This window comes from Affinundibacterium nitidum (genome assembly GCF_014284155.1).
Taxonomy (GTDB): domain Bacteria; phylum Pseudomonadota; class Gammaproteobacteria; order Burkholderiales; family Burkholderiaceae_D; genus Undibacterium; species Undibacterium nitidum.
In genome coordinates, this window is record NZ_JACOFZ010000001.1 from 230,686 (window position 1) to 346,028 (window position 115,343).

83 protein-coding genes and 1 pseudogene (2 of these 84 only partly in view) are annotated in these 115,343 nt (G+C 46.0%); 40 read left to right on the forward strand and 44 right to left on the reverse strand.

Annotated features, from left to right (window positions below; all coding sequences use genetic code 11):
* From H8K36_RS01055 to H8K36_RS01130, 17 genes are all read right to left on the reverse strand, one after another.
* Positions 1-1,226 carry the 5' portion of a GspE/PulE family protein gene (locus H8K36_RS01055; protein WP_186915495.1) on the reverse strand. The gene continues 421 nt to the left of window position 1, outside the view, so 1,226 of the gene's 1,647 nt are visible here — the first part of the coding sequence; its start codon is at positions 1,224-1,226; its stop codon lies beyond the left edge, outside the window.
* Between the two features lie 16 nt (positions 1,227-1,242).
* A complete protein-coding gene (locus H8K36_RS01060) occupies positions 1,243-2,373 on the reverse strand; it encodes a type II secretion system F family protein (protein ID WP_186915494.1) in 1,131 nt (376 codons plus the stop codon).
* A gap of 75 nt (positions 2,374-2,448) precedes the next feature.
* A complete protein-coding gene (gene gspG / locus H8K36_RS01065; protein WP_268977697.1) occupies positions 2,449-2,883 on the reverse strand; it encodes a type II secretion system major pseudopilin GspG in 435 nt (144 codons plus the stop codon).
* Between the two features lie 15 nt (positions 2,884-2,898).
* On the reverse strand, positions 2,899-3,372 hold the full coding sequence (locus tag H8K36_RS01070; protein ID WP_186915493.1) for a type II secretion system protein: 474 nt from the start codon (positions 3,370-3,372) through the stop codon (positions 2,899-2,901).
* Positions 3,354-3,728 (reverse strand): type II secretion system protein, encoded by a 375-nt coding sequence (locus H8K36_RS01075; RefSeq protein ID WP_186915492.1) that lies wholly within the window; start codon positions 3,726-3,728, stop codon positions 3,354-3,356. The genes H8K36_RS01070 and H8K36_RS01075 overlap by 19 nt, the downstream gene beginning before the upstream one ends.
* Positions 3,728-4,210: a type II secretion system protein gene (locus H8K36_RS01080; RefSeq protein ID WP_186915491.1), complete on the reverse strand. Its 483-nt coding sequence runs from the start codon at positions 4,208-4,210 to the stop codon at positions 3,728-3,730. Before H8K36_RS01080 ends, H8K36_RS01075 begins: the two co-directional genes overlap by 1 nt.
* A gap of 49 nt (positions 4,211-4,259) precedes the next feature.
* Positions 4,260-6,638: a general secretion pathway protein GspD gene (locus H8K36_RS01085; protein WP_186915490.1), complete on the reverse strand. Its 2,379-nt coding sequence runs from the start codon at positions 6,636-6,638 to the stop codon at positions 4,260-4,262.
* Entirely contained in the window at positions 6,635-7,147 is a 513-nt protein-coding gene (locus tag H8K36_RS01090) for a hypothetical protein (RefSeq protein ID WP_186915489.1), read from the reverse strand. The genes H8K36_RS01085 and H8K36_RS01090 overlap by 4 nt, the downstream gene beginning before the upstream one ends.
* Positions 7,140-7,691, reverse strand: a complete 552-nt coding sequence (locus tag H8K36_RS01095) for a hypothetical protein (RefSeq protein ID WP_186915488.1) — start codon at positions 7,689-7,691, stop codon at positions 7,140-7,142. Before H8K36_RS01095 ends, H8K36_RS01090 begins: the two co-directional genes overlap by 8 nt.
* Before the next feature lie 213 nt (positions 7,692-7,904).
* Positions 7,905-8,792, reverse strand: a complete 888-nt coding sequence (locus tag H8K36_RS19190; protein WP_230404261.1) for a hypothetical protein — start codon at positions 8,790-8,792, stop codon at positions 7,905-7,907.
* 38 nt (positions 8,793-8,830) lie between these two features.
* Positions 8,831-8,992 (reverse strand): hypothetical protein, encoded by a 162-nt coding sequence (locus tag H8K36_RS19140; RefSeq protein ID WP_222611090.1) that lies wholly within the window; start codon positions 8,990-8,992, stop codon positions 8,831-8,833.
* 87 nt (positions 8,993-9,079) lie between these two features.
* Complete coding sequence (locus H8K36_RS01105) at positions 9,080-9,499, reverse strand: hypothetical protein (RefSeq protein WP_186915487.1); 420 nt, start codon at positions 9,497-9,499, stop codon at positions 9,080-9,082.
* Positions 9,500-9,792: 293 nt separating this feature from the next.
* Positions 9,793-10,266, reverse strand: a complete 474-nt coding sequence (locus H8K36_RS01110) for a hypothetical protein (RefSeq protein ID WP_186915486.1) — start codon at positions 10,264-10,266, stop codon at positions 9,793-9,795.
* Positions 10,247-23,323, reverse strand: coding sequence for an RHS repeat-associated core domain-containing protein (locus tag H8K36_RS01115; RefSeq protein WP_186915485.1), 13,077 nt, complete (start codon positions 23,321-23,323; stop codon positions 10,247-10,249). Before H8K36_RS01115 ends, H8K36_RS01110 begins: the two co-directional genes overlap by 20 nt.
* Positions 23,324-23,584: 261 nt before the next feature.
* On the reverse strand, positions 23,585-24,397 hold the full coding sequence (locus H8K36_RS01120) for a transposase (RefSeq protein WP_186915484.1): 813 nt from the start codon (positions 24,395-24,397) through the stop codon (positions 23,585-23,587).
* 357 nt (positions 24,398-24,754) lie between these two features.
* On the reverse strand, positions 24,755-25,096 hold the full coding sequence (locus H8K36_RS01125; protein WP_186915483.1) for a hypothetical protein: 342 nt from the start codon (positions 25,094-25,096) through the stop codon (positions 24,755-24,757).
* Positions 25,093-38,760 carry an RHS repeat-associated core domain-containing protein gene (locus tag H8K36_RS01130; protein WP_186915482.1) on the reverse strand — a complete coding sequence of 4,556 codons (13,668 nt, stop codon included), beginning with the start codon at positions 38,758-38,760 and terminating at the stop codon, positions 25,093-25,095. The genes H8K36_RS01125 and H8K36_RS01130 overlap by 4 nt, the downstream gene beginning before the upstream one ends.
* 469 nt (positions 38,761-39,229) lie before the next feature.
* Between H8K36_RS01130 and H8K36_RS01135 the strand changes: the two genes are divergently transcribed.
* From H8K36_RS01135 to H8K36_RS01150, 4 genes are all read left to right on the forward strand, one after another.
* Positions 39,230-39,679, forward strand: a complete 450-nt coding sequence (locus H8K36_RS01135) for an HAD domain-containing protein (RefSeq protein WP_186915481.1) — start codon at positions 39,230-39,232, stop codon at positions 39,677-39,679.
* 383 nt (positions 39,680-40,062) lie between these two features.
* On the forward strand, positions 40,063-40,587 hold the full coding sequence (locus tag H8K36_RS01140; protein ID WP_186915480.1) for a hypothetical protein: 525 nt from the start codon (positions 40,063-40,065) through the stop codon (positions 40,585-40,587).
* Positions 40,588-40,591: 4 nt separating this feature from the next.
* The gene (locus tag H8K36_RS01145; RefSeq protein WP_186915479.1) at positions 40,592-42,004 is read left to right on the forward strand and encodes a DEAD/DEAH box helicase; all 1,413 of its coding nucleotides are present in this window, start codon (positions 40,592-40,594) and stop codon (positions 42,002-42,004) included.
* A 29-nt stretch (positions 42,005-42,033) separates the two neighbouring features.
* Positions 42,034-42,648, forward strand: coding sequence for an HAD family hydrolase (locus tag H8K36_RS01150; protein ID WP_186915478.1), 615 nt, complete (start codon positions 42,034-42,036; stop codon positions 42,646-42,648).
* 251 nt (positions 42,649-42,899) lie between these two features.
* Here the strand turns inward: H8K36_RS01150 and H8K36_RS01155 are convergent, their stop codons facing one another.
* The 3 genes from H8K36_RS01155 to H8K36_RS01165 are packed head-to-tail and all read right to left on the reverse strand — an operon-like array spanning position 42,900 to position 47,357.
* Positions 42,900-44,330 carry a hypothetical protein gene (locus tag H8K36_RS01155; RefSeq protein ID WP_186915477.1) on the reverse strand — a complete coding sequence of 477 codons (1,431 nt, stop codon included), beginning with the start codon at positions 44,328-44,330 and terminating at the stop codon, positions 42,900-42,902.
* Positions 44,331-45,302, reverse strand: a complete 972-nt coding sequence (locus H8K36_RS19450; RefSeq protein WP_186915476.1) for an ATP-binding protein — start codon at positions 45,300-45,302, stop codon at positions 44,331-44,333.
* Between the two features lie 3 nt (positions 45,303-45,305).
* Positions 45,306-47,357, reverse strand: a complete 2,052-nt coding sequence (locus H8K36_RS01165; protein WP_186915475.1) for a hypothetical protein — start codon at positions 47,355-47,357, stop codon at positions 45,306-45,308.
* Positions 47,358-47,934: 577 nt separating this feature from the next.
* Here H8K36_RS01165 and H8K36_RS01170 point away from each other — a divergent pair.
* From H8K36_RS01170 to H8K36_RS01185, 4 genes are all read left to right on the forward strand, one after another.
* Positions 47,935-48,678: a sulfite exporter TauE/SafE family protein gene (locus tag H8K36_RS01170; RefSeq protein WP_186915474.1), complete on the forward strand. Its 744-nt coding sequence runs from the start codon at positions 47,935-47,937 to the stop codon at positions 48,676-48,678.
* 13 nt (positions 48,679-48,691) lie between these two features.
* Positions 48,692-49,654 carry a threo-3-hydroxy-L-aspartate ammonia-lyase gene (locus H8K36_RS01175; RefSeq protein WP_186915473.1) on the forward strand — a complete coding sequence of 321 codons (963 nt, stop codon included), beginning with the start codon at positions 48,692-48,694 and terminating at the stop codon, positions 49,652-49,654.
* Positions 49,655-49,778: 124 nt separating this feature from the next.
* Positions 49,779-50,237 (forward strand): (2Fe-2S)-binding protein, encoded by a 459-nt coding sequence (locus tag H8K36_RS01180; RefSeq protein ID WP_186915472.1) that lies wholly within the window; start codon positions 49,779-49,781, stop codon positions 50,235-50,237.
* A gap of 25 nt (positions 50,238-50,262) precedes the next feature.
* The gene (locus H8K36_RS01185) at positions 50,263-52,521 is read left to right on the forward strand and encodes a xanthine dehydrogenase family protein molybdopterin-binding subunit (RefSeq protein ID WP_186915471.1); all 2,259 of its coding nucleotides are present in this window, start codon (positions 50,263-50,265) and stop codon (positions 52,519-52,521) included.
* Positions 52,522-52,585: 64 nt separating this feature from the next.
* Here H8K36_RS01185 and H8K36_RS01190 read toward each other — a convergent pair whose 3' ends face one another.
* Positions 52,586-52,990: a hypothetical protein gene (locus tag H8K36_RS01190; protein WP_186915470.1), complete on the reverse strand. Its 405-nt coding sequence runs from the start codon at positions 52,988-52,990 to the stop codon at positions 52,586-52,588.
* A gap of 267 nt (positions 52,991-53,257) precedes the next feature.
* Between H8K36_RS01190 and H8K36_RS01195 the strand changes: the two genes are divergently transcribed.
* The gene (locus tag H8K36_RS01195) at positions 53,258-53,944 is read left to right on the forward strand and encodes a hypothetical protein (RefSeq protein WP_186915469.1); all 687 of its coding nucleotides are present in this window, start codon (positions 53,258-53,260) and stop codon (positions 53,942-53,944) included.
* 86 nt (positions 53,945-54,030) lie between these two features.
* On the opposite strand, the gene H8K36_RS01200 is transcribed toward H8K36_RS01195, so the two are convergent.
* A complete protein-coding gene (locus H8K36_RS01200; protein ID WP_186915468.1) occupies positions 54,031-55,632 on the reverse strand; it encodes an ABC-F family ATPase in 1,602 nt (533 codons plus the stop codon).
* Positions 55,633-56,086: 454 nt separating this feature from the next.
* On the opposite strand from H8K36_RS01200, the gene H8K36_RS01205 reads away from it, so the two are divergent.
* Entirely contained in the window at positions 56,087-56,323 is a 237-nt protein-coding gene (locus H8K36_RS01205) for a DUF6289 family protein (RefSeq protein ID WP_186915467.1), read from the forward strand.
* Positions 56,324-56,424: 101 nt separating this feature from the next.
* Here the strand turns inward: H8K36_RS01205 and H8K36_RS01210 are convergent, their stop codons facing one another.
* The 7 genes and pseudogenes from H8K36_RS01210 to mltG all read right to left on the reverse strand — a co-directional run bounded on the left by H8K36_RS01210 (position 56,425) and on the right by mltG (position 63,579).
* Positions 56,425-58,461, reverse strand: coding sequence for a 3-hydroxyacyl-CoA dehydrogenase NAD-binding domain-containing protein (locus H8K36_RS01210; RefSeq protein WP_186915466.1), 2,037 nt, complete (start codon positions 58,459-58,461; stop codon positions 56,425-56,427).
* Between the two features lie 288 nt (positions 58,462-58,749).
* A pseudogene (locus H8K36_RS01215) lies at positions 58,750-59,631 on the reverse strand (23S rRNA (adenine(2030)-N(6))-methyltransferase RlmJ); the annotation flags it as partial.
* A gap of 178 nt (positions 59,632-59,809) precedes the next feature.
* Entirely contained in the window at positions 59,810-60,316 is a 507-nt protein-coding gene (locus H8K36_RS01220) for a GNAT family N-acetyltransferase (RefSeq protein WP_186915464.1), read from the reverse strand.
* 81 nt (positions 60,317-60,397) lie between these two features.
* Positions 60,398-60,787, reverse strand: a complete 390-nt coding sequence (locus tag H8K36_RS01225; RefSeq protein ID WP_230404262.1) for a PilZ domain-containing protein — start codon at positions 60,785-60,787, stop codon at positions 60,398-60,400.
* 76 nt (positions 60,788-60,863) lie between these two features.
* Positions 60,864-61,901 carry a DNA polymerase III subunit delta' gene (gene holB, locus H8K36_RS01230; protein WP_186915463.1) on the reverse strand — a complete coding sequence of 346 codons (1,038 nt, stop codon included), beginning with the start codon at positions 61,899-61,901 and terminating at the stop codon, positions 60,864-60,866.
* A gap of 17 nt (positions 61,902-61,918) precedes the next feature.
* Positions 61,919-62,539 (reverse strand): dTMP kinase, encoded by a 621-nt coding sequence (gene tmk / locus H8K36_RS01235; RefSeq protein ID WP_186915786.1) that lies wholly within the window; start codon positions 62,537-62,539, stop codon positions 61,919-61,921.
* A 41-nt stretch (positions 62,540-62,580) separates the two neighbouring features.
* Positions 62,581-63,579 (reverse strand): endolytic transglycosylase MltG, encoded by a 999-nt coding sequence (mltG, locus tag H8K36_RS01240; protein ID WP_186915462.1) that lies wholly within the window; start codon positions 63,577-63,579, stop codon positions 62,581-62,583.
* 102 nt (positions 63,580-63,681) lie between these two features.
* Between mltG and ygfZ the strand changes: the two genes are divergently transcribed.
* The gene (gene ygfZ, locus H8K36_RS01245) at positions 63,682-64,701 is read left to right on the forward strand and encodes a CAF17-like 4Fe-4S cluster assembly/insertion protein YgfZ (RefSeq protein WP_186915461.1); all 1,020 of its coding nucleotides are present in this window, start codon (positions 63,682-63,684) and stop codon (positions 64,699-64,701) included.
* A gap of 3 nt (positions 64,702-64,704) precedes the next feature.
* On the forward strand, positions 64,705-64,977 hold the full coding sequence (locus H8K36_RS01250; RefSeq protein WP_186915460.1) for a DUF4936 family protein: 273 nt from the start codon (positions 64,705-64,707) through the stop codon (positions 64,975-64,977).
* 71 nt (positions 64,978-65,048) lie between these two features.
* On the opposite strand, the gene H8K36_RS01255 is transcribed toward H8K36_RS01250, so the two are convergent.
* The gene (locus H8K36_RS01255) at positions 65,049-66,359 is read right to left on the reverse strand and encodes a homoserine dehydrogenase (RefSeq protein WP_186915459.1); all 1,311 of its coding nucleotides are present in this window, start codon (positions 66,357-66,359) and stop codon (positions 65,049-65,051) included.
* 47 nt (positions 66,360-66,406) lie between these two features.
* A complete protein-coding gene (locus H8K36_RS01260) occupies positions 66,407-67,651 on the reverse strand; it encodes a pyridoxal phosphate-dependent aminotransferase (RefSeq protein ID WP_186915458.1) in 1,245 nt (414 codons plus the stop codon).
* Positions 67,652-67,958: 307 nt separating this feature from the next.
* Between H8K36_RS01260 and H8K36_RS01265 the strand changes: the two genes are divergently transcribed.
* From H8K36_RS01265 to H8K36_RS01310, 10 genes are all read left to right on the forward strand, one after another.
* Entirely contained in the window at positions 67,959-68,336 is a 378-nt protein-coding gene (locus H8K36_RS01265; RefSeq protein ID WP_186915457.1) for an Mth938-like domain-containing protein, read from the forward strand.
* Positions 68,333-70,039 carry a glycosyltransferase family 39 protein gene (locus H8K36_RS01270; RefSeq protein ID WP_186915456.1) on the forward strand — a complete coding sequence of 569 codons (1,707 nt, stop codon included), beginning with the start codon at positions 68,333-68,335 and terminating at the stop codon, positions 70,037-70,039. Before H8K36_RS01265 ends, H8K36_RS01270 begins: the two co-directional genes overlap by 4 nt.
* 20 nt (positions 70,040-70,059) lie before the next feature.
* Positions 70,060-71,193 carry a DegT/DnrJ/EryC1/StrS family aminotransferase gene (locus H8K36_RS01275; protein ID WP_186915455.1) on the forward strand — a complete coding sequence of 378 codons (1,134 nt, stop codon included), beginning with the start codon at positions 70,060-70,062 and terminating at the stop codon, positions 71,191-71,193.
* 11 nt (positions 71,194-71,204) lie between these two features.
* Complete coding sequence (locus H8K36_RS01280; RefSeq protein ID WP_186915454.1) at positions 71,205-72,170, forward strand: glycosyltransferase; 966 nt, start codon at positions 71,205-71,207, stop codon at positions 72,168-72,170.
* Positions 72,163-73,080, forward strand: a complete 918-nt coding sequence (locus H8K36_RS01285; protein WP_186915453.1) for a formyltransferase — start codon at positions 72,163-72,165, stop codon at positions 73,078-73,080. Before H8K36_RS01280 ends, H8K36_RS01285 begins: the two co-directional genes overlap by 8 nt.
* A gap of 81 nt (positions 73,081-73,161) precedes the next feature.
* Positions 73,162-74,202, forward strand: coding sequence for a bifunctional UDP-4-keto-pentose/UDP-xylose synthase (locus H8K36_RS01290; RefSeq protein WP_186915452.1), 1,041 nt, complete (start codon positions 73,162-73,164; stop codon positions 74,200-74,202).
* A 103-nt stretch (positions 74,203-74,305) separates the two neighbouring features.
* Positions 74,306-75,244 (forward strand): polysaccharide deacetylase family protein, encoded by a 939-nt coding sequence (locus H8K36_RS01295; protein ID WP_186915451.1) that lies wholly within the window; start codon positions 74,306-74,308, stop codon positions 75,242-75,244.
* Positions 75,245-75,285: 41 nt separating this feature from the next.
* The gene (locus tag H8K36_RS01300) at positions 75,286-75,774 is read left to right on the forward strand and encodes a peroxiredoxin (RefSeq protein WP_329604196.1); all 489 of its coding nucleotides are present in this window, start codon (positions 75,286-75,288) and stop codon (positions 75,772-75,774) included.
* A gap of 183 nt (positions 75,775-75,957) precedes the next feature.
* On the forward strand, positions 75,958-77,628 hold the full coding sequence (locus tag H8K36_RS01305) for a PhoH family protein (RefSeq protein WP_186915450.1): 1,671 nt from the start codon (positions 75,958-75,960) through the stop codon (positions 77,626-77,628).
* Positions 77,629-77,778: 150 nt separating this feature from the next.
* Positions 77,779-80,025, forward strand: coding sequence for a bifunctional diguanylate cyclase/phosphodiesterase (locus tag H8K36_RS01310; RefSeq protein WP_230404263.1), 2,247 nt, complete (start codon positions 77,779-77,781; stop codon positions 80,023-80,025).
* 44 nt (positions 80,026-80,069) lie between these two features.
* On the opposite strand, the gene H8K36_RS01315 is transcribed toward H8K36_RS01310, so the two are convergent.
* Positions 80,070-80,687 carry a TetR/AcrR family transcriptional regulator gene (locus tag H8K36_RS01315; protein WP_186915449.1) on the reverse strand — a complete coding sequence of 206 codons (618 nt, stop codon included), beginning with the start codon at positions 80,685-80,687 and terminating at the stop codon, positions 80,070-80,072.
* Between the two features lie 104 nt (positions 80,688-80,791).
* Here H8K36_RS01315 and H8K36_RS01320 point away from each other — a divergent pair, with 104 nt between their 5' ends.
* From H8K36_RS01320 to H8K36_RS01360, 9 genes are all read left to right on the forward strand, one after another.
* Positions 80,792-82,075 carry an NAD(P)/FAD-dependent oxidoreductase gene (locus tag H8K36_RS01320; protein ID WP_186915448.1) on the forward strand — a complete coding sequence of 428 codons (1,284 nt, stop codon included), beginning with the start codon at positions 80,792-80,794 and terminating at the stop codon, positions 82,073-82,075.
* A 2-nt stretch (positions 82,076-82,077) separates the two neighbouring features.
* Positions 82,078-82,881, forward strand: coding sequence for a DUF1365 domain-containing protein (locus H8K36_RS01325; RefSeq protein ID WP_186915447.1), 804 nt, complete (start codon positions 82,078-82,080; stop codon positions 82,879-82,881).
* A gap of 51 nt (positions 82,882-82,932) precedes the next feature.
* Positions 82,933-84,126 (forward strand): class I SAM-dependent methyltransferase, encoded by a 1,194-nt coding sequence (locus H8K36_RS01330; protein WP_186915782.1) that lies wholly within the window; start codon positions 82,933-82,935, stop codon positions 84,124-84,126.
* Position 84,127: 1 nt separating this feature from the next.
* Positions 84,128-84,652, forward strand: a complete 525-nt coding sequence (locus H8K36_RS01335; protein ID WP_222611092.1) for a chalcone isomerase family protein — start codon at positions 84,128-84,130, stop codon at positions 84,650-84,652.
* The gene (locus H8K36_RS01340; protein ID WP_186915446.1) at positions 84,649-85,935 is read left to right on the forward strand and encodes an MFS transporter; all 1,287 of its coding nucleotides are present in this window, start codon (positions 84,649-84,651) and stop codon (positions 85,933-85,935) included. The genes H8K36_RS01335 and H8K36_RS01340 overlap by 4 nt, the downstream gene beginning before the upstream one ends.
* Complete coding sequence (locus tag H8K36_RS01345; RefSeq protein WP_186915445.1) at positions 85,932-86,459, forward strand: DUF3833 domain-containing protein; 528 nt, start codon at positions 85,932-85,934, stop codon at positions 86,457-86,459. Before H8K36_RS01340 ends, H8K36_RS01345 begins: the two co-directional genes overlap by 4 nt.
* Positions 86,459-87,247, forward strand: coding sequence for an SDR family NAD(P)-dependent oxidoreductase (locus H8K36_RS01350; protein ID WP_186915444.1), 789 nt, complete (start codon positions 86,459-86,461; stop codon positions 87,245-87,247). Before H8K36_RS01345 ends, H8K36_RS01350 begins: the two co-directional genes overlap by 1 nt.
* A gap of 6 nt (positions 87,248-87,253) precedes the next feature.
* Positions 87,254-87,673: a nuclear transport factor 2 family protein gene (locus H8K36_RS01355; protein WP_186915443.1), complete on the forward strand. Its 420-nt coding sequence runs from the start codon at positions 87,254-87,256 to the stop codon at positions 87,671-87,673.
* 290 nt (positions 87,674-87,963) lie between these two features.
* Complete coding sequence (locus tag H8K36_RS01360) at positions 87,964-90,066, forward strand: aminotransferase class V-fold PLP-dependent enzyme (protein ID WP_186915442.1); 2,103 nt, start codon at positions 87,964-87,966, stop codon at positions 90,064-90,066.
* A gap of 91 nt (positions 90,067-90,157) precedes the next feature.
* Here H8K36_RS01360 and H8K36_RS01365 read toward each other — a convergent pair whose 3' ends face one another.
* The 5 genes from H8K36_RS01365 to H8K36_RS01385 form a co-directional block, all read right to left on the reverse strand.
* Entirely contained in the window at positions 90,158-90,394 is a 237-nt protein-coding gene (locus tag H8K36_RS01365; protein ID WP_186915441.1) for a hypothetical protein, read from the reverse strand.
* A gap of 248 nt (positions 90,395-90,642) precedes the next feature.
* Positions 90,643-92,529 carry an MFS transporter gene (locus H8K36_RS01370; RefSeq protein ID WP_186915440.1) on the reverse strand — a complete coding sequence of 629 codons (1,887 nt, stop codon included), beginning with the start codon at positions 92,527-92,529 and terminating at the stop codon, positions 90,643-90,645.
* A 152-nt stretch (positions 92,530-92,681) separates the two neighbouring features.
* Positions 92,682-94,310 (reverse strand): serine hydrolase, encoded by a 1,629-nt coding sequence (locus tag H8K36_RS01375; protein ID WP_222611093.1) that lies wholly within the window; start codon positions 94,308-94,310, stop codon positions 92,682-92,684.
* 42 nt (positions 94,311-94,352) lie between these two features.
* Positions 94,353-95,060 (reverse strand): lipoprotein-releasing ABC transporter ATP-binding protein LolD, encoded by a 708-nt coding sequence (gene lolD, locus H8K36_RS01380; RefSeq protein ID WP_186915439.1) that lies wholly within the window; start codon positions 95,058-95,060, stop codon positions 94,353-94,355.
* A 4-nt stretch (positions 95,061-95,064) separates the two neighbouring features.
* Entirely contained in the window at positions 95,065-96,321 is a 1,257-nt protein-coding gene (locus tag H8K36_RS01385) for a lipoprotein-releasing ABC transporter permease subunit (RefSeq protein ID WP_370587127.1), read from the reverse strand.
* A gap of 128 nt (positions 96,322-96,449) precedes the next feature.
* Between H8K36_RS01385 and H8K36_RS01390 the strand changes: the two genes are divergently transcribed.
* Positions 96,450-97,496 carry a hypothetical protein gene (locus H8K36_RS01390; RefSeq protein ID WP_186915438.1) on the forward strand — a complete coding sequence of 349 codons (1,047 nt, stop codon included), beginning with the start codon at positions 96,450-96,452 and terminating at the stop codon, positions 97,494-97,496.
* A 60-nt stretch (positions 97,497-97,556) separates the two neighbouring features.
* On the forward strand, positions 97,557-99,260 hold the full coding sequence (gene recJ, locus H8K36_RS01395) for a single-stranded-DNA-specific exonuclease RecJ (RefSeq protein WP_186915437.1): 1,704 nt from the start codon (positions 97,557-97,559) through the stop codon (positions 99,258-99,260).
* 34 nt (positions 99,261-99,294) lie between these two features.
* Here the strand turns inward: recJ and H8K36_RS01400 are convergent, their stop codons facing one another.
* The gene (locus tag H8K36_RS01400) at positions 99,295-99,789 is read right to left on the reverse strand and encodes a hypothetical protein (protein ID WP_186915436.1); all 495 of its coding nucleotides are present in this window, start codon (positions 99,787-99,789) and stop codon (positions 99,295-99,297) included.
* Positions 99,790-99,939: 150 nt separating this feature from the next.
* On the opposite strand from H8K36_RS01400, the gene H8K36_RS01405 reads away from it, so the two are divergent.
* Complete coding sequence (locus H8K36_RS01405) at positions 99,940-100,593, forward strand: hypothetical protein (RefSeq protein WP_186915435.1); 654 nt, start codon at positions 99,940-99,942, stop codon at positions 100,591-100,593.
* 132 nt (positions 100,594-100,725) lie between these two features.
* Here the strand turns inward: H8K36_RS01405 and H8K36_RS01410 are convergent, their stop codons facing one another.
* Positions 100,726-102,282 (reverse strand): S1C family serine protease, encoded by a 1,557-nt coding sequence (locus tag H8K36_RS01410; RefSeq protein WP_186915434.1) that lies wholly within the window; start codon positions 102,280-102,282, stop codon positions 100,726-100,728.
* Positions 102,283-102,355: 73 nt separating this feature from the next.
* Positions 102,356-102,991: a hypothetical protein gene (locus H8K36_RS01415; protein WP_186915433.1), complete on the reverse strand. Its 636-nt coding sequence runs from the start codon at positions 102,989-102,991 to the stop codon at positions 102,356-102,358.
* Between the two features lie 365 nt (positions 102,992-103,356).
* Between H8K36_RS01415 and H8K36_RS01420 the strand changes: the two genes are divergently transcribed.
* The 4 genes from H8K36_RS01420 to lysS all read left to right on the forward strand — a co-directional run bounded on the left by H8K36_RS01420 (position 103,357) and on the right by lysS (position 108,954).
* Complete coding sequence (locus H8K36_RS01420) at positions 103,357-105,582, forward strand: YgiQ family radical SAM protein (RefSeq protein ID WP_230404327.1); 2,226 nt, start codon at positions 103,357-103,359, stop codon at positions 105,580-105,582.
* Positions 105,583-105,776: 194 nt separating this feature from the next.
* Positions 105,777-106,067, forward strand: coding sequence for a hypothetical protein (locus H8K36_RS01425; RefSeq protein ID WP_186915431.1), 291 nt, complete (start codon positions 105,777-105,779; stop codon positions 106,065-106,067).
* Between the two features lie 196 nt (positions 106,068-106,263).
* Positions 106,264-107,368, forward strand: a protein-coding gene (gene prfB, locus H8K36_RS01430; RefSeq protein ID WP_186915430.1) for a peptide chain release factor 2 whose coding sequence is annotated in 2 segments (ribosomal slippage) — positions 106,264-106,344 and positions 106,346-107,368 — 1,104 coding nt in all. Because the reading frame shifts where the segments join, the coding sequence is not laid out codon by codon here.
* A 53-nt stretch (positions 107,369-107,421) separates the two neighbouring features.
* Positions 107,422-108,954: a lysine--tRNA ligase gene (lysS, locus tag H8K36_RS01435; protein WP_186915429.1), complete on the forward strand. Its 1,533-nt coding sequence runs from the start codon at positions 107,422-107,424 to the stop codon at positions 108,952-108,954.
* 71 nt (positions 108,955-109,025) lie between these two features.
* Here lysS and H8K36_RS19550 read toward each other — a convergent pair whose 3' ends face one another.
* From H8K36_RS19550 to H8K36_RS01455, 4 genes are all read right to left on the reverse strand, one after another.
* Entirely contained in the window at positions 109,026-110,645 is a 1,620-nt protein-coding gene (locus tag H8K36_RS19550; protein WP_186915428.1) for a methyl-accepting chemotaxis protein, read from the reverse strand.
* A 103-nt stretch (positions 110,646-110,748) separates the two neighbouring features.
* The gene (locus H8K36_RS01445; RefSeq protein WP_230404264.1) at positions 110,749-111,228 is read right to left on the reverse strand and encodes a cache domain-containing protein; all 480 of its coding nucleotides are present in this window, start codon (positions 111,226-111,228) and stop codon (positions 110,749-110,751) included.
* Positions 111,229-111,492: 264 nt separating this feature from the next.
* Positions 111,493-112,494 (reverse strand): NAD(P)/FAD-dependent oxidoreductase, encoded by a 1,002-nt coding sequence (locus H8K36_RS01450; protein WP_186915427.1) that lies wholly within the window; start codon positions 112,492-112,494, stop codon positions 111,493-111,495.
* 132 nt (positions 112,495-112,626) lie between these two features.
* Complete coding sequence (locus H8K36_RS01455; protein WP_186915426.1) at positions 112,627-113,079, reverse strand: CBS domain-containing protein; 453 nt, start codon at positions 113,077-113,079, stop codon at positions 112,627-112,629.
* A 247-nt stretch (positions 113,080-113,326) separates the two neighbouring features.
* Here H8K36_RS01455 and H8K36_RS01460 point away from each other — a divergent pair, with 247 nt between their 5' ends.
* Complete coding sequence (locus H8K36_RS01460; RefSeq protein WP_186915425.1) at positions 113,327-114,637, forward strand: O-acetylhomoserine aminocarboxypropyltransferase; 1,311 nt, start codon at positions 113,327-113,329, stop codon at positions 114,635-114,637.
* A 1-nt stretch (position 114,638) separates the two neighbouring features.
* Positions 114,639-115,343 carry the 5' portion of an alpha/beta fold hydrolase gene (locus tag H8K36_RS01465; RefSeq protein ID WP_186915424.1) on the forward strand. Its footprint extends 102 nt past the window's final position, so 705 of the gene's 807 nt are visible here — the first part of the coding sequence; it begins with the start codon at positions 114,639-114,641; its stop codon lies beyond the right edge, outside the window.

Consider the following 115,343-nt stretch of genomic DNA (forward strand, 5'->3'; position numbering starts at 1 on the left):
TCGAAGGTATTGTTTGCATGCACAGACGTGAACACCATGTGACCAGTCAAGGCGGATTGCACTGCAATTTGCGCAGTTTCTGGGTCGCGAATCTCACCGACCAAAATTTTGTCAGGATCATGACGCAAAATAGACCGCAAACCAACGGCAAAGGTCAGCCCTTTTTTTTCATTCACAGGGATCTGCAAAACGCCAGGCAATTGGTATTCAACAGGGTCTTCAATGGTGATGAATTTGTCTTCGCCATGATTAATCTCGGTGAGCGCCGCATACAAGGTGGTTGTCTTACCGCTCCCGGTGGGCCCAGTCACTAGCATCATCCCATAAGGCTCGGCAGCCAAGCGTCGCAAGCTCTGTATGGTTGGGCGATCAAAGCCCAATGAATCGAGCGTCAGTTTTTGTACGCTATCAATTAAGGCCTTTTTATCGAGAATACGAAGGACGGCGTCCTCGCCATGGATACTCGGCATGATCGAAACCCGAATATCAATATCACGGCCTTTGGTCGCCACGCGGAAACGGCCATCTTGCGGAATACGTTTTTCAGCGATGTCGAGCTCAGCCAATACTTTGATCCTAGCGATGGCCTGCTCAGCCAAGCCTAGATTATTCACGCCAGCAATTTTGTTTAACACGCCGTCGATACGAAACTTAATCACCAGCCCTTGAGGCAAAGATTCAATATGAATGTCACTTGCTTCTAAACGCAGCGCATCGAATAGCGTTGAATTGATCAAGCGCACAGCTGGGCTAGATTCGCCCTGAATCGACGTCAACGTCATATCATCGCTGGCATCTCGCTCAATTTCTTCGACAGCATCTAAACCAACAGCGTCTGCCACCGCGCTATAGCTCGATTCATATTGTTCGAGTTTCTCGAGAATGAGTTGTGGGTTCGCAAGGTAAATTTCATGTAAAGCGAAGGACTTCAGTCTTAGCCCTAATCCTGCTTCAAACGGATTGCCAATCACCGCAGACAAGCGTTTTTGATCATCGTAGCCAAGCACAAGCGTGCGCTCAACCATCTCCGCATAGGACATATGATCGAACGATGGCTCAAAGTCGGTGCTAGAGAAATCATGCAAAACTGGATAGCACATCAACTCACCAGCTTGGCTCAGCGCATCTCGTTCAGACAAATTCAGCTGCGCGCACAATTGACGAAGCCAGTCATGCGCTGGCACCGCAGATTGCACTACTTGATTGAGAGTTTGAGCATTCAACATGGGAATCAATAAATCACTAAGCGATATTCGCTAATTCAAAAATCGGGCTATACAACATCAACACAATCAAGCCAATGATCAAACCTATACTCACCATTAACACGGGTTCAATGAAGCGACCAGCTGTGTCAATCCAAATCGAGGTTTCTTGATCATAAAAATCGGCAATTCGTTCCATCATTTCATCAAGATTGCCAGAAGACTCACCCGCTACTAATAAGCGTTGCGCAATTTCAGTACTCAGTCCGTGGGTTGAAAACGATTCGGAAAATGGCTTGCCTTCACTCACATCTCGAATCGCTGATTCCATATTCTCATGCATCTGAACGGGCAAAGATGCTTTAGTCATTGTCATCGCGGCGATTACACTGACACCGCTCTTCAGTAACATGCCCATGGTGCGATACATACGAGCCAGTTGCAGCAGCCACACACGCTCACCTATCCACGGCGTTTGCAAAACCTTATTCGCCAGCCATGCACGTGTTTTTGGATGGGTTGCGATGATCAACACGGCACTCACCAAAATCACCAGCACCGATAGCAAACTCAAAGTATGCTCACGCACCAATTTGCCCCACCATTGCACAAAGCCATGCTTCGCCGCTTGCGAAGACATCGTATCTTCATAGATAGCACTGAAGCGAGGCAGCACATAAAACATCAAAAACGATACCACCAGAAAACCCACGCCTAACAAGATCGCCGGGTACGTTGCTGCAGCCACTAGCTTATTACGAATCTCATTGACCTGACTTTGATACTGCATAAAGCGCTTGATCGAGGCCTTAATGCTGCCTGTGGTTTCACTCGACTTGACCATTGCCACATACAATGAAGGAAACGTCGACGGCAACTTGGCCATTGCCTCTGACAATTGATTACCTTCGCGCAGCGCATGCAATAAAGTGTCAAATGTCGCACGGTACTGACCACGTTTATCGTTCTTACCAAGTACTTCGATCGAATCAACTACTGTTTGTCCAGCTTCAAGCAAAGACAACAACTGCTGGTTAAACACAGGCAAGTTGAAAGCCTTTTTCGACTGGCGACGGAACTGTCCGCCTCCCACATCCTTCAAGCCAAGCAGATGCTGGCCAGAAAGTTCGACAAACTTTCTCGCCTCAATATCGTTTTCTGCTTCCACCTCAACAAAATCTATTTGCCCTGAGGATGAAACAACTTTTGCTTGAAACCGCTTCACTGTTTAACCAAATAGCTTTTATTGACCCCAGTTGGTGATATCTGCATCTTCACCAGAGCCGCCAGATTTGCCATCCGCACCATACGATACGATTTCGTAATCACGGCCTTCTGTGCCAGGAGAACGGAAAACATAGGCAGCATTCCATGGGTCTAATGGAATCACTTTTTTCAAATAAGGGCCGCGCCATAATGGCTCGTTCGCAGGCTGAGCAAACAAGGCATTCAAACCTTGCTCGGTTGTTGGGAAGTGGCCAGTATCGAGGCGATATTGATCGATACCTTTATCAAATGCATCAATTTGTGCTTTCGCTGATTGAATTTTTGATTTGCCGATTTGACCAAAATATTTTGGTGCCACAAATGCCGCCAACAAACCGAGGATGACAATCACCACCAGCAATTCCAATAGCGTGAAACCGCCTTGTTTCTTAGTCTTCTGTTGCATACCCATCTGAATCTCTCCTCATTACTTGGGTTGATAAACAAAGCGCCAATCTGTGTAGTGCTTTGCATTTTTAAAACTTACTTCATCGATATCAAAACCATCTACTTTAAACGGTGCATTTTTCGACAAGGAAAAAACACCCATTACACCACCACTCTCGTGATAAACCACACCCCACTCTTCACCGTTCGTGATCGGGTCACGATATAAGCGTCGCAGTGGTCGACGAATGCGTGTTGCTCGTGCATCCGTCAGTAATGCTTGTAAATCGGGCGGATAGGTTTTCAAGGTCCCTGGTGAATTTTCGTAATAACTCTTGATCGCATCACGATACGCACGTCCCACCCACATCAGCTGGGCTTCCTTCTCCCGCTTTGCCTTGGTCAACATATTTCCCACACCATGCATGGCTGCGGCAGACACCACTGCCACCACAAACATGGTGATCACATAATTAAAGCCGCCCTGACGACGCCTTACCAGTCTTTGAACCATGTGCCATCTATCGCTTTATTCGGCGCAGCGGAACGTACATTCGCTATTGCCCCTAAACTCCCATCCTCTGGCGGCAACACCACCCAACTGTTTGAGCTTCGCGTATAAGGATCAACAGGAATACTACGCAAATACTTTTCCGTGACGAGGTCGGCAAGCTGCTCAGGATATTTATTCTTATCTGCATAAAACTTATCAATCGCGTCACGCAAGATATAGAGATCCTCGCGTAGCACAGCTTCTTTCGTTTTATCAATGTTCGAAAAGTAGCGCGGTGCCGCGACCGTCAGCATGACGGCAACTATCGCCATCGCCACCATCAGTTCAATCATCGTAAAGCCAGATGCCTTCTTCATCACCACTCCGAATACGGAACACCGTTCAATCCCATTGCACTCGATTTCGAGTACACATCAAACACATCAGCACCTGCACTGGGCCTATCAAAGTCTGAAGCGAAACTACGCAAGCCCCAAGTATCGACCGCAGGCACAGACGCATCCGCAAAGAATGGATCACGCGGCACCCTACGCAAAAACTTCAACTTCGGCCCTCCTGGCCGGGTCGTATCGTCCATGCCAATCACCAAGTCCAACAATGTCGCTGGGTATCCACTATCTTCAGGGCGCGTCAAAATTTTTCCTTGCGCACTCGCTGCTTTGTACGCATCCAAAGCGGTGCGGATTTCATTCAAAGCCGAACGTAACTCGCGTTCTTTTCCTCTGCGCACTGCATTCTCCATCACAGGCACAGCCACTGTCGCCAAAATCGCCAAGATGGCGACTGAGGCTAACAGCTCAATAAAGCTAAATCCGCGTTGTGATGCTTGCTTAGTCATTCACTTAGTCATTCAATTGGTCATGAACTTAAGATTCGAGATGAAGGTCTTATTTTTCTGCAGAAACCTTAAACAACAAAGGTAAGGCTGGTCGATCTACTGCTTGCTTCAATCCGATAGGTGTCATGCTAATGAGGCTCAAATCGCTATCCCCACTGTTCTTCAACATCTTATAAGTGATTTTGGCGATCGGCCCTTTTTGATTCACTGGAGTTCCTTCAGCACCGCTCACACCGATCGAAACACGGCCACTGGCAACGTCTATCGTGTGTCCAAAATTTGCCTTGCCTTCTTTACCGAAAAATTGGCCATCGACCACACTCACGATTTCAATCTCGCCAGGCACAAATGCCAACTGCAAGGAAGCACCGCGCAAGGAATAAGGGCTGCTTAACTCTAAGTCCAATACGCCAAGCTCGCCCTTCTTCAATTTATTGTTGCCTGCCCAGCTCATCTTTGGTGCATTTGGATTTTCTGGAACGACAGTTTGTACATTGCGGTTATCCGGTGTAAAAGTCGATGGCTTAGTAGCATTAGTATTAGCATCCGCTTTTCCGCCAGTTGCTTTAGTCGGCTCAACTTCTTCGGCATTACGTAACATGATGGGCTTGCTACGTAGATTTTGCTCCGTGCCCGACCAGAAAGCCTCGCTCGATGCTTCAATACGACGCATATTGCGCACCAAGTGCGGCGTAATCGACAAGACAATTTCCGTTTTCTGTGTGGAATCGGTTTGGTTCGAGAACAAACGGCCCAAAATCGGGAGGTCGCCCAAGAAAGGAATGCGATTTGCTGATTTACGATCTTCGTCGCTAATCAAGCCTCCCAAGATTTGTGTCTCGCCATCTTTCAAGCGCAAGGCACTTGAAAAATTACGCGTACCAATTTGATAGGCTTGAGATCCATTGTTCGTTTTCGTCGTAGAAACGATAGAACTCACTTCCAGATTAATCTTTAGGCCGATTTCATCACGTAAATGGATGTCCGGTTCTACATCTAATTTCAAACCAACGTCGACGTAATTGATGTTTTCAGAAACATAGGTACCGGTACTGGTCGTAGTGACCACAGGCACTTTGTCGCCGACCATGAACTTCGCTTTTTCACGGTCACGCACACGAATACTTGGGTTTGCTAACAACTTAGCGTCGCCATCTGTCTTACGCAAACTGAGCGTCGCGCTTGGTAGCGTCACCCCGAGCAAATTCGAGTTAATATTTTTAAAATCGTTAAGCTTGATGGTTTGGCCACCGCCTGTACTCGCGGTACTACCAGTGCCACTGCCGGTGTTAGAGACTAAATCGTTCAAAGGTGCCACAGTAAATTGGCTATTCACTTGCAAGCCCAAATTGAGCAAGTTAGAGCGATTGATTTCAAGCACTTCGACTTCCAACATGACTTCAGGCTCCTCCAGATCGTGCAGTGCCACTAATTTCTCCGCCAAGGCAATCGTCTGGGGGCTTTCGCGCAAGACGAACATATTGTATTTTTCATCGATGTAAATATCTTTAACTTTCAAGATCGTCTTTAACATCTCCGCGCCCCGCTTGGCATCGATATTGGCCATGTAAAAAGCCTTGACCACTAAATCTTGATACTCTTTTTGCTTTTGTGAATTATTTGGATAAATCAACACACTGTTAGCATTCAAGATTTTTTTATCAAGCGCATTGGTCGACAACACCACATCAATCGCATCATCAAGCGTCGTGTTTTTGAGAGAAATTGTCGTACGTTGATCAAAGCGCACATCACGATCAAAAATAAAATTAATGCCCGTCGTACGAGACAGCGCATCAAAAATCATTTTTACGTTAGATTCGCGAAATTCAAGATTAATCGGCTTTTTATACATCGCACCTAAGCGCGGCACCGTGATCGCGTCTTTATTTTGCTTTGCATCCAGCTCTCGCTTGAGTAGCTTCGCCGGTTGCAAATCTGGGCTGTTTTTGAGTGCGCGATCAACGGCTTCTGTCGCTTGTTCTATATCGCCCTCTTGCAATGCTTCTTTCGCTTTCGCCACGTCGGCCAAAGACAGTTCAAGGCGACGCAATACTTCAAGTCCAGAGCGCGCCATTGCATTGTTTTGGTCATATTGCAGAATGGAATAATAAGCGCGCTCTGCGTCTTTGCTACGCCCAAGTGCAAATGCATCTGTTGCTTGTTTTAACAAACGGGCGGTCGCTTGCTCACGGGCGCGCAGCCAGTCGTTACGTATTTCCAAATCATTTGGGCGCAAACGTGCGGCTTCAGCGAGATGACGAATACCGGCTTCGTAATCTTGTTTCTTCATCGCGTATAAGCCATCACGATGATGAAACTCGGCCGCACAAGCGCCTAATAACAAGGCGAGCAAGACCATGGTCGTGGTGGCGAATGTTTTGCGTAAAGCCAAAGTTGGCAGAGAAGTGAACCAATTAGTTATCATGGTCTTGCCGTATTCATATTCAATATTTGTTTTTCGCCAGTTGGCAAATGAAGAAATTCAATCTCGTTGGCGGACATCTTCAGCACTTTGTAAACACCTTCAACCGTGTCTTCTGCGCGCACCAAAATTAACTGTTCACCGCGGCCAAGATAAACCACTTGCTCACCACCATCATTGAGCTGGCCCATGTAGTTAAACGGCAGTGGCGGCGCACTAACGACAACGGGTGCTACCGGCTCTTGCCGTTGCACAGCAATTTGTTTTGGTGCGGGCGGCGGTGGAGGTGGCGGCGGCTCCCAGCCACGTGGTGCAAAAGGATCTGCCTCATCATAGTCATCTGCAGAAGCAGCAGAGGCGACTTGCATTGCCTCCGTTTTTTTCTGTGCAGTGTCACGTGGCTTTGCCGCTGATACTTGTTCTTCCTCCGGCCCCGGCGCGAATATCGCTGCGACTGTCACCGACAATAACAACAGCCAAATCGCCCACCGTTTTTTCGACGCCTTATCCACGCTCACCTCGAGCGAAGAAAGCGGTGAAACTCAAATCACAATTGAGTTCAGCAAACGTAATGTCTTCACGCGAGCACGACATAGAATCGAGCGTCACATGCCCAAACTCGGCATGCATATCTTTAATGAAACGGCGTAGCGACGGATAATTGCTCAACACCGAAAACTGAATGCGATAGCGTAAGTATGGTTGCGTTGGCGCTTCGTCGAGTACATAACTCATCTCGTTCAATGCCAAGTGCGAACGCCCTGCCACCTTGTGCAAAGAGCGAATAAAACTCGCATTGTGAAACGCAGGCAACACAATAGGCGCTTGAATTTTCTTGGCCGTTTCTGCATTCTCTTGCTGGCGCTGCACCACGGCCGTCTGTAGTCGCGATGCTTCTTGCTTCAGGCTATACAACTGATTCCACTGCCACGTCCACAACACGATGGCCACCACTAAGATTACAAACGCAGCCAAGCACGCCAACAACCACCCCAATTGCGTATGCAAGGCGCGGCGAAAATGAAATCGCAGATAAGGAAAAAAGTGGCGGAGCATGGTGTGAAGAATAGACCAGCGAGCAATCGCTCAACTGTTTCAGTGTGGCAATTTAATCAACAAAATAAAGTGCCGTATGATAGCAGAAAAACAGTGTCGAAAAACCTATTGTGAAATCTATTTTTCATCAGGCTAAAGGCAAGGAAAACAAAGCGCAACAATGTTTTCAAGGCAACTTGGATGGTATTCAATGTGATACCAAGCACCCGCCATTTACGCTACTTGCATCTGTACACGAACATTCACGCCAACGACACAGCGTTTCTTCAGATGACAGGCATAAGCACGGATACGGTGTAGTTGTCCAATCACAGTACCTCTTCGCATCGCTTTCGCTTGCATGTGCTCTTCGAAGTTCTCTCGCGTGAACCCGAGGCGGCTAAGTATGGGAGGTAATTTCTCATCGACCGCATGCTTTTTATCTTTACGCACAACACGTGAAGTCCAATCGACCAGCACAATGTAGTCTACTAAGCGAAATGGCATGCCTTTGGCTGGATCTGCATTTAGATCATTAGCAAAGCGATGCAGTTTTGGGAAATGCCGGTGAGAATTCCAGCCTGATTTCGCCTTCGACAGCGCCGAAAACCTATGTGAGATATCACTATTTTTTTCGCTGGTAGGTGCTCTCTCTGTATCCTCTTTGCGAGGTAAACGTCGAATACGTTTTTGCATTAACCGCTGTTGTATCGAAGTGAAATCGGAAAGCTCTGGCGTCTTGGCAATTCCAGCACGCACCGGATTCAAATCGACATAGACGCAACATGCCAACAAGCCCGCTTCATCTAAGACCGCCTGACTCTTAAATCGCCCTTCCCAAAAACGCCCAGTGCATTGATCTTCTTCATTGGCACGACGTGCGATCGGCTCATTGAGTGCACGCATAAACCAGAACAAATCACGCAATCGATCACGCCATAGTCTAAGCGTTTTCTGCGCAACAGAAATTTCAGCTTGAATGACTAGCTCGCCGTTCAGATATCGATCTACAAGTAGAGGCAAAGAAAAGATCTTAGCCCACCGACGTCCTACTTCTTGATCTAACCATGACCGCGCTCGTGAAACATCCACATGCACCACAAGATGGTAGTGATTGGACATTACTGCGTATGCACAGACATTAATCGCAAAGCTACGACTTAATTCAGATAAACGCTCGGTGACCCAAGCTTTGCGATGAGAAAATCTTGCCCAGAACAATCATCTTTACCCCACAAGAAGGCCCTGCGTACGCAGCGGCCTATGCAGTGATAGTAAGGCGTGGCAGACATTGCCACCAAATTCTTTCTGGCTGTTGGCATATGACTTCCTTTCGAAAGTAACCAATAACAACAGCTTAGATAAAAGTATTTAAATGACAAGAAAAATTTATATGATAGATGGGTGTCTTATTTGGTGCTTTGTCTACTACTGGTGCCCCTATTCAAAGCTAAACACATAATGTAGGCCAACAGAGCTACAAGTAAGTGTCCAAGTGAAAAATAGCTAAAGACGTCTGAAAAGTTGACACCACCAAAAAACAAGTCGGGGACAAAGCTTACGGTAAGTGAAACCAAAAAAAGTATTAGTAAATCCATAATTGACTTCTTTTGAGCCCCTACCAAATACCAGATGTAAAAAGCAAACCCTATTACTACAAGAATCGACCAACGAACATACCGTACATTCATCGCTGCATCAGCTGGTGATTTATAAAAACCATATGCCTCAAAAAAAATTGACATTGATAGACCTTGAAGAAAACCCACTGCGAAAGGTGCCATACCAATTAAAAGTGCGAAAAGAAAGAATCTCTTTTTATTAATCATTCTCAACCCAAACAAAATAAGATATTTATGATACTAAGTCTCGGAGGCACACACCACCAATTTTACACTGACTTCCTTACCAATAACTTTGATACACGAATATGGGGCGCTCATGTTGATGCTCGATTTTACGGGAGGGTTACAACACGAAATATGGGTGTCTTAGTTAGTAGATTTTCGCCAAACTAATCCTCTGAAAAAAACCACCAAACATTCAATATGGGTACTTTTGCAAAACCTCCACTGTACCAGCAAACATAAAAAAAACAGAAACAAAACAAACTATTGCTCTGTCAAAATTCTATGTTAGTCCATTTATCACCGAGAACCTCCAGTGTAAGCATCTGTCCCTCATCGGGATCAACCTCCCAATCCAGTAAAATTTTGCCTGATCCACTTTGATTGACAATTACAACGATGCCCTCAGGGAGAGTACCAAACGGAAAATCAAAATCAACATCCAATAACGATTTTAACTTCGCTGGGCCAAACTCATTTGAAAGTTCTGTCCAAATTAATACAGACTCATTCTGAGCACGTGCTAAGCTCAGCACAAACTTTTCGAATCGAGGGGAACTTTTCTCGCAAAAAGGAAGCTGATAAACTTTTTTGGATATGACTTCTATTGATTTGACTTTATCTCGCAATGCACCAATATCAGCAAAAGACAAGAGGTCAGGAACAGCCAACTTGTCCTTTACTAAATTCTGCAATTGTGTGTAATACTGAGCCAAGCGCTCGCTACCATTATTTTTCGTTGTTGTCATAGTTAACCTTCGACTTGTCATTTGTCAATTTTGGGCGATCATGTTTGGTCATCCGCACTTCACCAGTAGCTGGATCAGTTCGAACCTTACCAGCCTCCCAATGCGGATCATTTTCATGACCACGGTCCATAGTTTGTTGCTGTACGGACTTAATTTGAAGACCTCCACCTTCCTTCGGGACCTCGTACTGATATTCACGGCCTGAATCATTCTTGGATTGTGATTTTGGTTGTTGACTCGTTGGGATCCCTTCATCCCGCATCGCTTCGCGCCGCGCTGCTCGAGACGTCTCTTTTCTTTTCTCACCATCAGTACCTGAATTCTTAGCGCGCTCAGATCCGGTGGGCGCAGCTTTAGTATCCTGAGATTTGTCACTCGTCGCTACATTCTTGGACTGTGATTTTACCGCATTCAATGAGCTTTGCTCAGAAGGCGACGCGTCCTTACCAACGGACGCCCTTTCAGCTTGACGGTTTTGTTTGGCTTCCACCAACGCGACTACAGCTTGCGCGCCAGTTTCTGGACTGATTCTTCCTGTTGTCGCTAGCTCTCTTATAGCGGAACCGACCGCATGTCCTTTCAAAGCATCATTTCCACCCCATCGACCTGCAGCAGCTTCACCTGCCATCCAAATTTGACGTTGTTCAGGGGTTAAATTCATCATGCCAACGGCCGCCCCATAGGCTCGATCTGCCGCGTCTGGTTCAAACCCAGTCGGATCCGTCAAATTAGTAGGATTATTGAGCACATAAGCAAATCGATTATAACTCTGCCCATTCATCGGATCTTGCAAGATCGGATCCGCACTCACAAACCGCGCCACCAACGGATCATAAACCCGCCCATTCATATGCACCATATCCAGCGAATCCAACATCTCATGCCCGGTATACCCGCGATGATCGACATTAGAGCCTAATGTCGTTGGTTCTGGCGTCGCACCACCATTCAAAGTAAAGCGATGTCCCCAACTATCAAAGGCAAATTTATGCGCTTTGCCATCACTCACGAGGTATTGACCATTGACGTCAGTTTGCGCCACGATACTACCTAAGCGCTCGCTATGGTTCCAAACCAATTGCGTCGCTTTGCTGCCTTCTTCGAACTCAAAACCGATACCCATCGGCCAGTAAGTACGGATGGTCTTGACACCTGATCTGGTTTCGACTTCTTGCACGCCAGCATAGACGATGTTGCCGGTATCACTGGTATGCAGTGTGCGTTGATGTTCTGGACCGTACTTGAACTCGTTATAGACCGCACCTTTACTGATACGCAAAGGCATATCAAAACTCATCCACGTGATAGTGCGACCATTTCCACTCGTTTGATTACCGTTGTCGTCGTAAGTGAAGCTGCCTACACCAGGAATGCTCTGTACCGCATGGGGGCGAACGCTTGTTGGTCCCTGAGCAGGATACTCATAGTTACCGCTACTGACATTGGTCTTAAATGTCAAATTACCGGTTGCATCGTAGCGATATTCTTGGACTGGGAACGTCGACAAATCGATTGTTGACTTGACCAAGCGATTGAGTTTGTCATACTCATATTTCTCAATAAACCCATCGGCACTGCCGCTCCAATACAAAGTACGTTTATTGACACTACCAATGGCATCATACTCATAGCCTTGCTGCACGCGTGCTTCATTGGTGCTGGTCGTTTTCACATTCCCTGATTCAAGCAAAGCTGAATAAGCGTTGTACGCATGCGTATCGTTGAGGCCATTACCTAAGGCTGCTTCACGTACACGATTCGCCGCATCTTGTACTTTGACTTGCCACAATTTCAGAGCACCGCGCTCAACACGATCTAAATAACCAAAGCGGTTATAACGCTGATCAAAGACTTTAGAGGGATCAGCGCCACGATTATGTTTGTTTGTAATCAAACGCCCCCATGCATCGTACTGTGACAGCGATTTGTACACACCGTCAGTCAATAACTGTGCTGTTTCTTGCGGGCGACCGAAACTATCAAACGTATGCGTACGGCTATAGGTTTTGTTTGTAGCTGTGCCGGTATAGGCTTCTTGCAATTGCCCAATCGCTTTATTACCGACGTCATACACCCAGTGGCTTTCCAAATCTGTTTCATAGCGTGCTGTCATACGTCCCAGCATATCGAACACAGTGCGTGTTTGCTGGCCTGCTAGGCGTTGCTTAGGACTAATCTGCGCCCAAGTTTGGCCTAATGGGTTAACTTTATATTCGATAAAACCTAAGTCAGGATCACGCAATGCCGTTTTACGACCGAGACTATCGTACTCGACCTTAATCACATTGCCTGAGGGGTCCGTCGTTTTGATCAAGTTACCAAAGGCGTCGTAGTTAAACGCTGTTTTACCACCGATGGGGTCTGTTACCTCAATCAATTGTTGCTGCGCATTGCGCAATTCACGTCGCACTTGATTGAGTGCGTTTGTGGTCGTAATTAGGTAACCATTGTATTGGGTCGTTGTCACCTGAGGTGCGCCACCAGCGCCATAGTTCTGCAAACTCCTCACTCGGCCAAGTTCATCGTATTCGTTGATACGATTCGCTAAGTAACGTGTTTCATTCACAAAGTATGGTTGGCTCGTTTCGACCACTCGACCCAAACTATCGTAGGTTTTATCTGCGTACACGATAGTGCCGTTGAAGCCGAAACTTTGCGTACCGACTTGATGTCCCACGTTATCACTAAAACTTAATTGTGGAACGGTGGTACGAGCACTACCGTTGAATGAATCTACGATTTGCACGACACTGCCACCAAACGGACAAGTCCCTTGGCAGTCTTTGACGTAATTGCGAGTCTCGTTGCCATCGGCGCGCAACTCGTGGGTGATACGACCGAAGCCATTGACCGTCCACGTTGTGGTCAATAGATTTGGACCTGTGAGGCTAATTCGCGCACCTGTGCCTGCATGGTAGCTCGAATTTTCTGTGTGACCTAAGGCATTCGTGACAGCGGTTGCAAATCGGCCATTAGCATCAAAACTAGAACTTGTGCTGCGCGTTTTAGCCAACTGGCTATCGGGATCAAACCATGATTCAGTGACGACATTGACCAAACCAAAGGTATTACTGGAACGATCGAACGTGCGCTTCAATGCTAAAGCTTGATTGCCTTGCTCTGCTTCTTCCCATTTCATCAAACCAGTGGTTCCATCAAAATCACGTGATATTTTTCGCGTGATCGTACTGATTGGTGTTGCATCATCAGTTTTTGTGACTTGACTCGTCAGTGGCAAACCAATTAACCATCGGGCCACGTCATTGCGGAAGTCGGTCGTATTTGTAGTGGTGATTTTCTTACCACCACCGACGACTTCACTTACTTGCTTGGTCAAATTCCCCCAGTCCTTACCAAGAGAGTCGAGGCCATATGTATTGACGACTGAACTGGTTCCTAAACTATTACCATCAAGATCTCGATGCTCACTGTTATTGTCGGACTCGTACACAAACATCGTACAACCCAGAGTTTGCGCAATGCAACGTGAACTGTAGTTGTGCTTGGTGTAATGGAGTTGCACTCCACCGCTCGAGTAATTGGTGACCGTATCCACCATACCCGTATAAGGATAGCCTTGCTTGAATGTGGTCACCGACTTACTACCAAGCTGTTCATCCGTCACGGTAAATTTAGCAAAACCGAGCGAACCTCGACCAGCCACATCAATCGCCGCATCTTCATAGCGGAAGTTCGTTGAACGTGACAGAGCCACGCCATTAGAATGAATTAGGCGGCTCGCGATTTTGCCTTGGTTTGGCGAGGAACGCAGCGGATAAGTTAGGTTCGCAGTACTACTACGCGTAACGATGCCACTGGCGATACCGTCCGCATATTCAACACGTGAGCTTGCGCCGAGGCCGTTAGTTACGCTGACGATGCGGTCGAGTGCTTCTCCCGTTTTAGCGCGATCAATAGGCTCAAATACCTCCCAACGACCATTTTCCTGCCACACATTGCCATTATTTGGGAAAGTGCCACTATGGTAGTACACGATTTGCATGCGACCTGTGCCTAACAAGTCCATCAAATAGACTTGATCGTATGGCCAACGTGAATCAGTTGGGCCTGGCATTGGAATACCTGGCCACGATTCACACACTAGGTTGCTGTCATTAACGCCAGTACCATTGGTCGTGTCATCACCGGTGACTCGGCACATTTGTACAGAGTTTTTAGCTTGTGGTGGCAAAGTACTGCTGTACTCCATATTTTGAACCAAAATCGACGGAGCGCCGTCACCAACAAAGTTGCCAACCGCACGAACCCAAGGGTAGTTTGCGCCACTGAGCTTCTTGCGTGGACGACAGTCGAGTGCTCTACCAGTAGACAAGCAGAGCCAAACCGATGGGTCTTTGTATTGCATGATGCCAGTGGAACGATCTTTACCGAAGTAACCAAAAGCCAAACCAGAATAGCCAGAACCATTAAAATCAGCCGAGCTACCTGCACTTGGAATTGGTGCGTCAAAACCATACGGCGCGCAAGCTGCTGCCAAACATGGTGTGGCATAGGCTGGGAATTTATAATCAGCCATGCGATTCGGTGTACCGGCGGCACTTGGCAGATTAAAACTGTTGATGACGATGGTCGGTTGTAGATTCTCCCAGGTCTTCACGTTGACACGTGTTCCATCACGCTCGTAATAGAAGTCATTGAAGTGTGGACGCAACCAGCGAACATCTTCCGATTTACCTGTGCCACTGAAATCCACCATTTGTTCGAAGCTTAAGTAGTCACGCTCTGGCTCTTGCGACGTACCGTCTGCGAAATTTCGTGAACTCAAGATGTTCAGCGGTGGATTCGCATCTGTAATGCAGCTTCCTTGTGAGCAGAACTGTGCTTGGAACGAATCGGTACCAGGCATATATTTCGTTGGACCCCAATGGACAGATCGTCCATCACCGATAATATCGACCACGTAAGGTGCACCACTGGCAGTGTTTTTGCCATCAGCAGGGTAAACAGAGCTGCACGTAAAAGTAATGAGGCTTCCTGCGTTCAGGGCGCTAGGATTTCCTAACGGAGACAAGCATGTTTTAGCGCCACTTGCGGTCGACACCAACAAATCTTGCGCACCGTCGCCATTAAAATCACCCGTCGACAAGACAACGAATGCCTCACCAGTGCTGATTTGGTATTGATACAGTGTAAAGCCAGAACCATTGTTATGGAAATAGCGATACTGGGTGTGCATTGTTCCAGGAGGTATGGAATTACCCTGCTCGATCGTCACATTGCCGGTACTAGTTGGCACAGCCACGCGTTTTTCGAGCACGTCGGTACGACCGTGGTTTTCAAAATCGCTGAAGGCAAAGAAGTCAGCGTGATTCTTCGCAACCATCATGGATTGGCCATCACTACCTGTAGTGGTCAATACAGGCGCACCATTCCAATCACCACGACTCACAAATCCCGGTGCTTTACTTGGATCTGGTTTACCCCAGTTGAACGTTGTTTTTGGCAAGCATTCAGTGACTCCAGTTGATGGATGGCGTGCGCACGCGCGAACGCTTTGTAATAGGCTGCGTCCACTGGTTGGGCTGTATTCATAACTGAGATCGGTTGTGCGTGTAGGCGCAAATGGTCCTGTTACATTACCGTCAAAATTACTACCAACAAAAGTAGAAATAGACTTTAATCGCAAGCGTAAATCATTGCGTGTCTCATCGATGTAACGAGTCCAAGCATCTTGGCGCGTCTCATAATCAAAACTTACCATGGCATGTGAAGGCTTACCATTCCCGCCATAACGAATCATTGTTGGACGATGTTCACCTGTCACACTATCTTGATCGTAACTATAACGAATAAAGTTACCACTACGATCTTTGACTTCATTAATCGCCCAAGACTGCGCTCCATTTTTCTGCATTGGAGCTTTAGCACCTTCACCACTTTGCGGTGTACCTAAGATTGCAGCGACGGTTGATGTTCCACCACCATAGGTAGTGATACGTCCATCTTTGGTGTACACCGTGAAGGTACGATTGGCGATATCACCATTTGCCACAATCTTCGTAAACGAATCGATCTCAGTGCGGAATTCAGTGCCCGCTGCCCAATAGGTAGCGCTACTGATAACATTACTATTAACATAGACTAAACGTTGGCCATCGAGACACAGTCGATCTTCAAGATCAAATGAGATACGTCCATTAATGCCATCTTGGGCGATCGTCTTGCCGCAACGGTGGATACTTGAGAACCCACTTAAATTCCAACCTAGGCCAACGCGGCTGTTTTGCGATTGACTGCTGTAGTCCAAAGACAGCTTCGGTTGCATCCCTGCTGTTCCCGGCGGAACATCCATAGGAATACTGTAGGTAGCAGCTCCACTTGGTGCAACAGACAAACTACCAGGCAAACTACCTGCATCTGGCAGATTCAAAAATTGACTAATATTGACATCAACAGGTATTGGAGTCGGGTCGCTTGCAGTTTGATTATCAGCCACAGTCACCAAGGCCGAGCCTGATCTACCTAAAGATTGGCCGTTAGCATCAAAAGCTTCCGATGAAATCGAAAAAGAACCCGATGCATTCGCAAGCCATTGCCCGCTTGCGTTACCACCCAACACTGGCACAGATGCAATCAAACTATTACCAGAATAGAAGCGTACTGTTGACGCGACAGCGGTGCTAGCCTGCTTCGCAATCGCCGTCGCTTTTAAATTTACTGAAGAACCAATTAAAACACTAGTTCCATTGGTTGGGGCCACCAAAGCAACGTCGGTAAGCAAATTTACTGCGTCGACGTAAATCAAACTGTCAGTGGAATAAATCGTCACATCGCCTTTACGCAGCTTCGCAAACACGCGATAAGGCGTCGCTTTCGATACAAGGTTTGCCTTGCTTGCTTTCCACAAACCAGGTCCAGTGCTGTCAGCCTGCGCGGAAATCCATTCACCATCGATATTGAACGCTACTTCATCGGCTGCCCCAGTAATGTTTTGCAATCTCGCTTGCATAAACACGGTGGCCGGGCCCGTGTAACGCGCTGCGTCTGCTGGCGTAGTAATGCCGATGCGCATCGCATCGGGCAAAGTGCAGCTAAAGTCAGCACATGGCAAAGTAATCGATTTATTTGTAGCTGGCACGGAAGCCTCGACAAACAATCGGCTTCCACCAAAAGCTAATGCAACTGAAGTCAAATCGTACTTGAAGTGGTGTGCGACCCCAGGCGTATGACAATTTGCTTGAACTGTCGTGCTCGTATTCTCTGTAGCTACGTTTGCGATGCTTGAGCCAATCTGCGTGCCGCCCAGTTTACTCGGTGCATTCGCGTAGATTGTGTAATTTAAGGCTTGGGGGTTAGTGTCTTCACATGTCCAACCGAACAACTCCAAGCCACCCGTTGCTGTTGAACGAATACCGCTGATTTCGCCGAGCAACGTACTATCAGTAACGTTCAACACCACCGGATTACTTAGCTTGCTTGAACCGTTGTCGCCGTAGGCTCTGACGGTAAAACGATAGATTCCCGCAGCTAAAGGTGCTGCGTAGTTGAGCGGCAAAGAAGAAGCTGGACCAACAATACTTTTTACTACAGTATTTGAAGAACCATTGTCTTGATAGAGTTCAATCTTCGAGACTTGCCCACTGCCATTCGTAGCACTAGCATTCACTTCAACGTTGGCCTTTTGGCCGCTTGGGACTCGTATGCTTGTACGAGCTGTAGCGAGACTCAAACTTAAGGCGCCAGCTTCCTCTTTTACTTGAAATTTAATTACATCACTTTGTAAGATCAGCCCCAATTTATCGAAAACTCTAACGCTCAAATTGAACGATCCAGCTTTAGATGGGGTCCATTGGGCAGTCCAATTGCCACTACCAGCGTTACTACCGTTCGCTACGAAGGCATCGCTCACATAGAACTTAACATCGGCGATTTGAGCTTGGCTTCCTGGAAGTAATGCCACTGCAACAGCAAGATCGATCGTTTTCCCAAGCGGGACAACTTGGTCTTTATTAGGCTTAGAAATATTTGCCGATACTCCCATGTTGATCGGGTCAACATAGAAACGAGTTTCGGTTGAAACAATCGTCGTACCACCCTTCCGTAGACGAACTGACACAGGATAAGGGATAGGATTACCGGGCAAGCCAGACTTGAGTGCGGTAAATACACCAGAAACAGCTGTCGGTACCGCTTCTATCGTCTCGCCGTTGACAATAAAGGCAACCTCATCATAAAGACCAGAGCCATTGTCAATCTTGGCTTGAAATGGAACAACGGCTGGATATTGAAAGTGGTCATAATTTTGTGGGCTCGTTACACTGACACGAAGTGCGCCCGGCATCGTGCAACCGTTACTTGCGCATGACAAAGTCGTATTCATCGTGCTATCAGAACTCGATGCTTCCACATACAAACGTTTGCCACTGTACATTAATGAGTACGGCGCCAAATTCACCACAAAATGATGACCCGCGTTCGGTGTGTGACATAATTCTTGAACCTGCACCTGGTTGCTTTCCGAAGCAATATTCGCAATACCCGATTCGATTCTTGTACCGCCTAGACGTGACGGTGCATCGACATAGACCGCATAATTAAATGCTTGATCATTCTGATCTTGACACACCCAACCCACAAGCTCTAACTTACCTGTGGCATTACCACGTAAGCCAGTCACCTCACCGATAACTACGCCATCAACAATGCTAACAACGAGGGCGCTAGACTCCACCACTTTTCCGTCTTGGTCTGTCGCAATTAATTTGAAACGATAATTTCCTGATTTTAGATTGGTGACGTAGCTAATCGGAAGTTTGGCAGCATTGCCTGTAACCGTTTTCACCGGTGCCGCAGAATAGCCTGCACCATCGTCTTGATACAAATCGACTTTACGGACTTTGCTACTTGGATAATTCGCCCAACCGCTGACAGTGACCGCAGCTGTTTGACCTTGTGAAACACGGATATAACGAGAGTTTGCGTCCAACGATACCGTCATCGCCGAAGCAGATATCGTTGCAACTGTTTCCTTAAGCTCACGCTCACCGCCTGGTCCACTTGCAGTCCATGTACATAATGAAGGTGAACTTACCCACGAAGCTTGAGCAATTTGGCTTTCTGTGCCGCTTAATGCAACTGTACCTGTACGTTTCAAGCCACTACCATCCGCCTCACAGACATACTTGAGTGACGTTGCGCGAGTGCTAGACCAAGTCGTAGTAAACGATGCGCCAGCCACTAGAGGGCTTGGTGTTCTTGTGACCTTGATAGTTGGTAGATTTCCGCCGTCGGTATCGACGACTTCTGTCACCGTGGTAGAGCCGTTAATGCCAGTAGCCGTCCAAATACATGTACTTGGGAAATCTACCCAATCTGCCGAAGCAACTGCGGTTGTGGTTCCTTGTGGAGCCAAAACTTGGTTACCGCTAAAGCCGGTGCCAGTTGAGGTGCAGTTTGATTGCACCGAACTCGCATCAGTCGTCACCCACTTCGTCGTAAAGCTCTTACCTGCAATTAACGTGGTTGGATTACGTGTGACTTTAATCGTGGGCAATAGGCCATACTCTGTAATCAATTTGTTGCTGATTGTGGTTTCGCCACCAGGCCCTGTTGCAGTCCATACGCAAGTGGATGGGTGATTGACCCAAGCCTCTAATGGTGTGCGCGTTTCTGTTCCATTTGGATCAACCGTAGCAGCCCCTACAAAACCTGTTTCATCTGCCGTGCAACTATAAGCAACAGACGTCGCATTCGTTGTCTTCCATGTCGTCTTAAATGGTTTACCAACAATCAAATCGGTTGGCGTATTTGTCACACTGATGGTGGGCGCTGGTTTTGGTTTAGTGATTAATGGCTCAGTTATTGTTTGAGTGCCAGCCTCGCCTTTAGCAGTCCAAACACATGTTGATGGGTCGGCTACCCATGCAGCCAATGCCGTTCCAACTTGACTTCCATTTGGGGGCAAAGTCGCATTTCCTTTGAAACCCTTGCCATTAGCAGTACAGCTGTAGGTGACAGAATCAGCGTTTGTACTAGTCCAGCGTGTGGTAAAGCTCTGACCCACCACCAATGGATTCGGCACACGCTCGACTTTAATCGTTGGAGGGGCTGGCACGTCAATCCAGACCATTTCAGAAGAAAATTTAGCACCATCAACAGCGGTTGCATTGACCGAACATCCGATGCTACGACCGATCGCCCATTCACTACGTGCCACAAAATTACGATCGCCGCTTGGTGCATTGATAGATTCAATGTCATACGTCACGAGACCATCGGTACAGCCCAAAGTCGCGTCTTTTGCGCCTTGAATTGTCCAATGTAGCTTGAACGGATTTCCAATAAGCACCTTTGCATTGGTCGATGTATTTGGTGGTGTCGATGGAGAAACAATCGATAATGTCGCTACCGGCGTGACCAACGCCTTATCTGCACGGAAATGCAAATCAACGACTGTTGAAGCGTTGGCATTATTACTCGCGCTCGTAACGGTAAGTCTCCATTGCTCGACAAAATCATCGCCAGCAATCAAGTCCGCGCTAAAAATGGGCTCTTTCGCAGAAGCGTCAGAAACAACACTCTTAGTGCCGCTAATACGAGTCCACAAATATTGATCTTGGTTGGTCGGAAGATTCACATCGACCTTGAGGGTTCCGGAGGCTTTCCCAGGCTGTTTTGCCTCAATCAACAACGGATTTGGCGATACACTGACTGCCAACGATGGAGCATCAGGTTTGATGTCAAAATCAAAGCTCTCTGAATCACCGACGACTCCCCAGCCAGTAACGGCCCTGAGGAAGAGGCGATGGCGGCCAACAGACAAGTAAGCTCTAAGACGAACGTCTGAGTTTAAATTATAGTAAAGTCCGTCAGAATCTGTACGTTTTGGCACACTAACAGAGGCTAGAAGTGAATTTCCTTCTCTCAATTCAACGTAGTCGATACCGTCAGTACCTGTATCGAAGGGCCCCCGTGGGCTCGTCGTATAAACTACAGCGTCAATCCCAGCAAGTTTTGATCCAGGCGCGTTAATTGGCGTAAGCAAGCTAAAAACAGGATATGCAGGAATTTTCCAATCCCCACCAACAGATTGCGAATACACGATACCTGAGATATTACTCAACGCAATTGCGCAATACTTTCCTATCGCTCGCAATTGAATCGTATGACTCCCATTACTTAAACCAATCACTTCGTCAACGCTAGATCCCTTGACGGTAGAATGAACCTGCCCATCAACGATAATTTCGATCGCCAAAACATCACTCTCATTGGCATGACCCTGAACTCGAACCCCATTCGAGGAATTACTCCAGAATACTTGTTTATCGAGAGGGCTTGTCAGCCTTATTACAGGAGTAGCATTCGCATTCGCCGCATCCACGCTCGGCCCCTGAACCATGACATCTAGCGTAGAAATAAAAGTGGAAAAAGGCTGACCAGAACGTCCATAATCTGACACCCGTACTTGCCACTTCTCGTTGAAATTATCTCCAGGGCAAACACGTGTTTCCAATACAGTTGTATCGCTCCACTTATTTGAAAGTTCAGTACGACTACCAGAAACACGCTTCCACTCAAAATCCAAAGCCGGCCCTCCTCCATTCGAAGTGACTTTAAGATTTTCCGATATCAGACCAGCCTGCAAAGGCTTGATCAGCAAAGGATTGGGGTTAATTGATGCCGTAAATGTGTTACCGCCAGGACCGAATCCCAAAAGAACTCGTTGCGATGCATCTGTGCCTTTAGCATCTCTTGCCGTCACCATCCACTCTTCTGAGTACTGGGTATCGGTCAGTGTATTGGCAGTGAACTTTGCGCCTAAGCCATTGACATCAGATATGACGAACTTCGGCGTACCAACTAGTGGTGTCCAAGTGTAATCATAAGGTGGCGCGCCACCTTTCATAGTCAACGCGATTTGACCAGATACGGTGGGTTGATCAGTACTATCAAAAACCAAGGTCGCTGGACTAGCTTCAACGGAAAGAGGCTCCGCAGCTGATAGCAACTTAAAGCGAACATCCGTCTTGGCAATCAATGCGTTTCCATCGCTGCCTCGCACTTCCACCTGCCACGTTTCAGTGAAATCATCACCAAATGCTAAGATCGTAGAGATGGCCGTTTTTGCAGACTGCAGATCTGCTATTTGTGACCGGCTTCCACTTACCTGAGACCATCGGTAAGTAAATGGCGCAACACCACCTTGAACAACTGCTTCGAGCTGACCTGACACCCCGCCTGCTACAGTGCCCTCCAACGAAAGTGCGCTAGGGTTAACTGCGACATAAAAAGGTTTAACGCCATCATCAAACTTAAATTGAACATCAATGTTCGATTCAGTCACAACGCCATCAGCGTCTGTCACAGTTAATCGCCATTTCGCAGCAATGTTATTGCCTGGATTGAGACTTGCGGTAAATTCTGCATCCTTAACCGAATCGTCTGTAATTTTGATGATATCTGTCCCCGAGAGACGATCCCATTTGAAGGTATAAGGCGACTTACCTCCACTCAATTCAGCAGTAACTTTTGCAGTGACGGGGTCTGAATTGCTCGCAACGACATTCAGCACCAACGGATTAAAGAGCACCCAGTAACTGCTATCATTTCGAACATTAATCAGCAAGTTGGGAGTGCCTTCGCCAAACCACTCTTTACCCTCATCAACCATGCGCCATTGAAAGTTAAGCGACTGAGGAGTATTCGGTGCGTTCACATCGAACATGAAGGTATAACTTTCGCCCGGCGCGACATCACTGTCCAATTCAACTCGAGAAGTTGGCAACCAGTTTGTATTATTTTCTGGGTTTTGCGCTCCCAACTTATAGGTTGAGTTCGCCTTCCATTTCGACGTGCCGACGTTCTTCATCGTGACCGAGAGCGTGTACGTCTGAGAAACTTTCATCTCCGTGGTCACGGCCTGACCTACAAACTGAGCGTCGTTCGTACCCGCCCCAACATTGGCAAAACTGCTGGCAAACGCACTTGCTGACACACTCATATTCAATGCTACAAATAGTAGGAGCAATAAACCAGCCAATGTCTTGATGCAATTGGTCGATACGGCGCGGATGGCCTTGATGAATGAGGTCATGAGGATAGACTCGAGGATAGAGAAGATGTGCGCTGTCGCCAACAAACTTTCTTACTCAATGACAAGTAGAATGCTAGCGTTAGGAGCGAAGGCTAATTTTTGAGAATCGCGGATAATAATGTGTAAGTAATTTTTAGTCAATTATTTTTTAATTAACCAAAATAAACATTTCCACCAAGAACGCTTGAGAGTGCAAAAGTAGATTTGGACCTGCTTTTCCAAAAGTAACATATTGGTTCTCTCTAAAAGAAAACACACGAACTAAGGGAGCAAAAATTTGGCGAAAGCACGAAACGGCGAGTTTGAAAAAAATAAGTCAAGACATCTGATAGGTAGCGAATGGGTGTAAAGGAATTGTCGTAAGGATTTTTCTTCTCGATTCGCTTTTGATTTAACTTGATTTACAACTGGCCCAGCACGTTTCCACACGGCTTTTTTCAATTCAGACAATCGCAGTTGAATCGATGTGTAATCAGATTTCTTTGGCAAATGAGCGATGTCCGCCCGTACCGAAATTAATCCGACATCCACACAACACGCCAACAAGCCCGCTTTATCTAAGATCGCCTGACTCTTAAATCGCCCGTCCCAAAAGCGGCCCGTACATTGATCTTCTTCATTGGCACGCCGCGCAATAGGTTCGTTGAGTGCACGCATAAACCAAGACAAATCACACAATCGATCACGCCATAGCGCAAGCGTGTTCTGCGCAACAGAAATTTCAGCTTGAAAGGCTAGCTCGCCTTTCAGGTATCGATCTACAAGCAGTGGCAAAGAAAAGATCTTCGCCCACCGACGCCCTACCTCTTGATCTGACCATGACTGTGCTCGTGCAACATCCACATGCACCACAAGATGGTAGTGGTTGGACATTACCGCGTAGGCGCAGACGTTGACCGCAAAGCTACGACTTAATTCAGATAAACGCTCGGTGATCCAGACTTTGCGATGGGAGAAATCACGCCCACTAAAATCATCCTTACCCCATAAAAATGCTCTACGCACACATCGACCAATGCAGTGGTAATAAGGTGTTGCAGACGTAGAGACTAAGTTCTTCCGCGCTGTTGGCACGTTGACTCCGTTTATTGGAATGTGTTGACAACAGCTCAGACGAAAGTATTTAAATTGCAAGAAAAATTTATATGAAAGATGGGTGTCTTGTTTGGTGCGCTTCACCCAACAGCGTCGGCATCCCAAAGGAAGGATTTCGCGGTTCCATGGCTCGCCTACCAATATCCCCTGTCAACGCTTCGTCTACAACCTCGCGGAAGCAAACGCATGACTCGGGGCCAGAGTGATTCGCTATTTCTTCTCTGTATCGGGCTTTCACCGACTATCTTTCACCGGCTTTGCAGCCGCACAGGGTGTCTTATTTGGTGGATATTAAATATGGGTGTCTTATTTGGTGTTATTTGGTGCTTTCTACACTTAATCATCTTGAATGAAAGTATCAATATCATCTAATGCATCCTCAACTTTACCTGCAATAAATGGTGTATTCAAACTTGCATCACGAAGCGCAATTAGAACCCTCTCTTTATCTAAGCGTCGATGAATCCGGGCTATATGTCCGAGACACGTAGCGGCGAGACCCGCGACCTGAATGTCAGACGATTTCAAAAAGCTAAGGCATTTTTCTTGAGCCCAATTCCAATCAGCTTCATAAAATGCCATCGTTACCAAAGCATCGCAAATTACCTGAGGGTCTTTCGATAAGAAGGCAGCATTAAGATCTGCTCTATCCAAATTGGTATCACTTTGAAAAATCATTGCTCACTCCCTATAATTCTGCCCCGCTTGTCGACTAAATTTGCATTCTTTAGAGCATTTTGCATTTGATCGGTCAGCTCCGACCATGATCGGACATGACCATGAAAAATATTATTAACTGTTTGATCAAAGACGACAATTTCACCTGCTTCACGATCAACACCAACTCGACGTGTTGATGTTGATTTCACCTGGACTGATGCATCCAATGCATCTTGCCCGTTAATTGGACCCCGGTTCTTTTTTAAATTGTCCGACTTCCCATGATAATCAGCACCAACGAACTCTCGGCGGCGCATTGCACCAACGCTACCTCTCGGAATACCTCTATTTCCTACAGTTCCTAATAACTTGCTCGCTCCCACGCCAGTTACGACACCAAGTCCTTTTGGCCCTTCTTCCTTTCCTTCGATATATCCAGATTCTTTCCATTTGCCCTGTCTAGCTGACATGATATGTTTTCTAGCCATCTCCTGCATTGCTGGGCCGAACGTATAGTAGGAAGAACTGAGCGTATCCATTCGCTGAGCCATTGCAATCTGGCTCCTCGGATCTGACTGCAGAGTGAATATATCACCAAGCAAACTACCTATACCTGTGAGAGAGTCAACTGCTCCGTCAACTATTCCTTCTAGACGACCTTTACCAAAGTCAAATACATTACCCCAAGTTAAAGTTGGTGCAACAACACTTTGTTTGGTCAGTAAGTTTTTGTTATCGGTGGAATTACTACTAACTTGCTCATTAGACCCTTCTGCACCAATATCGTCTGGGCTACCAACTTGGCTGGTCGAGCCATCTTCCCCAACCTGACAACCGGACGTGATTGCACACTGGAATTGTTCAGCGCCGCTTGCGCGACCTGCCGCCACGAACCCAGTCGGATCAGTCAAATTAGTCGGATTGTTCCAAACATAGGTATAACGATTATACGACTGCGAATGGAAAGGATCTTGAATAATCGGATCGGCGCTCATAAAGCGCGCCACAAACGGATCATAGATACGACCATTCATGTGCACCAAGTCGAGCTTGTCTAACATCTCGTGACCAGTAAAGCCCTTATTATCTTTGACGCCATCGATAATATTGCCGATATCTTCTGCGCCATTCAAGGCACGACGTTTGCCCCAGCTATCGTAAGCCAAGCGCTCAACCAAATTACCGCCGATGTCGGTCATCGCGATCACACTACCGATGCGGTCGGAATGCGTCCACAACAGATCTATGGCTTGATCTGGTTTGTCGATTTCCACACCTAAGCCGCCTGGCCAGTAAGTTTTGATGGTCAATACACCCGCTTTGTTTTCGACTTCCATGCCAGCCGCGTAATAAATCGTTACATCCCCATTACGGGTTTGTTTTACGCGTTGATGATCTGCACCATAATAGAAAGTACTGTTTTCACTGCCCTTCTTCATCACATAGGGCATATCAAAACTGGTCCAGCTCACTTCTTTGCCTGCACCATTGATCAGATTACCATTATCGTCGTAGACGAAAGAGCCTATGCCTGGAATGCTTTGTACAGCATTAGGGCGACGCACGCTGGCACCGGTACTTGCGTCATAGCCTGCTGTACCTTGTGTTGTATAAACATACGTGCCTTGACCAACGCCCGTCTTGCTCTTCAAGTTACCAATGTCATCATAGGTAAAGGTTTGTGTTGGCATGCCACTGATGGTAGCGGTTTCCAAACGATTCAGTACATCGTAACTAAATCCTTCACTAAAGAACTGCGGCGGCTCATTGTTGAGACTAGCAGCCCACGACTGCATGCGCGTCATCACATTGCCTAACTTTTCATAGGTATAGGCTTCCTCGAGTTTGGCTTCAGTGCCGTACAGGAGCTTGGCACTTTGCAAGTACCCTGTTGCTTGGAAATAGTCTCGCTTAACAGCTAAACCATTACCCAGAGAGGCCGCTTGCAACTGCATGCGTGCATTCATGTCATTGGCTTGCCACAAAACTTGATAACCACCAGTTGGGGCCGGCAACCCACGCAGCACTTGGAACTGGTAGCCGTTATTGTTGTAGCGACGTTCAAACACTTTAGTGGTATTGCTGCCACGTTTATGAACTTCGCTCAATAGACGGCCCCAAGTGTCATAGCCTAAGGTATGCGTGTAAAGTACATCTCGTTGTTGGGTACTAACTGATGGACGACCCAGACTATCGAAACTATGCATTTCGGTATTTTCTTTATTGCTACCGTTGAGTGTGTAGGCTTCAATCAACTTGCCACAACTACGAGTATCGGCACAGCTTTGCTCTGGCTGATTATCGTAGACCCAACGACTAGTCAAACTCGGCTCATCACGGGCAATCATGCGACCGAGATCGTCGTAACTCATCACCGTTGCCGTTCCTGCTTTGCGTTGGTTCGGGCTTACCTGTTTGACGGTGCGACCTAAGGCATCCACCTCGTAAGTAGTCTGACCGAGATCGGGGTCGGACAATTTCGTGCGATGTCCAAGCTTGTCGTACTCGATATCGACCACATTGCCTAATGAGTCTTCGGTACGTACCAAGCTATTAAATGCATCATGCCTAAAATACGTTGGCTTTTCTTTGGCATCGATGGCTTGCGCCATACGCCCCCAGACATCTTTTACTTCTTTCTTGGCTTGGCCTTTTGCGTTGGTTAAGATTGTTGTCAATCCTTGATACGACGTAGTATTCGTTTCTAGGCCACTTGTACCTGTCGACTCCACTTTGGTGACGCGGCCGAGATCATCGTAAAAATTGCGGGCAACTAACACGCTATCCTTGTTGATGAACGTGCCCACCATATCGCCGACAAATTCAGCCTGATAAGTTTCGAAAGCTCTGCCTTGGCTGTCATAGATCACTTCACTTCCGATCATTCTTCCATCGAATCCCCACGTGACGGTGCGAACTGGGTGAGCTGAGCTATCGCTAAACACCAGACTCGGGACCGCCACGCGAATATCACCGCGCATGCTGTCTTGCACTAAGACATTGACTGCGTTTGTCGGACATGCGTTCCCACATTGCTTCTGGTAGGTGTAGATCTCGGTGCCATCTGGCATGCTTTGTTTGGTCTTGCGACCAAAACCATCGTATTGCATGGAGGTCGTCAAGCCATTTGGATCCTTTACGCTAGTTACTGCGCCATGGCGAGCATCAAACATTTTGGTTTCAGTATGTTTCAATGCGTTGGTGATCGTTGCAGGGAATCGGCCGTTGCTTGTGTATGTCATTTTAGCGACGGACACATTTCGGCGTAATGCTTGCGTGCGATCAAAGTAATTGAGTTGAGTTGACGTCACCAAACCAAAAGCATTTCGTCCGTAAGTAGTGATTGTTTCGAGTGTTGCATCACCCTTTTCTCTTGTTTCCGTCGCGACTTGATCGAGGCCATCATAGGTGTAATCGATGCTGCGCGCGATAGACGCGCCCACGAAATTACCAGGCACAGTACGTTGCTCGGTAAGTTTTTTAAGGTTCGACCTTGGCCATACTTTATCCACAGTGTCGTACTCGGAAGCCTTAGTCACAATGAAACTTTGGCCTTGAGCATCTGTCGTGGTAGTCGTTGTACTGCTGACGTTTCCGCGAACATCAGGTGCCGCTACGGTACTCGTCGTGGTACTAATGAAAGTACCATCCAAGTCACGTTTACTTACCACACTCGATTTGGTATACGGCAAAATCGTCGTTGCTAAGTCGCTAGTATTCGGTTTGATATTGACCATATCAGGAACTGAACTCGAATCACTCAACAATACACCAGAGCTTGAACGTGTCTGCGCACGACGAACGCTGCCTGTATGCGGATAAGTCTGCCAATACCAACTTAAGTTTGTGATACCTGTTTCGCGTTGAGTCGACGTCACTTGTGCAAAGCCCAAGCTGCCACGACCTGTCGCGTCCACAGCGAAGCCAGCATATTGATAGTCGGTCTGCAGCCAAGCACCATTACCTGTGCTTTGCATTGCAGACTTGACGAGCTGACGACGTACAGGTGAGCGTTTGCCTTGTACTGCATCGCCGCCTTCTGGTAACTGCGCATCTGGCGTATAAACCGAGGCGTCATTCGCAGCGGCATACACCACTTTACTTTGCGCGCCAAAGCCGTTGGTAACGCTAATCAACTTGTCGAGCGCTTCGCCTGGTTTTGCTTGGCTTGCAGCACTCAAAATTTGCCAACGATCGCCAGTACTTCCAGCTGTACCATCACTACCACCGAGATAGGTCAAAATATCTGGTTTTCCATCGCCATCGAAATCACCAGACAACATCGAGCGAGGACGGCTGTAGACATTTTCACTGCTCGGATCTAAACCGTAGAATGTCTTCACACCGCTCCAACCATAGAAGTTGGCGCCACTCGGCAGAGTCCATGGATCACATTGATGCGTGGAGCCTGAAGGGCCAATACGACATACTTGCAGCGAATTAAACGTATCGACACCCCAGGTATCAACGCCAGGACGTAAGACGTCCAAAATACCATCACCGTTGTAATCAGCGACTGTCATCACCAAGTGATCTAAGCTACCATTCAAATAATTGGATTTTGGCAGAACAAAACAGTCTGCCTCACCATTGCCTTTGGAGTAGCAGATACGACCAGCAGCGTTCTTAGGCAGCTGAGAGCCATCTAACATCGTCGCCGTCCCGAATACCATATCGCTATAACCATCGGCATTCAAATCAGCGGTAATCGTTCCGCCTGCTGTTGACATCAAGACTGTTGAATAAGAGTCGAGGAATGGCAACCATTCGCCATAGAATAAATAGCCACCGATCTGCGGTTGACCAAAGGCTTTTACCATTGGGCCGTTCAATTCACCATCGCCGCAGAACCATTCATTCGTTTGGTTGCTACTTACTGGATTGCGTCGGAACACACATTTGCGCAACGACAATTGATCTACGTGACCATCACCATCGAAGTCTGCGTACTGTGTTCCTGCACTTGCGGTATCCAACACAGCATCGCCGAAGTTCACGTCATAACGAGAACTCGGTGCTATTGATTGACAGTTAAAGCCGGTGCCTGTAGATAAACACATATAGCGAGTGCCCAAAACAGTATTATTTGCACTCACGTTATAAGGACCTGAGCGCAAGTACAAATCGTCTTTACCATCGGCATCAAAGTCTTTGACCATACGCGCAATAGCTGGCGTGCGATACAAGCCGCTAAACGCATCCGCCGGGAAGCTCAAATTAGTATTGCAACTGTAGCCGCTTGCAGTACGATCTTTCCCCAAGCATAAACGCCAGTCACTCGGAGAGCCCGACGTGGGCTCGTAGGCAACGATGATGTCGAGTTTACCGTCACCATCAAAATCACCAGTTTCCATGACAGTAAAGTTCGTTATCGTATTTTGCGCGAATGGAGTTGAGACCGTCCAATTACGACCATCAGTCGATGTTTCATACAATTTGTGTTGGTTAATGCCTGAGCCGCTCTTACGTTCAAGAATGTCGGTACGGCCATCACCATTAAAATCACCCATGATGATGTGGCCTAATACAGGCTCGTTCGTCTGTGTTGCAACCATCGTCGACAAGTTTGGCCCTACACGCACGCCTAAATCAACGAATGCTTTCGGCGCATTAGGATCTGCCTTACCCCACTCAAACTTCGTCGATGGTAAACAGTTTGTGCTACCGTCACAAATACGGATTTCTTTCAACAGACTACGACCACTTTCCGCGCTCGGTGTGGCTTCGTATGTCAATTGATAGACATTCGCGATCACACCAGCACTACCGTCGGCAGTGGTGTCGGTGCTTGTTCGAATAGTAGTCAGACGTGTGTTTTCATCATTGCGGCTACCTGCGAGATACGCTTTTCTGATATCAGGGCGTGCTTCGTAATCGAATTCAACTTTTGCGAAATGCGCTTGACCCACAGCTGAATTGCCGCCCCAACGAATGGCTTTCGGTTTACTTTCGCCAGTGCTGGTATCAGTCAAATAGTAATAACTAATATAGTTATGATTTTTGTCTTCGCGCTTCGACAAACGCCAGCGATGCGCTAAACCATCTGCACGACCTACGCCAGCCACATAGCTATCAATCGTGTCGCCATAGGTCATTACCTGACCATCTTTACCTTCGACTTTAAATTGATGTTTGCCTTCGACAATTGACATTGTGACGGTGACAAAGCTCTCAATTTCAGTGCGGTATTGCGCACCGTTGGCCCAATACGCGTCGCCATCGCTGCTATTACCATTGATTAGAATCAAACGTTGACCATCTAAGCATAAACGATCATTCTTTTGAACGACTGTTGCATTGTCCAAAGGATTTAACTGCACATTGACTGGATAACGCACGCCATCCGCAACACCGTCAGTAGCGAAGACACGGCCGCAACGATCGATATTCGAAATACCACCCAAGCTCCAGCCCAAACCTGCCGAACCTGTTGTGTTGTCACTGCTATAGTTCAAACTCAAACTTGGCACCATACCATTAACACCCGGTGGAACCGCGAGTGGAATGCTATAGGTAGCAGAACCATTTTTATCAACTCCAAGGCCACCTGGCAAACTACCTGCGTCTGGATTGCCTAGATACGGCGGGGTGATGGTAATTGGAACTGGGACAGGCGAAGCTGCTACGAGACCCTTTCCATTCGTGATAGTGACCATGCTCGCTGGTGAAGTATTCAGCGAAATACCTCGCTCGTCGAAGGCTATCGCTGAGAAACGCGCGGAACGTGCAAGCAACGGGACCCAAGAAGCATTCCATATTCCATTTCCTGCATCGACACCTTCTGCAACAACCGCCCCATTGAACAAGAATTTAACGGCACGAACTTTAGCTGTACTTTCACTGGCAACCACGACCTTGGCGGATAAATTCATCGCAACGCCCACTGGCGCGGTCATATTATTCACAGGTGTCAAGACACTCAAAGAGACATCCATGTTCGCGGCATCAATCGAGAGTAAGTTCTCGGCCGAATAGACCGTCATATCACCTTTACGTACTCTGACCGAAATCGGATAAGGCGTAGTCTTCGATGGTAAATTTTCTTTCGCTGCAAAGTATGTACCAGCAAGCACGTCAGGCTTACCAGGAATCCACTCACCATTTACATTAAAGGAAATATCATCAGCCTGCCCAACGAGGTTCTCCACTTTTGCGTTCATAAATACATACGCGGGCCCTGTAAGGCGGTCAGTGTTCGTATTGCTTGGCTGAATTAACGCGATACGCAATCCGTCAGGCATTGTGCAACTAACAGCTGCACAAGGAAGGAGTCCGGAAATTTTTCCTGAATTCGTTTGCACTTCTACGAATAAAGGCTTTCCTGCGTATGCGAGATACAAATTACTTAGGTCGACGACGAAATGATGCGACGCTTCGGGCGTTTGACAAGCACTCTGAATTTCAGAGTTTCTAAACTCAGTCGACACATCGGCAACCCCGACGGCCACTGACACTCCGCCAAATATGCTAGGCGCATCGACGAAAACTTCATACGTTAACGAGCTGCTGGTTCCGATCTTACACGTCCAGCCGAATAGCTCTGGCAATCCTGCTTTATTGATTCGTACGCCGCTGACTTCACCTAACAGCCTAGAATCTAGTACGTTTGTCAGTAACGCCTTAGATTCCGAGGTGACACCATACAAATCGGTCGCTCGTAGTTTGTATCGAGCCAGCCCGATTCCTTGACTAGCATTGTATTCAAACGCTAGTTTCGAATTATCGCCACTGACAACATTAAGTGCTGGCTCAACATATCCTCCACCTATATCACGAAGTAACTCAAGTTTTGAAACGAGTCCACTCTCTTGGATTGCCATTGCTGATAATTTTACGGTCGCGTCTGCACCCGAGCTTACGTAACTAAGTTGCGGTGTCGCAGTCAGGTTGAAACTGACTGGGAGACTACTTACAACCTGCAAGTTAACTGGAATAGCTAAGGCACTACCAACATCTGGCGTGACCGCAACCGTACCCACATATCCTCCAATTGCTACGTCAGTCTTAATGAGAACTTGACCGCAGTTCTTAGAATACTTCGCACATGAAGATGGGCCAGTCACTTGTACGCCATTAAATCCGACATAGGAAATTGTGCTGATATCAGTTCCGCCGCTATTACGCAGAGTGCAACTTTGCGTGGCCTGCTGTGGAGAAGGACGGGGAGATCTAATCTCGCATTTATCAAACACCAAATTTCCAATCGGCGGCTCGGTTTGTGTCGTCAATACATCACTGAACGTGGTTCGACCACCGTCACCTATCGCGGTCCATGTACAAGTACTTGGGCTATTTACCCATGCTGCAGTTGGCGTAAAAGTTTGAGTCTCACCGCTACCCGTGGTGAAGGATCCTGAGTCAGTAAACCCTCCGTCACCAGCAACACATGAATAAGAAACAGAATTTGCGTCTGTGCTATTCCAACGCATAACAAACGGCACCCCAACTACTAAGGGATTTACAGTTTTCGTAACACCGATAGTTGGTTTCGCTACATATTCAGAACTAAAGTTCAGCTCGACGTCTACAGCCTTTGAAGTACCTGAGCTATCCTTTACACTCAAACGCCAGTATTCACTGACCGTTTGGCCAGAAGTCAATGTCGCGCTAAAATTTGGGGATGCTGTATCAAGCGCACTTATTGAACTCTGCTTGACTGCAGGTGCAATCCATTGATAGGAGTAAGGTGGCATACCTCCTGTCACTAACGCTTGTGCGGACGCATTAACGCCCCCTTGACCTCTTCGCTTAGCTGTCAACAGTTTCGGGGTAACGCTCACAGTCAACACTGGGTTCGCGGTCAAAGTAACCGTTACAACCCCTGAGACGTTATTTCCAGTCGCATCAACAACTTCGCCGCGGAAAAGATCGGAGAGAGTTTCACCTTCAGCCAAAGTCGCCTTAAATTGGCCCACGCTGAAATCGCCATCTTGGAATGCACCGATGAACTGAATACGTGAATTATTGATTCCCACCCAATTGTAGGAATAAGGGGCTTTGCCTAGCTCAGCCTTCATTTTCACCAATGCTACGATTTCACCGGCTCCATCGCGACTCGACTTTACGGTCGATGGAATTATCAATCCCAAAGGTGGAACTGACTTGAAGTACAAATCGACGAAAATAATTTTTGATGCGCCTTGGGCGTCATATACAGTAACTTGCCACACTTCGCGAGAAACTTCGTTAGCTTCTAATTGAAGGCTAAAATTTGGCGTCGCTGAGGTAGTACTTGAGATCGTACTTAGTTTATTTGCTTCCGCAGGATTCCAATAGTGCGTACCGCCAACGCGTAACCACTGATAATGGTAAGGCGCAACACCTCCGAAAGCGCTTACATTCACACTTGCAACAGCAGTGCCCGAGCCAACCACGATACCTTCCGCTTGAGACGGGCTAACAATGCCGAACAAAGCGCTACCGCTCGCTAGAGAGGAAAATGTGATCGGTACTTCTACTTCTGTTTTTGCACCAAGTTGGTCAGAAATTGAAACGGTCCAAGACTCCGTTACGTTTTGCCCTGAAGTCAAATCAGCACTAAGAACCGGAGCGGCTGAGTTCACATCCGAAATTTGAGCTAATGTGCCTGTTTTTCTAACCCAGAAATATTGATAGGGCCCACTGCCGTTGCTGACGTTAATATTGATTGCGCCAGAAACAGCACCTGCACCATTCCGGTAAAGCTTCAATTCAGCAGGTGTTGCCTTCGCCGACAAACTGAGAACTGGCTCAATAGCGCTTAGCGTCACAATTGCACGTTGCGAGCGCTTAATGCCAGCAGCATCTGTTACTTCAAAATCAAACTCCTCGGTAACACTCTGACCCGCAGCTAAGTCCGCTGTAAAATCAGCGTTGTAATAGCCATTGGCGAGGCTCATCGGACTTACATTTATCTTACTGCCAGAAACACGGTTCCAATTTACGCTATAAGGCGCAAGTCCGAAACTTACTTTTGCCAATAAAGAAGTGCTTGCTTTTCCAGCCCCCGAAATTGTTGCCGACGCAATGTTTGGCGTCATCTGAACGACAAGTTCCGGCATCGATCGGAAATTAGTGGCAAGAGTTGCCATCTTTTGGCTACCAAGTGAGTCTGTCACTGTGACTTGCCACGACTCAACGATTAGCTGGTCTGGTTGCGACAGCGGAGCACTAAAGACTGGATCTTTCGATGTAGCGTCAGAAATTGAGCTCACAGCTCCTGTCTTCCTTACCCAGCTATAGGTAAATGGAGCAAGTCCACCGTCAACCAACACATGAGCTTGTGAGGACGCGGTACCGGATTGATACACTGATGCATTAATCTCAGAAGGCGTAAACGTAATGCTGATTGCGGGAGGCGCATTTGAGGTTAAGGTAATCGGAACAGTAATTTTTTTCTGAGTTCCTTGACTATCGGAAGCCGTCAATTCCCAAGTTGACGAAATTGAGCTGCCAGAAACGAGACTGGCACTGAAAGTTGGATTCAATACTTGCGCATTTAATATTGACGAAGGTGAACCTGCCGTTCGAGCCCATGAATAGGAATACGGGGCAACGCCACCATCTACAACTACATCTGCGGTCACCGCTGCGGTTCCAGCACCAACTATCTCTGCAGATAAAGATGGTTTTTGGGCGATGACAGAAAATTCTTTTGTCGTACGCATCTCTTGCACGAAAGTACTGCTACCGCCCGGCCCTACAACAGTCCATGTACAAATGCTCGGAAAACCAACCCAAGCTGCTTGGGCAACTGCTGGTGCCGAAGTTCCATTTAACGGTGTAACGTTCGCACTAGCAGCAAAACCAGATCCAGCAGCAGAACAGGAATAAGAGAGTGAGGTCGCGTTTGTCGTCGCCCAAGTTACCGTATAACTTTGCCCTGCGAGCAACGCATTAGGTGTTTGACTCACATTAATCGTTGGCTTTGGCGCAATCACATCGAAGGACACGGATGGAATTGACGATGCTCCACCAACGCCGTTCGCCTGCAACGAACACGATATGTTTTTATTCGCCCATTCATTACGAGCTACCAACACTCTGCTTCCGCCTACACTATTCACTGAAGCCTGGTCATAGTTGGTAATGCCGTCAGTACAAACGAGGGTCGCATCCGTTGCGTTCTGCAAAGTCCATGTCAGAGTAAAGCTCTGGCCGGTCGTAAGTTTTGCATCAGCAGGAGATGTTCGCGCTAACGTGCCGGTCGGTGGGCTCTTTTGCACGCTCAAGCTAACCGGCATGTCTTGACCGGTACCATTAGGCGTACTTGATGTATAAGTACCACTGTAAAACCCTGCAACATCAGGAGTGCTGATTGAAACCTTACCGCAGTTTGCGCTGTGTGCCGCACATGAATTTGGTCCAGTTACGGTCATCCCACCAGTAACCGCATGATTTACCGTACTTGCTACGCCACCTAAATTTCGCAAATCACATTGACGAGTGGCTTTAATCGGCTCAATAGTTGGCGAGTTCACTTGGCAGTTAAAGAGCTCCAAATTAGCCCGTTCAATCACGGTCAAATTGATCGATTTCGAAGCTCCTGAGCCAGTATCAGGCGATGCGCTAATGGTGCCACTATAATTGCCAGCGCTAGCATCCGTTGTTACAGTTACTTGACCGCAATTGCTACCACCAGCACAGGCACCAGTTGGGCCACTGACATTGACACCTGCAAAGCTCGTATAAGAAATACTGCTAACGGCAGTTTGCCCCGTGTTTTTTAACATGCACTGGGTTGTTGCAGGATTCGGCGCATTGGTCGAGTCATTGCTGGTACAACTCGCAAAACTCAAGGCCGCTGGGGTCAATGGTGGCGACACCACCAGATTAATGCCAATCGAGGCATTACTTCCCGTATTTGGCGTAGATGTCGCTGTCAAAGTACCTGTATAAGTGCCTTGGCCTGTGCCTGTAGTGATGGTAACAGTGCCGCAATCAGAACCTGATTCACATAAACCCTTCGGACCAGTTACGGTCATGCCGGTTAATGCCGAATAAGCGATTTTTGTGATGTCGACCAAACCAGCATTCGACAAGGTACAAGTCATTGATGCTGGTGAAGGACTGTTACTTGGACTATTGATTGAACATCCGCTGAATTGCAAGACGGCTTTATTCGTCACCTGCAGATTGACTGCAGTGGATGTTCCGGAGCCGGTGTTAGGTGTAATTGTTAGCGTGCCGTTGTAAAGATTTGCCGCAGAACCGGTCGTGATATTTACCGCACCACAAGTGCTATACGCCGCGCAGCTACCAGTCGGGCCCGATACAGTCATACCAGTTAAGGCAGAATAAGAAATACTGCTGATCGGAGTGCCACCGGAATTACTCAGTGAGCAGCTCATGCTCGCCGCTGACGGTGAAGTAGTCGGGCTATTGACGCTACAGCCAGATAGGCTCAAGGCTGCTGCTGGTGCATTGACCAATAGATTGACCGCTTTCGAAGCACTAATACCGCCGCTGGCGGTAACAGATAATGTTCCGGTGTAGGAACCAGCTGCCGTACCAGTCGTCACAATAACTTGGCCGCAGGTGCTACTCGCCGCACAGCTACCGGTTGGACCACTAACATCCATGCCCGCGATACTGCCATATGTAATGCCGCTCGCTGCGGTTCCGCCCGTATTATTCAAATTACAGGTCATCGATGCGGCGTTTGGAGTGACTGTCCCAGAATTATTAGAACAACCGGTCAGACTTAGAGCTGCCGGCGTAACTCCAGCGACCGTCGTAAATCCCTCCACTAAGTCTGTGCTACCACCTGGACCGGATGCAGTCCACGTGCAGGTCGATGGATACCCGACCCACGCTGAAGGTGCGACGTTAGGAGCAGCAGTGCCACTGACGGGACTAACAGAAGCCGACCCAGCGAAACCCGTACCGCTCGCTGTACAAGTAAAAGAAACAGAAGTTGCATTTGTTGTGGACCAAGTCGTCGTATAGCTTTTACCCGCCACCAGTGGCGCCATACTTCGCGACACAGAAATGGTAGGAGCTGATGGAGCTGGAGAATTAACAGTGAGGCTTACGCTTGAAGAGCCGCCTGAACCTGCACTCGGCGTTGCGCTCACCGTGCCGGCGTAGTTGCCAGCAGAGGTCACTGAACGGACTGTCACATTGCTGCATGTGCTGTTAGCGGCGCAGCTTGAAGGACCTGTCACGGTTGTACCACCTGGACCAGAATAGCTAATGCCAGATGCTGCGGTTTGGCCCGAGTTACTCATACTACAGATTGTTGAAGCAGCCGAAGGTGCAGTAGAAGAGCTACTGCCACAGCTCAGGCTGAGTGATGGAGGTGTTAAAGCAACTGTACCAGCATTAAATGAAAGCGTGAGGTAAGCCACCGCAACCGATGATCCGTCTGTATACCAAGCATAGAATGCACAGCTTGAAGTTTTGCCAGCCCATGATGCGTCTGATGTCAAACTAAATGTGCCACTCGTGCCGGAAAAAAGCTGTGCGCCTGAATAAGCTCCGTCACTCGATGAACAAGAATAGACACCGCCTTGGGTAGTCGACATATTCGTCGCACTCCATCGTAAGGAGAACGGCTGTCCGGCGATTAGACGACTTGGGGATTGGCTGGCTGAAATAGTTGCTGGAGTTACCGCACCATTCGCTAATGTCCAGAAAGACGATGCAAACAACAACATCGTGAATGTGAGAATTTGGCGAACGAATTGATCGATTTTTTTCATAACGTGTGCGGAAGAAGCATTTACAAGGCAACCAAACCTTCTCGAACCAGTCCGTTTGGATGACGGAAAACTCAATAAAGAAGATCGGAATTAACACCAAAGTTTGACCTTGACTCATCTCATTCAGATAAAGTCCCGATGTAATATTGATATTTTGAAAAATACAAAAGGTCGAGATCCTACATTGACAAATATGAATTGTCAATTAGGAAAGACAGTCTAATTTTGATAGGTTGAAATTTCAAACAAAGCTTTAGTAGAAATCAAACTTAGCCAACTTCGTTGGAATCATCCGAAACTCGGACAAATTAAAGTCTTAGCACCCTCTTTTTTTGATAAAGTCAACCTTATGGATTTGGATCAGGCGGGAAGTTAAAGGATTTATTCACAAATTGACTTCTTTGAGGAGGATCTGATACTACCAAAATTTCGACGGCTATGAATTACCTTGAAAACCAATTAACCGAAGATGAAAATTTTTCTTGATTTTGATGGAGTACTTCATCCAGAACCGTGTTTTGATTCGGCAGATCATTTCTGTTTTTTACCCAGATTCGAAAATGTCTTGAGAGACTTTGTAAACGTCGAGATCGTGATCAGTAGCACATGGAGAGCTACGCGTTCTTTGGATGATCTACAATCTATATTTAGTGAGGATATTCGAAGACGCATCATTGGTCGCACCCCTAACTGGAGTGAACATCCCGATATTCTTGAGGTGATTGGCTACCAGCGTCATGCTGAAGTCGAAGCATGGTTGCGATCTACAAATCAGCCTTGGGAAAAATGGATCGCAGTTGATGACAAGGCGTATCTGTTTAGGCCGTTTTTACCGAACCTAGTGAAGACAGATTCTCTTGTCGGCTTTGACAGCTGCGCAGAATTAAAACTGAGGAATCTACTTCTTTCTAGTAAGTGATAGAAGAATATTTATTTTCTATTCTTTCGAAATTACTTGTGTCCTTTCTATCGGTTGACCGTTTTCTTTGTTCGATTCTGTTCGGCAATAGACTGAATTACTATTTCAAGTCCCTCATGTGGATCCGCACCAATCGCGTGACAATGCTTTATAAATTCCACTAATTCTATCTTCTTGCGATCTTGCTCCATTTTGCCTACGCTCGTGAAATGGGCGCCGATCAACGGGGCAATTTCGCGTAGAGTCAATGACGACAATGCACGTCTCTCCTTCAACCAAGATCGAAGCTTCTCATAGTGCGGTGAGTAAGATGAAGTTTTCATTGTAGCGATTTTAGATACGCGATACAATGTAGCGAAATTCGATACAACACCTCATTAAAAATGAAGCAAAGAAAATTCAAGAAGGAAGTAATTGATACATTCCGGCTTCTCGCTGGGAAGACTTTTACAATCGGACAGGCACTCGATGTGTATATGTCCACACCATCAAAAATTCACTCAGAATCGAAGTCTGCGCGACAATTTGTGCATCGAAATATTTTACGATTCATGTCGACCGGAGATATTGTGCAAGTCAAGGCTGATGGACGAGCTTATAAATACACTAACACTGAGCAGTTCAGCGCACGAATCGCAGAATCGAGTAATCCAGATGTTCTTACAAATAATGGCAAACAAAATCCACACGACGCCCTTGGAAAAAATCTCACCGAAAGACTTCACCAACAAAAGCTGATGTTGCTCACCGCCATGGGAGAAGCCGAAGAGTACGATGCGATTTATAAAGAGCTTCCAGAAATTGGCGCGCAGATCCAAGAGCTTTATAACGAATCGCGAGACCGGTGTTCAAAGCTTCTGGGTAAAGTTAAGGCAATCGAAAACTTAATTGCATTGAGTTCAAATTAAAAACATGAAGCTAAGAACGTGGCAGTCTGAATGCATCAACAGTGCATGGCATAAATTTGCGACCAAAGAAAAACATTTTCTTTGCCTTGCTACGCCAGGTGCAGGCAAAACAGTTATGGCATCCACACTGGCCAATAGGCTGTTCTTGGAGAATAAGATTGATCTTGTCTTGTGTTTCTCACCTTCGGTCACAGTAGCAAGCAATTTCGAATTATCGTTATCAGCAATAACGAACTTACGAATGGACGGGCTTCTGGGTTCCAAAGGGAGATCGTTGACTTACCAAGGCATGCTTCATCTCGATGAATCATTTTGGCGTTTGTTTGATACGAATCGCATATTTGTGATTTTTGACGAAATTCATCATTGCGCTGGTGATGGGCCAGATAATACGAATGCATGGGGACAAAAAATTATCGAGAACATTCAGGGCCGTGCTGCATACACGCTGGCGTTAACAGGTACTCCTTGGAGGTCAGATCAAGTTCCCATTGTATTGGCTCGCTATTGCCAAGATAATCGAATCAAATGCGATTATGTTTACGGACTACCGCAAGCAGTCGCAGACAATGTCTGCCGAACACCCCAAATTACCTTGATTGACAACGACAACGTAACCGTTAGGCGAAATAGCGAGAACTTCAATTATTCATCATTCGAACAACTGCTTAAAGATTCAAAGTGTACCTACCAACAGTTGATCGAGAACGAGGAACTCATCGTCTACCTAGTAGGAAAGTCTTCTGACAAGCTAAATGCAATTAGAAAACGAATTCCCAACGCTGGTGGACTGATCGTTGCTGCCACGATTGAACATGCAAATAAGATCGTCAAGATTCTCGAAGAAAAATTCAACGAACAAGCGTATATCGTTACATATCGAGTGGATGATCCACAGCAGATCATCAATGAGTTTAAGCACAATTCAGAAAAGTGGATCGTTGCCGTTGGCATGATAAGTGAGGGTACTGATATCCCGAGATTACGCGTCTGTTGTCACCTCACTAGAGTTAAAACCGAACTTCATTTTCGTCAGGTACTCGGACGAATACTTCGCAGTAATGGCGAAACTGAAAGCGATGCGTTTCTCTATATGCCAGCAGAGCCAGATTTAGTCGCATACGCAACTAGGGTAGCACAAGAGATCCCAGAAGGCTTGACCGTTAAATTTGATAACATGTACAAATCGAGGGCAGAAGTAATTCAAAAGCTGGACTTAGAGAAAGCCAAGGAATTCAAAAGTGAAATTACATTGAATATGGGACCGCCATACCATAAGACACCTCATTTTTCGCCGAATGCTCATTTGAATCAAGGACGTTCTTCTCTCGCAGATACATATGAGGCGAGTGTTAATATCTTCGGTAAGTTTAAACAGGAATTAATTGCTATGCGTCTCGGGTTTTCGTTAAGATAGAAACTTGATAAAGACTATCAACTTCAAGCATGTCCAAACCGATTATTGCCCTAGACGCAGATGGCGTATTGCTTGATTATCACGTCGCGTACCGTAACGCATGGCACAAAGCATTTAATGATCTTCCAGCATTAAAAGATCCAAATGCCTATTGGCCGTTAGATCGCTGGAATGTTCGCAAGTTGGAAGGCGATGAATTGGTACATTTTCGACGCTTTTTTAACGACGAATTTTGGCGAACTATCCCTGCTGTCGAAGGCGCAATACAAGCCTGCAATCAATTAGAAACTGCAGGATTCGAGTTAATTTGCATCAGTGCCATTGAGTCAGAATTTCAAGACGCACGACTAGATAATTTGACCAGACTTGGGTTCCCCATTCAACGGGTCATTGCAACTAGCGGCGCCACTGGGGCAACAAGTCCCAAAGCGCCTGCGCTAAGTCTGCTAAGTCCAATTGTGTTTGTAGATGATTTCCTTCCCTATCATCGAGGGGTGCCTCCGGAAATACATCGAGCACTAATTACTCGTGAAACGAATGGCACTCCTAATATTGGCGAAGAGCTAAGCAACATCGATTCAAGTCATCGAAATCTACGTGAATTTACCGATTGGTGGCTAGTAAATTCACAAAAATTGTCATGAAGCGGTAGTGAAAGATAGACAATCTCTTAACCGAGAAGCGATATTTCTCGAGGCCATACAGATCGAATTTAGGAACTAGCTATCTCTTCACCAGTAGTTCAAGCGGCATATCGACTTCAAATCTTTACATTTAAGCAGCTATAAAGGCAAAAAATTGCATGTCTTTAGAATCTTTAAAGGAGTCATCATGCAAATTAGCAATCCGGTTGATGATCTTATCGAATACTAGCTAATCGCTGATAAACGCTCCTTCACAGGATATCAATAGCTTCATTTCTTCGAAACCATTTAAATACTGTTATTCCGTCTTCAGACTCGCATAAGTAAATACAACTTCTTGGATCTTGCCTCTCGTTAGGATTTTTCCCCAGCTCTATGTCGTGCAACCAAATACTAATACATTCAAAAGCTATTTCGATTTCAAATTCTGCAATCGTATTGAGTAAATCACCCAGCATAAACTTATCAACCCATTCACAACAGGGCCAATTTTGGGGGTAGAGATATAGTCGGCCATCCTCAGAAACTTGCGCTTCTGGCGTATAACCAATAAAACCTTCATCATAGAAAGTCTTAGATTCACGAACAAAACTTAATCTCTCTTGTTCAAGCTTTCGTGATGATAAGATGTTCTCCGCCCTTCCCCAACCAAGCTCTAGGTCTTCGATTGCAACTTCATATGGACGCTGACAACACCAATGAGGCCAATTATCAGGATCAACCTTTTCCCAGTGAGAATAAAAACCATCTTTCCTTAGGCCCCAACTACAACGAGAAGAAGAATAATTTTGAGTTATTTTGGCTTGCGCAGACTTTAATTTATCTAAGTACGAACCTGTTCGATTCGCATACTTCCCAACTGATTTGAAAAAACTAAAAATATATCTGAGATCATGCAGTTTAGTGGCTTGCTTCAAGTTATTTTTTACATCCAAAGGAAACCTTCGAAGTTCTATTTGCCATGTTTCTCCTAATGTTGCAAATAGGTGTTCAATTTTTTGGGGAATGACTTCAAGTGATCTTAACTGTCCGATGGTTTGTTTTAAGGTTTGTTCCTCATATTCGCTATCAGATCCAAAACGAACCATTAAACCTTTTAAAAGCTGATCTTCTGAATCAAGCGCACATTTTGCCCACATTAATACACGGTTAAAGTTTTCATTTTCAAGAAAACTTTTGTCAATGTCCTGAAGATAGGGCCATGACTTGCAGCAAGTTTCCATTGCATGTTTCAGTTCGAGAAAACGTTGCGAAGTTTTCGATTGGCCGCCGCTAAATACGTAAATTACTCTTAGACTTGTATTATGGAAGGGACACTTTGCAAGCCAAGATACCTGATGCAGAAAATTATGGTATCCATTGGCTACACATTCGTCGCAGACTCTAACTTGAGCTAGGGTTTTACTACGGAGAAAGAACCGATCATCAGAGAGCTTGCCTAGAATAGAAGTCGGTGAAAAAATAGTTTTCACCGCATCTAAATCTTCATTGAGCAAATCGGCAATTCGTCTTATTTGAGAACTGCTGACGCTGGCTAAGCCATCAATTTTAATTTCAAAATATTGTTCAAATTGTTTCAGCCCAAGGTTGTTTAGCGCACAAAAACGCACAGCAAAACTAAGGCACGATTCATACGGTATCAGATTGCCTGGCCACCAGTTCACTTTAGGGTACGGCTTCATTTAATTTGCACTCGCGATTATGCGCATGTGATCTGAAAAGTTAGTTCTGGAAATACTTTCCAACAAACTCTCATAGGACATTACTTCATCCCAATTTCCACCATTTGCAAGTCGAAATAATGCGGCTTCTATCGTTCTTGCGATATGTTGCATAGGAAACTCATTTCGTTTCTTAGGCGACAATTCAAGAAGCGCCTTCCAAAATAAACCTGCGCGATTCGCGAGGCGTCGGTCGGCGTCGAAATCGCGAGGAGAAAAATACTTAAGGAAAGAAATACCACTCCCCGCAGGCCACTCGGAATCTTCGTCATACCCGTTAAGTACATATTCGAGCTCACCGACAGTTTGAATACCATGGAATCGAGCATGTGCAGCCATAAAACGCGCGGCTACGTGTGCGTTGCCGGTGCTTGCCAAATATTCGTGTTGATATCCCAATTGATGTGTGCCGACAGAAAAAACGCTCAAGAGAAACCCTTCATAGTCAAGGGCATTTTGCAATCCGACCAACCATTTCCATTCGCGCAATGTTAGATCTTGTGCCTCATCAATCAACAAAATTACATAATTTCGATTTGCATTTTTTGCGATTGATATAAACCTGTTCTTACACAGAAAGATAGCTTCAGATTTTCTTAAAGGCTTCAGAGGATCAAGAAACTCGAAATTGGAGGCCATTAACAATTGATGCCAAAAAAATGATTCACTTGATTGGCTCTCGGCACGTCTATTCCAAATGATTAATGGCAAAAGGCTACCAAACTTTTCCACAAGCACCTGCATAAGGAACCACTGAATACAACGAGACTTGCCAAGTCTTGAGGCACCATGTATGTAACCACCAGGTCTCTGTTGGTCGATCCAATCACCTATCTGATTTATCATTTCATCAATCGGGGGGGTATATACAGCATATTGCTTAGTCACTAGGGAATGCCGAGGATCTATATGTTCAGGTAAGCAGAAGGTCATGATTTACCTCGTCGATGCCATTCTTCTTGCTGGCAGTTTATCCGGCTTTTGATTATTGCCAGCGGATTTTGGTACGTTGGGTTTTGTCTCTGCAACTCCAGCATTTTTTGAATCAATGGGCTCAGATGAACTACCAACGTTCAATTCTCTTGCCCTTGCTTTTGCAGCCTCGAGCATTGAAGTTCCAACCAATTGTTCTGCGGATTCGACCAAGATTCTTCTTGCCTCAATATATGCGGGGTGAACCGGTAATTTGCCACGTGCCGTGTTTTCAACATAATTCAAAAAACATTCAATTCCATCACCGCCTGGTGCTAAATTAAATTTTCCTTTCGCTGATGCTTGATAAATCGCTTTACGCACTGACAAGCTATGTGGAGATATATTCCAAGGCGGCGCAGCCCTCAAAACACCTAAAGGAGTGCCGCTAATTGTCGATGCAAGTACCATCCGCGCATCGTTTTCTTTGTGATTGATAACCCAGATTTCTGTCCCGACAAGATCTTGACGGTTTTGTAGAATTTCATTTGTGTAACGAGCATATCCAAATTCAATAAATGGCGCACGACCAGTCTTTGCTCCGCCTCGTACACGACATCTCTTCCGAAGACTAAAGAAGGACTGCACAAGGTCTGGGTCCGCATATCGCGGAGTCAAGCCAGAGTTTTTCATGAGAAAGGTTGCGTATTCCAACGGTTTTCTTCCACCTATTCCGCTGTGGCAACTCATATTGTAATTTGCTATCAAAACATCTAAAAGTTCTTCAGCATATTCATACTGAAAACGTGATGTCAGAGCTACGTCATCTGGATCTCTACCTTTCTTGTCTTTCGGTTTAGCTCCTGTTGTATTTGACAGTCTTTGAAAACCTTTACCCGCCAAATTCTTGAAAAATGCTTCTATAAACGGACGATCGTCTTTGCTTCTACGCTGTGAAAAAGACGAGTCTGGGGAGATGAGGGTAGACCCAACTGCATTCTTAAGAGTCTCTTTCACCGTTTTACATGTCTCAGCAAGTGCTCCGTCAACACTCGTTTCCTCCCAGCATAGACCTACGAAGTCTTTTCCGAGAGAAGACAGCAGCCCTGCTTTTTCTGAGTAGGCAACGTTAGAGAAGCTAATATCTCTCGGACTCCATCGATTTAAACCACATTTTATGGCTCGCAATGCATCGTCAGCAGAAACTTCTTTCCGTGTACTGAAGTAGTACCCAATCACAGCTCTCGATACAACTTCTAAAATAACAATTACCCACAGCCGATGAATGATTTTCTCTTTATAATCGCCGTCCAAAAGTGGTATTGAAATACAAAAACGACCGTCCAACTTATGAGCATCCATTTCTACTCGTTGCATAAACTTTAAAACAGGTCGATTTGTTCCATCACCGGTTTTAAGTTTGTTTACTAATTCGGGACCGCCTACATTCATCGCTAGAGCTTTGGGGTTCTTGATTAGTAAATCATCAATGTATCTACTAACCGTGAAATATGCTTTACTATTTGTGTTGAAAGGCCACTCTTGGCGTGCTTCGTAACCTAGCTTGCGTAGCTCTTCCAAAAACCATCCAGTGATACGTGTTTTGCTTTTTTTTATTTCGACCAGTTTTTTGGAATTTGAATTCGAAAGAATTTTCTTTTCGAATGAATCCCTTAGTTCTGGATGCTTTTCAAGTAGCGTTTTCATGGCGCCAGCAGCACCTAAACCAAATTGATCAACTACAATTTTCTTTTGTCTTCGATAAGGCTTCATTCGTGTATAGTGAACGAGCGCTCGCCAACCATATGGCGATCCATCAGGATGGATCTCTAAACATCTTTCTCTAATTAGACGGTAGGCTTGTTTACTTCCTATGCCAGTTTTTTGCTTGATCGATTCGTCGCTTTCACCGCTTAGATATAACAATATTGCTTCTTTTCTATCGTGGTATTTAACGCTAGCATCGCCGTTCAGAGCCCCGACGTCCGGGGTTCGCCAGGTGCTCGTATCAATCGTTTTACCTCCCACGATTCGCTTTGAGAACCTATCAGTGTCTTCAAAGTCATATTCAGTCATAATTTCTCTCGCTAAAAAAAGACGAGTCCAAATATGTTGCTGTGCTAGAGATCACTTTAGTAAGTAAACCAAGCTTTGGGAAGGAAAATTCTGAAGTCTTTATCGCTGAAACAAGTACAATTTTTTGCAAATAGCCTGAAAAAGGCACAAATTTTCGCAAAAAAAATTTGAAGCAAGTTGTTCTTCGATTTAAGTTGTATCCAGTGAAAAAGCAATTGAGTCCAGGAACAAATTTATGCAAACGAACGCTTAAGACGCTTATAAGCGAAGCTCGCACCTGCCGTCGGTACCATACCTCGTTTCAACATCCATCAGTTAAACAAGAAACACAAACCAATATTGCCAATTCAGTTGATCTCAATAAAAGATACGCAAAAGCTATACATGCTGAATTGAAGAAAAATTAAAACAAGCTTGTACTCCTCCAAACTAAAACCAGAACAGAAAACGTCAAATAAATTCACACTAAGCAAATGAAATACGCGCGCTAAAGGCACTCGGTCCAGAAAACCATGAAATAATGAGCTTTTCATGTTCTATATATTCGAGACTTGGTCTCCGACCCCAACATAAATTTATGCTTATTTTCTTCATGATCTTCGCTGCCGGCATTTGGGCTGGCTTGCAAAATTCTTTGGCTGGTGGAGGTTCCTTCGTAACTTTGCCAGCGTTGATACTCGCAGGTTTATCACCGCTCGCTGCCAACATCACCTCCACGATAGCCTTGTTTCCCGGACAAGTGACTTCTGGACTAGCTGGGCGCAAGCTCGTATCAGGTGCAGGAACCTTGTCATTCAAAATGCTGTTTATTGTCAGCTTAGCTGGTGGAATACTTGGTGCGCTATTGCTACTCAATACGCCTTCAAGCGTCTTTGCACGAATCGTCCCTTGGCTAGTTTTATTTGGAACCAGCGTGTTTGCTTGGGGTAGTTTTTTTCGCAAGACAAATGAGACCTCAACACATATCGGTCCTTGGGCCGCCGCTATTGCGCAATTCTGCATTGCTATTTACGGCGGATACTTTGGCGGAGGTATAGGCTTCTTGATGATGGCGGCACTGACCATGGCTGGCTTGGCCACAAGAGCAGCGGGCGCCACCAAAAACGCGCTAGCAGGGGTGATGAATGCATCTGCCGTCGCCCTCTTCGTCTTTTCCCCAGAAGTTCATTGGCAACAAGCCCTCGTGCTAGGAATCGGAGCGATTTTGGGGGGATTGATGGGATCTTGGGCATTACATCGAGTCAACGAGAAAGTCCTACGCGGTGTAATAGTTACAATCGGTGTATTGCTAACAATCGGCTTATTCGTCAAACCCATTTAACCTACATTTGATCATGGCATTAAGTATTTCTTACGAAGACATTGTTGCAGCTCAGCAGAGAATTCAAGCATTTATCCATCAAACACCCGTTCTACATTCGACGACATTTGATGAACTGATCGGCGCCGAGGTTTTTTTTAAAGCAGAAAATACCCAACGCATGGGGGCTTTTAAGATTCGAGGTGCATGTAATGCATTACTTCAATTTGACGAACAACAGAAGAAACAAGGCGTCGTGACGTTTTCGTCGGGTAATCATGCACAGGCAATAGCGTTGGCTGCACGAGAACTTGGTATGCGGGCGGTGATCGTCATGCCAGAAGATGCTCCAAAGATTAAAATTGAAGCCACACGTGGTTATGGAGGTGAAGTGGTTCTATACGACCGCTACACAGAAGATCGCGAAGCAATTGGCCGAAGACTCGCACAAGAGCAAGGCCTTAGTCTGATTCCTCCTTATGACCATCCACATGTCATGGCGGGCCAAGGCACCGCAGCCAAAGAACTGATCGAAGAAGTCGGCAAACTAGACTATTTGTTCGTTCCTCTTGGCGGCGGAGGTTTGCTCTCAGGTTGTGCCCTCGCCGCGAAGAATTTGTTGCCGCAATGTACTGTCATTGGGGTAGAGCCCGATGCAGGCAACGATGGACAACGCTCATTATTAAGTGGATCGATTGTGCACATTGACACACCTAAGACTATCGCCGACGGTGCCCAAACCCAACATTTGGGGCAACATACTTTTCCTGTGATTCAAAAATATGTCGATGCCATCCATACCGTGAGTGATCGCGAACTTGTTGCCGCCATGCGTTTTTGTGCGAGTCGAATGAAAACAGTGATCGAGCCAACTGGTTGTTTAGGCATCGCATTAGCAATGCAACCTGCTATGAACCTTAAAGGAAAACGTGTGGGAATTATCATTTCTGGTGGCAATGTTGATATACAACGGTTCGCTCAATTACTACTGGAATAATGCACCAAAAAAATCGGACCTCGTCTAAACAAACCCTTGCTTAAAGCGCTTAACTCACCTACTTTGAGGAACTCGGGTAATATACATTTTCACTTGGATCCATCCCAAAAAAAAAGGAACAGCTATGCTCAAAATAGATGTGAATGCGCAAGAAAAGACGGTTAATATCGCACCCGAAACGCCCATTCTTTGGGCTCTACGCGACTCCTTGGGGCTGACGGGAACTAAATTTGGTTGTGGCATCGCGCAGTGCGGTGCTTGCACTGTTCACTTAGATGGACAAGCAATCCGGTCATGCGTAACGCCTGTATCGGTAGCAAGCGGTAAACATCTTACGACCATTGAAGCAATCGGTGCCGACCCTATCGGGAAAATCGTACAAGAAGTATGGGTTCAGCACGATGTCGCGCAGTGTGGTTATTGCCAAAGTGGGCAAATCATGAGCGCGACTGCCCTGCTTAAGTCAAATAAGCATCCAACTGACCAACAAATCGAGAGTGCGATGGCCGGTAATATCTGTCGTTGCGGCACCTATCAACGTATTCGCACTGCTATCAAAGCAGCAGCAAAACAATTGGCTTAATTGCTCAGGATCGAAAGGATATAACATGAAATTCGACCAACAAGACGACTTAAGCCGCTTGCCGAAGATTCTTCACAGCTACCTCAAAAAGTCAGATAGTGCCGAAGTTACAGTACAAAACCGTCGTCATTTTCTCAAACTCAGTGTCGGCGCGGGTTTCTCACTTGGTATGTTTTCATTAGCCGCGGACGCACAAGAAGTCGCACAAGCAGCGGCAGGTTTGAAGCCCTTCCAGCAACCTCAAGCGTTTTTAAACATCTCCCATGATGGCATCGTGACAGTGACGATCAATCGTCTCGAATTCGGACAAGGTATACAAACCGCGCTCGCGATGATCCTGGCGGAAGAGTTAGATGCTGATTGGAGTAAGGTGCGCGGCGTCCATGGCAATGCTAACCCTGCCTACGTTGATCCAGCATTTGGCATGCACATCACGGGTGGCTCTGGTTCGGTCAAGAATTCCTTTACTCAATATCGAGAACTCGGTGCGAGAGCGCGTGCCATGTTAATTGCAGCCGCGGCCTCAAAGTGGAACGTCTCCCCTGCTACGATTCACACGGACGCGGGCGTTATTGTCAGTAGCGATGGACGCAAGATGAATTTTGCAGAAGTTGCGGACTTGGCGATGCAACAATCGGTACCGGCACAAGTCACTCTCAAAGACCCTAAACAATTCCGAATCATCGGAAAACAGACAGGTCGTTTGGATGCAAGAGCAAAATCTACTGGTACGCAACATTTCGGCATCGATGTACAAAGACCAGGCATGTTGACTGCGGTAATTGCACATCCGCCCGTATTCGGTGCCAAACTCAAAAGCATTGATGATCTTGCAGCTAAAAAGATTGCTGGGGTTAAGGCGGTTTTTCGTATGCCTGTCGATCGCGGCGGAGAAGGTGTCGCAGTAATTGCTGAGGGCTACTGGGCCGCGAAGCAAGCTCGTGATGCGCTTAAGCTTGAATGGAATACAGATCAGCTTGAATTAGTGGACTCAATCAAGCAAAAAAAACAATATCAAGCCTTGGCAAAAACGACAGGAAAACTCAAATACAATGATGATGTTAGTGCTTTGAGCAAGACATCGAAGAAGATTTCCGCGGAATTTTACTTCCCATATTTGGCCCATGCCGCGATGGAGCCGCTCAATTGTACTATCGAGGTAACTGGTACTGGCACTGACCAAAAGGCGCAAGTCTGGGTAGGAAGCCAAATGCCTGGCATGGATACGATGGCTGCAGCGAATGCTCTGGGGATTCCACCTCAAAACGTGATGATACACGTGCAAATGGCTGGAGGTGGTTTTGGCCGTCGAGCCATTCCGAGCTGTGATTACGTGACTGAAAGCGCACAGTTAACGAAACTAGCTTATGCGATGGGTATCACAGCCCCTATCCGCACAATGTGGTCACGCGAAGATGATATGCGCGGCGGTTACTATCGTCCAGCACACTTGCATCGAGCAGAAATCGCCTATGACGACCAGGGTAAAGTTCTTGCTTGGGATCATGTCATCGTTGGGCAATCGATCGTTGCTGGTAGTCCTTTCGAGTCCTTTCTTATGAAAGATGGAATTGATGGTACCGCCGTAGAAGGAATGCGAGAGCCCTATCATGTACCGATGCGCTTGTCCGTCCATCATCCCAAAGTAAATGTTCCAGTTTTGTGGTGGCGTAGTGTGGGTTCCACTCACACTGCTTTCGTTATGGAGACACTGCTTGACGAATTGGCGCGCAAGACCAAGCAAGACCCTGTCGACTATCGCTTAAAATTGATGGCAGACAAGGCTCCACGACATAAAGCCGCATTACAACTGGCAGTCGAGAAATCAGGCTACGGCAAGCGTAAGTTACCTAAGGATCATGCTTGGGGCGTGGCTGTACATGAATCGTTTGAGACGGTAGTCGCCTATATCATTACGGCATCAGTGAAGAACGGAAAGCCACAACTACGTAGCGTTACCGCAGGTGTACATTGTAATTTAGCGGTCAATCCGAAAACCATTGAAGCACAAATTCAAGGAGCAGCTGTCATGGCCTTAAGTATGTGTTTGCCCGGTTCTGAAATTACCTTTAAAGAAGGAAAAGTCCAGCAGAGTAATTTCAGTGACTATACTGTCGCACGTATGCCGGATGTACCAGATATCAACGTTCATATCGTACCGAGTGCTGATTCACCTACGGGAATTGGCGAACCCGGCTTGCCTCCACTCGCCCCCGCGTTTGCAAATGCGATCGCAAGACTAACAGGAAAAAATTTGCGTAGTCTGCCATTTCAGATGAGCTAAAGAACAACATCAATAGAAAAAGGGGCTCTGTTGAAGAGCCCCTTTTTTTCTAACAGATATTCTTCTATGGCATGTCGGTACGGCTAATACTATATTTTCCATGATGCGCTTTATAAAAACGGAAAAAAAGTAAGCCAAACAGACCGCCTGTCGCCGCCATCATTGTGATCAAAAAGACTACCACAGGGGTATCAAGAAGGAGTTCGCGGGACATTCTAATCTGCCCTGGAGGAATGGTTGGGTCATTGGGAGACGGTGCTCTCGGTGCTGCCACCACAACTGCGCTCATCACCTGACCACTGACGACAGGAAACTCCTTACTCGCAACTTTCATTCCCTTCTTCTCGCAGGGTTCCGCGGAGAATACTCTCTTGCCGTCGGCACCAGAACACACAAATGCATCTGCACGTACAAGTGATGCAGCTAACATCAAACAAGTAAAAACAAACAAACGGAAAAAATTAATCATGAATCACTCTAAACAATGTGGCAGCGGGCATGTTACCAGAGCCCACCGACGCTGCCTATTGATTTTATGGATTGCCACCCGACGTGAATAAATCTCGTGTTCAATTTGGCTGAAACAATTCAATACATAATTTTATTTACCTTGTTGCCGCAGCAGCGAAAAATATTGATATATTTTGCAATACTCTAGTTTTACTGACTTCACCAAAGAAAAATCAGGCTAAAATTAGACCTCAACATTTTGAATTTTAGAGACCTTTAGCGCTGCATGGATATCAGCAACTACGACAAAACTGGTAAGGGAAGAGAAGAAATTGCTACGCGCAAGTATCAGTTGCCTACGCGTCTGCGTTCGCTCTTAGTATTGGTAGATGGTCGCCAGTCTGATGATGATTTACTACAAAAGATGGCTGCGCTTGGTTTGAACGAACTAAGTTTGCAAAAACTAGAGGTCGAAGGTTATATAAAAAAAATAAATGGCGATGAAGTCATTGACAGTGAAAATTTCACCGCATCAGAGCAGTTGAATCCGCCACGAGAACAAGAAAATCAAGAGACACCAATGATAGACAGCACATTCGGTCCGATGGGAGACCTGGAAGAATCACAAACCATCTTTGAAGCGTCAGAGGGTGATGATGCTTGGAACGCCAATCTCGATGCGATACTTGCGGCCGCAGACGATGAAGACGAGGATCGTGAGAGTCGCGTTGATATGATGAAACGGTATCTCTCAGATCTGATCAAAGAAAATTTGGGAATAAAAGGCTTTTTTCTACAAAGAAGGCTATTAAAAGCAATGAGTCTAGAAGACATTCACGCATTCCGCCAAGACTATGTCTCAGCAATCTTGCATGCCAAAGGCAAAGATAAGGCGATAGCTCTGCGAGATCAATTTGATCAACGTATGTATGTCCGTTTTTCCCTGACTGAGCCAGAGTTCCTTGAGAACTAATTCACCTCTTTCAAAATTCACGAACGTTGAGTTCCATAAAAAAAGCCAGAACATGTGTCTGGCTTTTCTTTTTCGACGATGCGGAATTATTCAATTCCTTGGCTCGCCAAATACTCTTCATAGGTGCCTTGGAAGTCAATCACCTTACCCTCTTTGACTTCAAGAATACGAGTCGCCAGTGATGACACAAATTCGCGGTCATGTGAAACGAAAATTAAGGTGCCAGCATACTTCTCAAGTGCGATATTGAGTGACTCAATCGACTCCATGTCCATATGGTTGGTTGGCTCATCCATCAGCAATACGTTATGGCGGCCAAGCATCAATTTACCGTAGGTCATGCGCCCTTTCTCACCGCCGGACAAGACTTTGACAGATTTTTTCACATCGTCGCCGCTAAACAACAAGCGACCAAGAATAGAACGTACCGCTTGATCATCATCGCCTTCTTGTGTGTAAGCTGTCATCCAATCTGTTAACGACTTATCAGATGCGAACTCTTCTGTTGGATCTTGAGGCATATAACCAACATTGGCGTTCTCAGCCCATTTAACCTCACCGCGATCAGCCGTCAAGGCACAAATCTCTGTTCCACCAATACAACGTAAAAGTGTCGTTTTACCTGCGCCATTGGCGCCAATAATCGCAATTTTTTCACCTGCTTCAACCATGATATCGAAGCTATCAAAGAGACGACGATCATAAGCTTTAGATAGGTGTTGCACTTCCACTGCCAGACGGTGCAATTTCTTCTCGCCATCAAAGCGAATGAAAGGATTTTGTCGGCTAGACGGCTTAACATCTTCGACTTTGATTTTTTCAATTTGTTTAGCGCGCGAGGTCGCTTGACGAGCCTTGGACTTGTTCGCTGAAAAACGGCGAACGAAGTCCTGCAATTCTAGAATCTTATCTTTGGCTTTGGCGTTGTTTGCCAATTGCTGCGCACGTGCTTGAGATGAAGCAAGCATGTAATCGTCATAGTTGCCAGGATAAATCTTCAACGTCCCATAATCCATATCTGCCATATGTGTACAGACCTGATTTAAGAAGTGGCGGTCATGGGAAATGATAATCATCGTCGAGTTGCGTTGATTCAAAACATCTTCTAACCAACGAATTGTATTAATGTCGAGGTTATTGGTCGGTTCGTCGAGCAACAGGATATCCGGGTTTGAAAACAAGGCCTGCGCCAACAATACACGCAATTTCCAACCCGGGGCTACTGCACTCATTAAGCCCTGATGTTGGTCAGTCGGAATTCCCACGCCCAATAGCAATTCGCCAGCACGCGCTTCTGCAGTGTAACCATCATATTCTGCAAATTTTGCTTCGAGATCGGCAGCCTTCATGTAGTCATCATCAGTAGCCTCTGGATTCGCATAAATCGCGTCACGTTCTGACATCGCAGCCCACATTTCGGTATGTCCCATCATCACGACATCGAGTACGCGCATTTCTTCGAATGCAAATTGATCTTGACGTAATTTGCCGAGACGCTCATTTTGATCGAGCATGACTGTGCCAGAACTAGGTTCCAGATCTCGACCGAGAATTTTCATGAAAGTCGACTTGCCGCAACCGTTGGCGCCAATCAAGCCATAACGATTTCCTTCGCCGAACTTGACGGAGATATTTTCGAACAGCGGCTTAGGGCCAAACTGCATTGTGATATTTGCGGTAGCTAACACGTTAAAACCTTTGTATGCGGAGATTAAGAATAACCCGCAAGTATAACATTAAGCGATCATTTCCTCGATCTATCGTCGCGCCTGAGCTGGTCCCAAGTGAAGTAAAGAACGGCAAATACTGAATGGCTCAAGTTTGAGTACACAAATTTCTAAAATTTGGTTTATCTCGTCTTATCTACACAACGTGCTGAGTGGTTGCGAACACCTTATTAATACGTTGCACAAAATTATATTCTTTAAATTTTAGAATATTCAAAACTTTAGACCGATATAAGCCGTCATTTTGAGTTTATTTATACATAAATAGGAAATATTTTATTGATATGTTACTTGATACAAAATAATGATTAACTATTACATATTTGCTGTTTTTGATTGTATTCGTCAGCATAAACTGCGGAGGTATTCGCATCGAAATGAAGCCTATACACAATTACTTAACTGAGGAGAAGAAATGAAACGTTCTAAAATTGCACTTTTTGCCGTCTCTACAGCACTCGCAATCGGTGCGGCTTTTACCGCTGTTTCCGTTACTGCAGCACCTCCATCGATGATTGAAACCACGTATTTCAGTGATGCTACTCTGAGCACGCAAGTCGGATATCGCATTCGCACCTGCAGCGGCCGTACAATAACAAATGGCACGGTAACAGCGTATAAGCAAGTTTCGCAGGAACCTTGCTGGTTATAATTTAAATTGCTGTGGATCTCCGATCTCGCCGTATGAAATCGGAAGTGGATTCAAAAAATGAGCCCCAACTCTTATTTTAAGTTGGGGCGTTTTGTTCTCTTTTACGCCCAAGTTTCTCCGCGATGCCCTCTAGAAAAGGTATCAATCGCTGCGTCGACATAATCCCAACCGACCAACTCAGCATAAAACATGGGCCCACCTCGATGTCTTGGAAAACCATATCCTTTGAGATAGACCACATCAATGTCCGATGATCGTGCTGCAATCTTATCTTCGAGAATCTTTCGCCCCTCATTTGCAAGCGCGAAAATCAGCCTTTCAACAATTTCCTGATCTGATATAGACCTTTGTTTGAAACCATTTTTCTGTGAGTAATCACCAATCATATTCGCAACCAACGCCGAAGGATGGGCAGTGCGATCACCGGCCGTATAATCGTACCAACCAGCTTGTGTTTTTTGCCCAAAACGCCCTTGTTCGCATAAAAGATCTCCAAGATCTGAGTAAATCTCATCTGGCTTACTGATTCGTCGGGCTTTTCTGATTGCCCAACTTATATCGTTACCGGCCAAGTCACTGACGCGGAATGGCCCCATCGCAAAACCAAAATTTTCGATCGCACGGTCCACCTGCTGGGGAGTGCACCCCTCCTCAAGCAAGAATGCTGCTTGCTTTGTGTACTGTGCCAACATGCGATTGCCGATGAATCCATCGCACACACCCGCAACAACAGCGGTTTTTTTAATTTTCTTGGACAAGTTTGCGCATGTAGCAAGCACCTCTGGAGAAGTGAGTTTGCCGCGAACGATTTCCAACAGTTCCATGACATTTGCTGGGCTAAAAAAATGTAACCCAATCACATCAGTAGGTCGAGATGTGAATTGTGCGATTTGATCTAAGTCCAAGGTCGACGTATTAGAAGCGAGAATTGCGCTTGGTTTCATGACGCGATCAAGTGATCTAAAGACCTCTTCTTTCACCTCCATTTGTTCAAAAACCGCTTCGATCACCAAATCCGCATCACGAATTTGCTCATAATCTTGGGCGCCACTAATCAACGCACAATTGCGTTCACATTGTTCTTGACTCAACCTTCCTTTAGCTACAGTCGCCCCATAATTCTGCCGAATTCGCAGTAACCCCCGTTCCAACGACGCTGCCTGTGCATCTAATATTTGGACTGGAATACCTGCACTTGCAAAATTCATAGCAATCCCGGCGCCCATGGTTCCAGCACCAATGACAGCCACTTGTTTGATGGTTCTGACAGTCGTTTCGGCGTTTACGCCATCGATTTTCCCTACCGCACGTTCCGCTACAAAAATATGACGTAATGCTTTTGATTCTGCACCGTTCAACAAAAATTGAAACGCCTCACGTTCTTTTTTAAGTCCGTCTTCAAAACTATGCAGGGTGGACATCTCAAGTACATCAATACATTTGATGGGTGCCGGAAGAAAAGGCGATTTTTTGTGAAAAACAGCACGAGCCGCTTCAAAAAGATTTGGATCGCCTACTTGGACGACTGGACGTTCAGATGTTTTTGGGATGGGGCGAGCCGCAGATTTCGCGATCGCAAATTCAATTGCAGAACTCAAAAGCGAACTTTGGTCGTCAATAAAAGAATCAAAAAGAGCACTTTGTCGTAAATTTTCCGATAAATAAATACTGCCATTACTCACCATATCGATACATGTTGCCATGTCTAACAGGCGCGGCAATCGCTGTGTGCCACCAGCACCCGGCAGCAAACCTAATTTAACTTCGGGTAAAGCAATTGGGCAACCACTCATCGTAATTCGGTAATGGCATGCTAGGGCAAGCTCAAGCCCTCCCCCCATGCAAACACCATTAATGGCCGCAATTACTGGTTTTCTTGCATTTTCAATTGCGTCCAAGACCGAGGGCAGATTGGGACTGGCAAACGTTTTGTCGGTGCCAAACTCTTTGATATCTGCGCCACCCGAAAATGCTTTTGCCGTGCCCGTCAGTACAATTGCCGCTATGTCGTCGCGACTGAGCGATTCTTGCAAGAATTCGTTAATAGAAGTACGGGTAGAAAGTCCAAGACCATTTACCGGGGGATTGTCGATTCGAATAACGGCTATAGAGCCGTGGATTTCTAAAAGCGCACTCATGTCTGTCTCGTTTTTTGTAGTCATCAGAAAGGCGAATAGTCATTGCCATTTTACTCTCTGATGATACACGAGACAGCACTACAAATCTTTCATTTGTAATTGGAGAGAAGTTGAATTGGGCTATCGACCACGTGTCTTATTGAGATTTGCAGGGCGCGCGGCGCGGTTGTTTTGACGAGCCGGTGTCGCGACACTCCTTGGCGAACGCGCATCTATATTTCGATCGCTTGTTCGAACCGGGCGCTGAGATGTCGTTCGTTGTGGTCGTTCGGACTTCGACACTTCCGTCTCGCCAGATTCAATCGTATAACGTGCGCCAGCATCTTTCCCAAGAACCCTCACCAAATATGGCATGACTTCTCGCAATGTCGCCTCCAAGGTCCATGGCGGATTGATGATGAACATACCGCTGCTGTGCAAGCCAAAGCCATCCGGACTTGGGCCAGAAATACTAAGTGTTACATTCAGCCAGCCGTTGCCTAGAATACGTTTCAGGCGCTCTGGTAATTGTTTTGATTCAATCCGTGACAAAACCGGATACCAAACCGCGTAAACCCCTGTAGGAAAGCGTTGTGCAGCGTCTTCGAGGCAAACCTTGACGCGACGATAATCATCTTTAACTTCGTATGGTGGGTCAATCAAAACGAGAGCCCTACGTGATGGAGGCGGCAGCAAAGCTTTTAATCCGTCGAAGCCGTCTCCGGCATTGATCATGATTCGCTTGCCGCGAGTACTTGGACGAATCCCCTGCTCCGCTTTATGCGCTTCGAGCTTTCTAAAGTTTTCACTCAGAATCTTGATTTCACTAGGGTGAAGCTCAAATAGACGCAGGCGGTCTGGCTCGCGCATGACCTGGTCTGCACAATACGGCGAGCCTGGGTAGTAGCGAAGTTTACCACTGGGATTGAGATCCTTGATCACATCGAGGTAAGCTTGTAACGCAGTCGGGATGTCATCGCGATCCCACAGAGGAGCAATCCCTGTTTCGTACTCGGCGTTTTTGGTCGCATAACCAGTATCAAGCGAATATAGACCCGCACCAGAATGCGTATCGACATAGGTATATGCGGTATCTTTTTGATTCAAATAGTTCAGCAGTTCGATTAAAACAAAATGTTTTAAAACATCTGCATGATTACCGGCGTGAAAACCGTGACGATAACTCAACATAATGGGGATTCCTGAATAGGTTGCTGCCTGCGCAGTAGAAAGCGCAAAGAGGGAATGGCAATGGGATGTCTCCCATTTTACCTCTTTTCACCCATAACACCTAGAAACGCCAAGAGGACACAAGTCTAATGAAACGAAACTTCGGAACACTGCACTACGATGCAAGACTGAAATCAAGCTAATTTACCCGTTTGCCGAAAATAATAAGATCGCGTTCTATTCCATCGAGATTGGCAACTCGAGGCATATTTGCCCAAATCTCAAAATTAAAGGAAGCGAAGAGGTTCATACTCGGGACATTATGTCCAAAAATAAAACCAAGTAAAGTATGGACTTCAATTTGTGGAGCAAACGCGATCGCCTCGTTCAGCAAATAACGACCGAGTCCTTTACGGCGCATCGATTCGTGAAGGTAAATTGACAATTCCGCCGTACCTGAATAAGCTGGCCGTCCATAAAAATTGGAAAACGAAAGCCACCCCAAAATCTCGCCAGACTCGCCTTCGACCACCCATAAAGGGCGCCTCTCAGGTGTATGTTCATGAAACCAATTAAGTCGCGACTCGACCGAAATTTCTTCGGTATCCGCAGTTACCATACGCGATGCTACGGTAGAGTTGTAGATTCCCACAATAGCGGCGAGGTCTTCAAGACGGGCAATACGATGTTGAAATGACTTAGACATAAAATTCAATGCGCTTTAAATACTGATCAAAAATAAAGGCGCAAACGAGCGCCCTTATATCAACAAACAAAAGTGTTGGATTTATAACGTATGTGTTGCTCGAGAGGAGCGTATGGTCGCGCCTAGGACTTCCTCTACCCTAGACTTAACACGAATACCGCTTTCATCATTCGGAAAATGTACACCGATACCCTGCGACTTATTGTTACCTGCTCCTGCTGGCGTGACCCATGCCACTTTACCTGCAATTGGATATTTACTAGGATCATCGAGCAAGGTCAAAATCAAATAGATTTCTTCTCCTAAACGATAGGACTTGTTGGTTGGCACAAAAATGCCACCATTTTTCAAAAACGGCATATACGCGGAATATAAGGCGGACTTTTCCTTAATTGCCAAAGACAACACTGACGGTCTCGAGGGAGACGGCATGTTGAGCGGAACGCTTGGGTCTTGTGGGAGATCTGCCATGATTTCTTCCGGTAATTATGCGAGTAACATTATGTCGAAATTGCGAACACCAAATTTGTTCAAAATCTTCCGAGAATTAATGAAATGATGATGAATATTCTAACAGCATATCTTCTAAAAAGAGCTTCCCGGACAGTGGATGACTTGCAATTGCTTGTCGATCTTGCACACTTTTTATGAGTTTCATCAATTTATCGTTGCTCGCACGAGACGCTAAACGCTCAATTTCACTCTGATACTTCGGGTAATATCGAATACGGCCGCTTTGTTTAACGCTAAAAATATCATACAGCCAACGTTGCAGCCAAGAGACCGTCCTCGGCATCTCCATTTTTTGCATCTTCTCTGCTAATTTAAGACTATTTTCAATATCGGGTTTTGACAGTGCTTGCAGAAATTCCTGAAGCTCTTTGACGTCTTCCGATTGCGCCATCTCCAAAGCGAGTAGCGGCGCCCCGCCTTGCTGTGCCAACCACATCTCAGCCTCTTTAGTACCTTCATGCTGCAGCCAAGCGAGTGCCTCGGCCCGTGAAGGCATGTGCAATGGCACCTTATGACAACGCGATAAGATGGTCGGCAAAAGACGATCGAGGCGATGTGATACCAATATAAATACGGTATTGGGGTTGGGTTCTTCTAAAGACTTTAACAAGGCGTTAGCTGCAGGCACATTCAGTGCTTCTGCTGGATACAGTAAGACAACACGTGTACCTTGCCTATGGGTGGAAATATTCATGAAATCGCCCAAAGCGCGCACCTGATCGATCACAATTTCCTTAGACGGCGCTTTAGTGGCTTTGGTTTTCTTCTCAGGCTCAGCATCACCATCAGCCGCCTCGCTGCCGCCATCCTCTTCGTCGAGTAAGCCTGGGCGCACTCGGCGATAATCTGGGTGGCTATATTGATCAAACCAATTGCACGAGAGGCAGGAGCCACAAGCGTGTCCATCTTCAGCGGGGGATTCACATAGTAAGGACTTCGCGAGATGTTCGGCAAATTTCGCCTTTCCTATCCCTTCTGCTCCGTACAGGAGAATTGCATGGGGCATACGGGCTCGCATCGCCATGATTTGGCGCCAGCTATCATCTTGCCAACGATATAGTGCATTGTTCATTGCGTTGCCTTTTGAAATCACTTCGATGCGATCAGATTTTCCACAATATCTCGAAGCTCATCTCGAATTTCCTCGATGCTTCGAGTTGAATCGATCACCCGAAATCGTTGAGGAAACTCTTGCGCACGACGCAGATACTCATTGCGTGTATTATTAAAAAACTCAGCATCTTCTTTCTCAAATTTATCGAGTGTGCGCGTTGCATCCAGACGCGCTTTTGCGACACTGATCGGTACATCAAACAAAAAAGTAAGATCAGGTTGCAAATGAGGGTGCACCCAATTTTCTAATGCATTCAATTTATCGATCGACAAATGACGCCCACCGCCTTGATAGGCAAAAGAAGCATCTGTAAAACGATCTGAAATGAGCCACTTACCTGCGGCAAGTGCAGGTTCAATTACCTGTGCCAAATGTTCACGGCGTGAAGCAAACATCAACATAGCTTCAGTTTCTAGATGCATTTTTTGGTTCAGCAATATACTGCGCAAAGTTTCGCCAAGCTCGGTTCCGCCCGGTTCACGCGTAGCAATAACCGAGATACCTTGCGCTTCAATCAACTGTTGAACGAAATTGATGTGGGTCGATTTTCCCGCACCGTCGATACCTTCGAAGGTAATGAATTTACCGCTCTTGATCATACTTAATCCAAAAAAACTGTTTGCAAATTCAGGACTGGTCAACGCTGATACTTATTGACCGCTTTATTGTGGTCGCTTAAGTTTTCAGAAAATTGGCTAGTGCCGTTGCCACGCGCAACAAAATAGTAAGCATTGCTGGGTTCGGGATTAACCGCCGCTTTAAGTGATTCTAGGCCAGGTAAAGCGATAGGCGTTGGAGGTAGCCCCGCTCGAGTATAGGTATTGTAAGGAGTATCCGTGGTTAAATCACGTTTTCGTATATTACCTTTGAATTGCTCTCCCATGCCATAAATGACAGTTGGATCTGTCTGCAACAACATCCCGACGCGCAGTCGATTAACAAAAACCGAGGCGATCATCCCACGCTCTGAAGCTTGACCGGTCTCTTTCTCCACGATAGACGCCATGATCAAGGCTTGATATGGTGACTTATATGGCAAGTTCTCTGCCCGCCTTTTCCATACCTCGTCAAGGCGGGATAACATGGCTTGGTGCGCTAATTGATAAACTTGAATATCACTGCTATTTTTTGCAAAACGGTAGGTATCTGGAAAAAACAAGCCCTCAGGGTGGCCATACTCGCTGCCTATCGCTTTCATCAACTCACGGTCTGACATGGTTAAACTATCGTGGCGAATATGCGGATGTGCGTTGACCGCGCTTCGCATCTGCTTGAAGCTCCAACCTTCGATAATACCAAGACTGGTCAAGCTAAATTTACCCTCAACGATCTTCTGTAAAAGTTCTCGCGGAGTTTCTTCCGAATTGAGTTCGAACGAACCTGCCTTTAGGCTAGAGGCTTTGCCTTGAACTCGAGCTAATGCTTCAAACAATATCGGTTGCAAGGGTATACCCGCTGATCTCAATTGGCGAGATGCACTTCGAATATTGCTGCCACTCTTTATTGTGAACTCAATCGTTGGTGCTGCCTGCAAGATTGGCGTATCCGCCCAGCGTAAAAATGCCCAAGTCGCAACGGCGCCAATGCCGACAGCCAACAAAATAATAAGTAACAGAAGTTTTTTAAAAAATGCCATGTGAACACTGAATCAAATTTACTGCGATAATCACGAAAAATGGATGCCATTGTAAATGGGATCAAACCGCATTGACACAAAAAAAGAGAAATTGAGTGAAGTATGAGTACCTTAGAACAAAATTTTCCAATGATGATTAAACAGAATAAGGCCATCACCGGCGTCGCTGACTTAGCGGATGGATATGCTTGCATCTTATCTCAACAAAGTTTAATTCAAGTCAATGGCGACGATGCAGCGAGTTTTCTACATAATCAACTCAGCAATGATGTGGAGCACTTAGAGGAAGGCGAGGCACGATACGCCGCCTATTGCACACCCAAAGGCCGTATGCTCGCCAGTATTTACTATTGGAAGAACAAGCAAGATATTTATTTGCAGTGTTCCACAACTCTTCAGCCTGCACTTCAAAAACGATTACAAATGTTTGTGATGCGAGCTAAAGCTAAACTTGAAGATGTCAGTGAGAACTTGTCTTTCCTTGGTCTAGGCGGTACGCAGGCTCAAGTATTTCTTCAACAATACTTCGCGCAGTTGCCAACTGCAATCAATCAAACGGTGAATGGTGAATACGGTGTTTTGATTCGTCGAGCAGACGCATTTGATCAGCCACGCTATCAATGGGTGATTGCAAGGACAGTACTCGAGCAAGTGCTCTCGACCTTGCAAGCAAAACTTAAAATTATTGATTCCCAAATCTGGCGCCTCGGAGATATATACGCAGGAATTCCCGAAGTGCGCGAGCAAACAAAAGAACAATTCGTGCCACAAATGGTGAATTTCGAATTGATCGGCGGCGTGAATTTTAAGAAGGGCTGCTATCCTGGGCAAGAAATTGTCGCGCGCAGTCAATATCTGGGGAAACTTAAGCGAAGAATGGCGATTGCGAAGATCGAAGCAACGAATGTGGCACTTGCAACTGAAATATACTCAGAGAAAGACCCCTCACAACCTTGCGGCATGGTTGTGAATGCAGAAACCAGCTTCGGAGAATCGACGATGTGCCTCGTCGAGATCAAACTCGCTGATCATGAAGACGGCAAAGTTCATTTGGGATCGATTGATGGCCCACTGCTGCAATTCCAGGCATTACCTTATGCCTATCTCGATATCACGGAGTAAGAGGTGGATTGCTACGTATATTACAAGGCGAAAGTGGAGCATGAGCAGGAAGTGATTGGCTGCTTTCAACGTTTGCGTAGCTCACTTGAAAGAAAAGGGATATCGCCAATTTTGCAAAGGCGACCTGAAAGCAAAGATTTGATGTACACATGGATGGAAATCTATCACGACATCCCCTCCAACTTTGAAACGATCATAGAAGCTGGTGTCGCCGAATCAGGCGTGATGACATTTGTGGTAGGTACTCGCCATGCTGAGCACTTCGTCCGCGTGTGATCGGTAGATAAAAGAAAGGAGAGTCTTAATAACTCTCCCTTTTCCACCCTACTTTCATCCAACCACGAAGTCTAGCTTAATTCTTCCAAGCGCAATTTGGTGACTTTTCCTGAAACCGACGAGAGCGCTTCGATACGAGCAATCGCCGCGTCAATGTTCTTTTCTTGCGTCTGATGCGTCAACATAATGATGTCAGTCTTAGACTCGCCTTCACCAGGCTCTTTCTGCAGCATTGCGTCAATCGAGATGGAAAATTCAGCCAAAATTTTAGTTACGTCGGCTAAGACACCAGGCTTATCTTCAACGCGCATACGTAAATAGTAACTGGTATAAACCTCTGAGATTGGTAATACCGTCAGATCACTAAGCGCGTTCGGCTGAAATGCGAGGTATGGAACGCGATGTTCCGGATCTGCAGACGCTAAACGCGTAATATCCACCACATCGGCGATCACGGAAGAAGCGGTAGGTTCAGAGCCGGCACCTTTGCCATAATAAAGCGTTGCACCAACCGCATCACCCTGCACTAAGACCGCGTTCATCGCGCCTTCAACATTCGCAATCAAGCGTTTTTCTGGGATCAATGTTGGGTGAACGCGCAATTCGATACCAGCTTCACTACGCTTTGTAATACCAAGTAACTTAATACGGTAGCCAAGCTGCTCAGCATATTCGATGTCAGTCGCTTCCAGTTTTGTGATCCCCTCAACGTAGGCTTTATCGAATTGCGTCGGAATCCCGAAAGCGATCGATGCCATGATCGTCAATTTATGCGCTGCATCGACTCCTTCAATATCGAATGTCGGATCAACCTCAGCGTAACCAAGTGCCTGAGCTTGCTTTAGCACCGTTGCGAAGTCCAAGCCTTTATCACGCATTTCAGACAAAATGAAATTCGTAGTACCGTTGATGATGCCGGCGATCCACTGAATGCGGTTCGCCGTCAAACCTTCACGCAATGCTTTAATAATCGGGATGCCACCAGCAACAGCTGCCTCGAAGGCCACCATCACGCCTTTATCCTGGGCTGCTTTGAAAACTTCATTGCCGTGCTTCGCGATCAAGGCTTTGTTTGCGGTTACTACATGTTTGCCATTGGCAATCGCTTTCAATACCAAGTCCTTGGCGATATCGTTCCCACCGATCAGTTCAACCACGATATCGATATCAGGATGATTGACAACGAGATTGCCGTCAGTGACGATTTCAACTTCGCCCTTGGTAATCTCTTTTGCTCTATCTACATTTCTCACGGCCACCATCGAAATTTCAATCGAGCGTCCAGCACGACGCATAATCTCTTCTTGATTACGCTTCAAAACATTAAATGTACCGGAGCCGACTGTGCCTAAACCTAATAGGCCTACTTTGATGGGTTTCATATGAACTATTTACTCTAAAAATAAGATAAAAAAACAAAAACGTGAAACTACTTTGCTGCAAATTCACCTGTACCGTGTCGACGACGGTAGCCTTCAAGGAAAGCTGCGATTCGACCAATCGCATCAGTCAAATCATCAGTATTGGGTAAAAATACGACACGGAAATGATCGGGAGCGATCCAATTAAAACCTGTCCCTTGCACCAACAAAACGCGCTGCTCAACAAGCAATTCTTGGATGAACTCTTGATCATCCTTAATTGGATAAACTTCAGGATCTAATTTGGGAAACATATAGAGTGCTGCTTTCGGTTTCACGCAACTTACGCCTGGAATCGCCGTGAGCAGCTTATGGGCAAGATCACGTTGCTTACGCAAACGTCCACCAGGGGAAACTAAATCTTTGATTGATTGGTAACCGCCTAGAGCCGTCTGTATAGCAAATTGACCTGGCGCATTCGAACAAAGACGCATGGACGCTAGCATATTCAAGCCTTCAATGTAATCTTTAGCGTAACGCTTATCACCCGAAATAACCATCCAACCAGCGCGGTAACCACAAGAGCGATAATTCTTCGACAAGCCATTTAATGTCAAAAACAAGACGTCATCGGCGAGCGACGCTATCGACGTATGTTCCGCATCGTCATACAGTGTCTTGTCGTAGATCTCATCTGCAAACACGATCAATTGATGTTCACGGGCGACATCAACGATTTGTTGCAACACTTCAACCGGATACAGTGCGCCTGTTGGGTTGTTAGGATTAATTACAACAATCGCTTTCGTACTCGGGGAAATTTTGCGTTTGATATCCTCGATGTCTGGCAACCAGCCTACACTCTCGTCACAAATGTAGTGTACTGGCTTACCACCTGAAAGGCTCACAGCAGCAGTCCATAGTGGATAGTCTGGTGCCGGCACCAGGACTTCGTCACCAGCATTGAGCAGCGCGTTCATGCCCATCACAATCAACTCAGAGGCGCCATTACCGATATAAATATCTTCAATGCTTACACCGCGAATTTTCTTCTCTTGGGTGTAATGCATAATGGCTTTGCGTGGTGCGAACATTCCTTTCGATTCAGTGTAGCCCGCGGCATTTTGCATATTCAAAATCATGTCTTGGACGATTTCGTCCGGCGGACCAAAATTAAACACAGCTAAATTGCCGATGTTTAACTTAATGATTTTCTGACCTTCGTCTTCCATCTGCTTGGCTTTTTCCATCACTGGGCCGCGGATGTCATAACAAACGTCTGCAAGTTTCTGGGATTTCTTGATGAGGCGCACGGGACTACTTTCGAAAAGTTATACGTAAAAGAGTAAGAACACAAAAATGCTGCACTGCCGAATGATCCATTTTGCCCAAAGCCTGCTGTTTTATCAACGAGTTTCGCCAAATAATTTAAGGAGTTTTACACTTTCATGTGGTTTTCCTCTTGGCCTTTGCTTAAAAGGCATAATTTAAACGAGAAATAGTCAATAATCACCGCAGGAAATCCATAGCCAATGTTTGCCATTCATCTTTTGGTCTAGTTTTGAGCATTCTAGGGAAAGAAGATACAATGCGCCGACTTTCAACTTATTGAATCTGCAGATGAAACTACACGCGACCAATACTCAACAATATCAAACCGTCACCGCTTACGATGATTTAGGAGTTGAATTTAATCTGGTGCGTTTTGAACATAGCTTGATCGTCTTACCTGAAATTACTCCTGCAGTGTGGCCGGTTAATAGCTTTGATGGTTTAGCAATTGAGCACTTTGATCAAGTCGCTGCTACTGAGCCTGATGTCGTCATTTTAGGAACAGGAAAGAAACAAAGATTCATACACCCCAAACTCATCGCCAAATTAAGTGCTCAGCATAAGGGCGTTGAATGCATGGATAACCAAGCAGCTTGCCGCACCTACAATATTTTAATGGCCGAGGGGCGCAAGGTCGCACTCGCGCTAATTCTGGAAAAAGCATGAAGACAAACCTGACAACATCTCCTTACGAATCCAATCGTACACTATGGGCAGTGCTTATCGCATTTTTGCTGACGTGGTTTTATATGCTGGGTGCACGCACTTTGGTTCCTACGGACGAAGGCCGCTACGCCGAAATGGCGCGAGAAATGGTGGCGACAGGTGATTGGATCACATTACGTCTTAACGGAATTAAATACTTTGAGAAACCGCCGTTGCAGAATTGGATGAATGCACTCACCTTCAGTTTATTCGGCTTAGGTGATTGGCAAGCGCGCTTATGGACCGGACTCTGCGGTTTAATTGGGATTTTCGTTTCTAGTTACACCGCGTTTAAAATCTATGGTCGACGCATTGCCGTGATCACGGCATTGGTGTTGGGCTCAAGTTTCTATTGGGCTGCGATGGGTCATATCAATACGCTTGATATGGGTTTGTCTGGCATGATGACTTTGGCTTTATGCGGCTTACTGCTTGCGCAGCGTGATGGTGCTAGCGACAAAGAACAGCGCAACGGGATGTTGCTCTGTTGGGCTGGAATGGCATTAGCGACAATGTCAAAAGGCTTAATTGGTTTCGTTCTGCCAGGTGCGGTGCTGGTACTTTACACACTGTGGACACGCGACTTCGGCCTGTGGCTGCGCCTGCACATGGGTAAAGGACTCCTGTTATTTTTCGCGATTACTACACCGTGGTTCATTTTAGTGTGGCAAGCGAATCCAGAGCATCCACATTTTTTCTTTATTCATGAGCACTTTCAGCGTTTCACTAGCACCGTTCATAAGAGGGGTGGCGCATGGTATTACTTCTTCCCGCTACTCATTATCGGGATCGTGCCGTGGTTAGGCTTATTGGTACAGAGCCTATTAAAAGCATTAAAAAAAGAAAGTAGTCAATTCCAGGCGAAAAAGATGCTGCTCGTTTGGTCGGTCTTTATCTTTTTCTTCTTTAGTATTTCCGGCTCCAAACTACCGTCTTACATCCTGCCAATTTTCCCAGCATTGGCGATCCTTATCGCCTGCGCGATTGAAGAGTTATCCAGTTTACAGATCAAGTTAAATGCGGGTTTGCTGATATTAATCGGCGCCGGTTCTTTGGCCTCTGCGGGTAAAATTGGAGGACTTGCGAAGCATGCATACGAAATTCCCTTTTATGTAGCGATGATTCCCTGGGCGTATGCTGCGGCTGGTATTGCATTAGTCGGCGGCATACTGGCATTGATCTTGGTAAAACAAAAGCGCGATTTTAGTATTATTGTGTTGGCAGTCTCTGCCTATGTTGGCGGTCAAGTTGTGTTCATCGGTCATGACCAATGGGGTAAATATAGCGCTGGCTTTTATCATGTTCCTGCAATCCAAGCAGAGCTCAAGGCAGACACGCCAATTTATGCGGTTGGGCGCTATGAACAGTCCCTACCATTTTATCTGCAACGCACGACAATTTTGGTGGAACATCCAGATGAAATGGAATTTGGTTTAGGTATGCAGCCTCAACTTTGGATCCGCAAACGAGACGATTTCATTCAACAGTGGCAGGAAATGGCGACCGCGAATAAGTCTGCTGTGGCATTCTTAAACCCCGCCATCTATGAAGACTTTAAGCAAAAAAGTATTCCTATGCGTGTCATCGGCAATGATCCAAAGCGCGTGATTATCGCGCTGCCTGTTCAAGACCCAGCGACCGCGAAAAAACATAATTCAAACTAAAATTTGATCGAGAGAATTGTATGAGTTCAACGCTCCCATTTTTACCCTTCACGAAACCAACGATGGACGAAGAAACGATCAGCGCAGTCGCTGATGTTCTGCGTTCAGGCTGGCTGACAAGTGGACCTAACGTTAAAGAGTTAGAGGCGAAACTTTCTGCCTATTTTGGTGGTCGTCCCGTACGCACCTTCAACTCTGGCACCTGCACGATGGAAATCGCTCTGCGCATTGCTGGAATTGGCGAAGGCGATGAAGTCATTACTACCCCAAATTCATGGGTTGCCACCGCCAACGTCATCATTGAGACTGGCGCAACGCCGGTGTTTGTTGATATTGACGCGAAGACACATAACATAGACCTCAAGAAGATAGAAGCTGCTATCACGCCGCGCACGAAGGCGATTATTCCTGTTCATATGTGTGGTTTGCCTTGTGACATGGATCATCTCTATACAATCGCAGAAAAATACCAACTCCGTGTTATCGAAGATGCTGCGCAAGCGATTGGATCGACTTGGAAAGGTAAACGTATCGGCTCTTTCGGAGATTTCGCTTCGTTCAGTTTTCAGGTGAACAAAAATATCATGACTGGCGAAGGTGGCTGCTTAGTTTTGAATAACGAAGAGGAAGCCAAACTCGCTGAAAAATATCGCTTACAAGGAGTATCTCGGAAGGGTCTCGATGGAATCGACGTTGATGTCCTCGGTGGAAAGTACAATATGACTGACATTGCTGCTGCCATTGGACTAGGGCAATTGAAACGCTTGGAAGAATTTAATGCCAAGCGCCATACATTGGCAAAGCATTATTTTGCGAGTTTTGGTGCGGAATTCGAAACACAAACAGGGGCGGAGTTACCGGTTGCCGACTTCACCCAGTCAAATTGGCACATGTTTCATTTGGTATTACCTGAACGCGTGCAGCGTGCCGATTTTATGCAAAACATGTTGGACTTGGGAATCGGTTTAGGCTATCACTATCGCGCGATTCACCTGTTCACCCTTTACCGAGAACGTGGATTTACGGACGGCATGTTCCCTATTGCAGAACGCGTTGGTAAACAGATTGTTACCCTGCCGCTGTTCCCCAGCATGACCGAAAATGATGTAGAACGCGTGGTCTCTGCGGTAAAATCTCTTCTTCAGACCAATTAGACTATCACAACATGCATCCAGAACTTTCTGTTGTTATTCCTGTTTACAACGAGGAAGCTGGTCTGGCGAAGCTATATGCTCGCCTCTATCCAGCCCTCGATGCGCTCGCAGTCCGCGGCATTAGTTATGAAATTGTTTTCGTCAATGACGGAAGCCGTGACCGATCTGCTGAAATTCTTGCTGACCAATACCGTGCGCGACCTGACGTGACACGAGTCGTACTATTCAATGGTAACTACGGCCAGCACATGGCGATCCTCGCTGGATTTCAAGCTACCCGTGGCGACATCGTTGTTACCCTCGATGCTGACTTGCAGAATCCGCCCGAAGAAATCGGTGCTCTAGTCGATAAGATGCGAGAAGGCTTTGACTACGTAGGCTCTATTCGCCGGAAGCGCCAAGATGCCGTCTGGCGCACTTACCTTTCTAAAGCGATGAATCGCATTCGCGAGAAAATCACTCGCATTAAAATCACCGATCAAGGCAATATGCTACGTGCTTATGGTCGCAACGTCATCAACTTGATTAATCAATGCAGCGAGGTCAATACCTTTGTCCCAGCATTGGCATATACCTTCGCCCGTAAACCGACCGAGATCGTTGTGGAACACGAGGAGCGCACAGCGGGGGAATCTAAGTACTCTTTTTATAGCCTGATTCGCCTTAATTTTGATTTGATGACTGGTTTCTCCATCATGCCATTGCAGATTTTCTCGATGCTAGGCATGGCGATTTCCGGTTTATCGGGTGCCTTAGTTGTTTTGTTGTTGATTCGTCGATTCTTCCTTGGTGCTGAAGCAGAAGGTTTGTTTACACTGTTTGCGATCGCTTTCTTCATGATGGGTGTCATCCTGTTCGGTATCGGTCTTCTAGGTGAATATGTCGGCCGCATCTACCAGCAGGTCCAGGGGCGTCCGCGATTTGTAGTGCAAACGATCCTCGAACAAGAGACAACTACAAAAGACAAAGATGAATAAGCCTACTGCTATCGTGTTCGCTTACCACAGCGTTGGCGTTCGCGGCATTAAGTCGCTGCTTGCGAGCGGTGTCGAGATCAAACTTGTTGTCAGCCATGAAGATAATCCACATGAGACCATCTGGTTTGAGTCCGTCGCAGATTTATGCGCTGAACATGGAATCAAGCGCGTAACTCCCGATAATCCGAATCTGTCAGAGTTTGTCGCCGAACTTCGAAGTTACGTTCCAGATTACATTTTCAGCTTCTACTACCGCAATATGCTTTGTGAGGAAATACTGAATATTCCGAGCCGTGGCGCCTACAATTTACACGGATCTCTACTACCAAAGTATCGCGGACGTGTTCCAGTGAATTGGGCGGTGTTGCATGGAGAAACTGAGACAGGAGCGACGTTGCACGAGATGACGGTGAAACCTGATGCCGGAGCCATCATTGGACAAGTTGCTGTTCCAATATTGCCAGACGACACTGCTTTTGAGGTGTTTGGCAAGTTAACGGTGGCTTCTGAACAGGTCTTAGCCACGGTATTGCCTGGAATTTTGGCAGGTGCTCCTAATAGAATTCACAATGATTTAAGCAAAGGGAGTTATTTTGGAGGACGAAAACCGGAAGATGGCCGCATCGACTGGGCTAAACCAGCACAGAATGTGTACAACTTACATCGGGCAGTAGCCCCTCCTTACCCAGGGGCATTTTTTGAACACAATGGGGAACGTTTTATTATCGAAAAGGCACGCTTTTCAGGACAAAATGCAGCCGAAATCGCTTTAAATTTGCCCCAAGGTATATCTGTAGTGGATAATGTTGTTTTTGGCGTTTGTGGTGATGGCAAGGCAATTAAGATTTTGGCCTTGCAACACAATAGCAAAACATTAAGCATTGACGAAGTTAGAAACTACTTCGCGTAGCCCGATAAGTCGCTCCAGCAAATTAATGGGCGAGCTCATCGAGGTATCCATATTTCAAAAGCTATCTAAAGAGAAATTAATATGAAAAAAGTCCTCATCCTTGGCGTGAATGGTTTTATCGGTCACCACCTTTCCAAACGCATTCTCGAAACCACGGATTGGGAAGTGTATGGCATGGATATGCAAACAGAGCGCTTGGGCGACCTGATTAATCATCCACGTATGCACTTCTTTGAAGGCGACATCACCATCAATAAAGAATGGGTTGAGTACCACGTTAAGAAATGTGATGTGATCTTGCCATTGGTGGCGATTGCAACACCGTCTACCTACGTTAAACAACCATTGCGCGTTTTTGAACTCGATTTTGAAGCGAACTTGCCTATCGTGCGTTCTGCGGCCAAATATGGCAAACACTTAGTTTTCCCATCGACGTCTGAAGTTTATGGTATGTGTCACGACGAAGAGTTTGATCCAGAAAATTCTGAATTGGTCTGCGGCCCAATCAATAAGCCACGTTGGATTTACTCCTGCGCGAAGCAATTGATGGATCGTGTGATTTGGGGTTATGGTATGGAAGGTTTGAATTTCACCCTCTTCCGCCCATTTAACTGGATCGGCGCTGGTTTGGATTCTATTCACACACCAAAAGAAGGTAGCTCACGTGTGGTGACTCAATTCTTCGGCCATATTGTTCGTGGTGAAAATATTTCATTGGTTGATGGTGGCGCACAAAAACGTGCTTTCACTTATATTGACGATGGTATCGATGCCTTGGTACGTATCATTGCAAACAAAGACGGCGTCGCGTCCGGCAAGATCTACAATATCGGCAACCCAAGCAACAACCACTCTATCCGTGAATTAGCACAGATGATGTTGAGCTTGGCAGCGGAATACCCAGAATACGCTGAGTCTGCTAAGAAAGTACAATTAACTGAGACAACATCCGCTGCTTACTACGGTGGTGGTTACCAAGACGTGAAAAACCGCGTTCCGAAAATCACCAATACATGTGAAGAGCTCGGCTGGGCACCAACAACGACAATGGCAGACTCTATGCGTCACATTTTCGACGCCTACCGTAGTCAAGTCGCTCAAGCACGTGCTTTGATGGACTAAGCTGGTGTTAGCGACAGCGCAGTGCTGTCGCTATCGACTTTCGATGAGCGGCCCTTGCTTGGCCGCTTTTGCTTTTAAAATTTACTTAAAATTCGTCAACTTAATGCCTACGATTGTTTTAAAGATTGATGTCGATACTTACCGGGGCACCCGCGAAGGCGTACCTAACTTGGTTCGCATCTTAAAACAGCATCAAGCCAATGCAACGTTTTTGTTTTCGCTCGGCAAAGACCATACTGGTTGGGCCATGCGTCGCGTATTTAGACCAGGCTTTTTTAGTAAAGTCTCCCGTACTTCTGTTCTTGAACACTATGGCTTCAAAACCCTCATGTACGGTGTGATGTTACCTGCACCTGACATCGGAAAACTTTGCGTTGAGGAGATGCGAAGTGTGAAACGCGCTGGTTTTGAATGTGGAATTCATACGTGGGACCACGTGGTTTGGCAAGACAATGTACGCAAACGTGGCGAGAGTTGGACGCGAAAACAAATGGGGCTTGCTTACGAGCGCTATCTGGAAATCTTTGGCGCGGCACCAAAAACTTTTGGCGCTGCCGGATGGCAAATGAATCCTGAAGCTTTCGCTCAACTTGATCGCTATCAAATGCAATACTCGTCTGATAGCCGTGCCATGTTGAAAGAAGACGGTAGTTTGGCCAATCCTCTTGCAGGCCCGTATCGTTTGCGCCATGAAGGTAAAGAATTTCAATGTATTCAAATGCCAACCACGCTACCAACTTTGGATGAAATATTGGGAGTAGAAATAAACGGAGAGACGATCACTGAAGGAAATATCGCGAGTCATTTACTTTCGTTGACGGCTGAACCGAGAAATCATGTATTTACTATGCACGCTGAGCTTGAAGGTCAAAAACTCGCCCCCATATTAGTTGAATTGCTAAATGGATGGGCGGAACAAGGATATCAATGCATTTCGATGGGGCAATATTATGCCAATATTCGAGAACAAGAACTGCCAATACATGATTTAACATGGGCTGAGCTCCCCGGACGCTCTGGAGAAATGGTTGCACTCAACTAGGTTTAAACCACTCCACAAACTTACCACCGCAGGAGAATTTTGTGTCAGATAGTTCCAGTGCAGTGCCGAGCGCACTCAATTGCCATGTCCCTCATTTTTCAGCAGCGATGACTGGCGGTGTTGATTTTAGTTTGAGCGCCTACCTTGGTAAAAAAATCGTGTTGTACTTCTACCCAAAAGACAACACACCAGGCTGTACCACCGAAAGCATCGCCTTTCGCGATATTCATACGGAACTCTTGGCGAAGAATACAGTGATTTTCGGCATTAGTCGCGACAGCCTGCGTTCACATGAGGGCTTTAAAGCAAAGCTTTCACTTCCTTTTGAACTCATCACAGACCCAGATGAACAACTTTGTCTGTTGTTTAACGTCATGAAAATGAAGAATATGTACGGGAAACAAGTAAGAGGTATAGAGCGAAGCACTTTTGTTATTGACGAAGCCGGCAAATTAGTGAAAGAATGGCGTGGAGTGAAGGTCCCAGATCATGCTCAAGCCGTGTTAGATTTTGTGAGTCAAAGCAAATAATTGAAATCCATAGAGATCAATCAAAAGCCGTTTAAGAAGATGATAGAGTCTTCTTAAGCGGCTTTTACTTTTTGGCTTTCGAATTTCAAGATAATGTATGGAATGTGCCCACACTTTTGCTGTGACCAGTAAGTGAAATAAAGCTTATATTTAATCCGTTTTTTACTTTTCAATGAGGTTCTGATGCCACTGCCCAAAATGCCGACCAAACCAGCGGCCTTGCTGTCTCCCAAAGACTATCCCAAAGCAGATAAAGGAAAATCAAACATTCGTGCGACTAACGAACAAAAAACCTCAACTAGCAAAGCAGCCGTTGTTAAAGCTGTCGCTCCATTAAGCAAAAACAAAGTCAGTGCAGAAAAATCGACTGCTGTGAAGTCGAACGTCAAAACTGTGAGTAAGGAGAATCCTGCAAAATCGGTTGCTAGCCGTGCTGCAGACAGGAAAGGCATTACCAAGATGTTTGTGTTGGATACGAATGTTTTGATGCACGATCCAACGTCACTGTTTCGTTTTGAAGAGCATGACGTCTATTTGCCGATGATCACATTGGAAGAGCTAGACGATCACAAGAAAGGCATGTCGGAAGTTGCTCGTAATGCGCGACAAATATCGCGTTCGTTGGATGCTCTTGTTGGTGATATCGATAGCGATGATATTGAACAGGGTATCCTTCTATCGAAGCTTGGCAATAAAGATGCTAAAGGGCGTCTATTTTTTCAAACCAAGTTACAAGGCGGAGCATTACCACAAGGACTTCCACAAGGCAAAGCTGACAATCAGATTTTAGCTGTTGTGCGAGCGCTCGAGGTTGAATTTCCTGGTCGCCCTATTGTATTGGTGTCGAAAGATATCAATATGCGGATCAAAGCACGTGCGCTCGGATTACCTGCCGAGGACTATTTCAACGATCACGTTCTAGAGGATTCAGATCTTCTTTATACCGGCATTATTCAATTGCCTGCTGACTTTTGGAGCAAGCATGGTAAAGGAATTGAGACTTGGCAAGAGAATCGCAATGGCCTAAGCACTACTTTTTACCGCATTACTGGCCCACTTATTCCTAGCCTGCTAGTGAATCAATTCGTCTATCTTGAGCCAAACAACGGTGAGGCCTCATTTTACGGTCAAGTGCGTCAGATAAACGGTAAAACGGCTGTTTTGCAAACACTGCGCGACTACGGTCATTCGAAACACAGTGTATGGGGCGTGACATCCCGTAATCGCGAACAAAATTTCGCTTTGAATTTGCTGATGGATCCAGAATGCGACTTCGTCACGTTATTAGGTCAAGCGGGTACAGGGAAGACTTTGTTGGCCTTAGCTGCGGGTTTGGCACAAGTCCTCGAAACTAAGAACTACAACGAAATCATTGTGACCCGCGTGACGGTGCCAGTTGGTGAAGATATCGGCTTTTTGCCAGGTACAGAGGAAGAAAAAATGTCACCATGGATGGGGGCTTTTGACGACAATCTGGAGGTGCTAAATAAGTCTGACAACGATGCTGGAGACTGGGGCCGAGCTGCGACGCAAGATTTGATTCGCTCTAAAATCAAGATCAAGTCTCTGAACTTTATGCGTGGCCGTACTTTCGTCAACAAATTCTTGATTATCGACGAAGCGCAGAATCTCACGCCGAAGCAAGTGAAAACTTTGGTTACCCGTGCGGGACCGGGCACAAAGATCGTTTGTTTAGGAAATATCGCGCAGATCGACACGCCTTACCTCACGGAAGGCTCTAGTGGTCTGACTTATGTAGTGGATAGATTCAAAGGCTGGGCACATAGCGGGCATGTTACATTAGCAAGAGGTGAACGCTCTCGTTTGGCAGATCACGCAAGTGAAATCTTGTAAGTGATTTTAAACAACAAAAAAAGGCGCTTTGAGCGCCTTTTTTTTCAGCATTTTAATTTATTTATGGAAATAAACCCTACAATAAGCTTCTTTACAGCAACTTTACAAAGGTAACCGCGTCAGCCTTACCTGCGGTACACCTAAGCTTTCATGAACGAACTAATACATCAGGAAGATGCTCTTTTCTTTGTTGAAGATGACATTCAGCATCTGTCTGAGTCGAACGGTATAAATCTGAGTCCATGGACCATTTTGATCATTGATGATGATCCTGACGTTCATTCAGCGACCATGTTTGCTTTACAAGGCTTAAAGATACAAGGTCGAAGCCTCCACTTCCTTCATGCTTACTCAACTGCCGAAGCGCGTCAGGTACTCCTCCACAGTGAAAAAATCGCTGTGATACTACTCGATGTAGTCATGGACGATGATAACGCTGGTCTACAGTTAGTTGGATACATTCGCAATACTTTAGAATCGAAAGACGTTCGTATCATCTTACGTACTGGGCAAGCTGGATATGCGCCAGAAATGGATGCAATCAGAGATTACGATATCAACGACTACAAAAATAAGACGGAACTGACCCAAGCAAAACTTTTTACTACGGTCACCTCTGCGATCCGCTCTTATGAACAAATTTGCGCTATTTCAGCCAGTCGCCGCGGCCTAGAATTGATCATCAAAGCCAGCGCCGAACTGATGGGAATGCAAGACTTACGCACTTTTTCCGAAACCATCATCTCGTATGTCACTGATTTAGTTGATGTCGATGGAGAGTGTTTTGTTTGTACGCCCCACCCTATCCAAGAAGAGATCGCGCAGGCAAATGAGATCATTACCGGCCTACGGGTTGTAGCGGGAAGTTTGAAATACAGTTCTTGGCTTGAAAAACCCTTGGTTTTGGTTTCGGATAAAGCGACCCAAACCATCGTACAAAAGGCTCTTTTCGAGCGTAGAAACATATTTGAACAAAGCGCGACCGCTCTATACTTTAGCAACATAGGCGGTGCAAGTTTAGCGATGTATCTCGATTTTGGTTTATTAAACGAAGCGGTTGATCGCCATCTACTGGATATGTTCTGTAGCAATGTATCCGTCTGTTTAGACAATGTTGTTCTCACCTCGCGCATGCACAACCTCGCGTTTTTCGACCCGCTAACGGGTTTGGCGAATCGGTTGCAATTACTTCAAAGTCTGCACGACACCCTTCATTCTCCAAAGAAGGAAGATAGCGCCCTCGCCCTGATCGATATTGATCATTTTGCCGAAACAAACGACGCGTTAGGACATCAGTTCGGCGATTTTCTACTTTGCTCAGTGGGAAAAAGACTACGAAATCATTTTGGTGATAACTGCCAAATTGCGCGAATCGGCAACGATATTTTTGCAATCCTTGGACATGAAGATTTGGTCTCCCCAAACTTACTCTTGAGTTTATTTGAGAAGGCTTTCGTTGCCGATCATCAAAATGTGCAGTTATCGGCGACCCTAGGCTTAATCAAGTTTTCAGAGTATGAATTAAGTGGTTCGGAAGCTCTCAAAGATGCCAACATCGCTCTTAAACGCGCGAAACTACATAACCGCTCTGGTTATGCTTATTTTACACGCGACATGGGAGTGGAGATTCGTGAACGAGTACGTATGATGCATGCTCTCCGCGCGGCATTTGAAGGGGAGCGGCTATTTGTGGTTTACCAGCCGCAAATCGATATGCAAAGCGGAAAGACAGTTGGCGCTGAGGCCTTGTTAAGGTGGCGAACGGAAGAAGGAAATTTCATCCCACCAGACCAATTTATTCCAATTGCAGAATATTCTGGCCTCATCGTAAATATTGGGGAATGGGTTTTACGCAGTGCATGCTTTGAATTGATGCAGTTACGTGAATCAGGCTTCGCCGATTTTCAAATCGCAGTCAACGTTTCACAAGCCCAGTTTTCGCATCCGCTGTTTATGCAGAGCTTAGAAAGAGCAATAAGAGACTCTCGAATCCCACCTAATTGTCTCGAACTCGAGATCACCGAATCCATGGCAATGACCGATCCTGAGATGTTGGTTAATACCTTACAACAAATTAAACGAATGGGGGTTCGAATATCGATTGATGACTTTGGTACAGGTTTTTCATCACTCAGTCAGCTACAAAAGCTCAACGTTGATAAACTAAAGATTGATCGTGCTTTTGTCTCCGAGATCTCTTCGTTAGACAGCGAAGCAAGCATCGCAAAGATGATCGTGCAATTAAGCCAAAGCCTTAATTTAGCAGTTATTGCTGAAGGTGTAGAAACTCAAGAGCAAGCAAATGCGTTGATGGCTTTCGGTTGTCAATATGCGCAAGGCTTCCTTTACGCGAAGCCACAAACTCGAAGTGAATTACGTAAATGGCTCAAATCATAAAGATTGTCTTTTCCCCTGGTGCCGCTCCGCTACTCCTAAGCAATTTATTTGCTGATCTTTTCTAAACCCTGAAAACAAACTCGCAACATATTTTCAACAATCGAATCTGTATCCATTTTGCTAAATTTTTGCAAATATTCCACCGCAGGGTCGCAACTGCGTGCATAGTAGCTAAACAAGATTACATCGGAATGAAGATCGGGGTTGAGATCGCCCTCTTTCTGCGCTCGAATGACCAACTTCTCGAGCTGATTATTCAGTTTAATTACACGCCCTACATATTTGAGGTTACGCATTAACATTTCACGCACAGCATTGCTGGTCGAGGGGAGAAATGGCAAGCCCCCACCTAAGCGCACGCGTAGCGCCCATTCAAGCAACGCACCGAGTTTTTCTTTTGCATTCAATGACTCTGGCAAGGACTCAAGTTGAGAGATAGCGCCATCGATCAGTCTTATCATCGCTGCCCCGACAAGATCTTCCTTCGACTTGAAATGCTTGTACAAGCTCGGCTTAGAAATGCCGATTTGATTTGCCACATCATCCATCGTCATCAAGTCAAAACCCTTGCTCGCAAGAATCGTTGTAGTTGCATCAAGAATAGCGTCTTCACGCAGTCTAAATGCTTGATCCTTAAAATTTAGTTTACTAAAGATACTCATAAGTATTAATATCTACTAATTAGTAGCGTTTTTATCTGAACAGTATTAATATTAACACTGAAGTAATGCCAAGCCAAATATTTACCATTAAAAGTGAGCGAGTAATGCAAGATCAACGTCAAAGGGTTGCAGTAATAGGTTCAGGAATCTCGGGCCTCGCAAGCGCCTATTTTTTGCAAAAAAAATATGATGTCACTCTCTATGAATCGAATACATACTTCGGTGGCCATACCAATACTGTCGACATCACGGTCGATGGTATTACACAGCCGGTTGATACTGGTTTTTTGGTTTTTAACCACAAAACATATCCCAATTTAATCGCACTCTTCGCCGAACTTGGAATCGACAGTTACGACACCGACATGTCTTTTGGTGTTTCAGTTAATGATGGTCAAATCGAGTGGGCAGGTACCAATTTAAACACCGTATTCGCGCAAAGAACTAATTTGCTGTCGATACCATTCATCAATATGCTGCGTGACATCTTGCGCTTTAATAAGGATGCTGAAGCCAATCTCGAAGCTTCATTGACCAATAAGGTCAACCTAGGTGAACTGTTGAAGAACGAAGGATATGGGCGCCGCTTTCAAGAGCATTATTTAGTTCCAATGGCCGCCGCAATTTGGTCAAGTTCACCGAAGGATATTCTTGAGTTCCCAGCCAGTACGTTTCTCAGATTTTGTTTGAATCACGCGCTACTACAGGTCAATGACAGGCCAAAATGGAAAACCGTTAAAGGCGGTGGACGCAGTTATGTCAAGAAAATTCTCGAAACAATCAGCGATAAAAGGCTTAATACCGCAGTAGAAAAAGTGGAGCGTCAACAAGGCAAGGTAGCGGTCACGGCAAATGGGGGCACGGAACTTTTCGACGAAGTTGTTTTCGCTACTCACGCACCTACCAGTCTTGCGCTGCTTAAGGATGCTGATGAGAAAGAGAGAAAAATACTCTCGCAATTCCGTTATCAGACCAACCGTGCAGTGTTGCATACGGATACTCGTCTGCTACCTAGTAATAAAAACGTATGGTCCGCATGGAACTATATTGGTACCAAGGCGACAGGACCGGAAGATCAAGCTGCGGTTTGTGTAAGCTATTTATTGAATCAATTACAGCGTCTTGAAATCAAGGCACCAGTCATTGTTACGCTAAATCCTGCAGTAGAACCACAACCTTCGAAAGTCTTACGAAGTTTTGATTACGAACACCCTATCTTCGACCAGGCGGCAATTGATGCTCAAGTCGCATTAGTCGAGATCCAAGGCAAAAACAAAGTTTGGTTTACAGGGGCTTGGTCTGGCTATGGATTTCACGAGGATGGACTCAAGTCGGCGTTAAAAGTTGCAACAGCCATAGGCGTTGCTCCTGAATGGATGAAGCTCTAATCATGAAACTCGCTTTGCGATCAAAACTGTTGGTTGGGAAGGTGATGCATGAGCGAATGCATCCTAAATCCCATCGTTTTGTCTATCCTATTTTCCTATTACGGTTAGACCTTCAAGAGTTAGAAAACAATAGCGATGCTCTTAATAGTGCGATCTTCGGCGTAAATAAATGGCGTCCTCTATCCATTTATTTGAAAGACTACGGGCCGAGAGACGGATCCAGTCTATTTGTGTGGGCGAACAAACTGCTCGTTGAACATGGAATGCAAAAAGCCAGTCGTATTGAGCTGCAGAGTTTTCCGCGCATTTTCTCATACGCGTTTAACCCAATTTGTATCTGGTATTGTTTTGATCAACAAGATGAATTGTTGAGTGTGATCGCAGAGGTCAACAATACTTTCGGTGACCATCACTTCTATCTGCTAACGAACTCCAATGAAAACCGCGTGAAAGAAGATACCATTTTGCAGAGTGTGAAGTCGATGCATGTCTCTCCATTCTGCGAGGTTAAGGGTCGGTATGAATTTCAATTCAAAGACAACAAAAATCACAGCGTGGTGAAAATTGACTATTTTGAAGATCAAGATCTGACGATCAAAACAGCGATCGGCGCTACGATTAAATTATTTACTCCAAAAAATTTACTAATCGCATTCGCAAAGCAACCCTTACTGACATTTGGCGTGTTTTGGCGAATTCACTGGCAAGCATTCCTACTGTGGTCAAAGGCGGTTCCATTCTTTCGCTTACCACAAAGTTCAAAACACAAAATTACAATCGGCACACCAATTCGAGAGGAGCATTAAATGACTTCGATGCAAACCAATAACACCTGCCTCAACATCGATGGCGCGAAAATGTCGCTCCCGGAGAAGGCGCCTACCACTGCGAAATTTTTCCTCAAAATGCTAGCAAAGTTAAAGCACGGGAATTTGCATCTGGTGACTCCTGATAATCATGTTCTCCATTTCGGAGACACCACTCAAGCACAAGCAGTCGTCTTGCATATCCATGATTGGCGTGCATGTGCAAAGATCATGCGCAGCGGTGATATAGGCTTTGCTGAGGCTCTGGAAGCTGGCTGGATAACCACGACAGACTTAACCGCCCTCTTACGTTTAGCCATTCGAAATGAAGCAACCTTAGACCAGGCGATTTTTGGTGGTCGCATCATGTCGATCTGGTACAAAATCAAACATCTACTACGATCAAATACAAAAGAAGGAAGCCGCAAGAATATTCATGCCCACTACGACCTTGGAAATAACTTTTATCGTCTATGGCTAGATCCAAGCTGGACCTATTCTAGTGCAATTTTTTATAAGGACTATCAGATAAGTCTCCAAGAAGCCCAATATCGTAAGTATCAACGAATTATCGATGTCTTAGGCTTGAAAACTGGTGACAAGGTATTGGAAATTGGATGTGGCTGGGGTGGCTTTGCAGAACACGCTGCTCAGCAAGGTATCGAAGTTCATGGCATCACGATTTCAAAAGCCCAGCTAGAAATTGCGCAAGAGAGAATTCAACGCCAACAACTAGACAAACTTGTTCGACTTGAATTATGTGACTATCGTGATTTGAATAGCCAATATGACGCGATTGTCTCAATTGAAATGTTTGAAGCCGTCGGTGAGAAATTTTGGCCGACCTACTTTGCGACGGTTGAGCGTTGCCTGAAGCCTAGCGGAAAAGCATTAATTCAATCCATCACAATCGATGAAAAACATTTTGAACGCTATCGTAGTGGCTCCGATTTTATTCAACAATACATTTTCCCAGGTGGCATGTTGCCAAGCCCTGAAAGGTTCATTGCGAATGCGCAGCAATACAATTTAGAAACTACCAATTCATTCGCCTTTGGTTTGGATTATGCAGAGACCTTAAGACGTTGGAATAAGGCCTTTGACCAAGAGATTGAGGCCATTGCACAACAAGGTTTCGATCCAAAATTCCAACGCATTTGGCAGATGTATTTTTCGTATTGTGAAGCAGGCTTCGAGGAAAAACGTACCGACGTCTATCAGTTCCTCCTCCAGAAAAAGGGCTAACGTGAAAACTATTGGCTCAATCATTATTCTGATCTCGCTGATCTTCAATGCACCAGCAAAAGCACAAGAATGGCGCAAGGATATTCCGCAGGCACAACTTCTCGGATCTGGTGAATTTACATGGTGGGGCTTATCTATTTACACCGCAAAACTTTGGCATGGACAAAACAGTTTCAATGTAGATGACGACTTTGCGCTCGAGTTAACCTACCACAAAAATATCAGCAGGGATCGTTTTGTGGACGCCAGCATTGACGAGATCAAACGTCTGCAAGGAAGTAAATTGACGCCAGAACAATTACAACTTTGGCGTAGTTACATGCAAAAATCCTTTGTTGACGTTAAGCCTGGAGATCAACTTATCGGTGTCAAGCTCGCAAAACGAGGTTGCCGCTTTTATAGCAGGGAAAAGCTCATTAGCGAAATTAATGATGAAGCGTTTGCACAGGCTTTTTTCTCAATCTGGTTAGACCCACGTAGCAAAGATCAAGATCTACGTGCGCGTATTTTGGGAAAAGCAAAATGAAGCGGTTCGGGCATGTTTTCTATGGACTACTAGGTCTCCCATTAGCCATGGCGAGCTTGCCCATGTACGTGCAACTACCTGCTTACTATACGCAGCAACTTGGATTACCCATGGCTGCCGTCGGTTACGTCTTATTTTTCACACGATTATTCGATACATTCCAAGATCCGTTTCTTGGCGTGTTAATCAACCGTTATAAGGCATCACACCCACTCTCTTATATCGTTGGGGGCGTATTAATGGCGCTTGCATTCGCCGCTCTGTGGTTACCCCCGCTATGGATTCAACGTGATCTGCATTTGAGTTTAGTTTGGATTGGCTTTATGCTTTTCTTCGCTTACAGCGCCCATAGTTTGTTGAACATTGCTTACCTTTCATGGGGAGCAGAACTGGGGAAGGAAACGGGGCCTGAAACAAACTCGGCTACCCTGCTCGGTGCAGCTACATGGCGTGAAGCTTTCGGACTTCTCGGCGTGATTTTGGCTAGCATCGCACCGGCATTTCTACTGATTGGAACACCTGATGAGCAGCGAGACAAACTCGCGGTGTATTGTGGATTGTTTGGGATCGCCATAGCACTGTCTATTTTTGTGCTCTTGAAGTTCGCTTCCAGGCCACATGAATATCAAACAAATCAGTCAAGTCTCAGGTCACAAATAAGTCAAATTAGCACAGATAAAAAGGTAAGGCCTTTGTTCCTCGCTTACTTGATTAACTCACTGGCAGTTGCTTTACCGGCGAGCTTGATGCTGTTTTTTGTAGACCAACAAATTGGCGCCAACGAAAAATTGCCGCAATTTTTAGTCTCCTATTTTGTTTCCGGAGCGATTGGATTACCAGTCTGGCTGTTGTGCGCTAAACGCTTCGGCAGTCGAATTGTGTGGCAGGTGAGCCTATTGATCTCTATTTTTGCATTCATCGGAGCAGCGTTTCTTACCCGAGGAGACGTCAATGGTTACACGATTATTTGCATTACCTCTGGGCTGTGCCTTGGCGCTGACCTTGTTTTGCCGCCGGTTCTACTCTCGGAACAGCTTGGGACGAGTACTCAGCACGCAAGTTATTTCGGTGTCTGGACATTTCTTGGAAAGATAGCGCTTGCAACATCAAGTTTGAGTCTGCCACTACTCGATTTCTTACAAAAGAATGCAGACTTTATCGGTGCGACAAAAGGACTGGTTGACAATATTGCTTTAGTGATGTGCTATGCGTTGATCCCATGCGCGCTCAAGATTCTTACATTTATTTGCCTCATTGATTCACACAAAAGGAATACAAAATGATACGCCGCCTAATAAGTTTGTTTTGTTTAATGCTGCTAAGTGCTTGTGCAGTCACCGACGTCAACGTCTATCGTAACGAATCGCCAAAGCTAGATTTGGAAAAATTCTTTGTCGGAAAAACAGATGCATGGGGTATTTTTCAGAAGCGATCCGGAGAGGTAGTTAAACGCTTTCACGTTGAAATTGAGGGAAAGAAAGTCGGTGATGATTTGGTGTTGGATGAGCACTTTACCTACAGCGATGGTACAAAACAGCAGCGTATTTGGCGCTTGAGTAAAACCGGAACTAACCGGTGGTCCGGTCGAGCAGATGATGTAAAGGGTGATGCGCAGGGTGAGCTAGCTGGTAATGCTTTCAAATGGGAATATGTACTCTTGCTTCCTGTCGACGGCACCACCTATGAAATGCATATGGACGATTGGATGTATCTGGTCGACGACAATACCCTCGTGAATCGAACCAAAATGAGCAAATTCGGTATTGACCTAGGTGAAGTAAGCATATTCTTCCGTCGGAGACTCTAATGTTTCCATTCCGAACACCGCTTAACCGACCAATACGAGACTGGTCACAGCAACGAGTCTGGATCATCGGTGCATCGAGCGGGATTGGTGCTGCACTTGCCAAAACTTTGCTCGACAAAGGTGCAAACGTCATTCTCTCTGCACGCCGCATCGAACGATTACTTGAATTGTCGGCGCAATACCCGAAAGCGCTTAGTTTAGCTATGGATGTCGCCGATAGTTCATCTTGGGCTACGGCTTTGCAAAGTCTCAAGGGAGACATTGACCAAATTGATTTGATTATTTTCTGCGCAGCCAAATACCACCCCGAGAGATCATGGGAATTGGTCCCGATGGAGACTGAGAATACAATCAGCATCAATCTTCAAAGCGTGTACCAGGGCATTCAAAGCGTTTTGCCTTCAATGATCGCAAGAGGAAGCGGCGGTATTGCGGTGATAGCCAGCGTCGCTGGTTATTTAGGGCTGCCCAATGCTACCGTTTATGGGCCGAGCAAAGCTGCACTCATTAACTTAGCGGAATTACTTTACTCAGATTTACATACTAAAAACATTAATGTCTACTTGATCAACCCGGGCTTTGTCAGTACGGAACTGACGGCAAAAAACAACTTCTTTATGCCTGCGTTGCAAACGCCTGAGCAAGCTGCGCATGCGATTATCGAAGGGTTTGAGGCGGGTGATTTCGAGATACATTTTCCAAAACGTTTTACGTTTGTTCTCAAGCTTATGCAAATGTTGCCGTATCGATTACGGTTCGCTTTAATTAGAAAATTCGTTACGGTTTAATTTATCATGACTCCACCTGTACAAGCGATCGTCGATTGGTATTCCAATTTAAGTGAAAAAAGTTTACATGACATTTCGAACTTATATGTGAACGATGCTTTCTTCAAAGACCCTTTCAACGAGGTTCATGATGTCGAGGGTATCAAAAAAATCTTCTCACATATGTTTAGGACTACGGTCGATCCCAAATTTGTGTTTAAAGAGGTATTCGAGCAAGGAAATCACGTATTCTTGAGTTGGATTTTCCACTTTAAGCTCGAGCAGAAGACATATGAGGTTCATGGAGCAACGCATCTGGTACTGGCATCGAGTGGCAAGATAGAGTTACACAGAGATTATTGGGACCCAGCTGAAGAATTATGGCAAAAGCTTCCGATCTTAGGCAAACTAGTCGCTTGGTTGCGGAGTAAATTTAAAGCGCACTAACCTCATCCATTTCGCCGCGCAAACCTCCCGGCTATGTTAAAACAGAAGTGACTTTAGTTCATCCAATCAAATCTTGGGCGTGGGATTTCCTCGCATTCAAGAGAAAGCTCACACTCAAAAGACAATAAAGTATCCGAGTTTATGCATACTGGGACTCAGATCTACTTGTCTCTGAAGCCTATTCTGCTAAAATTGACGCCTACTTATAACCAAAACGAATACGCTTATTCGTTTTGGTTATAAGCAGTGAAAATTATCGTCAATTGCTCTCTTTCGCCTCCTTGGAAACCATGTCAATTTCTTCCCGCGTTATTTACCTAGATTCAAATGCTACTACGCCTGTCATGCCGCTTGCCCTTGAAGCAGCACGCGCTGTTATGGAAGATGACTATGGCAATCCAAGCAGTGTACATAGCAGTGGTTTGCAAGCCAAAGCGGTGATGGAGCAAGCAAGAGCCACTGCTTGCGACTTGCTTGGGTGTTCAGAAGGCAAACTTCTCTTTGTGAGTGGCGCGACAGAAGGTATACAAACAGCGGTGTTTTCAGCTCTGCTCGCACTCCGCGAAAAACAGGCGCAGGATGAAAAAGTAGGGACTGATCTTTTATATGGTGCGACTGAACACAAAGCTGTACCTGAGTCTCTCCATCACTGGAATACTGTTCTTAATTTGAATTTCCGTATCCTTGCTATTCCCGTCGACAATGCTGGTCGGCACGACTTAAAATTCATCGAAGAACATATTCAAGACGCCGGTTTGATTTGCACCATGGCGGCTAACAATGAAACAGGTGTTATTACCGATTTAGTGAGTATTGAAAATCTCATCAAAGATAGCCCGGCATATTGGTTGGTCGATGGTGTTCAAGCACTCGGAAAACTTCCACTGAAACTCAATCAGCACAGGATCGACTATTCCCTTTTCTCTGGACATAAGCTTTATGCGCCAAAAGGAATCGGCATGCTATACGTGCACAAGGATGCGCCGTTTACACCATTGCTAGCAGGTGGTGGCCAGGAGAGTAGCTTACGCTCGGGTACTGAAAACGTATCGGGAATCGCCGCGCTTGGTGCAGTGATGAAAGCCTTGGGTGATGGCATCAGCTTTCGTGATCACGCGACGCTCAGTCGATATCGCTTACAGCTTTTGGAGGCGATGCGTGATGCATTTCCTGGCTTAATACTGAATGCTTCGCTAGAAGAAAGTCTACCGACGACACTCAATTTTTCAGTCCCAGGTTTGACCAGCAAAGAAATTCTTGATCTGTTTGATGCTGCAGATGTACGCGTCAGCGCAGGATCTGCCTGCAGTGCTGCAAAGGCCCAGCCAAGTTTCGTTTTGCAAGCAATGGCGTTACCTGAATGGCAGGCAGCTAGCGCAGTGCGTGTATCATTTGGCCCTGCTACCACCCAAGATTATATTGATGAGGCATGCAAACGTGTGCGCGTATGCGGTGAAGCTTTGCGCAAGACTTGCATGGTGACAGGTGACATTGAGCCCCTGCCGGCAGATGGCGTAATGCAACTCAGTTTTGGCGCCGCATGTACTTGGATCATTGCAAACGCGGCCACTAAAGAGTGCGTGGTGATTGATCCACTTCCTGAATTAATTGAACGAATTGCGAAGTATATGCGCTGTCAACATTACTCGGTAAAGGCTGTACTGGCAACGAACAGTCATCCTCAGCAAGATCTTCATAATTCATCTTTAATCAAGCTATTAGCAGATGCGTATTCGGGCGCACAGAACGACGATCCAAGCGGATTCTATACCGACTCAAACTCGTCAAGTTTGGAGAGCTCTGAAAAGTATCTAAGCTTAGGCAAAATGAAAATTCGGAAGTTGGATTCCCAACTGCAAACGGAAACACACTTTGTCTATCTGTATGGTTCAACAGAATCACAAATACAATTCGCTTTTTGCGGTGATGTATTACGCAATGAACGCCTAAGCAACGAACAAAGAAGCGACATCGAGAATCAGTTTTCAAAGCATACCTTGATTTGTGTCGCACATGACTTTGAAAAACAACTCGTATCCCGCCTCGAGTCATCTCAAGAGTGCAAGCTAGAAGATGTAACGATCCCATCTTCAGGTCTCAACGAGTTTCTTCGCACGCACCCAGGCACCGTCATGGTAGATGTACGAGAACCATACGAACAGCAGTTAAGCCATTTCGATGTACCAGCTGGTACTGAGGTTTTGCACGTGCCTTTAAGTCGTTTAGCCAACGGCGTAGATAGATGGTTACGCACAGAAGACCACGCAAAAGCCCCTCTTCTGTTTTTCTGTCGTACTGGAGGCCGCAGCTCGCAAGCCGTTCAATGCCTACGACGTTTAGGATATGCTAATGCATGGCATATTGCAGGAGGCCTAGCGCTCTGGCAACACTAGTCATCAAAAAAATAAAAAAGACTTGCAACGCTACGCTGCAAGTCTTTTTTTTTGTCGCTTTTCTTTATCGTTTTTCTTTATCGATTAAAGATCACTTACGGCCCAATGGATCTGTTGGAGTCGCTGCACGAGGCATATTGATCATGTCGTCACCACTTACCGTCTTCACGTCAGAATTACGCTTGGATTTCTTTTGAGGGAGCATGCTGCCAGTTGTATATTCACGCTCAACTGCGACACTCGGATCAGTGGGCGCATTTGTATCTACTGATGCACAAGCGCATAGATTTAACAACACAACGATAGCAATAATTGATTTCATCTTCATGATCTCTCTTCTAAAAAAGTTCCGTTCTAAATGGTTGTATCCAACTACTTCACCTGTAAGGGAGCGAACATATCTCTGCTGGACAATTTCGCTCTCTGTGCAATTGACTAGCGCAATCACCTCGAAGAATTACAACCTTCTACAAATGTAGTACGACAACTGTAGTAAAAGCTGCGAACCTTGTCAACTGATTTACCAAAATTTCAAATAAATCAATCGAGCAAAAGCAAAAAAATCAAAAACAAAGTCTATTTCCAATCACCTCGAAGATTTTTTACCACCTCTTGCAAGTGTCCTGGGGTCACTGATGCAGGCTCCTGGGGTTCGCCCACAACTAGTTCAAGGCGGGAGAATGGACCGCGTCGGAAAGAACGCTGGAACGGATTGCCCTTATCCCGAGATAAGAAACTTCCCCATAATCCACGCAAAGCCATTGGAATAACAGGAACGGGAGTGCGCTCGATAATTTTCATCACGCCCCCTTTGAACTCGTTAATTTCGCCATCTTTGGTCAATTTACCTTCAGGAAAAATACACACAAGATCGCCTTCGTGCAAAGCTTGAGCGATATCGATGAAAGATTTTTCCATCAACCATGGATCTTCTTTTGCCGGTGCGATGGGGATTGCTTTCGCGGTCCGAAATACCCATGACAAAAACGGAATTTTAAAAATGCCATGGTCCATCACAAAACGAATTGGACGTGGGCTGTAAGCCATGATTACGATGGCGTCCATGTAGCTTACATGGTTGCAAACTAAGACGGCTGGTCCTTCATCTGGAATGCGGTCAACATCAATACCGCGCACACGATGAACGGTATGAATCAAGAGCCACGCCACGAAACGCATTAAGAATTCAGGTACGACACTAAAAATATAAATAGCAACCAAGCCATTTAATACCGCTGTTGCCATGAATATCTGCGGAATCGTGAAACCTTGTTTCAGCATTAGCATTGCAGCTAAAGAAGCCACAACCATGAACAATGCATTCATGATATTCATACCTGCAATTGTGCGAGAAAGGTGCTTAGGATCGCATCGTGTTTGGATCAAAGCAAACAAGGGAACAATATAGAGTCCACCAAAGATACCTATCATCACGATATCAAACATAATTTTCCAGCTACCGGTCTGCTGCATGAACGACCACGCATCCACTGTTGTTTGGTTCGTATAAGCGAGACTAGACAAGAACAGATCAAAACCGAACAAGGATAAACCGATCGCACCAAATGGTACCAAGCCGATCTCAACTTTATGGCCTGATAGACGTTCACATAGCAATGAACCAGCACCGATTCCAAAAGAAAAAACCGTCAACAATAAAACAAAAACACCATGGTCGCCATGTAGATAATCTTTAGCATAAAGTGGAAATTGGGCGAGTACGATCGCACCATAAAACCAAAACCACGAGTTTGCCAGTAATGATAAAAATACCGGTCGATTTTGACTGCTAAATCGAATATTGCGGACTGTCTCTGTCGCAGAGTTCCAATTAATCTTTAACTCTGGAGCTGGTGCTGGAGAATCTGGAATACGCAGACTCGCAAGCCATCCAATGATCGCAATCACAATCGTGCCGCCAGCCACCAGCTCAATGCCCCATGGTTTATGCACTACCAGCATCGCGCCAAGAATCTCACCGAGCAAAATACCAACAAAGGTTCCCATCTCGATGACACCATTCCCACCAACGAGTTCATCTGAACGTAAGTGTTGAGGTAAATAAGCGTATTTGACTGGACCGAATAATGTGGAATGAATCCCCATACCTGCGACTGCAACAATCAACAGCCAGAGTTGGTGGTTCATCCAACCGATTGCAGCGATGATCATAATGCCGATCTCGAGCAATTTAACATAGCGGGCAACTTTGCCTTTCTCGAATTTATCGGCTAGCTGTCCTGAGGTCGCTGAAAAGAGCACGAAAGGCAAAATGAATAAACCAGGAATTAGGTTATTCAACAAGCCAACATCCATATTTGTCCAAGACAAAGCATCGTAAGTCAGGATCGTCAGCAGAGCGGTTTTGAACACATTATCATTAAATGCACCAAAAAATTGTGTCCAGAAAAATGGCGCGAAACGGCGCTCTTTTAGAAGTGAGAACTGACTATGTTGGCTCATGGAAATACTGAGTAGAATGATAGGAAAGACAATTCTAAAGTAAAACACCCGCAGCAGGAGAGTGCGCGGGTGTTTTTGTCGACGAATAGCTGGCCCAAACGTCGTTTCCATGCTGAGATGTCGTTTTGACGCAGCACGAACTTGCAGCTGACTTATTGCTTCTCAACCCGCTTTAAATCAAGGTCATGAAAATCAAAGCTGAAATCAGTCAGCGGCGAGATTGCTTTCATAGAGATAGCGCTGGCGTTTCCATCTGTATCAAGCTGAAAATTGACGAATGCGTCCGCATTAAAGGTACGGTCATGCCATCTGACAACGAAGGTACTACCTTTATAAAACGATAAATCACCAATCAATGCGGGAGAACGTTTCGAAGCAAATTGCATTTGTCCGTTTTTGCCAACTGAGATAGAAACCTCTCCAAACCAGTTGTCTTTGTAAGTACCCAAGTACGGTGCGGTATTTAATTTCACTTTGCCGTTGGCTTTGGTCTGTTCGTCAATTGCCTTCCAAATTTCTGCGACCATTTTGTCAGCTTCACCATTTCGCTTTGCCTGACGATCGGCGAACTCTTTAACACGGTCAACCACTGGCATTCCAAAGTAGCTATCCTTAATTGTGTTAGTGATCGCGCTAAATGCAGCGCCCTGCTCTTGATTGGTCAGGACCACGATGCCAAGTTTCAATTCAGGAATCAAGGTCACTTGCGTGACCATGCCGAGCAAACCACCAGTATGTGAAACTTGTTTATATCCTTTCACATCGTTGATGCCCCAACCAATACCATAAGAATTGAAGTGTGTGTTGTAAGGACCGCCGTTCGGCCCCATCTGAATAATCGTGTGCGGAGACCACATCTCGTGTTGAGCCTGCTCGCTAAACAGACGCTTGTCACCGTAGCTGCCTTTATTCAGTTGCATGCGTACCCATTTAGACATATCGTCAATATTGCTATAAATACCGCCAGCAGCGTTGATCACTTCATTTGGTCGAAATGGAACAACTTGTAACTGCCCATTGACGGCGACGTGTGGCTCAACTTTATTGCCCGCATTCTTAAGACGAGTAATTGACGCAGCGCTTGCATTCATCTGCAAAGGCTGCATGATTTTCTGCTCAATGTACTCTTCCCAACTTAAGCCTGAAACACGCTTTATCACCTCACCGGCGATGATATACAAGTTATTGTCATAATCAAACTGTGAACGGAAACTCGATGTTTGCTTCAAATAGCGTAGATTATGAATGACATCTTTGATCGTAAAATCGCTCCCATCTGGGAAAAACATCAAATCGCCCGCTCCTAGACCCATGCCACTACGATGTGTCATCAAGTCCAGCACTGTGAATTCTTCGGTCACATAGGGGTTATACAGCTTAAATTCAGGAATGATGTTGTTGACCTTATCATTCCAACTTAGTTTTTTTTCGTCGACCAAGATTGCCAACGCCGCGGCGGTGAAAGCTTTGGAATTCGAAGCGATACCGACTAATGTACTAGTCTCCATCGGCAATTTCGATTTAATATCACGAACGCCATATCCTTTTGCATGGATAAGCTTATCGTCCTTAATTACCGCAACTGAGATACCAGGAACATTAAACGTTTTCATGGCGCTCTCAACTACGCGATCAATCTGCTCTGAGGTGATGGTTGTCGGCGAAGCAGCTTTCACATCGGCTGCTTGCATCGAACCCACCTCTGCAAACGAAGGTAAGGACAAACAAAATCCCGCTAAACAAGCCGCAACTAGCAATGTCATTTTTCTCGGTTGAATCATGATATCTCCCTAAATTGTTAGTAATCTCGCTGAACCAAACTTCTATGGCATTGCCACCAAGCCGTCATTATTTAAACGTAGGACGCGGTCGCACCGTTTCGCTAATTCGGCGTCATGGGTAACGATGACGAAAGCAGTACCCAAGGTTTTCGACAGTTCCAATGTCAATGCAAATACCTGATCGGCAATACCGCGATCGAGATTGCCCGTTGGTTCATCCGCCAAGACACAGGCTGGCTCAGTAACTAATGCGCGAGCCAATGCCACACGTTGACGTTCACCGCCAGATAGTTCTCCTGGCACATGCGTCAGCCGGTGTCCTAGTCCGACCCGATCCAAAATGACGCGTGCTTTTTCCTGCGCATCCGACCGTTTCATGCGGCGGATCAATAAGGGCATCGCGACGTTGTCCAATGCCGAAAATTCTGCGAGTAGATGATGGAACTGGTAGACAAAACCTAGAGATTGATTGCGTAAATCACCGCGAGCTGTTTCGCTAAGACTTGCAAAATCTTGACCGTTCAAAGTCACAGAACCATTCGTTGGTGTATCAAGTCCACCTAGCAGATGTAACAAAGTAGACTTACCCGACCCCGAGGCACCAACGATGGCGATCCTCTCCCCTGCCCTAATTGAAAAGTCGATATTACGAAGAACGCGAACAGCTTGTTCACCATCGCCGTAGGTTTTGGACAAGTTGCTGCACGCAAGCACTGCTTGACCAGATAAAACTTGATTTTGGGTTTGCATTTTTTTACTCATAGCGCAGAGCCTCCGCTGGTTTGACACGGGCAGCGCGCCAGCTTGGGTAAATAGTGGCGAGGAAAGCGAGCACGACCGCAATACCACCAATAGCCCAAACGTCAGGCCAGTGTAGATCTGAAGGCAAAGTGCTAATCACGTAAATTTCCTTATTCAAGAACTGTACGCCGAGAAGACGCTCAATAAAGGGAACAATCACATCAATGTTAAGTGCCACGATAACGCCTGAGATTACTCCTAAGGCAGTACCAAACAAACCAACCAGGCCACCTTGGATCATGAAAATTTTCATGATCGACAACGGCGATGCGCCCAAGGTGCGCAAGATTGCAATATCTGCTTGTTTTTCGGTGACTGTCATCACCAAGGTAGAAACCAAATTGAACGCCGCAACTGCGATAATGAGTGTCAAGATAATGAACATCATGGTCTTTTCAGTCTTCACTGCAGCAAAGTAATTACTATTTTGCTGTGACCAATCACGGGCGATCAAACTACCACCGAGAGTGTGACTAAGCTCAAACGCCACTTGAGGAGCCTGAAGCATGTCTTTAATCTTCAAACGAACACCACTCGGTGCATCTTGCCTGAAAAATTTTTGTGCGTCGTTCAAATGAATAAACGCCATGCCAGAATCAAACTCGTAATGACCCGCTTCGAATACACCAACGACGGTAAAAGCTTTTAATCGAGGGATAGTGCCAGCCGGCGTAATTTGTCCTTCAGGAGCAGCCAATGTCACCTTCTCCCCGATACCCACGTGCATTGCACGTGCCAATTCAATTCCCAAAATAATATTGAAAGCCCCTTCTTTTAAATCAGTCAACTTCCCTGCTTTCATTTTAGTGGCCACCACCGAAACCTTTGGTTCTTCCTCGGGAAGAATACCGCGCAAGATCGCTCCACGCATAACGCCATCATTGATGATCATACTTTGAGCGTCTACATAAGGGGCTGCGCCAAGAACTGAGGTGTGTTTTTCTGCTTCCTTTGCAGTTAGCTTCCAATCCGGTATCACACCACTTGCATCAAACACCTCTATATGCGGCAACACCGACAGCATGCGATCACGCACTTCTTTTTGAAAACCATTCATGACCGACAAAACGATGATCAATGCCGCCACACCCAACGCGATCCCTGCCATCGAGATTAAGGAAATGAATGAAATAAAACTGTTGCGGCTACTTCGTTTGCCTGCACGCGTGTATCGCAGACCAACCAGCCATTCGAACGAGAGATTCTTCACAGAGATATAAATCCTGGGTAAAAAAATAAGAAAGTTCAGCAAATTACTGCTTTTTGTGTTTTCCAACAGCGAGCTACAAATAACATCGGATACAGAAAACCGCGCTAGTTTGCCATACAATACGACAAATGAGCTATTTAGAAATTATCTTGCCTTTTGGCATCCCTAATCCTGCCCTTGCCAAAGAACTCTTGCGGCAGGCGCAAACACCATCATTGGCAAAACTCACCAGTTTCGGAAGGCTACGACAACATCACCAGCTCAATGAATTTGCGCGCCTATTGCCCCACGAATTTTGCCTTTATCAAGATCCGTTCTCTACCGGCAACTCAAAGAAGCAAAACATTGTCTTACTTGATAAAGAGGAGCGTTTTACGAGTCCAGAGACAACGCACCACAGCATGTCGCTCAAAGCAGCAACGCCCAAAGCTGGATTTTGGTTCACCTTAAGTCCCGTGCATATTCACATCGCACGAGATCATTTAGTAATGACTGATCCGCAGAGACTTACTATTAGCGAACATGAATCGCGAGAACTGTTTAAAATTGCTCACGAAATTTGTGTCGAATTAGGGCATGAACTTGTTTACGGCGACGCAAAGAATTGGTTCCTTCGAGCAGACGAATGGAGTGAACTCCGTACTTCCAGTTTGTCGGCTGCCGCTGGCCATAACATGGATATCTGGATTGCGGAAGGCGAAATGGCTAGACCATGGCGCAAGTTGCAAAACGAGATTCAAATGGCATGGCATATTAGTCTTGTTAATCAAGCACGCGAAGAGAATGGACAAACACCGATCAACTCGGTCTGGCTGCACAGTGGAAGTGCGCAAGTTACGCCACCGAATTTTCTCACCGGCGTCAAATCATTGCAAAGCGTTTTGCACGACTCCAATCTCAAATTATCAATGCAAAGAATCGTGATAGACGATCTCAATGAGCCCGCACTCAATAGCGATTGGGGAAGTTGGTTGGCGCAACTTAATCAGCTTGAAATGACTTGTTTTAACCCCTTGTGGTCAGCTCTTGAGAAAGGCGAAATCAAAAGCATTAATCTCGTTTTGAGCGATACTCAACAACTGGCATTGATCGAATGTCGTCCCGCGCGATTTTGGCAGATGTGGAAAAAGCCAACACTGGCTCCACTTCTAACGCTCGCCCAAGCAAACAAATAGAATCTTTTGTATTGCGTCATGCACATGCAGACTGCAATTCTAGATAAAAAGAGAAAAGTTATGACCCGTATTAGCATTCGCCCATATTCATTCCGCCAGTCCGAACTATTGAAGCAAAGTGGCATGCATCCTGTCTTAGCTCGCCTATTTTCCGCTCGCGGCATCTTAAGTGCAGAGGAACTTCTAACGGATCTTCCCGCACTATTACCGCCAGCGAGTTTAATGAATAATATTAAAGCTGCTCAGTATTTAGCGGACGCAATTGAGCAAAAGAAGAAACTGGTAATCGTGGCAGACTACGATTGTGATGGTGCTACCGCTTGCGCAGTCGGGATTAGGGGATTGCGAATGCTTGGTGCACAGGTAGACTACATCGTACCAAATCGTTTCGAATACGGCTATGGATTAACACCTGAAATTGTTGAACTAACCGCCCGAGAGAAATCTCCGGACGTAATTGTCACAGTCGATAACGGGATTGCGAGTATTGATGGGGTTGCGGCAGCTAAGGCACGTGGAATCGATGTCGTTGTAACAGATCACCATCTACCTGCCGACCAACTTCCAGAGGCTTCTGTAATCGTCAACCCTAACCAACCTTATTGTGAGTTCGCGAGTAAAAATTTGGCTGGCGTGGGTGTAATGTTTTATGTCCTGCTCGCGCTACGTGCAGAAATGCGTCAACGTGGCGCTTTTGATCAACAATCACAACCTAAACTCGATACTCTTCTCGATCTAGTCGCTCTGGGTACTGTTGCTGACGTTGTTAAGCTTGACCCAAACAACCGAATTCTCGTTGCGCAAGGTTTAAAGCGCATGCGTGCAGGCCGCATGCATGCCGGCATTGCGGCACTATTTAGAGTCGCTGGACGCGAACCACGTCAGGCAAGTCCATTCGACCTCGGCTTTGCAGTCGGACCGCGTTTGAACGCTGCAGGTCGCCTCGCTGATATGGCACTAGGAATTGAATGCTTGACGACAGATGATGAGGGCCGTGCTTGGCAAATTGCGCAAGAGCTCAATAGCATTAATGCCGACCGCAAAGATATTGAACGAGAGATGCAAGACGTGGCTTTACTTCACCTTGATGCTTTTCAAGCTAAAGACACACATACGATTGCAGTGTTTGATGAGTCTTGGCATCAAGGCGTTATCGGAATTGTCGCCTCACGCTTAAAGGATAAGTTCTATCGACCAACAATCACATTCGCACCAGGCGACGAAGGACTAATGAAAGGTTCTGGGCGCTCAATTCCAGGCTTTCATCTTCGTGATGCTTTAGATTTGGTCTCCAAGCACGCCCCCAAGCTAATACAAAAGTTTGGCGGACATGCGATGGCGGCAGGTCTAACGATCCGCACCGAAGATTTCCCTGCTTTTCAAGCAGCTTTTGAGACAGTCGGCAAGTCTTGGTTGCGACAAGATCAACTTGAACGCGTCATCGAAACGGATGGCATCCTTGAAGAAGCCTATTACACGACGGATTTTATCGATTTACTTGATAGTCAAGTGTGGGGCCAAGGCTTTCCACCGCCGATCTTTTGCGATGAGTTCAAACTCATTTCTCAGCGTATTTTAAAGGAACGGCACCTAAAAATGGTCTTGGAGAAAAATGGCTTACGCTATGATGCGATTTGGTTTGGTCATACAGATAGTTTTGGGGAACGTGTACGAGTGGCATTTCGACTCGACGCCAACGAATACAACGGTGTAACTAAGGTACAACTTCTCGTCGAGCATGTTGAGGCAGCGCTAGCGACGTAAAGTACTCGATGCTTCGCCGCCCATTTCAGACCACTTATTGCGTTTGTTCCGAGGTTTCCGCAGAACGACGCCCAATCAATTTCAGAATTACACCGATCATCCCTATCGCAACAGGATTAATATCGAAGTTGACGCTGAAACTACGACCACCGAGGTTAATCCACGACTCCAAAGTCGGCACAAGGAACAACGCAGCAATCCCCGCATACATCAAATTTGCACCGACCGTTTTCATCTCTTGAAAAACAGCCAGATCAAACCCTCGTGCGCGCTCATAGGCACGAAGTAAATTTGAGGCTGACCATAATGCGACAAGATAACTGACTGGAACCAAAATACCTGTCCAGAAATGCGGAAGTCTAAAACTTAACATCAGCATCGCTCGCGCATCAGTTGTTCCAGCCAAACCAATTGCTTGTGACAACTGCGCAATCTTTTCGACGATTAAGTTCAACGTGAATACGATAACCAAAATTTTTGTCATCGCTGACATACTTAACGCGGGTGCCGCATTGTTTTTCGTGCTCATAAAATATCCTTCAATGCTAGACCCTTATCATAATCGATTTACAATACCCTTGGAAATAGATTGAGGAGTTGTCATTTACACTGAAGTGCAATTGCTTTGCGTGCATTTCGAAAACGGTTAAGTTAAGCTCGAATAAATATAAAAGTTTCGATGAAAGGACGTACTAAGATGACGCGTTTATTTAAAACCTTGATTTTATTGGGCACCCTTTGTTTAAGCAACGCTTCTCTTTCCGCAACACAAGAGGACGACAACTATCGGATTCTATTTAGTTCGAGCAATCGACTTGAAAATGAAGATCTGATGAATTTATATCGATTTCAAAACATACAGATTGCGAAGGTCAAATTCATAGGTAGAGGCTTGTGGGGGAAAAATTTTAAACTCTACGTTCAAGAAGTGGTCGATGGAAAACCTCAAAAGAAACAACAAATTTTTGATTCAAAGGAAGATGAATTTTTTAAAATCAAGGAACAAGAATTTGCTTTTGATGTATTGGCTCAACGTACGATGCAAAACAAAGTGCGCTTCGATTTCCGTTTCCTTGGTTATGGTTTCACCAAAGAATTTTCTGTTAAAGCCGAACAACAAGATTTTGTATTGAAGAGTGCCCAAGATGGCGAGGAGGATTTAGAAGTCAAGGTCGATAGAGAGTTCAATTTTCTCAGCTTCACTATGCCTTACAAATCCAATCACGGTTCTTTGCGCTACAGTGACTTTGACCCACTCAGTGTGCGTCCTGATTCCATGGGGAAGAAGTTTGGCATTCCTCGTTACTTCTTGATACAGATTGAGTTTAACTAGCTAAATTTTCAAACTGACTAACCAACAAATTCGGCTCAGTCGACACCAAAAAAAACGCCGCAACCAAAGCTAAGCTTTCGATGCGGCGTTTTTTAAATCTACTCCGACTACAATATTTGACCTATAAAAATCCTATTTCTTTTCCCAGATAGCCATCATGTCAGGCGAGCCTTGTGAACGTATGCCGTTATCGGAAAGAACACCTTCTGTCTCGAGAATCATTGATTTACGCGGCAACACCATGGTTTCACCCCAGCGCTGATCATAATGAATCACAATCAAATCATCTTTCAGATCACGCAAGACCTCGACTAAGTGTTTCAAACTGCGAATTTGTATGCCGTTAATCGAATAAATGACAGCACCAAAACGATTGCTGTAACCGGTGACAAGCTTATGCGGAAAAAACGGTGACGCCACAACAACCAGCTCTTCACGCTCTTTGCTAGGCATCTCACCACGCATGGTTACCAACGGGCTGGCGTTGTATGCATATCCGTTGAGTGCTGGAGCATTATTGGCAATGAAGCTCAGATATTCGATCGTCGCGCGCGAGAATACGATTGGTCCAAGAATGAAATACGAAGGATATCCGCCCTGTAAATCTGAAATCAAATGAGGCCGACCAGAGTATGCGGGTACTTGAACCTTTATAGATTTCCCTGCTCGCACTATTGTCAGTGGCACCATGCCTTTCGTCGCGACCTGTTGGACTTTATACTTAAACATGACGCGAACATTGGGCTTCAATTTCACCATGCATTGATTATCAATTGCAGTTTCACCGATATGTGTGACGACGTCCCACTCTTTCAACACCGGTTCCACCCCGTTGGAATAGGGACGATGAATGATGCAACCTTCGATGCTCTTATCAAGCTTTAGATATTCGCGGACAACCGGATTTTCAAAAGTTTGCGTCACATCTAAGAGGATCGGCTTGCCGCTATACTTGCCATCAGCAACGTCGGCAAGGAACAGCTCAATCTCCTCGTTAGGAATAATGTAGCCGATGTTCTGCGCGTGCATTAAACCCGAAAATGCAAGGCCTATCATTTTTTCACCTGCAATCACTGGCCCACCACTATTGCCAGGGTTGATCGCAGCATCGACCTGAATACGCAATCCACTCACCGCTCCGTCGTAATCCACAAATTCGATACGAGAGACAATCCCTTTTGTAATCGATAGCGAGTTGCCGCCGGTCGGATAACCATACGCAAACACAGCGTCCGTAATTTCGGGCAACTTATTGCTACGAGCCACTGACAAGTGCGTATCAAAGAAACTTGTGTCATCCAGTTCCAAGAGGGCCAAATCCATGCCACGCGCAATGGCAATCACTTTGGCACTAACTTTGTTCCCATCTTGACCGTTCTGCACTTGCACCTGACTGGCATATTCAACTACATGCGCATTTGTCAAAATGCGCTTCCCTTCAATTACTACCCCAGAGCCAGTAACTTCTTGCGGCGCAGCTTTTGACCATGGCTTAAATGGATCAGGACCACGTAGGGTCGAGAACACTTTTACTACCGATTTTTCAAGATTAACTGTGGAATCTGCATTCTTTTTTGCGCTGCCTTGCGCCAACGCCGAAGGACTTAAGATGGTACATGTCGCCACCAGCGTGGTGAATAACATCAATAGCCAAGTTGTTGATATTTGTTGTGCTTGCAATCGTTTCATCGGTTCAAAATCTTTTTAGATATATGTAAACGGTTAGTGCTGGATTGTCGTGTTAACAATTTCACTAGATGGTTCAGTGTTTCGCAGCATCTTTGTTTGCTTCATTCAGAGGTTCTGCTTGCAATTTCATTGGTTCGATCTTGCAATTTGACGCCTGCGCGATTCCTTTTAGGTAAGCACGACGTACAATACCAGCCACACCGGCTGCGCCAACCTCACGCTCATGTCGATCAGCACCTGAGAGTTTACGTATCCATGAGCGAAAGGGAATAATGCCAGACGTGAAGCTTTTCAAGGCACCCACAGTCGCGTTACCCAACTCTTCAGCTCCTTTGTTTATCACGTTTCCAGTGGCATCAACTCGCACTGTATCGAGGTCAGCACCGAGAACTTGATCTAAATCGTGAATCTCCTTTGCGAGACTCTCGCAAGTTGCATTTTCTGGTCTTGCATAAGCAGTTTTCCTAGCTTGTTGCAAAATTGGTGGCACATCTGTACGAACCAAATTCAAATCACTAAATGGGGTTGCTATTGCATCTCCAACACGGCTATCCATACTAGCTTCATTACCAGCAATAGGACTCGGGACCTTTGATGTGTTCTCTGACTTATGCCCACCATTGCTTGCACATGCAGAAAGAGAAAGTGCGGCAACTGTCGCGCCGAAAAACGCCAAAGTTCGACTCGAAGAAAATTGATTCAGATGCATGGAATCCTCATTAATATTTTAATCACGGTAGTTTGATACGGCTTTCAACAGTCTGCGCTGAGCCAAAACACAGCGCTTTGCCTACACCCAAAGTGTCGCCAGAATATGATTTTATTGCAAGGTATTTTTCGAACGTCTTAGCTTTGTGCGCATCGATTACCTACTGCAAATAGAGCCATTCAAGCAAGACACGCATCAAGAGTAGCGATAACCACCAGAAAGACCCTACAAAAAAACGTGCAAAATCACGTACTTGCGCGCTTTCCGGTACAATCGTGGCTATGAATCCAGCTCCGAAAAATCTCTTCGCTTTCCCGCGCTACCGTCCAGATGTTGGCGGTGAACATGCTGCGCCCTTCCTTCCTATGTCTCGCGCCGAAATGGACGCCTTGGGTTGGGATAGTTGTGACGTCATTCTTGTAACGGGTGATGCTTACATCGACCACCCAAGTTTTGGGATGGCCTTAATCGGTCGTCTTCTAGAACAGCAAGGCTTTCGGGTTGGAATTATTAGTCAACCAGACTGGCAATCTGCCGATGATTTTCGAGCTCTTGGTCGTCCAAATTTGTACTTCGGCATTACCGCAGGAAATATGGATTCAATGGTCAATCGCTATACGGCAGACCGCAAGATTCGCTCGGAGGATGCTTACACGCCCGACGGTGATCCGAATAAACGACCTGATCGTGCAGTAGTGGTTTATGCACAAAGAGCACGTGAAGCGTTCCCAGAAGTAAATGTCGTCATTGGCAGTATCGAGGCTAGCCTACGTCGTATTGCACATTATGATTATTGGTCCGACAAAGTCAAACGTTCAGTTTTACCTGATTCAAAAGCGGATCTTCTCTTGTTTGGCAATGCTGAACGTGCGATCGTCGATTTAACACATCGACTTGCTGCAGGCGAATCTATCAAGGCAATCCGTGACCTGCGCGGGACGGCATTTATGACCCCTTCGCATTGGTTACCTGATGAAGATTGGAGTGAAATTCAGTCGATCAAAATCGATACTCCAGGCAAGATCGAACCACATACAAATCCATATGAGATGGTGCCTGAAGCGAGTGCCACTGGCGGTGCAAAATGTAGCACCGGCGGCGAAACAAAAACCGAAGCAAGCGCAGATGATGTTGTTAAGGCACAAGCCATTCGCATCATGAGTCGTGAGGAGCGACAAGCGATGTTGCGCAGCAAACACAACAAAACTGTTATTCGTTTGCCGTCTTTTGATGCCGTCAAAGACGATCCGGTGATGTATGCCCATGCTTCACGTGTTTTTCATCTCGAAGCAAATCCTGGCAATGCGAAAGCGCTATCGCAGGCACATGGTGATCGTGATGTATGGATTAACCCACCACCGTTGCCACTCGCTATGGACGAAATGGATGGGGTATACGACAGATCCTATGCACGTGCGCCACACCCTAGCTACGGCAAGGCCCGCATCCCAGCTTGGGAAATGATCCGATTCTCAGTCAATATCATGCGCGGATGTTTCGGCGGATGTACGTTTTGTTCAATCACCGAGCACGAAGGCCGCATCATTCAAAGTCGCTCAGAACCCTCCATCCTACGTGAAATTGAAGAAATTCGAGACAAAACTAAAGGTTTTACAGGGACGATCTCTGATCTTGGTGGCCCGACTGCCAATATGTATCGTCTTGCCTGCAAGGACAAAAAGATCGAAGAATCATGCCGTCGTTTGTCCTGTGTATATCCAAGTATTTGCAGCAACCTTAATACCGATCACTCCAAATTGATTTCACTGTATCGCAAAGCACGTGCAATTCCTGGGGTTAAGAAAATCTTGATTAGTTCTGGCTTGAGATATGACCTCGCTGTGCGTTCGCCGGAATACGTCAAAGAGTTGGTGACCCATCACGTTGGAGGCCTACTCAAGATCGCACCTGAACATACTGAAACCAATACATTATCAAAGATGATGAAACCTGGCATCGGTACTTACGATGCATTCAAGGCCATGTTTGAGAAGTATTCGAAGGAAGCGGGCAAAGAACAATATCTCATTCCTTACTTTATCGCAGCACACCCGGGGACAACCGATGAAGACATGGTGAATCTGGCGCTGTGGCTCAAGAAGAACAATTTCAAACTAGACCAAGTACAAACTTTTATGCCGACACCGATGGCATTGGCGACGACGATGTACCACACGCGTAAGAATCCTTTGAAGAAGATCAGCGCTGATTCAGAGGTCGTCGAAACAGCCCGCTCAGGAAAAATCCGAAAGTTCCATAAGGCACTTCTACGCTATCACGCCCCAGAGAACTACGACGTAGTCAAAGAAGGCTTATTGCGTATGGGACGTGGGGATCTGATCGGCAGCAGTGAACGTCACTTGATACCCTCAAGGGCTCCCTTGGTCGCCAATCTGGTAAACGCAGGCGTTGTTCCCGTCAAACGTGGTGCGGCTCCAAAGCTCAATACCTTCGGAAAACATTCGGCAAATCGAATTGCAGCTAAATCACCAGCTGCGACAAAACCAAGTGGCTCGACACTTTCCTATAATTCAGCAAAGTCCAAGAAAGTCCCCGCAAAGCCGAATGTCGGGCGTAGCGGTCGAAAATAGTGGCTACCAAATTAAAGCTCAGTTTTATTAGAAAGATATCTTTTTTCCAGCTTGATTTCGACGCAACATGGCCTCAAAAAATCCATTGTTTTTAGTGTCTTTTCTAGGATAGCGCTGTACAATTTCCTCAAGGCAAAATTTCAGCATATTTTTTGCCAAGGTTCCCATGTTTGAACTCACTGACGGAGAGCGCAATGAAACACATGAAGACGGTGTTAATCTTGGAACACACGGAAGAAGTTTTTGACAAACTGACTTGCGACGTCTGCGGCGCTGAGTCAAAGTGGGACCAAAACTGGTCTACCGCTGAACATGAGAAAATCAATACCACGATACAGCTAGATGAAGAAGAGTCTTTCGCACACGGCGGCTCCTCTGCGCAAACTCAATACCACATTTGTCCACATTGCTTTAAGACAGAGCTAGCAAAGTGGTTCGAAAGCCATCGGCAGGCAAAACCAACAATTACGAAGTCCGTCTGGTAGATTGCGTTTGTTTTATGCATTGCTGGGACCGCCGAATGCGGTCCCTTTTCATTTTGACACTGCATCTGTACAAAGCAGTGCGCGCCCCATTTTTTTTACTTTTATCAACACGCTAGACATCTGATGTGCGCTCTATCGCACTATAGCTAAGGTATAATCGAAGGTTTTATTACATTTACCATCGCAAAGAGTCCACATGGAAGCAGAACGCCTCAATAGTATTTCCAACTTGCTCGCCGACTTAACAAGTCGCGAAGCCGAACTTCGGAGGTATCTTTGACTTCGACGTCAAGTCAGAGAAACTCGAACAAGTTAACGGAGAGCTCGAAGATCCAAAAGTTTGGGAGGATCCTAAACGCGCTCAAGAGTTAGGGAAAGAAAAGAAATCGCTCGAAAACATCGTTCATACTTTGATTAAGATCGACACCGACCTCAAAGACACAAATGAGATTTTTGCAATGGCGCGTGAAGAGGATGATGAAGACACTCTTATCGCAGTTGAGGCTGATGTAGAACATCTCAAAGAACTCGTAGAAGGCATGGAATTTCGCCGGATGTTCAATAATCCGATGGATCCGAATAACTGCTTTATTGATATTCAAGCTGGTGCTGGTGGTACTGAAGCGCAAGATTGGGCGTCGATGCTCTTGCGTCAGTATCTGCGCTATTGCGAGCGGAAAGGTTTCAAAGTTGAAATTCTTGAACAGTCCGATGGTGAGGTTGCAGGGATCAAAACAGCTACATTAAAGGTCGAAGGTGAATATGCCTATGGTTTCCTGCGTACAGAAACCGGCGTGCACCGTTTGGTTCGTAAGTCACCTTTTGACTCTGCGAATGGTCGCCACACTTCGTTCTCCAGCTTGTTTGTTTACCCAGAAGTCGACGAATCTTTTGAAATTGACATCAATCCTGCTGACGTCCGTGTCGACACCTATCGTGCGTCTGGCGCAGGTGGTCAGCACATTAACAAAACCGACTCCGCGGTACGTTTAACACACGGCCCATCTGGTATCGTAGTCCAATGCCAAAATGACCGAAGTCAACACCGCAACCGTGCAGAAGCCTGGGAAATGTTGAAAGCGAAGTTATTCGAATTGGAATTGCGCAAGCGCATGAGCGAAAAGCAAAACCTTGAAGATACCAAAACCGACGTCGGTTGGGGGCACCAAATTCGCTCCTATGTCTTGGACCAATCTCGCATCAAAGATCTACGCACCAACTACGAAATGGGCAACACCAAAGCAGTGCTTGATGGCGATCTCGATGGCTTTATTGCTGCATCGTTGAAGCAAGGCGTTTGAGCATACAGCGCAATTTCACGACACAATTTACATTTACACTTTAGAGAAGAATCATGTCCGACCAACAAAATCCTGCAGCAGAATTGCCTCAAGACGAAAATTCGATTATCGCTGAGCGTCGTGCCAAGCTTGATGCCATTCGCGCTCAAGGTGTGGCCTTCCCTAACGATTTCCGTCCTGCACATAAAGCTGCTGACCTTCAAGCCCAATACGGCCAAAGTACGCGTGAAGATTTAGAGGCACAAAACGTACAAGTATCGGTTGCTGGTCGCATGATGTTAAAACGTGAAGCTGGTAAAAAAGCTGCGTTCGCGACCTTGCAAGATGCTTCCGGTCTGAAAGCAGACGGTCGTATTCAGCTATACGTCACTAGCGACAAAACGGGTGAGGCAGAGATGGAAGCGTTCCGTCATTATGACCTAGGTGACATCCTCGGCATTGAAGGCGTATTGTTCAAAACTAAGACAGATGAATTGACGATCAAAGTAACCAAGTTGCGCTTGTTGACAAAGTCTTTGCGTCCGTTGCCTGACAAGTTCCATGGTTTATCCAACCAAGAAACCAAATATCGTCAACGCTATGTTGATTTGATCATGAGTGAAGAAACACGTCGCACGTTCAAAGCTCGTACAGCAGCGATGAGTTCAATCCGAAATTTCATGAACAATCATGGCTTCATGGAAGTCGAAACGCCAATGCTGCATGTCATTCCGGGCGGCGCAGCAGCTAAACCGTTTATCACGCATCACAATGCGCTCGATATGGAAATGTATCTGCGTATCGCTCCCGAACTCTATTTGAAGCGCTTAGTAGTCGGCGGTTTTGAACGCGTGTTTGAGGTCAACCGCAACTTCCGTAACGAAGGTGTGTCACCGCGCCATAATCCGGAATTCACGATGATGGAATTCTATGCGGCCTACGTTGACTACAAATGGCTAATGGATTTCACTGAAGAAGTAATTCGCAAAGCAGCAATTGATGCTCATGGCACTGCTGTATTGACATACCAAGGCAAAGAGCTGGATCTATCCAAACCATTCCAACGCTTAACCATTGTCGGTGCAATTAATAAATACGCCCCACATTACACAGCTGAACAATTGAATGATGCCGAGTTCTTGAAAACTGAACTGAAAAAATTCGGTGTCAAACCATTCGCCACTTCGGGCTTAGGTGCATTGCAATTAGCGCTATTCGAAGAAACGGCTGAAGCACAATTATGGGAGCCGACTTACATCATCGATTACCCAGCTGAAGTTTCGCCTTTAGCACGTGCTTCCGATACCGTTCCAGGCATTACCGAACGCTTCGAGTTATTCATGACTGGTCGTGAAATTGCAAACGGCTTCTCCGAATTAAACGACGCAGAGGACCAAGCGGCGCGATTCATGGCGCAAGTTGCTGCCAAAGATGCGGGCGATGAAGAGGCAATGTATTTCGATGCAGATTATATCCGCGCTTTGGAATATGGCTTGCCACCAACCGGTGGCTGCGGTATCGGCATCGATCGTTTGATGATGTTGATTACAGACTCACCAAATATTCGTGACGTGATTCTTTTCCCACACTTACGTCGTGAAGAGTGAGAATTACGAACTTGGAATTGAACTGAAACAGAAAGGGAGCGCTTCGGTGCTCCCTTTTTTATGTAGGTAGCTTAGTTCCGGCCGAGTCGCAGTTGGCTAGTTTTTGAAGCACGCCGCGTGTTCGTTGCAGACTTCACACCGGTGTCATTTGCTAACTTAAAGACACTAACGACATCTACCATGCGAGCAGCCTGATGATTTAAACTCTCGGCGGCTGCGGCAGCCTCTTCAACTAAAGCGGCATTCTGCTGTGTAACATCATCGAGCTGCGTGATGGCTTGATTGATCTGTTCGATTCCAACTGTCTGCTCATGCGCGGTGGCGCTAATTTCTCCGATCAAACCAGCAACCTGCTTCACGCGTTGCACGATGTCATCCATTGAGGTACCCGCTTGGCCAACCAAGCGGCTGCCCGCCTCGATTTTTTCAACACTAGCGCCAATCAGATTCTTGATCTCCTTCGCAGCCTCAGCAGAACGCCCAGCAAGGCTACGCACCTCACTCGCAACTACCGCAAATCCACGCCCCTGCTCACCGGCCCGCGCAGCCTCGACCGCAGCGTTCAGAGCCAAAATATTGGTCTGGAACGCGATACCATCGATTACACCAATAATGTCTGCGATCTTTTTCGATGCAGAAGTGATTTCTTCCATAGTCGCAACCACCTGACCCACGACTTCACCACCGTTAGATGCGGCAACACTAGCAGCTGAAGCTAAGCGATTTGCCTCGCCGGCGGTTTGAGCATTGGATTTCACAGTTGAACTTAGCTCCTCCATAGATGCGGCGGTCTCCTGCAAATTACTCGCCTGCGACTCTGTTCGCTGCGACAAATTTGCATTTCCTGAAGCAATTTCGCTTGAGCCATTCGAAATACTTTCGGCGCACTCACGTACCTCTCCAACCATGCTTGAAAGGCCATCCCGCATTTTCAACATACCGGCAAGCAGTTGCGCTGACTCATCACTCCCATCAACATCAATGCTAGAAACCAAGTCGCCACTAGCAACCCTTTCGGTCGCTTCGAGGGCTTCGCTCAAAGGCTGAGTAATGCTTTTAGTTGTTCGCATCGCCAACAATGACGCAATAATTAAGACAAACAATCCAACACCGCTGATGACAACAACGGTCGAACGATTGCTAGCATTCGTCGCATCGACGACTGCCAATCTTTGTTGTTTCTGCATATTTATAAAACTAAGCAATTCAGCCGATGCTTTTACTGAAAGTGGATCTATTTTTTTGGTAATCACCGCGGCAGATTGTTCGGTGTTAAATTGTGCAGCCAAATCTACCGCATCTTTGAAGAAGGCATCCATCTGCTTATCAATTTCAGCCAAACGCGAGAATAATTCTTTTTCTTGCCCGGTAAGACCAATAGATTCAAGTTTCGACTTTGCACTCAAATACTGGCTACGATAACGTTTTGCTTCCGCCTCATCTCTTTGCAGTGCGACAGTATCGGTCTGTAGTCCCATGTTTCGCACAGAAATAGCACTACTCAACAAATTGTCGCGCATCTCCACCGCAAGGTCTTGTTGTATATTGGCTCGCTGAAGCGCGTCTATCAAATTAGTGCGACTGACACCCAAACTATAAATCGCACCTATCAACATTAAGGCGGACGCAAGCAAGGTGATACCAAAGCCAAAACCCAGTCGAAGACCGATACTAAAATTTCGCAAATTCATGTTGAACTCCAGAGGGGAGTAAAGAAAATTACAATTCGTGGCGCATAGTTTAAATACACATCACGAATTGAATTAGAGACGATACTGACTTTAACTTGAAAGATTAGTCTTTATAAATTCCACACCCAACCAAAGTGTCACCATTACGTTCGAGGTACATCGCTTTACCTTCAATTTTTTGAGTGACAGGGTTCAGAAATTTATAACCTTCTACCCACCCCTTACCTTTAGATTTCGCCAAATCAACAAACATTTGAATCAATGGTTTGCCGTCAGGATCCTTCAGACCGATCAAGTCTTTCCCAACGAGCTTGGGATTTGCACCCTGCGCTAAATTCTTCCCATTCAGATCATAGACGATGATGTACAAGTCCCGATCTTTGAAGGATTTTCCATTCGTGAATTCGTCGTAGGCTTTTTCTGCACCGTGGGTCTTAATATATGCTACAGCCTTTTTAACCATCGCTTCAGCTTCTGGAGCTGTGCCCTTTTCGCCTGCGAAGGCCAATCCAGTAGAAACGACAAGCATGGTCAAAAAACTCAACATCATTTTCATTAAATTTCCGAGGCGATTTATCTTCATTTTAGGTCTCCAAGTATAGTTACGCGTGGCAGCGAAGCATAAATGTCTAAAGAAGTCTCACACACTATTTAGCACCGAATTCTCTAGCCTTATATAGGTTCGAGTTTGCATCGCGACGATTTCAGTATAGGTTATTGCTCAAAAGAAAGCTAATGACATAGGTCAACTTCTGAACAGATTTAAGCATTTTCAACATTGATCGCTTCTTTTGTTACTTTTATGTTGAATCGACGAGATTGTTCTCTTTTGAGCCACCATCACTACTCAACGAAGCTCTTTTGATACCTCAAGGGCACTTAAGAAAGCATTTTCGACTCTACCGCCACCGTCAAGTTCGCCAGCAAACCAATCACCACATACGCCTATCCGTGTTTGTGCATCCCATAGATGTGTCTGTGCTAACGGCTGATCCGCAAGTGAGAATCGCCAACGGTGAGCAACGGCATGTATCGCTTGCACTGGTGAGCCTGTTGCCTCATGAAATGCCTTCGATAGTTTCTCTTTGACCCGCTCATGATCATCTTCTAGATGTTCGACACTCCAAGCCGCACTCGCATGACAAACCCAACGCTCGCCAGCGCGATGCTCAGGCTTTGACGTGTCACGCGCAATCCAGGCTAATCGGGAGTTATTTACCCAAGCTCCGTCGTAAGCCAGGTTCAAGGGATTTTGGAACGCTAGCATCAATGCCCAACAAGGTTGCATATGTACACCTGCTACTGTTTTCGCCAAACGCGGGTGATCTTTGAGAAGAACAGCGGCTTGTTCTGCTGGTATTGCCACAATAACGGCATCAAATGGACCAGCAGATGCAAGTACCGCAACTTCATCAGATTTCACCGACAAAAGCCATTGTTCGCCATGCGGCACAATCGCTTGGACTTGTTGCTCTAATCGAACATCGACACCGTGAGCCAATTGCTGTCCTAATGCACTCATTCCTGGAATAGGAACGAAACGTTGTTGACTTTTTTTCGTGCCAGCCTGCGAAACCACATTGCCATGATCTAAGGCCACGAGCTTACTATCCCAAGCGGCAATCCATCCTAGCTTACGCCAATCGTTGACCTCTTTCTTGAAACGCTCAGAAGCAGCTGTGAAGTACTGCGCACCAAAATCGAAACCACCAAATTCTGTTTGTCGTGTACACATACGTCCACTGACACCCCTGCTCTTTTCATACACCGTCACTTGATGCCCTTGCGCTTGACACTGTCTAGCTGCAGTTAAACCTGCTAATCCCGCACCGATGATGGCGACATGCATATCTATCTCCTTGTTTTTTTGAGTAAGAAACTAAAAGTGACTACAGACCACATTGACTACTACATTACGTGCAACGACAACCCCAAATTTTGGGACAAAAAAAAGCCCACGGTTTAGCGTGGGCTCATTTCATTATTCTGCCTTTTCGTCTTCGACAGGCCAATCGCGGATGTATGCCTTTAACATCTTATTTTCAAAGCTCTGCGCTTCTAACACTGCGCGGGCAACATCGTAGAAAGAAATTACACCCATCAAGGTCTTTGCATCCATTACCGGCAAATATCGAGAATGCTTCTCTAACATCATCCGACGCACCTCGTTCACTTCTGTTTCAGGGGTAACTGTCATTGGATGATCGTCCATATACTTACGAACAGTACCATCGCCAACTGAACCGCCATTTTTGTGAACCGCACGAATCACTTCACGGAAAGTCAGCATGCCAACCAGATCACCAAATTCCATCACAATCAAAGAACCGATATCTTTTTCTTCCATGAAGCTGACAGCTTCCTTCATTGGCGTATCTGGGGTGATGGTGAAAAGGATATTTCCCTTCACCTGCAGAATTTCTGAAACTTTCATGTCGTCCTCCGTTAATTCTTATGAGCACTGTAGGTTTAGGAAAACCTCTTCCTATAGAGCGCATGGGCTTACACTCAATGTATCGCATGCAGAATGAAAAATCTAGTGATATGACTCAAGAATTTTGCAATCCGCACAATTATTTTGAAGAATTGTGTATTTTTCAAATGTACCGCGGTGTCAAGACTTTTCAAATATCCCTGCAGTGCGTACGATGTCGCCATTCACTTGTGGAGAATACCAATTTATGAGCGGTCCAAAATACCCTGGGTTCGAAACCCTCTCATTACATGCAGGGGCAGTCGCTGATCCTGCAACCGGCGCGCGAGCTACGCCGATCTACTTCAGTTCATCCTTTGAATTTAAAGATTCAGATCATGCAGCTTCCTTGTTTAATATGGAACGTGCAGGACATGTATATAGTCGCATCAGTAATCCGACAAATGCGGTCTTGGAAGAACGTATGGCTGCACTCGAAAATGGTGTTGCAGGTCTTGCGGTGGCCAGTGGCCAGGCTGCCTTGCACTTAGGCCTAAGCACAATTGCTGGTGCCGGCTCCCATATTGTGGCTTCCAGAGCGTTGTATGGTGGTTCGCATAATTTACTCGCCTACACACTCAAACGTTTCGGTATTGAGACAACTTTTGTCGATCCACGCGACCTCGATGCATGGCGCGATGCTATTCGCCCTGAAACCAAAGTTTTTTTTGGCGAAACCTTAGGTAACCCAGGTCTAGATGTGTTGAACATTCCTGAGATCGCTGCAATCGCCCACGAACACCATATCCCCTTATTTGTTGATTCGACATTTACTACTCCGTATTTGCTTCAGCCAATTGAGCACGGTGCGGACCTCGTATTTCACTCAGCAACTAAATTTTTATGTGGCCATGGTACGGCTATTGGTGGCGTTCTGATCGATGGCGGTACTTTTGATTGGCAGAAAGCCTATGAGAAAACAGGACGCTTTGCAGAACTATGTGAACCGTATGAAGGTTTTCACGGCATGGTGTTTGCGGAGGAATCAACCGTTGGTGCGTTTTCACTTCGAGCACGCCGTGAAGGTTTGCGTGATTTCGGCGCATGCATGAGTCCACATAATGCCTTCGCCATTTTGCAGGGGATCGAAACACTAGGTATGCGTATGGAAAGACATGTATCCAACGCACGTCGCGTTGTCGAATTTCTAGCAAGCCATGCCGCAGTTGAAGGAATCGCTTTCCCTGAACTCGAGAGTCATCCTGATTACGAATTAGCTAAAGCACTGCTACCTAAAGGCTGTGGATCTGTATTTTCATTCAATATCAAGGGCGATCGGGCCGCAGGACAACGCTTCGTGGAATCACTCAAAGTGTTTTCTCACCTAGCAAATGTTGGTGACGCTAAGTCTTTGGTGATCCACCCTGCCTCGACCACGCACTTCCGAGTCCCAGCAGAACAACTCGCTGCCTCGGGCATCAGCGAAGGTACGATACGCCTTTCTGTCGGATTAGAAAATGTGGACGATCTCATCGAAGATCTAACTCGCGGTTTGAAAATGGCACAGAAAGGCAAGTAAGATGCACATACAAATTCAACAAAAAGTCGTGTATGCCTACACTGGCGGGAAAGCATTCAATCCAAATTTACCAACAGTAATTTTCGTGCATGGCGCGCAGAACGATCACTCAGTTTGGGCCTTGCAGTCTCGTTACTTGGCACACCATGGATTTAGCGTGTTAGCAGTTGATCTACCCGGTCATGGGCGAAGTGAAGGCGCAGCGTTAGATAGCGTCGAAGCGATGGCTAAATGGTTACTTGAATTAATCGAATTGAGCGGCGTACAACAAGCCTTTATTGCTGGGCACAGCATGGGCTCATTGATTGCCCTAGAAGCAGCGAGCATGGCCCCAGACCGCATACAAAAGCTTGCTTTATTGGGCACTGCTTTTCCTATGAAAGTGTCGGACACGCTGCTCTTCGCTTCACAGAACCACGAACAAAGTGCGATCGATATGGTGAACATTTTTTCACATAGCACCAATTCACATAAGCCCTCGTGCCCGGGCCCCGGTTTTTCAGTGATGAATTCCAGCATGCGCCTGATGCAAAGGATTTCCGCGATCAACCCAGAGCAAGTGTTCTTCAACGACTTCAGCGCATGCAACAACTACAGCAATGGCGAGAAAGCAGCGCAACAGGTTACTTGTCCAACTCTATTTCTGTTGGCAAAGCAAGACATGATGACGCCACTCAAAGCAAGTAACAGTCTTTCGAATTTAATT

What these genes read in the sequence shown, in the direction of transcription:
- H8K36_RS01345 (WP_186915445.1), top strand. Translation starts at nt 85,932, where the DNA reads ATGATACGCCGCCTAATAAGTTTGTTTTGTTTAATGCTGCTAAGTGCT.
- H8K36_RS01425 (WP_186915431.1), top strand. Translation starts at nt 105,777, where the DNA reads ATGAAACACATGAAGACGGTGTTAATCTTGGAACACACGGAAGAAGTT.
- H8K36_RS01180 (WP_186915472.1), top strand. Translation starts at nt 49,779, where the DNA reads ATGCTCAAAATAGATGTGAATGCGCAAGAAAAGACGGTTAATATCGCA.
- H8K36_RS01270 (WP_186915456.1), top strand. Translation starts at nt 68,333, where the DNA reads ATGAAGACAAACCTGACAACATCTCCTTACGAATCCAATCGTACACTA.
- H8K36_RS01115 (WP_186915485.1), bottom strand. Translation starts at nt 23,323, where the DNA reads ATGACCTCATTCATCAAGGCCATCCGCGCCGTATCGACCAATTGCATC.
- H8K36_RS01290 (WP_186915452.1), top strand. Translation starts at nt 73,162, where the DNA reads ATGAAAAAAGTCCTCATCCTTGGCGTGAATGGTTTTATCGGTCACCAC.
- H8K36_RS01135 (WP_186915481.1), top strand. Translation starts at nt 39,230, where the DNA reads ATGAAAATTTTTCTTGATTTTGATGGAGTACTTCATCCAGAACCGTGT.
- H8K36_RS01350 (WP_186915444.1), top strand. Translation starts at nt 86,459, where the DNA reads ATGTTTCCATTCCGAACACCGCTTAACCGACCAATACGAGACTGGTCA.
- H8K36_RS01360 (WP_186915442.1), top strand. Translation starts at nt 87,964, where the DNA reads ATGTCAATTTCTTCCCGCGTTATTTACCTAGATTCAAATGCTACTACG.
- H8K36_RS01150 (WP_186915478.1), top strand. Translation starts at nt 42,034, where the DNA reads ATGTCCAAACCGATTATTGCCCTAGACGCAGATGGCGTATTGCTTGAT.
- H8K36_RS01400 (WP_186915436.1), bottom strand. Translation starts at nt 99,789, where the DNA reads ATGAGCACGAAAAACAATGCGGCACCCGCGTTAAGTATGTCAGCGATG.
- H8K36_RS01145 (WP_186915479.1), top strand. Translation starts at nt 40,592, where the DNA reads ATGAAGCTAAGAACGTGGCAGTCTGAATGCATCAACAGTGCATGGCAT.
- H8K36_RS01450 (WP_186915427.1), bottom strand. Translation starts at nt 112,494, where the DNA reads ATGCATGTCGCCATCATCGGTGCGGGATTAGCAGGTTTAACTGCAGCT.
- H8K36_RS01455 (WP_186915426.1), bottom strand. Translation starts at nt 113,079, where the DNA reads ATGAAAGTTTCAGAAATTCTGCAGGTGAAGGGAAATATCCTTTTCACC.
- H8K36_RS01420 (WP_230404327.1), top strand. Translation starts at nt 103,357, where the DNA reads ATGTCTCGCGCCGAAATGGACGCCTTGGGTTGGGATAGTTGTGACGTC.
- H8K36_RS01315 (WP_186915449.1), bottom strand. Translation starts at nt 80,687, where the DNA reads ATGAGTATCTTTAGTAAACTAAATTTTAAGGATCAAGCATTTAGACTG.
- mltG (WP_186915462.1), bottom strand. Translation starts at nt 63,579, where the DNA reads ATGGCATTTTTTAAAAAACTTCTGTTACTTATTATTTTGTTGGCTGTC.
- H8K36_RS01075 (WP_186915492.1), bottom strand. Translation starts at nt 3,728, where the DNA reads ATGAAGAAGGCATCTGGCTTTACGATGATTGAACTGATGGTGGCGATG.
- lolD (WP_186915439.1), bottom strand. Translation starts at nt 95,060, where the DNA reads ATGCAAACCCAAAATCAAGTTTTATCTGGTCAAGCAGTGCTTGCGTGC.
- H8K36_RS01080 (WP_186915491.1), bottom strand. Translation starts at nt 4,210, where the DNA reads ATGACTAAGCAAGCATCACAACGCGGATTTAGCTTTATTGAGCTGTTA.
- H8K36_RS01085 (WP_186915490.1), bottom strand. Translation starts at nt 6,638, where the DNA reads ATGATAACTAATTGGTTCACTTCTCTGCCAACTTTGGCTTTACGCAAA.
- lysS (WP_186915429.1), top strand. Translation starts at nt 107,422, where the DNA reads ATGTCCGACCAACAAAATCCTGCAGCAGAATTGCCTCAAGACGAAAAT.
- H8K36_RS01185 (WP_186915471.1), top strand. Translation starts at nt 50,263, where the DNA reads ATGAAATTCGACCAACAAGACGACTTAAGCCGCTTGCCGAAGATTCTT.
- H8K36_RS01295 (WP_186915451.1), top strand. Translation starts at nt 74,306, where the DNA reads ATGCCTACGATTGTTTTAAAGATTGATGTCGATACTTACCGGGGCACC.
- H8K36_RS01105 (WP_186915487.1), bottom strand. Translation starts at nt 9,499, where the DNA reads ATGATTAATAAAAAGAGATTCTTTCTTTTCGCACTTTTAATTGGTATG.
- H8K36_RS01405 (WP_186915435.1), top strand. Translation starts at nt 99,940, where the DNA reads ATGAAAGGACGTACTAAGATGACGCGTTTATTTAAAACCTTGATTTTA.
- gspG (WP_268977697.1), bottom strand. Translation starts at nt 2,883, where the DNA reads ATGGGTATGCAACAGAAGACTAAGAAACAAGGCGGTTTCACGCTATTG.
- H8K36_RS01460 (WP_186915425.1), top strand. Translation starts at nt 113,327, where the DNA reads ATGAGCGGTCCAAAATACCCTGGGTTCGAAACCCTCTCATTACATGCA.
- H8K36_RS01375 (WP_222611093.1), bottom strand. Translation starts at nt 94,310, where the DNA reads ATGATTCAACCGAGAAAAATGACATTGCTAGTTGCGGCTTGTTTAGCG.
- H8K36_RS01195 (WP_186915469.1), top strand. Translation starts at nt 53,258, where the DNA reads ATGGATATCAGCAACTACGACAAAACTGGTAAGGGAAGAGAAGAAATT.
- ygfZ (WP_186915461.1), top strand. Translation starts at nt 63,682, where the DNA reads ATGAGTACCTTAGAACAAAATTTTCCAATGATGATTAAACAGAATAAG.
- H8K36_RS01275 (WP_186915455.1), top strand. Translation starts at nt 70,060, where the DNA reads ATGAGTTCAACGCTCCCATTTTTACCCTTCACGAAACCAACGATGGAC.
- H8K36_RS01390 (WP_186915438.1), top strand. Translation starts at nt 96,450, where the DNA reads ATGAGCTATTTAGAAATTATCTTGCCTTTTGGCATCCCTAATCCTGCC.
- H8K36_RS01095 (WP_186915488.1), bottom strand. Translation starts at nt 7,691, where the DNA reads ATGCTCCGCCACTTTTTTCCTTATCTGCGATTTCATTTTCGCCGCGCC.
- H8K36_RS01175 (WP_186915473.1), top strand. Translation starts at nt 48,692, where the DNA reads ATGGCATTAAGTATTTCTTACGAAGACATTGTTGCAGCTCAGCAGAGA.
- H8K36_RS01130 (WP_186915482.1), bottom strand. Translation starts at nt 38,760, where the DNA reads ATGAAAAAAATCGATCAATTCGTTCGCCAAATTCTCACATTCACGATG.
- H8K36_RS01365 (WP_186915441.1), bottom strand. Translation starts at nt 90,394, where the DNA reads ATGAAGATGAAATCAATTATTGCTATCGTTGTGTTGTTAAATCTATGC.
- H8K36_RS01370 (WP_186915440.1), bottom strand. Translation starts at nt 92,529, where the DNA reads ATGAGCCAACATAGTCAGTTCTCACTTCTAAAAGAGCGCCGTTTCGCG.
- H8K36_RS01330 (WP_186915782.1), top strand. Translation starts at nt 82,933, where the DNA reads ATGTCGCTCCCGGAGAAGGCGCCTACCACTGCGAAATTTTTCCTCAAA.
- H8K36_RS01310 (WP_230404263.1), top strand. Translation starts at nt 77,779, where the DNA reads ATGAACGAACTAATACATCAGGAAGATGCTCTTTTCTTTGTTGAAGAT.
- H8K36_RS01410 (WP_186915434.1), bottom strand. Translation starts at nt 102,282, where the DNA reads ATGAAACGATTGCAAGCACAACAAATATCAACAACTTGGCTATTGATG.
- H8K36_RS01205 (WP_186915467.1), top strand. Translation starts at nt 56,087, where the DNA reads ATGAAACGTTCTAAAATTGCACTTTTTGCCGTCTCTACAGCACTCGCA.
- recJ (WP_186915437.1), top strand. Translation starts at nt 97,557, where the DNA reads ATGACCCGTATTAGCATTCGCCCATATTCATTCCGCCAGTCCGAACTA.
- H8K36_RS01210 (WP_186915466.1), bottom strand. Translation starts at nt 58,461, where the DNA reads ATGAGTGCGCTTTTAGAAATCCACGGCTCTATAGCCGTTATTCGAATC.
- H8K36_RS19450 (WP_186915476.1), bottom strand. Translation starts at nt 45,302, where the DNA reads ATGACCTTCTGCTTACCTGAACATATAGATCCTCGGCATTCCCTAGTG.
- H8K36_RS01165 (WP_186915475.1), bottom strand. Translation starts at nt 47,357, where the DNA reads ATGACTGAATATGACTTTGAAGACACTGATAGGTTCTCAAAGCGAATC.
- H8K36_RS01190 (WP_186915470.1), bottom strand. Translation starts at nt 52,990, where the DNA reads ATGATTAATTTTTTCCGTTTGTTTGTTTTTACTTGTTTGATGTTAGCT.
- H8K36_RS01070 (WP_186915493.1), bottom strand. Translation starts at nt 3,372, where the DNA reads ATGGTTCAAAGACTGGTAAGGCGTCGTCAGGGCGGCTTTAATTATGTG.
- H8K36_RS19140 (WP_222611090.1), bottom strand. Translation starts at nt 8,992, where the DNA reads ATGCCAACAGCCAGAAAGAATTTGGTGGCAATGTCTGCCACGCCTTAC.
- H8K36_RS01355 (WP_186915443.1), top strand. Translation starts at nt 87,254, where the DNA reads ATGACTCCACCTGTACAAGCGATCGTCGATTGGTATTCCAATTTAAGT.
- H8K36_RS01255 (WP_186915459.1), bottom strand. Translation starts at nt 66,359, where the DNA reads ATGAAACCCATCAAAGTAGGCCTATTAGGTTTAGGCACAGTCGGCTCC.
- H8K36_RS01140 (WP_186915480.1), top strand. Translation starts at nt 40,063, where the DNA reads ATGAAGCAAAGAAAATTCAAGAAGGAAGTAATTGATACATTCCGGCTT.
- H8K36_RS01225 (WP_230404262.1), bottom strand. Translation starts at nt 60,787, where the DNA reads ATGGCAGATCTCCCACAAGACCCAAGCGTTCCGCTCAACATGCCGTCT.
- H8K36_RS19550 (WP_186915428.1), bottom strand. Translation starts at nt 110,645, where the DNA reads ATGAATTTGCGAAATTTTAGTATCGGTCTTCGACTGGGTTTTGGCTTT.
- H8K36_RS01280 (WP_186915454.1), top strand. Translation starts at nt 71,205, where the DNA reads ATGCATCCAGAACTTTCTGTTGTTATTCCTGTTTACAACGAGGAAGCT.
- H8K36_RS19190 (WP_230404261.1), bottom strand. Translation starts at nt 8,792, where the DNA reads ATGTCCAATCACTACCATCTTGTGGTGCATGTGGATGTTTCACGAGCG.
- H8K36_RS01110 (WP_186915486.1), bottom strand. Translation starts at nt 10,266, where the DNA reads ATGACAACAACGAAAAATAATGGTAGCGAGCGCTTGGCTCAGTATTAC.
- holB (WP_186915463.1), bottom strand. Translation starts at nt 61,901, where the DNA reads ATGAACAATGCACTATATCGTTGGCAAGATGATAGCTGGCGCCAAATC.
- H8K36_RS01125 (WP_186915483.1), bottom strand. Translation starts at nt 25,096, where the DNA reads ATGATTTTTCAAAGTGATACCAATTTGGATAGAGCAGATCTTAATGCT.
- H8K36_RS01325 (WP_186915447.1), top strand. Translation starts at nt 82,078, where the DNA reads ATGAAACTCGCTTTGCGATCAAAACTGTTGGTTGGGAAGGTGATGCAT.
- H8K36_RS01265 (WP_186915457.1), top strand. Translation starts at nt 67,959, where the DNA reads ATGAAACTACACGCGACCAATACTCAACAATATCAAACCGTCACCGCT.
- H8K36_RS01320 (WP_186915448.1), top strand. Translation starts at nt 80,792, where the DNA reads ATGCAAGATCAACGTCAAAGGGTTGCAGTAATAGGTTCAGGAATCTCG.
- H8K36_RS01445 (WP_230404264.1), bottom strand. Translation starts at nt 111,228, where the DNA reads ATGAAGATAAATCGCCTCGGAAATTTAATGAAAATGATGTTGAGTTTT.
- H8K36_RS01170 (WP_186915474.1), top strand. Translation starts at nt 47,935, where the DNA reads ATGCTTATTTTCTTCATGATCTTCGCTGCCGGCATTTGGGCTGGCTTG.
- H8K36_RS01220 (WP_186915464.1), bottom strand. Translation starts at nt 60,316, where the DNA reads ATGTCTAAGTCATTTCAACATCGTATTGCCCGTCTTGAAGACCTCGCC.
- H8K36_RS01340 (WP_186915446.1), top strand. Translation starts at nt 84,649, where the DNA reads ATGAAGCGGTTCGGGCATGTTTTCTATGGACTACTAGGTCTCCCATTA.
- H8K36_RS01415 (WP_186915433.1), bottom strand. Translation starts at nt 102,991, where the DNA reads ATGCATCTGAATCAATTTTCTTCGAGTCGAACTTTGGCGTTTTTCGGC.
- H8K36_RS01285 (WP_186915453.1), top strand. Translation starts at nt 72,163, where the DNA reads ATGAATAAGCCTACTGCTATCGTGTTCGCTTACCACAGCGTTGGCGTT.
- H8K36_RS01155 (WP_186915477.1), bottom strand. Translation starts at nt 44,330, where the DNA reads ATGAAGCCGTACCCTAAAGTGAACTGGTGGCCAGGCAATCTGATACCG.
- H8K36_RS01305 (WP_186915450.1), top strand. Translation starts at nt 75,958, where the DNA reads ATGCCACTGCCCAAAATGCCGACCAAACCAGCGGCCTTGCTGTCTCCC.